The organism is Streptomyces sp. NPDC088910 (genome assembly GCF_044749865.1).
GTDB lineage: Bacteria > Actinomycetota > Actinomycetes > Streptomycetales > Streptomycetaceae > Actinacidiphila.
In genome coordinates, this window is record NZ_JBIVIV010000007.1 from 1 (window position 1) to 113260 (window position 113260).

106 protein-coding genes and 1 rRNA gene (1 of these 107 cut by a window edge) are annotated in these 113260 nt (G+C 71.4%); 71 read left to right on the plus strand and 36 right to left on the minus strand.

Going from position 1 to position 113260, the window contains the following annotated elements; translation table 11 throughout:
• A 5S ribosomal RNA gene (gene rrf, locus ACIP4Z_RS17280) occupies positions 1–92 on the plus strand; the annotation flags it as partial.
• 102 nt (positions 93–194) lie between these two features.
• Here the strand turns inward: rrf and ACIP4Z_RS17285 are convergent.
• Complete coding sequence (locus tag ACIP4Z_RS17285; protein WP_401308928.1) at positions 195–1352, minus strand: Cmx/CmrA family chloramphenicol efflux MFS transporter; 1158 nt, start codon at positions 1350–1352, stop codon at positions 195–197.
• A 358-nt stretch (positions 1353–1710) separates the two neighbouring features.
• Between ACIP4Z_RS17285 and ACIP4Z_RS17290 the strand changes: the two genes are divergently transcribed.
• The 8 genes from ACIP4Z_RS17290 (at position 1711) to ACIP4Z_RS17325 (ending at position 9093) form a co-directional block, all read left to right on the plus strand.
• Positions 1711–2358: an HAD family hydrolase gene (locus ACIP4Z_RS17290; RefSeq protein ID WP_355340706.1), complete on the plus strand. Its 648-nt coding sequence runs from the start codon at positions 1711–1713 to the stop codon at positions 2356–2358.
• A 169-nt stretch (positions 2359–2527) separates the two neighbouring features.
• Positions 2528–3709 (plus strand): MFS transporter, encoded by a 1182-nt coding sequence (locus tag ACIP4Z_RS17295; RefSeq protein WP_355340745.1) that lies wholly within the window; start codon positions 2528–2530, stop codon positions 3707–3709.
• Positions 3678–4850: an acetoin utilization protein AcuC gene (locus tag ACIP4Z_RS17300; protein ID WP_355340703.1), complete on the plus strand. Its 1173-nt coding sequence runs from the start codon at positions 3678–3680 to the stop codon at positions 4848–4850. The genes ACIP4Z_RS17295 and ACIP4Z_RS17300 overlap by 32 nt, the downstream gene beginning before the upstream one ends.
• A gap of 246 nt (positions 4851–5096) precedes the next feature.
• On the plus strand, positions 5097–5930 hold the full coding sequence (locus ACIP4Z_RS17305; protein WP_391052069.1) for a phosphatase: 834 nt from the start codon (positions 5097–5099) through the stop codon (positions 5928–5930).
• A gap of 128 nt (positions 5931–6058) precedes the next feature.
• Positions 6059–6280: a helix-turn-helix domain-containing protein gene (locus tag ACIP4Z_RS17310; RefSeq protein WP_188281714.1), complete on the plus strand. Its 222-nt coding sequence runs from the start codon at positions 6059–6061 to the stop codon at positions 6278–6280.
• 137 nt (positions 6281–6417) lie between these two features.
• Positions 6418–6516: a 30S ribosomal protein bS22 gene (locus ACIP4Z_RS17315; protein WP_003948845.1), complete on the plus strand. Its 99-nt coding sequence runs from the start codon at positions 6418–6420 to the stop codon at positions 6514–6516.
• Between the two features lie 196 nt (positions 6517–6712).
• Positions 6713–7780 carry an NAD-dependent epimerase/dehydratase family protein gene (locus ACIP4Z_RS17320; RefSeq protein ID WP_355340696.1) on the plus strand — a complete coding sequence of 356 codons (1068 nt, stop codon included), beginning with the start codon at positions 6713–6715 and terminating at the stop codon, positions 7778–7780.
• A gap of 26 nt (positions 7781–7806) precedes the next feature.
• Positions 7807–9093: a lysophospholipid acyltransferase family protein gene (locus ACIP4Z_RS17325; RefSeq protein WP_401308934.1), complete on the plus strand. Its 1287-nt coding sequence runs from the start codon at positions 7807–7809 to the stop codon at positions 9091–9093.
• 98 nt (positions 9094–9191) lie between these two features.
• Here ACIP4Z_RS17325 and ACIP4Z_RS17330 read toward each other — a convergent pair whose 3' ends face one another.
• The 4 genes from ACIP4Z_RS17330 to ACIP4Z_RS17345 form a co-directional block, all read right to left on the minus strand.
• The gene (locus ACIP4Z_RS17330; RefSeq protein ID WP_391052062.1) at positions 9192–10463 is read right to left on the minus strand and encodes a DUF5667 domain-containing protein; all 1272 of its coding nucleotides are present in this window, start codon (positions 10461–10463) and stop codon (positions 9192–9194) included.
• Between the two features lie 241 nt (positions 10464–10704).
• Positions 10705–11529 carry an ECF subfamily RNA polymerase sigma factor, BldN family gene (locus tag ACIP4Z_RS17335; protein ID WP_391052059.1) on the minus strand — a complete coding sequence of 275 codons (825 nt, stop codon included), beginning with the start codon at positions 11527–11529 and terminating at the stop codon, positions 10705–10707.
• A gap of 340 nt (positions 11530–11869) precedes the next feature.
• Positions 11870–12883, minus strand: coding sequence for an HAD family hydrolase (locus ACIP4Z_RS17340; RefSeq protein WP_401308937.1), 1014 nt, complete (start codon positions 12881–12883; stop codon positions 11870–11872).
• Positions 12884–12986: 103 nt separating this feature from the next.
• Complete coding sequence (locus tag ACIP4Z_RS17345; protein ID WP_401308940.1) at positions 12987–13256, minus strand: glutaredoxin family protein; 270 nt, start codon at positions 13254–13256, stop codon at positions 12987–12989.
• A 249-nt stretch (positions 13257–13505) separates the two neighbouring features.
• On the opposite strand from ACIP4Z_RS17345, the gene ACIP4Z_RS17350 reads away from it, so the two are divergent.
• The 5 genes from ACIP4Z_RS17350 (at position 13506) to ACIP4Z_RS17370 (ending at position 19382) form a co-directional block, all read left to right on the plus strand.
• Complete coding sequence (locus ACIP4Z_RS17350; RefSeq protein WP_355340679.1) at positions 13506–14204, plus strand: 3'-5' exonuclease; 699 nt, start codon at positions 13506–13508, stop codon at positions 14202–14204.
• Between the two features lie 131 nt (positions 14205–14335).
• On the plus strand, positions 14336–15046 hold the full coding sequence (locus tag ACIP4Z_RS17355) for a redox-sensing transcriptional repressor Rex (protein WP_188281706.1): 711 nt from the start codon (positions 14336–14338) through the stop codon (positions 15044–15046).
• Entirely contained in the window at positions 15043–16398 is a 1356-nt protein-coding gene (locus ACIP4Z_RS17360; RefSeq protein WP_355340676.1) for a glutamyl-tRNA reductase, read from the plus strand. The genes ACIP4Z_RS17355 and ACIP4Z_RS17360 overlap by 4 nt, the downstream gene beginning before the upstream one ends.
• A 333-nt stretch (positions 16399–16731) precedes the next feature.
• Positions 16732–17724 carry a hydroxymethylbilane synthase gene (gene hemC, locus ACIP4Z_RS17365; protein ID WP_401308945.1) on the plus strand — a complete coding sequence of 331 codons (993 nt, stop codon included), beginning with the start codon at positions 16732–16734 and terminating at the stop codon, positions 17722–17724.
• On the plus strand, positions 17721–19382 hold the full coding sequence (locus ACIP4Z_RS17370) for a bifunctional uroporphyrinogen-III C-methyltransferase/uroporphyrinogen-III synthase (protein ID WP_355340670.1): 1662 nt from the start codon (positions 17721–17723) through the stop codon (positions 19380–19382). The genes hemC and ACIP4Z_RS17370 overlap by 4 nt, the downstream gene beginning before the upstream one ends.
• A 105-nt stretch (positions 19383–19487) precedes the next feature.
• Here ACIP4Z_RS17370 and ACIP4Z_RS17375 read toward each other — a convergent pair whose 3' ends face one another.
• Complete coding sequence (locus ACIP4Z_RS17375; protein ID WP_355340743.1) at positions 19488–21716, minus strand: AAA family ATPase; 2229 nt, start codon at positions 21714–21716, stop codon at positions 19488–19490.
• Positions 21717–21876: 160 nt separating this feature from the next.
• On the opposite strand from ACIP4Z_RS17375, the gene ACIP4Z_RS17380 reads away from it, so the two are divergent.
• Positions 21877–22026 carry a hypothetical protein gene (locus tag ACIP4Z_RS17380; protein WP_401308948.1) on the plus strand — a complete coding sequence of 50 codons (150 nt, stop codon included), beginning with the start codon at positions 21877–21879 and terminating at the stop codon, positions 22024–22026.
• A 353-nt stretch (positions 22027–22379) separates the two neighbouring features.
• Positions 22380–23366: a porphobilinogen synthase gene (hemB, locus tag ACIP4Z_RS17385; RefSeq protein WP_401308951.1), complete on the plus strand. Its 987-nt coding sequence runs from the start codon at positions 22380–22382 to the stop codon at positions 23364–23366.
• Positions 23367–23407: 41 nt separating this feature from the next.
• On the opposite strand, the gene ACIP4Z_RS17390 is transcribed toward hemB, so the two are convergent.
• From ACIP4Z_RS17390 to ACIP4Z_RS17400, 3 genes are all read right to left on the minus strand, one after another.
• Entirely contained in the window at positions 23408–24619 is a 1212-nt protein-coding gene (locus ACIP4Z_RS17390; protein ID WP_401308953.1) for an acyltransferase family protein, read from the minus strand.
• Between the two features lie 79 nt (positions 24620–24698).
• On the minus strand, positions 24699–24992 hold the full coding sequence (locus ACIP4Z_RS17395; protein WP_391123901.1) for a DUF397 domain-containing protein: 294 nt from the start codon (positions 24990–24992) through the stop codon (positions 24699–24701).
• The gene (locus ACIP4Z_RS17400; protein ID WP_401308956.1) at positions 24992–25825 is read right to left on the minus strand and encodes a helix-turn-helix domain-containing protein; all 834 of its coding nucleotides are present in this window, start codon (positions 25823–25825) and stop codon (positions 24992–24994) included. The genes ACIP4Z_RS17395 and ACIP4Z_RS17400 overlap by 1 nt, the downstream gene beginning before the upstream one ends.
• Positions 25826–25939: 114 nt before the next feature.
• Between ACIP4Z_RS17400 and ACIP4Z_RS17405 the strand changes: the two genes are divergently transcribed.
• Positions 25940–26356, plus strand: a complete 417-nt coding sequence (locus tag ACIP4Z_RS17405; RefSeq protein ID WP_401308959.1) for an ATP-binding protein — start codon at positions 25940–25942, stop codon at positions 26354–26356.
• 7 nt (positions 26357–26363) lie between these two features.
• Here ACIP4Z_RS17405 and ACIP4Z_RS17410 read toward each other — a convergent pair whose 3' ends face one another.
• The 8 genes from ACIP4Z_RS17410 to ACIP4Z_RS17445 all read right to left on the minus strand — a co-directional run bounded on the left by ACIP4Z_RS17410 (position 26364) and on the right by ACIP4Z_RS17445 (position 33838).
• On the minus strand, positions 26364–27173 hold the full coding sequence (locus ACIP4Z_RS17410) for a DUF4253 domain-containing protein (RefSeq protein ID WP_401308962.1): 810 nt from the start codon (positions 27171–27173) through the stop codon (positions 26364–26366).
• Between the two features lie 765 nt (positions 27174–27938).
• The gene (locus tag ACIP4Z_RS17415; RefSeq protein WP_401308965.1) at positions 27939–28679 is read right to left on the minus strand and encodes a chitinase; all 741 of its coding nucleotides are present in this window, start codon (positions 28677–28679) and stop codon (positions 27939–27941) included.
• Between the two features lie 179 nt (positions 28680–28858).
• Positions 28859–29437, minus strand: a complete 579-nt coding sequence (locus ACIP4Z_RS17420; RefSeq protein WP_401308968.1) for a YbhB/YbcL family Raf kinase inhibitor-like protein — start codon at positions 29435–29437, stop codon at positions 28859–28861.
• A 34-nt stretch (positions 29438–29471) separates the two neighbouring features.
• Positions 29472–31193 carry an MFS transporter gene (locus tag ACIP4Z_RS17425; RefSeq protein ID WP_355340633.1) on the minus strand — a complete coding sequence of 574 codons (1722 nt, stop codon included), beginning with the start codon at positions 31191–31193 and terminating at the stop codon, positions 29472–29474.
• 61 nt (positions 31194–31254) lie between these two features.
• On the minus strand, positions 31255–31695 hold the full coding sequence (locus ACIP4Z_RS17430; RefSeq protein WP_401308971.1) for a MarR family winged helix-turn-helix transcriptional regulator: 441 nt from the start codon (positions 31693–31695) through the stop codon (positions 31255–31257).
• Between the two features lie 112 nt (positions 31696–31807).
• Positions 31808–32581, minus strand: coding sequence for a DUF899 family protein (locus ACIP4Z_RS17435; RefSeq protein WP_401308974.1), 774 nt, complete (start codon positions 32579–32581; stop codon positions 31808–31810).
• A 79-nt stretch (positions 32582–32660) separates the two neighbouring features.
• Complete coding sequence (locus ACIP4Z_RS17440) at positions 32661–33134, minus strand: MarR family winged helix-turn-helix transcriptional regulator (protein ID WP_401308977.1); 474 nt, start codon at positions 33132–33134, stop codon at positions 32661–32663.
• Complete coding sequence (locus ACIP4Z_RS17445) at positions 33128–33838, minus strand: SDR family oxidoreductase (RefSeq protein WP_401308980.1); 711 nt, start codon at positions 33836–33838, stop codon at positions 33128–33130. Before ACIP4Z_RS17445 ends, ACIP4Z_RS17440 begins: the two co-directional genes overlap by 7 nt.
• Before the next feature lie 287 nt (positions 33839–34125).
• On the opposite strand from ACIP4Z_RS17445, the gene ACIP4Z_RS17450 reads away from it, so the two are divergent.
• Together ACIP4Z_RS17450 and ACIP4Z_RS17455 are read left to right on the plus strand one after the other, a co-directional pair.
• Entirely contained in the window at positions 34126–34839 is a 714-nt protein-coding gene (locus tag ACIP4Z_RS17450; RefSeq protein WP_401308983.1) for a GAF and ANTAR domain-containing protein, read from the plus strand.
• Between the two features lie 5 nt (positions 34840–34844).
• A complete protein-coding gene (locus ACIP4Z_RS17455) occupies positions 34845–35594 on the plus strand; it encodes a GAF and ANTAR domain-containing protein (protein ID WP_355340616.1) in 750 nt (249 codons plus the stop codon).
• Between the two features lie 3 nt (positions 35595–35597).
• On the opposite strand, the gene argS is transcribed toward ACIP4Z_RS17455, so the two are convergent.
• Positions 35598–37382: an arginine--tRNA ligase gene (gene argS, locus ACIP4Z_RS17460; protein WP_355340613.1), complete on the minus strand. Its 1785-nt coding sequence runs from the start codon at positions 37380–37382 to the stop codon at positions 35598–35600.
• Positions 37383–37608: 226 nt separating this feature from the next.
• Here argS and lysS point away from each other — a divergent pair, with 226 nt between their 5' ends.
• A complete protein-coding gene (gene lysS / locus ACIP4Z_RS17465) occupies positions 37609–39342 on the plus strand; it encodes a lysine--tRNA ligase (protein ID WP_391163533.1) in 1734 nt (577 codons plus the stop codon).
• A gap of 97 nt (positions 39343–39439) precedes the next feature.
• Here the strand turns inward: lysS and ACIP4Z_RS17470 are convergent, their stop codons facing one another.
• The 3 genes from ACIP4Z_RS17470 to ACIP4Z_RS17480 form a co-directional block, all read right to left on the minus strand.
• Positions 39440–41125 carry a DUF2637 domain-containing protein gene (locus ACIP4Z_RS17470; protein ID WP_401308988.1) on the minus strand — a complete coding sequence of 562 codons (1686 nt, stop codon included), beginning with the start codon at positions 41123–41125 and terminating at the stop codon, positions 39440–39442.
• A gap of 163 nt (positions 41126–41288) precedes the next feature.
• A complete protein-coding gene (locus tag ACIP4Z_RS17475) occupies positions 41289–41996 on the minus strand; it encodes a DUF3558 domain-containing protein (protein ID WP_391052000.1) in 708 nt (235 codons plus the stop codon).
• A 37-nt stretch (positions 41997–42033) separates the two neighbouring features.
• Positions 42034–42945, minus strand: a complete 912-nt coding sequence (locus ACIP4Z_RS17480) for a hypothetical protein (RefSeq protein ID WP_391051998.1) — start codon at positions 42943–42945, stop codon at positions 42034–42036.
• A 167-nt stretch (positions 42946–43112) separates the two neighbouring features.
• On the opposite strand from ACIP4Z_RS17480, the gene ACIP4Z_RS17485 reads away from it, so the two are divergent.
• Positions 43113–44306: an RtcB family protein gene (locus tag ACIP4Z_RS17485; protein WP_401308991.1), complete on the plus strand. Its 1194-nt coding sequence runs from the start codon at positions 43113–43115 to the stop codon at positions 44304–44306.
• 125 nt (positions 44307–44431) lie between these two features.
• On the opposite strand, the gene ACIP4Z_RS17490 is transcribed toward ACIP4Z_RS17485, so the two are convergent.
• Together ACIP4Z_RS17490 and ACIP4Z_RS17495 are read right to left on the minus strand one after the other, a co-directional pair.
• The gene (locus tag ACIP4Z_RS17490) at positions 44432–46168 is read right to left on the minus strand and encodes a methyltransferase (protein WP_401308994.1); all 1737 of its coding nucleotides are present in this window, start codon (positions 46166–46168) and stop codon (positions 44432–44434) included.
• Between the two features lie 171 nt (positions 46169–46339).
• On the minus strand, positions 46340–47503 hold the full coding sequence (locus ACIP4Z_RS17495) for a 4-hydroxybenzoate 3-monooxygenase (protein ID WP_401309492.1): 1164 nt from the start codon (positions 47501–47503) through the stop codon (positions 46340–46342).
• 310 nt (positions 47504–47813) lie between these two features.
• Here ACIP4Z_RS17495 and ACIP4Z_RS17500 point away from each other — a divergent pair, with 310 nt between their 5' ends.
• Complete coding sequence (locus ACIP4Z_RS17500) at positions 47814–48362, plus strand: isochorismatase family protein (protein WP_401308997.1); 549 nt, start codon at positions 47814–47816, stop codon at positions 48360–48362.
• A 131-nt stretch (positions 48363–48493) separates the two neighbouring features.
• On the opposite strand, the gene ACIP4Z_RS17505 is transcribed toward ACIP4Z_RS17500, so the two are convergent.
• A complete protein-coding gene (locus ACIP4Z_RS17505) occupies positions 48494–49264 on the minus strand; it encodes a GDSL-type esterase/lipase family protein (RefSeq protein WP_391123983.1) in 771 nt (256 codons plus the stop codon).
• Between the two features lie 570 nt (positions 49265–49834).
• Here ACIP4Z_RS17505 and ACIP4Z_RS17510 point away from each other — a divergent pair.
• Complete coding sequence (locus ACIP4Z_RS17510) at positions 49835–50242, plus strand: nitroreductase/quinone reductase family protein (RefSeq protein WP_391052078.1); 408 nt, start codon at positions 49835–49837, stop codon at positions 50240–50242.
• Positions 50243–50263: 21 nt separating this feature from the next.
• Here ACIP4Z_RS17510 and ACIP4Z_RS17515 read toward each other — a convergent pair whose 3' ends face one another.
• The gene (locus ACIP4Z_RS17515; protein ID WP_401309000.1) at positions 50264–50794 is read right to left on the minus strand and encodes a MarR family winged helix-turn-helix transcriptional regulator; all 531 of its coding nucleotides are present in this window, start codon (positions 50792–50794) and stop codon (positions 50264–50266) included.
• 40 nt (positions 50795–50834) lie between these two features.
• Between ACIP4Z_RS17515 and ACIP4Z_RS17520 the strand changes: the two genes are divergently transcribed.
• Positions 50835–51776 carry an EamA family transporter gene (locus tag ACIP4Z_RS17520; protein ID WP_401309003.1) on the plus strand — a complete coding sequence of 314 codons (942 nt, stop codon included), beginning with the start codon at positions 50835–50837 and terminating at the stop codon, positions 51774–51776.
• Here ACIP4Z_RS17520 and ACIP4Z_RS17525 read toward each other — a convergent pair.
• The gene (locus tag ACIP4Z_RS17525; RefSeq protein WP_401309006.1) at positions 51754–52608 is read right to left on the minus strand and encodes a hypothetical protein; all 855 of its coding nucleotides are present in this window, start codon (positions 52606–52608) and stop codon (positions 51754–51756) included. The genes ACIP4Z_RS17520 and ACIP4Z_RS17525 overlap by 23 nt on opposite strands.
• Positions 52605–53375 carry an SDR family oxidoreductase gene (locus ACIP4Z_RS17530; protein ID WP_355340578.1) on the minus strand — a complete coding sequence of 257 codons (771 nt, stop codon included), beginning with the start codon at positions 53373–53375 and terminating at the stop codon, positions 52605–52607. The genes ACIP4Z_RS17525 and ACIP4Z_RS17530 overlap by 4 nt, the downstream gene beginning before the upstream one ends.
• Before the next feature lie 656 nt (positions 53376–54031).
• Here ACIP4Z_RS17530 and ACIP4Z_RS17535 point away from each other — a divergent pair.
• The 5 genes from ACIP4Z_RS17535 to ACIP4Z_RS17555 all read left to right on the plus strand — a co-directional run bounded on the left by ACIP4Z_RS17535 (position 54032) and on the right by ACIP4Z_RS17555 (position 60343).
• Positions 54032–56923 carry an alpha/beta fold hydrolase gene (locus tag ACIP4Z_RS17535; RefSeq protein ID WP_401309009.1) on the plus strand — a complete coding sequence of 964 codons (2892 nt, stop codon included), beginning with the start codon at positions 54032–54034 and terminating at the stop codon, positions 56921–56923.
• The gene (locus tag ACIP4Z_RS17540; protein WP_401309012.1) at positions 56920–57879 is read left to right on the plus strand and encodes an NAD-dependent epimerase/dehydratase family protein; all 960 of its coding nucleotides are present in this window, start codon (positions 56920–56922) and stop codon (positions 57877–57879) included. The genes ACIP4Z_RS17535 and ACIP4Z_RS17540 overlap by 4 nt, the downstream gene beginning before the upstream one ends.
• Positions 57866–58267, plus strand: coding sequence for a nuclear transport factor 2 family protein (locus ACIP4Z_RS17545; protein ID WP_355340569.1), 402 nt, complete (start codon positions 57866–57868; stop codon positions 58265–58267). Before ACIP4Z_RS17540 ends, ACIP4Z_RS17545 begins: the two co-directional genes overlap by 14 nt.
• Before the next feature lie 13 nt (positions 58268–58280).
• The gene (gene pheA / locus ACIP4Z_RS17550; RefSeq protein WP_401309015.1) at positions 58281–59246 is read left to right on the plus strand and encodes a prephenate dehydratase; all 966 of its coding nucleotides are present in this window, start codon (positions 58281–58283) and stop codon (positions 59244–59246) included.
• 62 nt (positions 59247–59308) lie between these two features.
• On the plus strand, positions 59309–60343 hold the full coding sequence (locus ACIP4Z_RS17555) for a methyltransferase (protein WP_401309018.1): 1035 nt from the start codon (positions 59309–59311) through the stop codon (positions 60341–60343).
• Positions 60344–60587: 244 nt separating this feature from the next.
• Here the strand turns inward: ACIP4Z_RS17555 and ACIP4Z_RS17560 are convergent, their stop codons facing one another.
• Positions 60588–61529 (minus strand): LysR family transcriptional regulator, encoded by a 942-nt coding sequence (locus ACIP4Z_RS17560; protein WP_355340561.1) that lies wholly within the window; start codon positions 61527–61529, stop codon positions 60588–60590.
• A 142-nt stretch (positions 61530–61671) separates the two neighbouring features.
• Between ACIP4Z_RS17560 and ACIP4Z_RS17565 the strand changes: the two genes are divergently transcribed.
• The 4 genes from ACIP4Z_RS17565 to ACIP4Z_RS17580 all read left to right on the plus strand — a co-directional run bounded on the left by ACIP4Z_RS17565 (position 61672) and on the right by ACIP4Z_RS17580 (position 64174).
• Positions 61672–62607, plus strand: coding sequence for an LLM class flavin-dependent oxidoreductase (locus tag ACIP4Z_RS17565; RefSeq protein ID WP_391123843.1), 936 nt, complete (start codon positions 61672–61674; stop codon positions 62605–62607).
• The gene (locus ACIP4Z_RS17570) at positions 62604–63137 is read left to right on the plus strand and encodes a hemerythrin domain-containing protein (RefSeq protein WP_355340555.1); all 534 of its coding nucleotides are present in this window, start codon (positions 62604–62606) and stop codon (positions 63135–63137) included. The genes ACIP4Z_RS17565 and ACIP4Z_RS17570 overlap by 4 nt, the downstream gene beginning before the upstream one ends.
• Before the next feature lie 46 nt (positions 63138–63183).
• Positions 63184–63537 carry a DoxX family protein gene (locus ACIP4Z_RS17575; protein ID WP_401309023.1) on the plus strand — a complete coding sequence of 118 codons (354 nt, stop codon included), beginning with the start codon at positions 63184–63186 and terminating at the stop codon, positions 63535–63537.
• A gap of 160 nt (positions 63538–63697) precedes the next feature.
• Positions 63698–64174, plus strand: coding sequence for a cupin domain-containing protein (locus tag ACIP4Z_RS17580; protein ID WP_355340549.1), 477 nt, complete (start codon positions 63698–63700; stop codon positions 64172–64174).
• Positions 64175–64383: 209 nt separating this feature from the next.
• On the opposite strand, the gene ACIP4Z_RS17585 is transcribed toward ACIP4Z_RS17580, so the two are convergent.
• The gene (locus tag ACIP4Z_RS17585; protein ID WP_223186742.1) at positions 64384–64974 is read right to left on the minus strand and encodes a hypothetical protein; all 591 of its coding nucleotides are present in this window, start codon (positions 64972–64974) and stop codon (positions 64384–64386) included.
• Positions 64975–65080: 106 nt separating this feature from the next.
• On the opposite strand from ACIP4Z_RS17585, the gene hemL reads away from it, so the two are divergent.
• From hemL to ccsB, 7 genes are all read left to right on the plus strand, one after another.
• A complete protein-coding gene (gene hemL, locus ACIP4Z_RS17590) occupies positions 65081–66388 on the plus strand; it encodes a glutamate-1-semialdehyde 2,1-aminomutase (RefSeq protein WP_355340546.1) in 1308 nt (435 codons plus the stop codon).
• Positions 66385–67014, plus strand: a complete 630-nt coding sequence (locus tag ACIP4Z_RS17595; RefSeq protein ID WP_355340543.1) for a histidine phosphatase family protein — start codon at positions 66385–66387, stop codon at positions 67012–67014. The genes hemL and ACIP4Z_RS17595 overlap by 4 nt, the downstream gene beginning before the upstream one ends.
• Positions 67015–67212: 198 nt before the next feature.
• Entirely contained in the window at positions 67213–68550 is a 1338-nt protein-coding gene (locus ACIP4Z_RS17600; RefSeq protein WP_355340540.1) for a hypothetical protein, read from the plus strand.
• An 83-nt stretch (positions 68551–68633) separates the two neighbouring features.
• The gene (locus tag ACIP4Z_RS17605; RefSeq protein ID WP_391051954.1) at positions 68634–69242 is read left to right on the plus strand and encodes a redoxin domain-containing protein; all 609 of its coding nucleotides are present in this window, start codon (positions 68634–68636) and stop codon (positions 69240–69242) included.
• A gap of 1 nt (position 69243) precedes the next feature.
• A complete protein-coding gene (locus ACIP4Z_RS17610; protein WP_355340534.1) occupies positions 69244–70032 on the plus strand; it encodes a cytochrome c biogenesis protein CcdA in 789 nt (262 codons plus the stop codon).
• 3 nt (positions 70033–70035) lie between these two features.
• Positions 70036–71967, plus strand: a complete 1932-nt coding sequence (locus ACIP4Z_RS17615; protein WP_401309030.1) for a cytochrome c biogenesis protein ResB — start codon at positions 70036–70038, stop codon at positions 71965–71967.
• A complete protein-coding gene (gene ccsB / locus ACIP4Z_RS17620; protein WP_391163514.1) occupies positions 71964–73085 on the plus strand; it encodes a c-type cytochrome biogenesis protein CcsB in 1122 nt (373 codons plus the stop codon). The genes ACIP4Z_RS17615 and ccsB overlap by 4 nt, the downstream gene beginning before the upstream one ends.
• A 19-nt stretch (positions 73086–73104) precedes the next feature.
• On the opposite strand, the gene ACIP4Z_RS17625 is transcribed toward ccsB, so the two are convergent.
• A complete protein-coding gene (locus ACIP4Z_RS17625) occupies positions 73105–73548 on the minus strand; it encodes a PLD nuclease N-terminal domain-containing protein (RefSeq protein WP_355340526.1) in 444 nt (147 codons plus the stop codon).
• Between the two features lie 87 nt (positions 73549–73635).
• Between ACIP4Z_RS17625 and ACIP4Z_RS17630 the strand changes: the two genes are divergently transcribed.
• Together ACIP4Z_RS17630 and mqnP are read left to right on the plus strand one after the other, a co-directional pair.
• Entirely contained in the window at positions 73636–75087 is a 1452-nt protein-coding gene (locus tag ACIP4Z_RS17630) for a menaquinone biosynthesis decarboxylase (protein ID WP_355340524.1), read from the plus strand.
• Between the two features lie 14 nt (positions 75088–75101).
• Positions 75102–76019, plus strand: coding sequence for a menaquinone biosynthesis prenyltransferase MqnP (mqnP, locus tag ACIP4Z_RS17635; RefSeq protein WP_391163555.1), 918 nt, complete (start codon positions 75102–75104; stop codon positions 76017–76019).
• 117 nt (positions 76020–76136) lie between these two features.
• Here the strand turns inward: mqnP and ACIP4Z_RS17640 are convergent, their stop codons facing one another.
• Positions 76137–77222 carry a hypothetical protein gene (locus ACIP4Z_RS17640; RefSeq protein WP_401309035.1) on the minus strand — a complete coding sequence of 362 codons (1086 nt, stop codon included), beginning with the start codon at positions 77220–77222 and terminating at the stop codon, positions 76137–76139.
• A 265-nt stretch (positions 77223–77487) separates the two neighbouring features.
• Positions 77488–78021: a rhomboid family intramembrane serine protease gene (locus ACIP4Z_RS17645; RefSeq protein ID WP_355340731.1), complete on the minus strand. Its 534-nt coding sequence runs from the start codon at positions 78019–78021 to the stop codon at positions 77488–77490.
• 214 nt (positions 78022–78235) lie between these two features.
• Between ACIP4Z_RS17645 and ACIP4Z_RS17650 the strand changes: the two genes are divergently transcribed.
• The 6 genes from ACIP4Z_RS17650 (at position 78236) to ACIP4Z_RS17675 (ending at position 82472) form a co-directional block, all read left to right on the plus strand.
• Complete coding sequence (locus ACIP4Z_RS17650; protein ID WP_355340518.1) at positions 78236–78925, plus strand: UbiX family flavin prenyltransferase; 690 nt, start codon at positions 78236–78238, stop codon at positions 78923–78925.
• Positions 78926–79076: 151 nt separating this feature from the next.
• A complete protein-coding gene (locus tag ACIP4Z_RS17655) occupies positions 79077–79532 on the plus strand; it encodes an Lrp/AsnC family transcriptional regulator (protein ID WP_188281655.1) in 456 nt (151 codons plus the stop codon).
• Between the two features lie 68 nt (positions 79533–79600).
• Entirely contained in the window at positions 79601–80764 is a 1164-nt protein-coding gene (gene mqnE, locus ACIP4Z_RS17660; RefSeq protein ID WP_391123817.1) for an aminofutalosine synthase MqnE, read from the plus strand.
• A 44-nt stretch (positions 80765–80808) separates the two neighbouring features.
• A complete protein-coding gene (locus tag ACIP4Z_RS17665) occupies positions 80809–81330 on the plus strand; it encodes a GNAT family N-acetyltransferase (protein ID WP_355340512.1) in 522 nt (173 codons plus the stop codon).
• 88 nt (positions 81331–81418) lie between these two features.
• The gene (locus ACIP4Z_RS17670) at positions 81419–81745 is read left to right on the plus strand and encodes a DUF4229 domain-containing protein (RefSeq protein WP_355340509.1); all 327 of its coding nucleotides are present in this window, start codon (positions 81419–81421) and stop codon (positions 81743–81745) included.
• Between the two features lie 127 nt (positions 81746–81872).
• Positions 81873–82472 carry a TetR/AcrR family transcriptional regulator gene (locus ACIP4Z_RS17675; RefSeq protein ID WP_355340728.1) on the plus strand — a complete coding sequence of 200 codons (600 nt, stop codon included), beginning with the start codon at positions 81873–81875 and terminating at the stop codon, positions 82470–82472.
• 21 nt (positions 82473–82493) lie between these two features.
• On the opposite strand, the gene ACIP4Z_RS17680 is transcribed toward ACIP4Z_RS17675, so the two are convergent.
• Both ACIP4Z_RS17680 and ACIP4Z_RS17685 read right to left on the minus strand, forming a co-directional pair.
• Positions 82494–83312: a MaoC family dehydratase gene (locus ACIP4Z_RS17680; protein ID WP_401309041.1), complete on the minus strand. Its 819-nt coding sequence runs from the start codon at positions 83310–83312 to the stop codon at positions 82494–82496.
• An 11-nt stretch (positions 83313–83323) separates the two neighbouring features.
• Positions 83324–84598 carry a 3-oxoacyl-ACP reductase gene (locus tag ACIP4Z_RS17685; RefSeq protein WP_391163506.1) on the minus strand — a complete coding sequence of 425 codons (1275 nt, stop codon included), beginning with the start codon at positions 84596–84598 and terminating at the stop codon, positions 83324–83326.
• A 168-nt stretch (positions 84599–84766) separates the two neighbouring features.
• Here ACIP4Z_RS17685 and ACIP4Z_RS17690 point away from each other — a divergent pair, with 168 nt between their 5' ends.
• Both ACIP4Z_RS17690 and ACIP4Z_RS17695 read left to right on the plus strand, forming a co-directional pair.
• Positions 84767–86047: an acetyl-CoA C-acetyltransferase gene (locus ACIP4Z_RS17690; RefSeq protein ID WP_401309044.1), complete on the plus strand. Its 1281-nt coding sequence runs from the start codon at positions 84767–84769 to the stop codon at positions 86045–86047.
• A 94-nt stretch (positions 86048–86141) separates the two neighbouring features.
• Positions 86142–88052 (plus strand): AMP-dependent synthetase/ligase, encoded by a 1911-nt coding sequence (locus ACIP4Z_RS17695; RefSeq protein ID WP_401309047.1) that lies wholly within the window; start codon positions 86142–86144, stop codon positions 88050–88052.
• Positions 88053–88146: 94 nt separating this feature from the next.
• Here ACIP4Z_RS17695 and ACIP4Z_RS17700 read toward each other — a convergent pair whose 3' ends face one another.
• Positions 88147–88350 carry a cold-shock protein gene (locus ACIP4Z_RS17700; protein WP_330793863.1) on the minus strand — a complete coding sequence of 68 codons (204 nt, stop codon included), beginning with the start codon at positions 88348–88350 and terminating at the stop codon, positions 88147–88149.
• A gap of 409 nt (positions 88351–88759) precedes the next feature.
• Between ACIP4Z_RS17700 and ACIP4Z_RS17705 the strand changes: the two genes are divergently transcribed.
• From ACIP4Z_RS17705 to ACIP4Z_RS17750, 10 genes are all read left to right on the plus strand, one after another.
• Positions 88760–89611 carry a menaquinone biosynthesis protein gene (locus ACIP4Z_RS17705; RefSeq protein ID WP_355340492.1) on the plus strand — a complete coding sequence of 284 codons (852 nt, stop codon included), beginning with the start codon at positions 88760–88762 and terminating at the stop codon, positions 89609–89611.
• A gap of 104 nt (positions 89612–89715) precedes the next feature.
• Complete coding sequence (locus ACIP4Z_RS17710; protein WP_401309051.1) at positions 89716–94293, plus strand: RHS repeat-associated core domain-containing protein; 4578 nt, start codon at positions 89716–89718, stop codon at positions 94291–94293.
• A gap of 22 nt (positions 94294–94315) precedes the next feature.
• Entirely contained in the window at positions 94316–94723 is a 408-nt protein-coding gene (locus tag ACIP4Z_RS17715; protein ID WP_401309054.1) for a hypothetical protein, read from the plus strand.
• 18 nt (positions 94724–94741) lie between these two features.
• Positions 94742–95056, plus strand: a complete 315-nt coding sequence (locus tag ACIP4Z_RS17720) for a hypothetical protein (protein WP_355340480.1) — start codon at positions 94742–94744, stop codon at positions 95054–95056.
• Between the two features lie 53 nt (positions 95057–95109).
• Entirely contained in the window at positions 95110–95763 is a 654-nt protein-coding gene (locus ACIP4Z_RS17725) for a hypothetical protein (RefSeq protein ID WP_391050442.1), read from the plus strand.
• 84 nt (positions 95764–95847) lie between these two features.
• Positions 95848–96144 (plus strand): WXG100 family type VII secretion target, encoded by a 297-nt coding sequence (locus ACIP4Z_RS17730; protein ID WP_188281644.1) that lies wholly within the window; start codon positions 95848–95850, stop codon positions 96142–96144.
• Between the two features lie 290 nt (positions 96145–96434).
• A complete protein-coding gene (gene mqnC, locus ACIP4Z_RS17735; RefSeq protein WP_355340477.1) occupies positions 96435–97628 on the plus strand; it encodes a cyclic dehypoxanthinyl futalosine synthase in 1194 nt (397 codons plus the stop codon).
• 53 nt (positions 97629–97681) lie between these two features.
• Positions 97682–98182 (plus strand): imidazolonepropionase-like domain-containing protein, encoded by a 501-nt coding sequence (locus tag ACIP4Z_RS17740; RefSeq protein ID WP_391050386.1) that lies wholly within the window; start codon positions 97682–97684, stop codon positions 98180–98182.
• A 54-nt stretch (positions 98183–98236) separates the two neighbouring features.
• Entirely contained in the window at positions 98237–98947 is a 711-nt protein-coding gene (locus ACIP4Z_RS17745; protein WP_355340471.1) for a demethylmenaquinone methyltransferase, read from the plus strand.
• Positions 98948–99126: 179 nt separating this feature from the next.
• A complete protein-coding gene (locus tag ACIP4Z_RS17750) occupies positions 99127–100413 on the plus strand; it encodes a geranylgeranyl reductase family protein (protein WP_355340468.1) in 1287 nt (428 codons plus the stop codon).
• A gap of 189 nt (positions 100414–100602) precedes the next feature.
• Here the strand turns inward: ACIP4Z_RS17750 and ACIP4Z_RS17755 are convergent, their stop codons facing one another.
• Positions 100603–101607: an NlpC/P60 family protein gene (locus tag ACIP4Z_RS17755; RefSeq protein WP_391050387.1), complete on the minus strand. Its 1005-nt coding sequence runs from the start codon at positions 101605–101607 to the stop codon at positions 100603–100605.
• A 607-nt stretch (positions 101608–102214) separates the two neighbouring features.
• On the opposite strand from ACIP4Z_RS17755, the gene ACIP4Z_RS17760 reads away from it, so the two are divergent.
• The 11 genes in view from ACIP4Z_RS17760 to nuoK are tightly spaced (at most 55 nt apart) and all read left to right on the plus strand, a layout consistent with a single transcriptional unit that may run on beyond the window.
• Positions 102215–102574: an NADH-quinone oxidoreductase subunit A gene (locus tag ACIP4Z_RS17760; protein ID WP_355340462.1), complete on the plus strand. Its 360-nt coding sequence runs from the start codon at positions 102215–102217 to the stop codon at positions 102572–102574.
• Positions 102575–102629: 55 nt separating this feature from the next.
• Positions 102630–103184 (plus strand): NADH-quinone oxidoreductase subunit B family protein, encoded by a 555-nt coding sequence (locus ACIP4Z_RS17765; RefSeq protein WP_355340459.1) that lies wholly within the window; start codon positions 102630–102632, stop codon positions 103182–103184.
• Positions 103181–103906, plus strand: a complete 726-nt coding sequence (locus ACIP4Z_RS17770; RefSeq protein WP_401309063.1) for an NADH-quinone oxidoreductase subunit C — start codon at positions 103181–103183, stop codon at positions 103904–103906. The genes ACIP4Z_RS17765 and ACIP4Z_RS17770 overlap by 4 nt, the downstream gene beginning before the upstream one ends.
• Positions 103906–105240 (plus strand): NADH-quinone oxidoreductase subunit D, encoded by a 1335-nt coding sequence (locus ACIP4Z_RS17775; RefSeq protein WP_355340453.1) that lies wholly within the window; start codon positions 103906–103908, stop codon positions 105238–105240. The genes ACIP4Z_RS17770 and ACIP4Z_RS17775 overlap by 1 nt, the downstream gene beginning before the upstream one ends.
• Positions 105237–106124: an NADH-quinone oxidoreductase subunit NuoE gene (gene nuoE / locus ACIP4Z_RS17780; RefSeq protein ID WP_355340450.1), complete on the plus strand. Its 888-nt coding sequence runs from the start codon at positions 105237–105239 to the stop codon at positions 106122–106124. The genes ACIP4Z_RS17775 and nuoE overlap by 4 nt, the downstream gene beginning before the upstream one ends.
• A complete protein-coding gene (nuoF, locus tag ACIP4Z_RS17785) occupies positions 106124–107458 on the plus strand; it encodes an NADH-quinone oxidoreductase subunit NuoF (RefSeq protein WP_355340447.1) in 1335 nt (444 codons plus the stop codon). Before nuoE ends, nuoF begins: the two co-directional genes overlap by 1 nt.
• Positions 107455–109953, plus strand: a complete 2499-nt coding sequence (locus tag ACIP4Z_RS17790) for an NADH-quinone oxidoreductase subunit G (protein ID WP_401309068.1) — start codon at positions 107455–107457, stop codon at positions 109951–109953. Before nuoF ends, ACIP4Z_RS17790 begins: the two co-directional genes overlap by 4 nt.
• Positions 109950–111374, plus strand: coding sequence for an NADH-quinone oxidoreductase subunit NuoH (gene nuoH, locus ACIP4Z_RS17795; RefSeq protein WP_355340441.1), 1425 nt, complete (start codon positions 109950–109952; stop codon positions 111372–111374). Before ACIP4Z_RS17790 ends, nuoH begins: the two co-directional genes overlap by 4 nt.
• The gene (gene nuoI / locus ACIP4Z_RS17800; protein WP_355340438.1) at positions 111367–112068 is read left to right on the plus strand and encodes an NADH-quinone oxidoreductase subunit NuoI; all 702 of its coding nucleotides are present in this window, start codon (positions 111367–111369) and stop codon (positions 112066–112068) included. Before nuoH ends, nuoI begins: the two co-directional genes overlap by 8 nt.
• Positions 112065–113015 (plus strand): NADH-quinone oxidoreductase subunit J, encoded by a 951-nt coding sequence (locus ACIP4Z_RS17805; protein WP_391050388.1) that lies wholly within the window; start codon positions 112065–112067, stop codon positions 113013–113015. Before nuoI ends, ACIP4Z_RS17805 begins: the two co-directional genes overlap by 4 nt.
• Positions 113012–113260, plus strand: partial view of an NADH-quinone oxidoreductase subunit NuoK gene (nuoK, locus tag ACIP4Z_RS17810; RefSeq protein ID WP_355340432.1) — the 5' portion only. The gene runs 51 nt beyond the window's last position; 249 of the gene's 300 nt are visible here — the first part of the coding sequence; the start codon lies at positions 113012–113014; its stop codon lies beyond the right edge, outside the window. Before ACIP4Z_RS17805 ends, nuoK begins: the two co-directional genes overlap by 4 nt.

The window sequence follows — 113260 nt, forward strand, 5'->3', positions numbered from 1 at the left end:
CGCCCGGTTACATTCCGAACCCGGAAGCTAAGCCTTTCAGCGCCGATGGTACTGCAGGGGGGACCCTGTGGGAGAGTAGGACACCGCCGAACAATCTTTATGGAAGAGGCCCGGCCTCGGATCTTAGGATCCGACGCCGGGCCTCTTTTGCGTTCTCCGTCACCCACCGGAAAACCGGTTTTCGAGCCCGCCTATCAGCCGGGCGTCGAGGACAGGAGGAGCGGGAGGGCGAGGAGGACGAGGAGGGCGCTGGTCCAGAAGGGGGCGAGGGGTCCGGCGCTCGTGTGGAGGGTGGCGGCGGCGGTCAGGGGGCCGAGGGTCGCGCCGAGGTTGAGGGCGGCGGTGGCGTATGAGCCGGACATGGTGGGGGCGGCGGCTGCTTCGTAGAGGACGCGGGTGATCAGGGTGCCGCCGAGGAGGAAGGACAGGGCGCCCTGGAGGAAGACGAGGGGGAGCAGGGCGGCCGGACGGTCGGCCAGGAGGGCCAGGGCGAGCCAGCCGAGGAGCAGCAGGGGGCCCGCGGTGGTGAGGACCAGGCCGGGGCGGTGGTCGGCGAGGCGGCCCGCGAGGGTGATTCCGGCGAAGGAACCGGCGCCGAAGAGCATCAGGGCCACCGAGATCCACAGGCGGCCGAGGCCCGCGGTGTCGGTGACGACCGGTGCGAGGAAGGTGAAGCTCGCGAAGGTGGCCGCGTTCACCAGGGCGCCGAGCAGCAGACTCGTCATCAGGCGCGGGGACGTGAGCAGTGCCAGCTCGGTGCGCAGGCCGGGTCCGGCCTTGGACGTACGGGCCGACGGCCGGGCCGGAACGCCCTTGAGGATTCCGGCGGCGGCGGGCAGGCAGAGTGCGGCGACTGCCCAGAAGGTGGCCCGCCATCCCAGCAGGGTGCCGAGCACCGCGCCCGCGGGCACCCCGGCGACCGTGGCCACCGTCGTCCCGGAGAGCAGTACGGCCAGCGCGCGCCCCTTGCGGTCGGGGGAGACGAGGGTGACGGCGGTGGTGAGGGCGACGGCGAGGAAGCCCGCGTTCGCGAGCGCGGCGACGATCCGGGTGGCGAACAGGACCGGGAAGCTGCCGGTGACGGCGCCCGCGGCGTGCGCCGCCGCGAAGGCGACGACGAAGGCGAGCAGGCTGCTGCGGGCGGGCCAGGCGCGGGCGAGGGCGGCCATCAGCGGGGCGCCGACGACCATGCCGATCGCGAAGGCCGAGGTGAGCGTGCCCGCGGTGCCGACCGTCACGTCGAGGTCGGCGGCGATGTCCGGCAGGAGGCCGGCCAGCATGAATTCGGAGGTGCCCATGGCGAAGACGGCCATGGCGAGCAGGTACAGCGGAACAGGGAGACGGAGAGGCATCGGGAAAGGCTCCGAGGTGAGGAGATGCACGAGAGGAAACGTGAAAACGTCGTCTCGTCACCGCGGTCAGCACCCGGGGTGCGGCAGCCGTCCAGCCATGGCCGCGCGAAGAGCCGCGCGGAGAGTCGCACGAAAGCGCGGAGAGTCGCACGAAAGCCCGGAGGGCCGCCCAAAAGCGCGGAGAGGCCGCGAAAGGCCGCGCAAAAGGAGCGTGCGAAAAAGGCGGACGGTGAAAGGGAGCTGCGAACTCAGTGGTTCAGGGGGCTGACGGCGTGACCGAAAGCCCCCGCCTTGGATGCCTCGGGGCTCGACATGGCCCGTACGCTACCGGATGCGTGCCCCCAACTACAGTGGCCGTATGCGGTATGACCTGGTCATCTTCGACAACGACGGCGTCCTTGTGGACAGCGAGCCGATATCCAACCGGATTCTCGCCGGCCACCTGACGGAGGTGGGGCATCCGACGACGTACGAGGACTCGATCCGGGACTACATGGGCGCGGCGGTGCACCGGGTGCACGACGTGGTGTGGGAGCGGTCGGGGCGGCGGCTGCCCGAGGGGTTCGACGAGGAGCTGCACGCGCGGGTCTTCGCGGCCTTCGAGCGGGAGCTGGAGCCGGTGGCGGGGGCGGCCGGGGTGCTGGACCGGCTGGTGGCGGAGGGGGTGCCGTACTGCCTGGCGTCGTCGGGGAGCCATGAGCGGATCAGGGTGGCGCTGCGCAGGACCGGGCTGTACGAGCGGTTCGGGGAGGAGCGGATCTTCTCGTCGCAGGACGTGGGGCGGGGGAAGCCGGCGCCGGATCTGTTCCTGCACGCGGCGGCCGTGATGGGGGTGGCCCCCGAGCGGTGCGCGGTGGTCGAGGACAGTCCGTTGGGGGTGCGGGCGGCGGTCGCGGCGGGGATGGACGTGTACGCGTTCACGGCGATGACCCCGGCGGAGAAGGTGGCCGACGCGACGGCCCTGTTCGGTGCGATGGAAGGGCTGCCCGACCTGCTGCTGAGGTGAGCGGGAGCGGTCCGGGGAGCCGTCCGGCGCGGGTTGATCACAATTGTGACCCCCGCCACCTACTCATCCGTAGCTTCCGCGTTTACGCTGCTCGCTCATGGACGAAGCCGCGCAGAGCGCCCCCGGGGGGCCCGCCGCCCCCGTGAAGTACCGGCAGCCGGACGACCGGCTGCGGCACGGGCGGGCCGCGCTCGCGATCAGCTTCTTCGCGCAGGGCGCGCTGTTCGCGCTGCTGGTCACCCGGATTCCGGCGATCCAGGACCGGTACGGCATCAGCGACGGGCTGTTGCCGGTGTTCCTGGCGGCGGTGCCGATCCTCGCGGGCCTGGGCAGCGTGGCGACCGAGTACGTCGTGAAGCGGATCAGGCCGAGTGCGGTGCTGCGCTGGGTGCAGCCGGTGGTGGCCCTGGTCCTGCTGCTGCTCGGCGCGGGCGACCAGTTGTGGATGGCGGCGGTGACGCTGGCGCTGTTCGGGGTGTGCGTCGGCGGTCTGGACGCGTCGATGAACATGCTCGGGGTGAGCCTCCAGCACACCTACGGCCGCAGCATCATGCTCGGCTTCCACGCCTCGTACAGCCTGGGCGGGATCGTCGGGGCGTGTCTGGCGTGGTCGGGGGCGCACTGGCACATCTCGCTGGTGGCGCTGTACGGGCCGGTGGTGGCGCTGCTGATCCCGCTGACGCTGGTGGCGAGCCGCTGGTACGCCGACCAGGAGCAGCCGTCCGTCACCGAGCTGGGGGGCGAGAAGCAGGCCGTCGTGATGCGGCTGCTGATGCCGCTCTGTCTGGTGATGGCCTTCGCGTACATCGGTGACTCGACGGTCTCCAACTGGAGCGCGAAGTACCTCCAGGACACCTTGCACAGCTCGGAGCAGCTCTCCACCGTGCCGTACGCCGTCTACATGGTGACGACGCTGATCGGCCGTTCGGTGGGTGACTTCGGGGTGCGGCGGTACGGTGCCGCGTCCGTCGTCCGGCTGGGGACGGTGCTGGCGATGGCGGGCTTCGCGGTGGTGGCGGTGGCGCCGGGGGCGTGGGTGGGCATGCTGGGCTTCACGCTGCTGGGGCTCGGGCTGTGCGTGATCGTGCCGCAGACGTTCGCGGCGGCCGGGCGGATGTTCCCCGGTGCCTCGGACTCGGCCATCGCGCGGCTGAACATCTTCAACTACGTGGGTTTCCTGGTCGGCTCGCCGCTGGTGGGCGCGCTGGGCGATGTGTGGAGCTACCGCGGGGCGATGCTCGTGCCGATGGTGCTGGTGGGGGCCACGCTGTTGTACGCCAAGTCCTTCGAGGCCGGGCCCGCCGGGTACGGTGTCGGCCATGAGCGGCCGAGCACAGTTGATGTGGGATGAGCGGGTAACCAAGTACGACTTCGGTCCGGGCCACCCGATGGACCCGGTGCGGCTGTCGCTCACGCGCGGGTTGGTGCGGGCCTTCGGGCTCGACCGGGAGCTGTCGGTGGTGGCGGCGCCCGCGGCCGGCGACTCGACGCTGGCGCTGGTGCACCGGGCGGATTACGTGGCGGCGGTGCGGGCGGCGTCCGCCGATCCGGCCGCGGCGGATCTGTCGTACGGGCTCGGTACCGAGGACAATCCGGCGTTCGCGGGGATGCACGAGGCGTCCGCGCTGATCGCGGGGCAGTCGGTGGGCGCGGCCGAGGCGGTGTGGCAGGGCGATGTGCTGCACGCGGTGAACTTCGCGGGCGGGCTGCACCACGCGATGCCGGGCGCGGCGGCGGGTTTCTGCGTCTACAACGACGCGGCGCTCGCGGTGGCCCGGCTGCTGGAGCTGGGCGCGGAGCGGGTGGTGTACGTGGACGTGGACGTACACCACGGCGACGGTGTGCAGACGGCGTTCTGGGACGACCCGCGGGTGCTGACGATCTCGCTGCACGAGCATCCGCGGACGCTGTTCCCGCAGACGGGGTGGCCGGAGGAGACGGGCGGGCCGTCCGCGGAGGGCGGCGCGGTCAATGTGGCGCTTCCCGCGGGGACGGGTGACGCGGGCTGGCTGCGGGCCTTCCACGCGGTGGTGCCGGAGCTGGTGGCGGCGTTCCGGCCGCAGGTGGTCGTCTCGCAGCACGGCGCGGACACCCACTTCGAGGATCCGCTGGCGCATCTGGCGGTGTCGCTGGACGCGCAGCGGCTGGTCGCGGAGGCGTGTCACGCGCTGGCGCACGACCACGCGGAGGGCCGCTGGGTCGCGCTGGGCGGCGGGGGTTACGCGGTGGCCGATGTGGTGCCGCGTACGTGGACGCATCTGGTGGGGATCGCGGCGGGCGCGCCGGTGGCGCCGAAGACGCCGGTTCCCGAGGAGTGGCGGCACGAGGTCTACGCCCGGACCCGGCAGCAGGGGCCGCTGCGGATGACGGACGGCCGTGATCCGCACTGGGCGGACTTCGCCGACTCCGGTTACGACCCGGCGGACCGGCTCGACCAGGCCGTGATCGCCACCCGCCGCGCGGTCTTCCCGCTCCACGGCCTGCTGCCGTAGGGCCTGTCCGGCGGCACGCCGTAGCGCGTTGTCCCCTTTTCCGGCGAGCGTGGCGCTCCTTCTCCACGGAATCCCCCAATTTCGCACACGCCGTCACCGCGTTGTTCGGTAACCCGTTACAGCGGGGCGCGTACGCGTGTGGCGTAGGTCTTCTACGTTCGGAGCGCACTCGGCGCGGGTCACCCGCACGGGGTGTTTTTGGCGGTTTCGTACCCGGGGGGCGGAGGGAGTCGGGACGATCAAGGGGTGCTGAGTGTCGGCGCGCTGCGCGCGCATCTGGTGGCGGCCGGGCTGGCGGGACGGGTCTCGACCCCGAGGGAGAAAAGTCTGCACAGTTACCGGCTCTTCGCGGCGCGGGATCCGCGCCAGACGCTGGGGCTGGATCCGGAAGGGGAGTGGGGCACGGCGGAGTTGCTGCGGCTGATGGCCGACCGCTGCGGTGTGTCGCCGGACCCGGCGGACACCTCGGGGCAGGACACGATCGACCCGGACTGCACGGTGGCGGCGCTGGACGCCTTCGCCGAGCGTCTTGGCAGGGCGGCGCAGGATCGTATCCCCGTTCTGCTGGGGACGGGCCACCCTCATCGGCTGTTGGGCTTCTACGCCTCTTTGGCCGCCGCGCTGTCGGCGGCGGGATGTGTGATTCTCACCCCTGCGTACGGCGGCTACGTCGATATGCCGACACAGTTCGGGGTACGGCGTCACAATCTTTGGTACGTGGGAGGTGTCGCCGTGGTGCGCCCCGTGCCTGGTGCGGAGGGTTCGCAGGAGGGTGCGGGGGCGGGCGAACCGGGTGCTCATACGCACTCCCCGCTGCCCGTCAGAGCGGCCCTCGCGGCTGCCGCGGAGCAGGGCGGAGTGCTGCCGCGGCTGGTGGTCGGGGACCACGGATTCGTATGCGGGGCAGGGCAGTTGGGCATCGAGGCGATCGGTCTCGCCGACTCCGACGACCCCGCGGTGTTCGTCGCGGAAGCGGAGGGCAGGGTGTCGGTCGCGGTACCGCTGGACGACACCGTGCGGTCCGATTACTACCGGCCGCTTACCCGCTACGTACTCCATCGGGCGTGGCTGTCACAGTAATCAACTATTGGCAACTCCTCTTCCCCACTTGCATCATGCGCCCCTAATCTGAGGGGGAGCGCACTTGACTGTTGGAGTCGCCGGAGGGGAAGCCGGTGGCCGTCAGGTGCGGAAAGTTCAGGTGTGTCATGGCTTCAAGCGAAACCAGGCCTCTCAACGAGGTCGTGTTCCTTACCGTGGCCGAAGTTGCCGCGGTCATGCGCGTGTCCAAGATGACGGTGTACCGGCTGGTGCACAGCGGTCATCTGCCGGCGATCCGGGTGGGGAGGTCTTTCCGGGTTCCGGAGCAGGCCGTCCACGACTACCTGCGTGAGTCCTATGTGGGGGTGGGGGTGGGGGAATCTGCCTGATCTCGCCCGCCGAGGGCCGCTGACCGCCTGCGTGGGGCTCGGTTTATGCTCGTCCGCCTCGGGCGGGTAGGCTTGGCCGACGTAGGTCGTGTGGGCTCGGACGCCCCGCACCGAGTGAAAACGAAGCGAGGGTAGTCGTGGGCTCTGTCATCAAGAAGCGGCGTAAGCGTATGGCCAAGAAGAAGCACCGCAAGCTGCTGAAGCGGACGCGCGTTCAGCGTCGCAACAAGAAGTAAGCGGGCTCGACGCAGTACGCCGCTCTTCCTGCCCCCTCCACCGCCTGTAGGCGGTGGAGGGGGCAGTGGCGTTTTCCGGGGCAGGTGTGACGGAGGGGGCAGCGGCGTGACGTCGGCGGCCCGCACAGCGGGCCGTCACTGCGGCGCAACAACGAACGGGTACGGTGCGTACAACCCCGTAGGAAGGCGCTGAACCGTGGGCAAGGTGGTGCTCGTCACCGGAGTCGCGCGACCGATCGGCGGCCGTTTCGTCCGCCGCGTCCTGCGGGAGCCGGAGGTCGACCGGGTGATCGCGGTCGACGCCGTACCGCCCGAGCACGATCTGGGCGCCGCGGAGTTCGTCCGCGCCGACATCCGGCAGCCCATGATCGCCAAGGTCCTCGCGCAGACGTCGGTCGACACCGTCGTGCACCTGGACGTCAGCGCCACCACCACGATGGGCTCCGGCGGCCGGACGCAGGTCAAGGAGACCAACGTCATCGGCACGATGCAGCTCCTGGGCGCCTGCCAGAAGGCCCCGACCGTACGGCGCCTGGTCGTGAAGTCCACCACCAGCGTCTACGGCGCCGCGCCGCGCGACCCGGCCGTCTTCACCGAGACGATGCCCGCCAAGTCGCTGCCGAGCGGCGGCTTCGCGAAGGACGCCGTCGAGGTCGAGGGGTACGTACGGGGCTTCGCGCGCCGCCGCCCGGACGTCGCGGTCGCGGTGCTGCGGTTCGCGAACATCCTCGGCGCGCACGCCGACACCCCGCTCGCGGAGTTCTTCGCGCTGCCCGTGCTGCCCACCGTCCTCGGCTACGACCCCCGGTTGCAGTTCGTCCACGAGGACGACGTGAACGAGGTGCTGGTACTGGCCGCCCTCGACGCGCGGCGCGGGACGCTCAACAGCGGGACGTTCAACATCGCGGGCGACGGGGTGCTGCTGCTGTCGCAGACCGCGCGGCGGCTCGGCAAGCCGACCGTGCCGGTGCTGCTGCCCGCGGTCACCTGGATCGGACGGACGCTGAAGGCCGCGGGCGTCACCGACTTCTCGCGCGAACAGATTCGGCTGTTGACGCACGGCAGGGTGGTGGACACCCGGCAGATGCGTGAGACGCTCGGTTTCGTGCCGGCGTACACGACGGCCGAGACGTTCGCCGACTTCGCGCGCAGCCGCGGGCCCGGGCTGCTGCCGCCGGACCGGATGGCGCGCGCCGTCGACCGGCTCGCCGCGGCGGCGCTGGCGCCCGACGCCGCGGACGCCACCGACGCCGACCACGCGTGACCGCACCAGGCAGAAGGAGTCGAACCATGGCAGACGCCAAGGTGATCCCGTTCGGCGACGATTCGCGGGCGCGGCGTACGGGCTCGGGTTCCGGCTCGGGTCCGGGTTCCGGCTCGGGGTCCGGCCGGTCGCGCGGCGGCCGGTCCGCGGGCGCCAGGAAGAAGGACGGCGCCGGGTCGTCCGGCGCGGGCGGGCCGGGCACGCAGCCGCTGGCGGCGGTGCCCGAGGTGCCGGAGCCCCAGGAGATGGCCGAGGCGGGCTCAGAGCCGGGCGGTACGGGCGCAGCGGTCCCCGCGCAGGCAAGCGGCGGCGGGACCGAAGCGGAATCCGCCACGGGGGCGCGTACGGGTTCCGGTTCCGGGTCCGCTTTCGGGTCCGCCTCAGGGTCCGCTTCCGGTTCCGGTTCCGCCGCGGGGGACGAGGGGCCGGGGCTGGCCGCCGCGCTCGGCGGGGTCGCCGACCGGCTGCTCGGCGGGGACTGGGAGCGGAAGGTCGCCTCCGGCCTGTCGTTCCTGCGGCGCCGGGTCACCGGCGAGTACGAGGTCGACGAATTCGGCTACGACGCCGAGTTGACCGAGCAGGTGCTGATGTCGGTGCTGCGGCCGTTCTTCGACACGTACTTCCGGGTCGAGGTGAAGGGCATCGAGAACATCCCCGCCGAGGGCGGGGCGCTGGTGGTCTCCAACCACTCCGGGACGCTGCCGGTCGACGGCCTCATGACGCAGGTCGCCGTGCACGACCACCACCCGGCGGGACGGCACTTGCGGCTGCTCGCCGCCGACCTGGTCTTCATGCTGCCGGTGGTCAACGAATTCGCCCGCAAGGCCGGGCACACGCTGGCGTGCGCGGAGGACGCCGAGGTCCTGCTGGAGCGCGGTGAGGTCGTCGGGGTCATGCCCGAGGGCTTCAAGGGACTCGGCAAGCCGTTCTCGGAGCGGTACAAGCTCCAGCGGTTCGGGCGCGGCGGATTCGTCGCGACGGCGCTGAAGACGAAGGTGCCGATCATTCCGTGCTCGGTGGTCGGCGCCGAGGAGATCTATCCGATGGTCGGCAACTCCCGCACCCTCGCGCGCGTGCTCGGCGTCCCGTACTTCCCCCTCACCCCCACCTTCCCCTGGCTGGGGCCGCTCGGACTCGTCCCCCTCCCCACCAAGTGGACGATCCAGTTCGGCGAGCCCATCCTCACCGACGCCTACCCGCCCGAGGCGGCGGAGGACCCCATGCTCGTCTTCAACCTGACCGACCAGGTCCGCGAGACGATCCAGCACACCCTGTACAAGCTGCTGGTGGACAGGCGGTCCGTCTTCTTCTGAGGGCGGTCCCGCCACGCGGCGGGTGGTGTTCTTCTGAACGTGAAAGGGCGGCCGGTTCTCCTCGCGGGGAGCCGGCCGCCCTTGGGCGTGCGGTGGTGCTAGTCGTTCGAGTCGTCCACGCCGAGGCCGAGGCCGGGGAGGAGACCGGGCAGGAGCGGGGGGAGGGTGACGGAGTGGGGCGGGGTGGCGGAGGTGGACGGGGTGTCCGTGGCGCCGTTGCCGCTGCCGGGAGTGCTGTTCGGCGGGGGCGGGAGCAGCGGGCCGCCGATCAGGCCCTCGTGCTGCGGGGTGGTGGGCGACGCCGACGGGTTGCCGCTCGGCGCCTGCCCGGACTTGCTGTCCCCGGACGCGGGCGCGGACGGCGTGCCGGAGCCGGAGCCCGTACCGCTGCCCGTACCGTCGTCGCTTCCGCCGCCGGAACGCCGGTGGCCCCGGGAGCCGGAGGAGCTGTCGTCCTTCGGCTTGGGGAGCACGGATTCGAGCGGCTTGACGTCATCGTCTATGGCGGCGAAGACCGACGAGACCTGGTCGGAGACATCGGTGAGCTGGCTGGGCAGCTTGCCCCGCATCTCGGTCCAGCTCTGCCGGTGCGACGCGGCGAAGGTGTTGAGCAGCGCCATCGGCTGGAGCGAGCCGTCCTTCGCGTACGCCTGGGTGAGCAGCCGGTGTCCCTCGGCGGCCTCCTGCCGCATGCCGGACAGCGCCTTGCGCACATCGCCGACGGACTCGTCGTCGAGCTGTCCGCCGCGCTGCCGGTCCATGAGCCGCCGGGCCTCCTGCATGCGCGTGGAGGCCATGTCGAGGTAGACCTTGCCGCGGGAGGCGTCACTGCCCGCCATGTCGAGCTTCAGGTCCTCCATGCCCCGCTTGAGGCCGTAGAGGGTGTCACCTGGCAGCGCGTTCGTACTGGCCGCCGCGACTCCGCCGAAGGCACCGGCGGCGACGCCGACGGACAGGCCGCCGACCGCGAGCCGCCGGGACAGCCGGGAGCGCGGGGTGAGCTTGCGCAGCCGGTGGGCCCCGTGTCCGCCGGTGCCCTCCGAGCGCTGCTCGGGAACCCGGCCGGTGACCTCGAAACTGCCGTCGGCGATGGCCTGTTCCATCGCGGCGATGAGCTGCGCGCGCTGGACGGTCTTCTTCTCGGCGTCCAGTACGGGCGCCGGCCGGTCGCCGATGGCCGCGGCGAGCGACAGCAGCGAGTCCTGTTCGGGATCCGCGTGCCGGGCCGCGGCATGGCTGCCGTGCTGCCCGCTCGCCGGTCCGGCACCGCCGCCACCGCGCTCGCCGGTGGTCTCGTCGAGGACAGCAGCGTCCTCAAGGGCCTGGGCGAAGGCGTTCGCCCGGCGGTGTGCCGTTGCCTGTCCGATCACGGGCGGCACCTCCTCTCGTCATCCACACTCGACTCCCCATGCCGCCCGGAAGGTTGCGTTCCCGGCTGCCGTCCACCCGATCGAGTGAACAGCAACAGGCAGCGCGCGGCACAGATATGTCTGCATGTGATGCAACGAGTGCCGGGCCAGTTGGGTTACGCAGGTCTGATGATCGGGTCGGCTCTGATGATCGGACTGATAGGCCGAATGACGGCCTGCCGGGGTACGGGACAACGCGGACTCACCGGGCGTCTTCCGGTAGCAGCCTGGCCAGGGTGCGGACCGCCCGGTACTGGAGGGTCTTGATCGCCCCCTCGTTCTTGCCCATGATGCGGGCGGTCTCGGCCACCGAGAGACCTTGGAGAAACCGCAGCGTCACGCACTCCTGCTGCTGCGGATTGAGCTTGCGCACGGCCTGGAGCAGCGCCTCGTTCGACAGCGACTCCAGAACGGAGTCCTCGGGGCTGCGCTCGACCTCGTTCGCGTCGAGCATTTCACCGGTGGTCACTTCCAACCGGAACCGGCTCGATTTGAAGTGGTCGGCGACCAGATTGCGGGCGATCGTGACCAGCCACGCGCCGAAGTCACGGCCCTGCCAGGTGAAGGTACCGATTCTGCGCAGGGCGCGCAGGAACGTCTCACTCGTCAGATCCTCGGCCGTGGCTTTGCTGCCGACGCGGTAATAGATGTAGCGGTAGACGGTGTCGGAGTAGTGGTCGTAGAGCCGTCCGAAGGCTTCGGTCTCGCCTTCCTGGGCCCTTTCGACCAGGTCCATCATCCGGCCGCTGTCGGTGTCGGAGGCCGGGCGGCGGGCGGTGGTCGTGGCGGTCGACTGACCGCCGCCGGAGCCGTTGCCCGCGCCGGTGGTGCTGGTGGAGCTGCTGCGGGTGCGTCTGCCTGCGGCTGTGCTGACTTCGGCCAGCGCGTAAGCGTGGCCGGGGACGGTGGGACCGGACGTGGCGAAGGCGGGCACGGCGTACGTGGGGACTGTGCGCATCAGGCGGTCAACCACCAGTGCGCGCAACGCAGCCAGGCCAGAGGTGTCAACCCCGTCGTGTGGGTACACGGGACTCCCAGAGGCAGAACTTCCATCACGTGCAGTACGGGACCGTTCACTCGTCGTGGCGACGTGTGGGTACCGGAATGCGTCTGAGGAGAATAACGCTTCGTACAGGCGACGCTACACCGAGTTGCTCAAATCGCCGTTTCCGCCACTTCCTAAGCGGAATGGTGATCGAGCAATTATCGAACAGGCGCCCTTAGTTGACCACTTCTGCTCGTGAAATGGTCGCGGAGAGAGCGTGTTGTGGTCGTGTTCACGCGTGTCGCTCCCGCCACTTCGGACGCCCCGCGGCGCGGCGGATCCGCGGCGTCACGGGGGTCACAGGCGTCCCGTGACGGCTGCGTCAGGAGTGCCGGCGGCGGCTGATCGCGACGGCGGCCAGGGCGCCGCCCGCCACCGCGCCCATCCCGGCCGCGGCGGGGATGCCGATCTTGGCGGCCTTGCGCCCGGTGCGGTAGTCGCGCAGCCGCCAGCCCTCGGCGCGGGCGTGCTTGCGCAGCCTGCTGTCGGGGTTGATGGCGTAGGGGTGGCCGACCAGGGACAGTATCGGGATGTCGTTGGAGGAGTCGCTGTACGCGGCGCACAGCGACAGGTCCAGGTCCTCGGCGGCGGCCAGGGCGCGTACGGCCTCGGCTTTCGCGGGTCCGTGCAGCGGCTCGCCGACCAGGTGCCCGGTGTAGACGCCGTCGATCGACTCGGCGACCGTGCCGAGCGCGCCGGTCAGGCCGAGGCGGCGGGCGATGATCGTGGCGGTCTCGACGGGTGCGGCGGTCACCAGCCAGACGCGCTGCCCGGCGTCCAGGTGGGCCTGGGCGAGCGCGCGGGTGCCGGGCCAGATCTTGCCCGCCATGTACTCGTCGTAGATCTCCTCGCCGATGGACATCAGTTCCTCGACGCGGTGCCCCTTGATGATGGACAGCGCGCTCTCGCGCACGTCCCGCATGTGCTCGGGGTCCTCGTTGCCCGCCATGCGGAAGTACGTCTGCTGCCAGGCGAAGCGCAGCAGGTCGCGGGTGTCGAAGAACTTCCGCTTGTACAGGCCGCGGCCGAAGTGGAATATCGCGGCGCCCTGCATCACGGTGTTGTCGAGGTCGAAGAAGGCCGCCGCGCGGGGCTGGTCGTGCGCCGGGAACTCAGGTTCGGCGGGCTCGTCCGGCTTCCCCGTCCTGGCGGATCTCGCGGACGCCGCGGATCTCGCGGACGTGACGGTTTCCTCCGGCCCGGCGGAAACCGCGTCCCGCAGCCGGGTCTTGGTGGCCAGGGCGGCCTCCGCGGCCAGTGCCGCGGCCTCGCCTGCCAGCACACTGCGCTCGGTGCCGGCCTGCCTACGGGGGGTGAGCCATCTGCGTGCGGCCATACCGCGAGCATAACCACCCGGCGCGTCAAGCCCTGTTCGCGCACGATGCGGGGGCGTGAACGCCGCACGACCGGACAGTGACCGGCTGCGGGTCCCGGCCGGGTCAGCCCGCGGTGAGCGCCGCGCGCAGCCGCTTCTCGTCCACACGCCAGAACGTGTGCTGTTCGCCGTCGATGAGGACGACGGGGATCTGCTCCCAGTACCGCGCGTACAGCGCCTCGTCCCGGGTGATGTCCCGTTCCTCCACGGCCGCGCCGGTCTCGCCCGCCACCTTCTCGATCACGGTGCGCGCGTCGTCGCACAGGTGGCAGCCGGGCTTGCCGATGAGCGTGACCGTGCGCACGGCCGCCGCCGCGGTGTCGTCGTTCGTCATACGGGCCATTGTGCGCCGGACGGTCCGGGCGCCCGTACGACGGGTTCGCGTACGGGGAACGGGCTCTCGTGCGAGGAACAGGCGCCCGTACGGCGCCGGGTCGCACCACCTGTCACCCGTGACCCTCCGTGCGGCCGTACTGCACCTGTGTCACAGGCGATATGCGGGCGTTACTCGCACTCGCGCACATTCGATTATGATCGAGGTCGTTTTGTACGGCCGGGGGCGATGCGTGAGGAGTGTGACCGCGTGCTCTCGGCTCCGAGCCAGGCTTCGGCGTACGGCTTTGCCGTGGTCGACGTCGAGGCGACCGGTTCGTCGTCGCGGCGGCACCGGGTGGTGGAGCTGGCGGTCGTACTGCTGGACAAGGACCTGACTCCGCAGGGCGAGTTCACGACGCTCGTCGATCCGCACGGTCCGGTCGGCCCGACGCACATCCACGGCATCGAGGGCGGCGACCTCGGCGGGGCGCCCTCGTTCGACGGCATCGCGGCCCGGCTGCTGAGCCTGCTGCGCGGCCGGGTGCTCGTGGGGCACAACGTGGGGTGCGACCGCTCGTTCCTGGCCGCCGAGTACGCCCGCGTCGGGGTGCGGCTGCCGTCTATACCAGAACTTTGCACGATGCGGATGGCCGCCGCCCGCTTGCCCGTTCCGCACGGACTGTCACTGCGCGACTGCGCCGAGGCAGCGGGCGTCACGGAGTGGCACGCGCACACCGCGCTGGGTGACGCCCGTGCGACGGCTGAGCTGTTCTCGCACTACGTTCGGGGTGCGGAATCGGTCGAATTTGCGGAATCCGCCGTTCTGGACGAGCGGCTGGCGCAGGCCGCCGCGGTGGAATGGCCGCAGGCCACTGGCCTACCGGGGGTCGTTGACGCACTCTGGAAGCGCCGCAGCAACGATTCCGCACGGCGAATGGTGCCCAATGTCCGTAATGGGAGCGCGTGATGCCGGTCACGTCCGCCGGGCAAATCGGACACCATCTTTGTGCACGCGTTCACAAAGACATAGCCTGCTGTCCACGGGGCGGCCCCAAAGACCGTGGTCGTCTTCAGCCCAGCTCTACCCGCAGGAGCACCGTGGCAACTGGCCGATCTCACCGACCGGCGACCCGCAGCCGAGGGATTCCCGAGGCCACCGTCGCCAGACTTCCGCTGTACCTGCGGGCACTGACAGCACTCTCCGAGCGCTCGGTGCCCACCGTGTCGTCGGAGGAACTCGCCGCCGCCGCCGGGGTCAACTCGGCCAAGCTGCGCAAGGACTTCTCCTACCTCGGCTCCTACGGGACCCGCGGCGTGGGCTACGACGTCGAGTACCTCGTCTACCAGATCAGCCGTGAGCTGGGCCTCACGCAGGACTGGCCGGTCGTCATCGTCGGTATCGGCAACCTCGGCGCCGCGCTCGCCAACTACGGCGGGTTCGCCTCCCGCGGCTTCCGGGTCGCCGCGCTGCTGGACGCCGACCCCGCCCTCGCGGGCCGTCTGGTCGCCGGGCTCCCGGTCCGCCACATCGACGAGCTGGAGTCGATCGTCGACGACAACCAGGTGTCGATCGGCGTCATCGCCACGCCCGCCGGCGCCGCCCAGGAGGTCACCGACCGCCTCGTGGCCGCCGGTGTGACCTCGATCCTCAACTTCGCGCCGACCGTGCTGACCGTTCCGGACGGCGTCGACGTACGCAAGGTCGACCTCTCCATCGAGCTGCAGATCCTCGCCTTCCACGAGCAGCGCAAGGCGGGCGAGGACCGCCAGGACCCGGACGGTGACGTACCCGCCGTGATGCCCGCATGAGCGTTCTCGTCGTCGGACTCAGCCACCGCAGCGCACCCGTGAGCGTCCTGGAAAGGGCCGCGCTCACCGGGGACGCCCGCGCCAAGCTGCTCCAGGACGCGCTCGCCGCGGAGCCCGCGGCCGAGGCGGTGGTGCTCTCGACGTGCAACCGCATCGAGCTGTACGCGGACGTCGACAAGTTCCACGCCGGGGTCGCCGAACTGTCCACGCTCCTCGCCCAGCACAGCGGCGTCGGCCTCGAAGAGCTGACCCCGCACCTGTACGTGCACTACGAGGACCGGGCCGTCCACCACCTGCTCTCCGTGGCCTGCGGGCTGGACTCCATGGTCGTCGGCGAGGGCCAGATCCTCGGCCAGATCAAGGACGCGCTGGCCGCGGGGCAGGAGCTGCACACCGCGGGGCGGCTGCTCAACGACCTGTTCCAGCAGGCCCTGCGGGTCGGCAAGCGCGCCCACTCCGAGACCGGGATAGACCGGGCGGGCCAGTCCCTGGTCACCTTCGGCCTGGACCAGCTCGCCGTGACGACGGGACCGCTCGCCGGCCGCCGCGCCCTCGTCGTCGGCGCGGGCTCCATGTCCTCCCTGGCCGCCGCCACGCTCGCGCGCGCGGGTGTGCGCGAGCTGGCCATCGCCAACCGCACGGTCGACCGGGCCGAGCGCCTCGCGGCGACCCTGGCCTCCGACAACGGCGCCCTCGACAGCCGCGCGATCACCATGTCCGAGGTGTCCGCCGCGCTGCGCACCGCCGACGTCGTGGTGTCCTGCACCGGCGCGACCGGCCTGGTGCTGAGCGCGGACGACCTGCGCGCCGCCCTCGCCGAGCGCCCGGCGGGCACCGACCTCGCCGTGCTTGACCTCGCCATGCCGCGCGACATCGACTCGGCCGCGCACGCCCTGCTCGGCGTGCACCTGGTCGACATAGAGTCGCTGGCCGCCGCGTCCGCCGACGCGCCCATGGCCGCCGACGTCGACGCCGTGCGCGGCATCGTCTCCGAAGAGGTCGCCGCCTTCGGCGCGGCTCAGCGTGCCGCTCGCATCACGCCCACCGTGGTGGCGCTGCGCGCCATGGCCGCCGACGTCGTGGCGGGTGAACTTTCCCGCCTCGAAGGTAGGCTGCCCGATCTGGACGACAAGCAGCGCGCCGAGATCACCCAGACGGTGCGCCGCGTCGTCGACAAGCTCCTGCACGCGCCCACCGTGCGGGTCAAGCAGCTCGCGGGCGAACCGGGCGGCGCGGGCTACGCCGACGCCCTGCGCGAGCTCTTCGACCTCGACCCGCAGGCCGTAGCCGCCGTCCGCTCCGCGCCGACCCGCACCACCCTGGGCGTCCCAGAACCGAATCGAGGCCGCTGAATGAACGAGACGGGTGCCCCGCACGAGCCCGGGGCTGTGTCTGATCTGGGGCTGCCGCCGGGTGGGCGCGAGGTGCCGGACGCGGCTGGACGTGCCCCGCAGGGGCGCGGGCCTGTGTCTGATGTGCGGCTGCCGCCGGGTGGGCGCGAGGTGTCTGAGGCGGTGCCGGACGCGGCTGGACGTGTCCCGCAGGGGCGCGGGGAACTGCGCGGTCGGCCGGTGACGGCCGGTGGTCCGGGAACAACCGGCCGTGCCCCGCTGGACCCGGCGCAGACGAGCGGCGCCGCCGCGGCTGAGGCCGCGGCGCCCCGCGCCCCCGAGGGGGCACCCTCCGTGCGCGAGGAAGCCGTCGAGGGGGCACCCTCCTCGCACGGGGCGCAGCCCCTTCGGCTGGGGACCCGGCGGAGCAAGCTGGCGATGGCGCAGTCGGGCATGGTCGCCGCCCAGGTGACGGAACTGACCGGCCGCCCGGTCGAGTTGGTCGAGATCACCACGTACGGCGACGTCTCGCGCGAGAATCTGGCCCAGATCGGCGGCACCGGCGTCTTCGTGTCGGCCCTGAGGGACGCCCTCCTGGCCGGCGAGATCGACTTCGCGGTGCACAGCCTCAAAGACCTGCCCACCGCGGCGGCGGACGGCCTGACGCTCGCGGCGATCCCGGTACGGGAGGACCCGCGGGACGCACTCGTGGCCCGCGACGGCCTGACGTTCGAGACGCTGCCCGACGGAGCGCGGGTCGGCACGGGCTCCCCGCGACGGATGGCGCAGCTCAACGCGTGGGCACGGTCACACGGCAGGGACGTGGAGACGGTGCCGATCCGTGGCAATGTTGACACCCGCATCGGGTACGTTACTTCCGGCACGCTCGACGCGGTCGTACTGGCCGCCGCCGGGCTGAACCGTATCGGCAGGCTCGCGGAGGCGAGCGAGCTGATCGCTGCCGACGCCGTACTGCCCGCTCCCGGCCAGGGAGCGTTGGCGGTCGAATGCGCCGCCTCCAACCAGGAGTTGGCCGCACAGCTCGCCGAGCTCGACGACCCGTTCACCCGGGTCGCCGTGACCGCCGAGCGATCCCTGCTCGCCGCCCTCGAAGCCGGCTGCTCCGCCCCTGTGGGCGCGCTCGCCGACCTCGTGGCCGACGGGCAGACTACCGAGCTGCGCCTGCGCGGTGTCGTCGGCACGACCGACGGCGCCTCACTGGTGCAGATGTCCATCACCGGCCCCGTACCGGCGTCCGACGACGAAGCGCGTGCCCTCGGGCGCGAGTTGGCCGTCGAGATGCTCGCCAAGGGTGCGGCCGGTCTTATGGGGGAGCGCGCACTTTGAACCCCGCCGCCGTCGCTGCAACGACGAACACCGCCGGGACCGCCGGTTCCAACCGACCTTCTTCCGGCCACGTCACCTTCCTCGGTGCCGGGCCCGGAGACCCCGGGCTGCTGACCTTGCGCGCTGTGGAGGCGCTGGCCCGTGCCGACCTGCTGGTCGGCGACGCGCCGGTGCTCGACGTGGTCCGCACGCACGCCCGCGCGGACGTGGGCACGGCCCAACCCGCCGCAGACGGCGAGGTGTTGGACATCTCCGCTGTCTCGGCTGCTGCCACCCAGCTTGTCATGGCGTCCGCGCGGACCGGAAAGCGGGTCGTCCGTGCGGTCGCGGGCGACCCCGGCCTCGACTCGTCCGCGGCCGAGGAGATGCTGGCCTGTGCCCACGCGGGCATCCCCTTCGAGGTCGTGCCCGGCGTGGCCGCCGCCGTCGGCGTACCCGCCTACGCGGGCGTGCACTTGAGCAGTGACGTGCGCTTCGTGGACGCGGCCACCGCCGGCGACCGCTGTTGGAACGAGGTGGGCGCGAGCGACGCGACGCTGGTGGTCTCCACCACGCTCCAGACCGTCGCGATCGCCACCGCGGAACTCATCGCCGCCGGACGCAAGCCCGACACCCCGCTGTCGGTGACCGTCGCCGGGACCACCACCCGGCAGCGCACCTGGACCGCGACGCTGGCCACCATCGCCGCGGAGCTGAAGGCGACCAAGGCGTTGCCGACGCCCGAGGGACCGATCGCCGCGATAGCCGTCGTCGGCGAACGCACCGCCCAGCGCCAGCACTTGTCGTGGTTCGAGACCAAGCCGCTGTTCGGCTGGCGGGTCCTGGTGCCGCGCACGAAGGAGCAGGCGGCGTCGCTGTCCGACCAACTCCGCTCGTACGGCGCCGTGCCGCACGAGGTGCCGACCATCGCGGTCGAACCGCCGCGCACCCCGCAGCAGATGGAGCGGGCCGTCAAGGGCCTGGTCACCGGACGCTACGAGTGGATCGCCTTCACGTCGGTGAACGCCGTCAAGGCGGTGCGCGAGAAGTTCGAGGAGTACGGGCTCGACGCGCGGGCCTTCGCCGGTATCAAGGTCGCCGCGGTCGGCGAGCAGACCGCCCAGTCGCTGGTGGAGTTCGGCGTCAAGCCGGACCTGGTGCCCAGCGGCGAGCAGTCCGCGGCCGGGCTGCTGGAGGACTGGCCGCCGTACGACCCGGTCTTCGACCCGATCGACCGCGTCTTCCTGCCGCGCGCCGACATCGCCACCGAGACGCTGGTGGCCGGACTGGTCGAGCTGGGCTGGGAGGTGGACGACGTGACGGCCTACCGGACCGTGCGCGCCTCGCCGCCGCCCGCCGACACCCGTGAGGCCATCAAGGGCGGCGGATTCGACGCGGTGCTGTTCACCTCGTCCTCGACCGTGCGCAATCTCGTCGGCATCGCGGGCAAGCCGCACAATGTCACCGTGATCGCCTGCATCGGGCCCGCCACCGCCAAGACGGCGGAGGAGCACGGGCTGCGGGTGGACGTCATGTCGCCCGAGCCGTCCGTGCTCGCCCTCGCGCAGGCCCTCGCCGACTTCGGTACGGCCCGCCGGGTCGCGGCCGAGGAGGCGGGCGACCCGGTGACCCGTCCCAGCGAGCGCCGTCCCGGCTCGCGCAGAAGGGCCCGCGTCTAGGGCCCGGATCTGAGGCCCGGATCTGAGGCCCGCGTCCAGGGCCCGGACCCAGGGCCCGGACCCAGGGCCCGCGTCGAGGACCTGGTGGGCCCCACGGGCCCACGACTACCGCAGCGCCGGGGGCAGTTGCTCCCGGTGGACGACGCCCAGGCGCTGCGTGGCGCGGGTGAGCGCCACATACAGGTCGCTCGATCCGAACCGGGCGGGCTCCACGACCAGCACATGGTCGAACTCCAGGCCCTTGGCCTGGCGCGGGGCCAGCAGCACCAACGGCCGGGTCAGGTCGGGCGCTTCGCCCGCCGTGACACCGTCCAGCGCGGCGGCGATCTCCTCGTGCAGCTCGCGCGGCGCGATCACCGCCAGGCGGCCCTGCCCCGGCAGCGGCGTCAGCTCCGCGGCGGCCTTGGCGACCGTCCCCGCCAGGTCCCCGCCCGCGTCCCGCGTCCACGGCCGCTCGCCGGTCGACCGCACCGACACCGGCAGGACGTACCGCGGGTCCTGCGCCCGTACGACCCTGGCCGCCAGCTCCATGATCTCGGCGGGCGTACGGTAGTTGACCTTCAGCGTGACGTGCTCGAAGCGGTCCCCGACGTACGGCCGCAGGATGTTCTCCCACGAGCCGACGCCCGCCGCCTCCGACGTCTGCGCCGGGTCGCCGACCAGCGTCAGCGAACGCGTCGGGGTGCGGCGCATCAGCAGCCGCCACGCCATCGGCGACAGGTCCTGCGCCTCGTCCACGATGATGTGCCCGAACGCCCAGGTGCGGTCGGCGGCGGCGCGTTCGGCCGCGCTGCGGTGGTCGTCCTCCTCGTGCCGCTCCGCCATCCGCTCGGCGTCGATGATGTCGTGCGCGGCCAGGACCTCGGACTCCTCGTCCTCGAACTCGTACGACTCCGAGCCCCGCGACAGCTCCAGCACGCCCTGCGCGTAGGCGATCCGCTCCTGCCGTACGGCCTCCTCGGCCGCCAGTCGGGCGCTGTCGTCCACGCCGAGGAGTTCGGCGGCCTCGTCCAGCAGGGGGACGTCCGCTGGCGTCCACGGGGCGTCGAGGGGGTTGTCGGGGCGCGGGCGCCGGATCGCGTCGGCGTCCTCGGCGGGCAGGTACACCGGCGCGGCCAGATAGTCGGCCAGGAACGCCTCGGGGGTCAGCGGCGGCCACAACTCGTCGACGGCGGCGTGGACTTCCTTGCTCGCCGCGATGGCCCGGCCGAGCAGCGCGATGTCGTCGGGCCCGAGGAAGTTGGGCCCGCCGTACGGGTCGGCGCCGATCCGCTCGGCGAGCTGCGCGGTCAGTGCGTCGATCACGCGGAAGACGAAGTGCGGGCGGCCGAGGTTGTGCGGCAGCAGGGTGTCGCGGGCCGCCTGCCGGGCCTCGTACGCGATCTCCCAGTCGAGGATGAGGTCGCCGTCGTCGTGCCGGATGATCAACGGGGCGCCGGGCTCGGGCAGTTGCTGCCGGTCGCGGACGGCCGTCGCCAGCGCCTCGGCCATCTCCTCGCCGCCCTTGACGGCGGCGGCGCGCGGCGTGTCGGTGCCGGTGGCGTGGACGCCGGGGAAGAGTTCGGCCTGGGTGGCGAGCAGGACGCCGGTCTCGCCGAGCGCGGGCAGCACCTCTTCGATATAGCGCAGGAACGCCGGGTTGGGGCCGACGATCAACACCGCGCGCTTGGAGAGCAGTTCGCGCTGCTCGTACAGCAGGAACGCGGCCCGGTGCAGGGCGACGGCGGTCTTGCCGGTGCCGGGGCCGCCCTCCACGACCAGGACGCCCCGGTGCGGGGCGCGGATGATGGTGTCCTGCTCGGCCTGGATGGTCCGCACGATGTCGCCCATCCGGCCGGTGCGCGCGGAGTTGAGCGCCGCGAGCAGCACGCTGTCGCCGTTGGGGTCCTCGAAGCCGGTGCGTTCGCCGTCGGCCAGGTCCAGGATCTCGTCGTGCAGCTCGGTGACGGTGCGGCCCTCGCTGGCGATGTGGCGGCGGCGCCGCAGGCCCATCGGGGTGTGCCCGGTGGCGAGGTAGAAGGGGCGGGCGACGGGCGCACGCCAGTCGATGAGCAGCGGCGTACGGTCGGCGTCGTCCTCGCGGATGCCGATCCGGCCGATGTGGTGCGTGGCGCCGTCCGAGCGGTCGACGCGGCCGAAGCACAGCGAACCGTCGACCGCGTTCAGCGCCGCGAGCAGGCCGGAGCGCTCCGCGACCCGGATGTCGCGTTCGAGCCGCGCCTGGAGGCCGGTGCCGACCGGCGTCAGCGCGTCCTCGACGCCCTGCGCCGCGACACCGCGCAGCGCGTCGACCCGCGCGTGGACGCGGTCGATGAATTCCTGCTCTTCCCGCAATTCGACGCTTTCCCGATTTGACAAAACGGCTCCCCGTCGGATATGGTTGTTCTTGTTGGCCCCGTGATCGGGGCCTTTCTCATGTGCGCTGAATGCGCGCAGAAGAAACCAATATACGCGTGGCGATCCCCGGTCGGCAATTGCCCACCGGGGATTTCTCGTGCCCCGCGGCCCGTACCCGGTCGTCCTCTGCTCGCCCGGCGCGGGCGACCCGCGCTCGATGGGCACCACGCTCTACGACGACCTCGCCTCGCGCGGCTACGACCGCCCCTCGCACCGCTGCCCGGAGGCGCGCCTCTTCTGCGGGTGAGCCCGGCCCGCATCGGCAAGGCGCATGCACCAGGTTGCGACGCCCCCGGGCCGTGACTTCCACCGGCCGTGGCACCCATAGGCCATTACGCCCGCGGGCCGCGACACCGATGGCCCGTCGGCAACGCCCGAATTTCCGGTGGGCGCCTTTCCGCGGATACGGCGGCGGCCGACGAATTGCGCGGCGCGGAAGCGAACGGATCTTCTTCTCCTCCGCATTGCCGCGGGCCTTTGCGGAGCCGACTGGGCGTCGGGAAAAGCACACCGGGAGCGGGCGTACCGTGGGAGAGAGCCCTCGATCGTGAGGGTGCCTCGATCTCCACGGGTTCGGACCCACGGGAAGGCGGCGCAACCATGAGCAGCCAATACGGCGAGTTTCCGGGCGCGCGCCCGCGACGTCTGCGGACGACCCCGGCGATGCGCCGCATGGTCGCCGAGACCCGGCTGTCCCCGGCGGAGCTGATCCTGCCGACGTTCGTCCGCGAGGGCATCAGCGCGCCGCAGGAGATCTCCTCCATGCCCGGCGTCGTCCAGCACACCCGCGACTCGCTGCGCAAGGCGGCGGCGGAAGCGGCGGCGGCCGGGGTCGGCGGCATCATGCTCTTCGGGGTGCCCGAGGTGAAGGACGCGGTCGGCAGCCAGGGCACCGAGCCCGACGGCATACTCCAACTCGGCATCCGCGACGTCGTGTCCGAGGTCGGCGACGCGCTCGTGGTGATGTCCGACCTGTGTCTGGACGAGTACACCGACCACGGTCACTGCGGCGTGCTCGACGCCGAGGGCCGCGTCGACAACGACGCCACGCTGGAGCGCTACGCCGAGATGGCCCAGGTCCAGGCCGACGCGGGCGTCCACGTGGTCGGCCCCTCCGGCATGATGGACGGTCAGGTCGGCGTCGTACGCGACGCGTTGGACGAGATCGGCAAGCAGGACGTGGCGATCCTCGCGTACACCGCGAAGTACGCCTCCGCCTTCTACGGCCCCTTCCGCGAGGCCGTCAACTCCTCGCTCAAGGGCGACCGCAAGACGTATCAGCAGGACCCGGCCAACCTCCGTGAGGCGATGCGCGAGCTGGCGCTGGACCTGGAGGAGGGCGCCGACATGGTGATGGTCAAGCCCGCCCTGCCCTACCTGGACGTGCTGCGCCGCGTCGCCGACGAGGTGAACGTGCCCGTCGCCGCGTACCAGATCTCCGGTGAGTACGCGATGGTCGAGGCCGCCGCCGCGAACGGCTGGATCGACCGCGACCGCGCGATCATGGAGACGCTGACGTCCATCCGCCGGGCGGGCGCGAACATGATCCTCACGTACTGGGCGACCGAGGCCGCCCAGCGGCTCTAGGGCCCGCCGGACGGGCCCTAGAGCCCGACCGCCCGCTGGTGCTACCCGGCGGGCGCTTCCGAGTCGGCCTCGGTTGTCGGCGCGGGCACCGGCTTGGCCGGCTTCTTGGGCAGGAGCCAGTTCTTCAGCGCCTTGGCCAGGGGCGTCTCCACGTATGTGTGGACGAGCCAGGCCGCCAGCAGCATCACGGCGACCAGCGCCGGAACCAGGATGCGGGCCGGGAGCACCCCGTGCGTGTGCCGGATGATCTCCCACCCGATGTCTTCGTGCAGCAGATACAACGGATACGTCATGGCACCGGCGACCGTCAGCCAGCGCCAGTTGAAGAAGTTCAGCTTCCCGAGCGCGGCGCCCAGGACGAGACCGTAGAAGATGCTCACGACGGCCAGCGACCACCACCACGACAGATTGGTGTGCGTGGACGCCTCGGCGCTGGCCACCAGATCCGTGAGCTGGTTCTGTGCCATCAGCCAGGACGCCCCCAGCAGCAGCCACAGTATGGGCGTGGGCCCCACCCGGTGCATCAGGTAGATCACGATGCCGCTGACGAAGAAGGCCGCGTACTGGGGAACGATCATCAACTGCAGCAGATCGATCCCCGACTGCGGCGCGATTCCGGCCAGCAACAGCCAGGCGATGCAGAAGGTGACCACTCGCCTGTAGGTCAGCCCCATCATCGCCACGACCATGAACAGCAGGTAGAACCGCAGCTCCACCCAGAGCGACCAGTACACGCCGTCCACGTCCTGCGCGCCCAGCAGCTCCTGGAACATCGTGACATTCGTCAGCACGTCGCTCGCGGCAAGGGTCGTTCCCCCCGGCCGCGTCACCAGCACCGTCGTGGTCACCGCGATGGCGAACCAGTACGCCGGATAGAGCCGGACGAACCGCGACACGGCGAACTGCTTCGGCGTCCGCCCCCAGCACGACATGCAGATGACGAACCCGCTGATCAGGAAGAACAGCTCGACGCCCAGCCATCCGTACCCGGCCACCTCGTGGACGCCGGGGAAGACCGCGCGCGAGGACTTCCCCCACGGGGACTCGAACCAGTCGTCGAAGCCCATGTAGTGGTAGGCGACCACCATGAGCGCGGCTATCAGCCGCAGACCGTCCAGCACGTACAGCCGCTTCTTCGGCTGCGGTGCCCCGCTCCCGGCCTTGCCTCCGGCGGCGGGCTCAGGGACCGGTGCGAGGTCGGGCAGCGGCGCGGAGCCGGTGGGGGCGGCATCTCCGCGAACAACGGTGCTCATAGGTGGGGTGTCCTAGAGGTGAACTGAGGCGAATTGGGGATTCCGCCCACCTTACCCCCGGGTAATTTTTAGGAATGTCCTAAAGAAGTGGCGTTTTATCGGTCATATCGGAACCCGGCGCCGCCGTGGCGGTGGCGGTCGCGGCGAAGGTGGCGAAGGCCGCCCATGCGGCCGGGGTGAACGTGAGGCTCGGACCCTGGGGGTCCTTGGAGTCCCGCACGTGCACGGCGGCCGGGTGAGCCGCGACCTCGATGCACTCGCCGCCCTGCTCGCTGCTGTAACTCGACTTACGCCAGGCGTAGGCGATCTCGACACAGTCGCCGCCCTGGCTGCCGCTGTAGCTGGACTTGAACCACTTCAGTGGGGCGCTCATCACTCTCCTAGCAACCGGTCCAACAGACCCTTCGACTCAAAGGGGTTGAGGGCCTGGGAGCGCAGCATCGCATATTTGCGAGCCAGGATGCTCACGCCGTCTGGGTCGTGAATGATCTGGCTGCCGCGCTGAGTTTCAGCGTAGGCGAGATGATCGTGTTCCGGCGTCTCGATGAGAACGAACGGACCGGAGAGCCCCGCGTGAGCGGACAAGCCGAGAGGCATGATCTGGATTGTCACGCCCGGCGTGTCCGCGCATTGTCGCAGGTGGCGGAGCTGGTTTCGGTAGGTGGCCTCGTCGCCGAGGCGATCCATCAGCACGGCCTCGGAGATGACGAAGCTCGTCGAGGGCGGCACTCTGCGATGGAGGATGTCCTGCCGTTTGATACGCGCAGCTACGCGTAATTCAAGCTCGTCCTCATCGACCGTGGGGATGTCGTTGCTCAAGACGGCGCGCGCGTAGTCCTCGGTCTGGAGCAGTCCGGGCAGCACCTGGTTCGCGTAGAAGGAGAGAGTGATGGCCTCGTGCTCGTAGTCCATGTACTCGGCTGCCCACTCCGGGAACACGTCCATCTCGGGGAGGTGTGCCACCGCGACCTCCAGGGCGCCCTTCGTTACGAGTAGGCGATCCAGCTCTCGGGCCAGGGTGAGCGTGAGCGGGCGCCGTCCCTGCTCTATTGACGCGAGCTTGCTCTCGCTGACGATGATGAGCGTGGCCAACTCCGCCTGTGTGTGACCCGCCGCAATGCGGAACAAGGCTAAGAGCGCGCCCACGGACTGGAAGGCGGACTTGTTCTTCTTCGGCTTCGGCTGCTGCCGTTTGCGTGGTGGCATACGACCGTAACTACCCCACTTCCACCCGACCCGTATCGGCCGTTACCCGTACACGCGACATGTACGGGTAACGGGTCTAGTACACCCCGAACACGCTGCGCGACGCTGAGCTTCATGAACGAAGACGTCCAGCACCTGGACCGCCGGGAGCGGTTCTACCGTCGGGAACGGCGCTCGGTCCCCGCCGCGCGGGAGTTCGCGCGGGAAGCCCTCACCGCGTGGGGATTCGAGAGCCGGGAGGACGAAGTCCTCCTGTGTGTCAGCGAGTTGGCGACCAACGCGCTGCTGCACGGCGTGCCCCCGGGGCGCGGCTTCCTCTTACTGCTGCGCCGCGACCTCGGCACCACCTTGCGGGTCGAGGTGCACGACAGCGGCGGCGGCCGTCCGCACCTGGCCGACCGGCTGGGGCGTGAGCGCGATCAGGAGGAGTCCGGGCGCGGGCTCGTCCTGGTCGACGCGCTGGCCGACAAGTGGGACGTGGGGGAGCGGAACCCCGGCAAGATCGTGTGGTGCGAGTTCGCCGCCCGCTGACCGGGCGTCAGTCCCACCAGAAGGACCACGTGTGGACGTCGAGGACGGCCTTCTCCGCGTACTCGCGCAGCGTCTCGTAGGTGCCCTGGTCGATGTTGTCCGGGCAGAAGGCGTAGTGCTCGGCGGCGACGGCCTCGGCTTCTTCCTGGGTGCTCGGGGGCGCGGCGACGGAGACGGTGAGGCGGTCGAAGGCGAGGGCGATGACTCGTATGCCGAACCGGTCCTCCCACGAGCGGAGCACGGCGCACAGGCGGGCGGGGTCGCTCTCGTAGTTGAGCGGGCCGCTCCAGCCGATCGCTGCGGGTATGTCGGCGCTGCGGCGGGCGTGGACCAGGGCCGCGCGCGGATTCTCCAGCCAGCCGGAGCCGACCATGTCGGCGGTGACCTCGGCGGCCAGGTCGTCGGGGTCGTCCACGGCCTTCGCGGCGGGGGCCAGGCCCGGCCACGCCGCGCCGTACGGCGCGAGGACGTCGTCCTCCTCGACGTCCTCGGCGTCCTCCTCGATCAGGCCCGCCCAGAACTCGGCGAGCACTTCCTCGGCGTCGTGGTCCCCGGCGTACGACGCGTGGTCGGGCATCAACTGCCAGTCCACCGGGCCCTTCGAGTACGGCGCGCTCGCCTCTATCAGCAGCGGTTGCAGGCCCGCCGCCCGCGCGGGCAGCAGACTCGCCCACGCGCCGTCCGCCGCGGGGCCGTCCGCCATCCACAGCAGCGGCTCGTGCCAGCGGCCCTCGAACGTCGTGTCGACCAATGTGCCCGCGGGCAGCCGCAGGTCCAACTCCGCGAGTCGCGGCAGGGGGTTAGGAAGCATCGCCATGCGCCCGACTCTAGGGGCGACCACTGACAGCCGGACAGCCGTGCGTCCCGGACCGTGGGGACGGGATCCGGGACGTACGGTGCGGCCCTGCGGGCCGGGCTTTCCCGGCGGTCAGGCGCCGGGCCCCGGCCCGGCTCCGCGGGGCCTCGTCAGAGGACCGGGCCCGTGCTGTGGCGGTCGGGATACCAGTCCCAGTCGTCCGCGCAGTACCAGACGCCGTGGTGCCGGTAGCACTCGTCGGCCATCGCCGAGGGCCGCCCCTGTCGTGCGGGTCCGGCGGCCGAGGCCGGGCCTGGCACAGAGGCGAGCAAAAGTATTGCCAGCGCCGTGATCGCAGCCGTCCGACCGAGCAACTTCCGCATGCTCAAACTCCTGTTGACCTGGGGGACAGGGACGCCTGATCCCTACCACCCCGGCCTCCTCCCCTACGCGCATATGCCACCTTTCCCCCAAGTAGCCCCACGGTGCCCTTGCGCAGGGCCATGCTTTTGGGGGCGCGGCCCCTGTGCTCTCCCCTTGCGCCAGGAGGTTGCCCACCGGGGGCGCGGGGAACTGCGCGCTCAGCCCGCGCGGTGGTGCGCCTTTGAGAACCGGCCCCAGCGGGGCAGACGCTGTTGTTTTCGGGCTGACAGCCCGGTGGGGGCTGGTCGCGCAGTTCCCCGCGCCCCTTAAAAGACCGGCTGGCCGTCTTGGCAGGGGAACCGCCGAGGGGCGCGCGCCTCAAAAGATCGGCCGGCCGCCCCGGCAGGGGGACCGGTGAGGGGGTCAGCAGGAGAGGTTGCCGCCGCCGACGTCGGTGCCGAGGAGGCGGGTGAACTTCTTGTAGAGGTTGATGCGGTCGTTGCGCTCGTCCGGATTCTTGCCGTTGCATTCGAGGTCGCCGTTGATGCTGCGGATGGTCTCACCGAAGCCCTTGCCGTTGACCATCGCGTTGTGCGGGGTCATCCTTCCGGCGCCGCTCTGGGTGTTCCAGAACCACAGCCCGGTCTTCCACGACACGGCGGCGTCGCGCTGCACCAGGGACGGGTTGTGCAGCAGGTCGATGCCGAGGGCGTCACCGGCGGCCTTGTAGTTGAAGTTCCAGCTCAACTGGAGAGGGCCGCGCCCGTAGTAGGCGGCGGTGCCGGCCGGGCAGCCGTAGGGCTGGCCGCGGTCGCAGTAGTGGGAGTAGTTGGCGGTGTTCTGCTCGACCACGTACCGCAGGCCGCCGGTCTCGTGGCTCACGTTGGCCAGGAAGGCCGCCGCCTCGCGCTTGCGCGCCGAGCCGTCGCCGGAGCGGGCGAAGCCGGGGTAGGCGTCCAGCGCGCGGACCAGGCCCTGGTAGGTGTAGAAGGAGTTCCGCCCCGGGAACATCTGGCCGAACTGGGCCTCGCTGACGACGAACGAACCGGCCGCCGCGGCGGGCGCCGCCGGAACGGCGACCGCGAGCCCGCTCGCGACGGCTGCGGCGCTGAGCACCGCCAGAAGGCGGGACCGGGTGCGGGACACGGCACGGGACAGGGACATCTGCGCTCCTTGGGTGAGGCGGGCACGCGTCGCTCGCCGCCCGGACGGGACGGTCCGGGCGGGGGGAGACGGAGAGCGACGCAACGGCCGCCAGAATTACAGCCGTTCGCCCGAAATGCGCATATGACGCGCCGATATGCCGTCAAGAGTGTGGATCACAAGGCCGCGGCCGGCCGGGGTCAGCGCTCGTACACCCCGGTCAGCCGGCCGCGGGCGAGGACGGGGGAGGCGACGGCGGGCAGGACGGTACGAGGGCGCGCGCGGGTCAGGTCCTTCGTGGTCGGGGCGCCGTCGGTCACGGGGGCGGCGAGGGCGAAGAGCTGGAAGACGTAGCGGTGCGGGCCGTGGCCCTTGATCGGCGCGGGACCGTGGTAGCCGCGGCCGATGGTCGACCGCAGCACCCGTACGCCCGGGGCGGGTTGGCGCGCGGACAGGGCGCCGGTGTCCAGGCGGCCGGCCGTCGCCGGGTCGATCAGGGCGAGGCAGTGCACGGCGGGCCTGGACATGGGGACGTCGATGTCCTCGACGGACAGCAGGAGTTGGGCGGTGCCGTCCGGCAGCGGGGTCCACGCCAGGCGCGGGGAGAGGTCGGCGCCGCCGACGTTCTTCGCGCACTGCTCCAGCGGCAGGGGGCCGCCGTCTGTGAAGTCCTCGCTGGTGAGGGTCAGCAGGTCGGGGCCCTGGAGGTTGGGCAGGTGCCACGCCGCGTGGGCGTCGCCCGACTTGCGGTTGCTGAGGAGTCGGCCGAGCAGGGGCATGTGTCTCTCCTGGGGTGAGGGGTCGTCGGCGGCGTCAGGGAGCCGTGGACGGCTGGTGCTCGCGCTTCCGGCGCTCGCGGCCGGGAGCGGCGGGGTTGGCGCCGCGCAGCATCGAGGCGACGGCGGCGAGGAAGGCGAGGACGGCGCCGAAGGCGAACACGATGACCAGGCCGGAGTGGAAGGGCCCCGAGATCAGGTCGGGGAAGAACTCGTGTCCGGTCAGCGTCTGCCGCTGCGCCGCCGTCAGACGTGCCAGGGTGCCGGTGGGTTCGAGCAGGTGCTGCACCGGGTTGACGCCGAGCTGCGCGGCGAACAGGGACGAGACCGGGGGCAGGCCGCCGACCTGGGCCGCGACGTGCGCCGGTACGCCCTGCTGCCGCAGGCCGCTGGTGAGGGTGTGCGGGAGGCTGCTGGCCAGTCCGGCGATCATCAGGGAGAAGAAGACGCCGATGGACACGGCGGTGCCCGAATTCTGGAAGGTCGCCCGCATGCCGGACGCGACCCCGCGCAGCTCGTCCGGCACGCTGCCCATGATCGAGGAGGAGTTGGGGGAGGCGAACATGCCGCTCGCGATCCCGTTGAGCGCGATCAGCAGCGCGAAGATCCAGTAGCTGAAGTCGATCGGCAGGAGCATCAGGCCGAGGAAGCTGGCGCCGAACAGCAGCGCGCCGCCGGTGGCCAGGCCGCGGGAGCCGATCCGGTCCGACAGATAGCCGGAGACCGGGCCCGCGGCGAGGAAACCGGCGGTCAGCGGCAGCATGAAGATGCCCGCCCACAGGGGCGTGTCGCTGTAGTCGTAGCCGTGCAGCGGCAGCCAGATGCCCTGGAGCCAGATGATCAGCACGAACTGCATGCCGCCGCGGCCGATCGAGATGGCCAGGCCCGCCAGATTGCCGAAGGTGAAGGCCCGCAGCCGGAACAGCCCCAGTTGGATCATCGGCGAGGTGGCGCGTCTCTCGATGACGACGAACGCCGCCAGCAGGGCGAGGCCGCCGACGACCAGGGCGACGACCAGCGGATTCGTCCAGCCCATGGTGTGGCCGCCGTAGGGCTGGAGGCCGAAGGTGACCGCGATCAGCACCGCGCTCAGGCCCACCGCGAAGGTGATGTTGCCCCACCAGTCGACACGGCCGCCGCCGCGCTTTCCGGTGTCGCGCAGGGTGCGGTACGCCCACAGGGTGAAGAAGACGCCGACCGGCACGTTCACCCAGAACACCGCGCGCCAGTCCCACGCGGCGAGCAGGCCGCCCGCGACCAGGCCGATGAACATCCCGGCCAGGGCCGCGACCTGGTTGATCCCGAGCGCGAAGCCGCGCTGCTCCTTGGGGAAGGCGTCGACCAGGATCGCGGCGGAGTTGGCCGTCAGCATCGAGCCGCCCACGGCTTGCAGCACCCGCCAGCCGATCAGCCACATCGCGCCGTGGCCGCCGTCGTACGGGTCGAAGGAGAGCAGGATCGAGGCGAAGGTGAAGACGGCGAAACCGGAGTTGTAGATACGGACCCGGCCGTACATGTCGCCGAGGCGGCCGACGGTGACGACGAGGACGGCCTGGACCAGCCGGTACCCCATGATCATCCACAGCAGGTACGCGATGTTGCCCGGCGCGAGCGGGTCCAGGTGGATGCCGCGGAAGATGGCGGGGAGCGCGATCAGGACGATCGAGCCGTCGAGCGCGGACATGAAGACGGCGGCGGTGGTGTTGGTCAGCGCCGTCCACTTGTACCGGTCGCCCAGCGCCTGGGAGGGATGGGACATCGGCTCGCTTCCTGTCGCGTCCGGGGGCTTCCCGACGTGTCCTCGGGCGGGGTCCGTCGCGTCAGACGGCCTGGGCCAGCCGGTCGAGCAGGGGTGCCGCCGCCGCGAGCTGTGCCAGTTCGGCCGGGGTGAACGCGCCGCTGGTCAGGGCCCGGGTGATCTGCTCGGTGCGCGCGTTGCGCTTGTCCTCCAGCGCCCGCCGACCCGCCTCGGTCACCGTCAGCACCACGCGCCTGCCGTCGTCCGGGTCCTTGCCGCGGTCGACCAGGCCGCGGTCCCGCAGTCCGGCGAGGGTGGTGCCCATGGCCTGGGCGGTGATCTGCACCTGCCGGGCCAGGGCGGAGGAGGTCGTGGGGCCCGAGCGGTTCAGGAGCGACAACGCCGTCCGCTCGGGCATGGTGAGGCCCCCGCCGGTGGGCACCTGCCGGGCGCGGCGCACCAGTGCGCCGACGCCGGTCAGGAGGGAGGCGGCGACGGCTGCGGGGTCCAGATCCTCGTTCATATGCTAAGGCTACCTTATCAACCTGCCTTATCTGTTTTTCGTCTCACGGAAGTGAGGGCGGGGGCGGGGTGGCGTGCGGGCGGGCGGGCGCGTCAACGGCGTCCGCGGCGCGTCAGTGGTGTTCGCCGCCGCGGCCCAGGGTCTGCTCGGCGGTCACGCCGGGACGCGTCCACTGCGGTACGGGCCGGCCGGTCGGGCCCCAGGTCGCGTTCCCGTCCACGTCCGCGCGCCAGTACCAGCACGGACCGTTCCCCTCGGGCCAGCCCTCCGGCGTGTCCTGCCACGCCTCGCGCCGCCCGTACGGCGTCATGTCCAGCAGCGCGAAGCTCCCGCTGGCCGCCTCGGTGCCGCGGCCCGTCGTGTCGTACGTGAGGAACGTACGGTCGCCGTCGCGCAGGTAGGAGGTGAGGTGGCCCATCGCCCCGCCGACCGGCGCGGCCACGTCGCGCACCGAGTACCAGGGCTCGGTGTAGCCCATGAACTCCACGAACGGCGGGACCTCCTCCCAGCGTCCCGTCGTCAGCACGGCCCACGAGATGCCGCGCGCGTTCAGATACGCGGCGTCCTTCATGTGCCACGCCGTGACCGTGCACCCCTCGCACTGGCCCTGGTGCGGCGCCCCGTCGTGCCACATGTGCTTGTAAACCAGCAGCTCGTTGCGCCCCTGGAACAGGTCCCTGAACGGCACCGGGCCCTGCGCGCCCGTCACCTCCACCGACCCGTCGAACTCCACCATCGGCAACCGGCGCCGCGCCGCCGCGATGGCGTCCCCCTCGCGCGTATGGGCCTTCTCCCTGACCAGCAGCTCGTCCCGCGCCGCCTGCCACGTCTCCATGTCCACCACCGGCGGCCGTCCGCCGCCCGCTTCGCCCTGCGTGCTCGTCACGATGTCCTCCGCGCTCTGTCGTGAGTGTTCTCGGCCGTGTCGTCGGCCGTGTCCGGCGCCGGATTTCCGACGGCGGTCACTACAGGAGACTCGGGGCGGGCCCGGAACTCATCGCGGAGGTGAGGCGGGTCAGGAGGGCGGTGAGGTGGGCGAGGTCTTTCCGGGAGAGGGCGGAGAGGGCCGGCGGGGGGCGGTGGAGGATCGCGTCGGCGGTGGCGATGGCGTCGTGGCCCGCCGGGGTGAGGGTGACGAGCTTGCGGCGGCGGTCGGCGGGGTGGGGGAGGCGTTCGACCAGGCCGTGGGATTCGAGTTTGTCGACGATCAGGGTGGTGTAGGGGGCGTCGGCGCCGATGGACGCGGCGAGTTGGGTGAGGGTCAGGGGCGCGTCGCGCAGGAGGAAGAGGGCCTTGCCGCGTCCGGCGCCGAGCCGGAACCCGAGGGCTTCGGCCAGCTCGCCGTGGCGGTTGTGGGCCTCGACGAAGCCGTGCATGAGGGCCCAGACCGTCTCGGCGGAGGGGGCGGCGGGTTCCGCGTCCGGGGGCGGGGTCACCATGCGACGGTGTTGCCGAGGTAGTCGACGTAGTGCAGGCCGGGGCTGTCCCGGAGGGAGTCGAGCGTCCTGACGACGTTCGGAATGCTCTCCTCGACGGTCAGCCGCCCGCCGGGTCCGCCGACGCCGATCCGCACCCAGCCGGGCGCCATCAGCACCAGCGGCCGGGACTCGCCCTCGTGCCGCGCCGCGTAGCTGCGCATGAAGGTGTTCAGCGCGGCCTTGCTGCCCCGGTACACCTCGTGCCCGCCGCGCTCGTTGTTGGCCACGCTGCCCTGGCCCGAGGACATGACCCCGATGGTGCCGGTCCCGGTCACGAGGTCCGAGAGCGTTTCGACGACCCGCAGCGGGCTCAGCGCGTTGGTCACCATGACCCGCACGAATTCCTCGGTCGACGTCTCCGCCACCGTCCCCTCGGGCTCGTTCGTGACGCCCGCGTTCACGAAGAGGAGGTCGAAGACGCGCCCCTCCAGCCGCTCGCGCACCGCCGTGACCTGCTCGGGGACCGTGACGTCCACCGTCTCGATCTCGACGGTGTCCGGGTGCGCCTCGGCGAGGTCGTGCAGCTCCGTCCGCCGGGTGCCGCGCACGGTCGCGACGACGTGCCACCCCTCGTGCTGCCACTCCCGCGCGAGGGCGAGGCCGAGGCCGCGGGAGGCGCCGATGAGCAGGACGCGCTTGCCGGATGCCGAATTGGTTGTAGTCATAACAATGATTGTGGGTCGTATAACTACCCGCGTCAAACGGAGCCGGGACTCCCCGAGCCGGGGGTTTCGCGGGGCGCGCGGCCCCGACGACGTACACCGTCAACGTGGCGTGCGCCCGTAACCTCCGGAAAACGGGGCGATCGCGCACGCAGGGGATAAGGTCGGCGGGCGCACGGCGTCCGTCGTCCGTACAACACCCGGCTGAGGGGACGCCATGCGGGTGGCCGCTCGGACAGATCAGCCGCAGGACAAAGGGTGTTGGGCGCTGAGCCGTGATCAGTGACGCGATGGCGGAAGCACTGGTGTCGCTGCGCCGGGGCGAGTGGCCGCAGCGGGCGCGTCTCGCGGCCGTGGCGCTCGGGGTGGACGGCGTGTCGACGGCTCTGGCGGGGGACACCTCGCCGCGGAAGACCCCGGGGAGCCGGGAGGCGGCCGAAGTGCTCTGGTGCTCCGGCCCGTTGAGCCGTGCCTTCGAGGACTTGCAGTACACCGTCGGCGAGGGCCCGGCCGCCGACGCCGTACGTACCGGCCACGCCGTCCTGGCACCCGACCTGCGCCGCGTGCGCGCCGACCGCTGGCCCGCGCTGGTGCCGGAGGCCGAACGGCTGCCGGTCCGCGCGGTGTTCTGCTTCCCGATCGCGCTCGGCGCCATCCGGATCGGCGTGCTGACCGCCGTACGCGCCACGGCCGGGGCGCTCGGCACCGAACAGACCGGCGACGCCCTCGTCCTCGCCGACGCGCTGGCCGCCCGCTACCTGGGGGACGAGGGCGGCGCCGAACTGCCCGGCACGCTGTACAGCGCCGTCGTCCACCAGGCGGCGGGCATGGCGAGCGTGCAACTCGGCCTCCCGCTCGCGGACGCGCTCCTGCGCCTGCGGGCGCACGCCTTCCGGAGCGGGCGGCCCATCCGCGTCGTGGCGCATGATGTGGTGGCCAGACGGCTGCGCCTCGATGTCAACGGCGACGGCACCCTCCCCTCCACCGCAGCAGACAAGGACTGATCCCCATGACGCGTGTGCAACGCCTCACCGAAGTCTTCGTGGAGGTCGCCGACTCGCTCACCGACGACTTCGACATCATCGACTTCCTCCAGCGGCTCGCCCAGCGCTGCGCGGAACTGCTGGACATCGCGACGGTCGGCATCCTGCTCGTGGACGAGCACGGCACGCTGCACCCGCTGGCCGCGTCCGACGAGAGCACCCGGCTGCTGGAGCTCTTCGCGTCCCAGCACGACCAGGGCCCGTGCGTGGAGTGCTTCCGCACCGGCGACGCCCGCATCGACGTGGACCTGACCGCGCCGATCACCCGGACCCGCTGGCCGCACTTCACCACGCGGGCCACCGAGGCCGGATTCGTCCGCACCCACGCCTTCCCGATGCGGCTGCGGCAGCGGGTGGTGGGCGCGCTCAGCCTCTTCCAGCGCGAGTCGACGCCGATCAGCGAGGAGGACCGGCTGCTGGCGCAGGCGCTCGCGGACATCGCCACGATCGCGATCCTCCAGCAGCGGACCCTGGAGCGCAGCCAGGTCGAGCGCGTGCAGCTCCAGACCGCGCTGACCAACCGGATCGTGATCGAGCAGGCCAAGGGCGTGCTCGCCGAGCGCTGGGGTCTGTCGGTGGACGACGCCTTCGGCGCCTTCCGCCGCTACGCCCGCGCGCACCACCTGCGGCTCGCGGCGCTCGCCTACGACGTCGTCCAGGGGGACTTCGACACAGCGGCGATCTTCCGCGAGCCGGAGGGGCCCGAGGGGTCCTAGCTCCTAGAGGCGCTCGGGGGTACGGATACCGAGCAGCGTCAGACCCTGCCGCAGGGTGCGGGCGGTGACGTCGCAGAGGAAGAGCCGGTTCTCCACCACGGCGGGGCTGTCCGCCTTGAGGACCGGGCACTGCTCGTAGAACGTCGCGAACGCCGAGGCCACCGAGAAGAGATACGCGGCGAGCTTGTGCGGCTCGTACGTCTCCGCCGTCGAGGCCAGCGCCTCGCCGAACTCGTCGAGCAGCAGCCCCAGCGCGCGCTCGGCGGGTGCCAGCGGCAGCTCGGGGTGGGCCGCGGGCCGCGCGTCGCCCGAGCGCCGGATGATCGACTGGATCCGGGCGTACGCGTACTGGATGTACACGCTCGTGTCGCCGTTGAGCGACACCATCCGGTCCAGGTCGAAGACGTAGTCCCGGCCCAGGGACGTGGACAGGTCCGCGTACTTCACCGCGCCGATGCCGACCTCGGTGCCGCGCTCGGCGACCTCCGCGTCCGACAGCTCGCCCTTGGTGTCCTTCTCCTTGACGACGGCCGTCGCCCGCTCCACCGCCTCGTCCAGCAGGTCCTCCAGCTTGACGCTCTCGCCCGCCCGGGTCTTGAACGGCTTGCCGTCCTTGCCGAGCACCGTGCCGAACGGGATGTGCTTGACGGTGACCTCGTCGGTCAGCCAGCCCGCCCGCCGGGCGGTCTCGAAGACCATCCGGAAGTGCAGCGCCTGCCGGGCGTCCACCACGTACAGCAAGGTGGTGGCGTGCAGATTCTGCGTCCGGTCCCGCACCGCCGACAGGTCGGTGGCCGGGTAGCCGAAGCCGCCGTCGGACTTGCGGACGATGAGCGGGACCGGCTCGCCGTCCTTGCCCTTGATGTCGTCGAAGAACACGCACAGCGCGCCGTCGGACCGGACCGCGACACCGGACTTCTCCAGCAGGTCGCTGGTCTCCACCAGCATGTCGTTGTACCCGGACTCGCCGACGATGTCCTCGTCCTGGATCGCGATGTCGAGCTTGTCGTAGACGGAGTGGAAGTAGATCAGCGACTCGTCGACCAGCCACTGCCAGATCTTCAGCGTCTCCGCGTCGCCCGACTGGAGCTCGACCAGCCGCTTGCGGGACCGGTCCTTGAACGCCTCGTCGGAGTCGAAGAGCGTCCGCGACGACTTGTAGAGCCGGTCGAGCCGGGACATCGACGCCTCACCGGCCACCGCGGAGTCCGCGGTGGTCTGCGTGCTCTCCAGCTCGTCCGGGTGCTCCATCAGGTACTGGACGAGCATGCCGAACTGGGTGCCCCAGTCGCCGATGTGGTGCCGCGGGATCACCGTCTCGCCGCTGAACCGCAGAATCCGCACGATCGCGTCGCCGATGACGGAGGACCGCAGGTGCCCGACGTGCATCTCCTTGGCGACATTCGGCTGCGCGTAGTCGATGACGGTGGTGCCGGGGTGCTCGGCCAGGGGTACGCCGAGCCGGTCGTCCGCTGCCCGCAGCGCGAGGTTGGCGGTGATCGCGGTGTCCGTGACCGAGATGTTGAGGAAGCCGGGTCCTGACACCTCGATCTCGCCGATCAGCCCGTCGGGGCCGTCCGCGGGCAGCCCGGCCAGCACGGCGGCGGCCAGCTCCCGGGGATTGGCCTTCGCCTTCTTGGCGAGGCCCAGCACGCCGTTGGCCTGGAAGTCGGCCCGGTCGCTTCGGCGCAGCAGCGGGTCGGCACCGTCGGCCGACGGCACGGCGGCCGCGAGGGCGGCCGAGACACGCTGCTGGAGTGAAGCGGACAGGGAGGTGACCGAGGCCATGGGTGTGCCGTTCCGTGTGTCGTGGATAGCGGACTTCGCCTCGCGGTGAGGCGAGGTCCCAGTGTCCCACGCGAGCCCCGATGGGCCGAGCCGGTTATCCACAGGTGGGGACGGAGCGGGCGAGTTATCCACAGGCCGGGTTATCCGCTGGCGATCGGGGGCCGGATGTCTGGGAGAATCGGAGCCGTCGGAACACCCCCATCGAACCCTCAGGAAGAAGAGGACCGTGGCTGAGAGCAACGAGGCCGACTGGGTCTCCCGTTTCGCGGACGACGTCATCGCCGAGTCGGAGCGCCGCGCACCCGGGAAACCCGTTGTCGTCGCGTCCGGGCTCAGCCCCTCGGGCCCGATCCACCTCGGAAATCTGCGCGAGGTCATGACCCCGCACCTGGTCGCCGACGAGGTGCGCAGGCGCGGGCACGAGGTCAGGCACCTGATCTCCTGGGACGACTACGACCGGTACCGCAAGGTCCCGGTCGGCATCCCCGGGGTCGACGAGTCGTGGGCCGAGCACATCGGCAAGCCGCTGACCTCGGTGCCCGCGCCCGCCGGGTCCTCGTATCCGAACTGGGCGGAGCACTTCAAGGCGCAGATGGCCGCGTCGCTGGCCGAGCTGGGCGTGGAGTACGACGGCATCAGCCAGACCGCCCAGTATCAGGCGGGCGCCTACCGCGCGCAGATCCTGCACGCGGTGCGGCACCGCGCCGACATCGACGCGATCCTCGACCAGTACCGGACGAAGAAGGCCCCGGCCAAGCAGCAGTCGCAGAAGCCGGTGGACGCGGCCGAGCTGGAGGCCGCCGAGGGCTCGGGCGCGGCGGGCGAGGACGACGGCAGCGGCTCCGGCGTGGGCTACTTCCCGTACAAGCCGTACTGCGCGGTCTGCGGCAAGGACCTCACCACGGTCACCGCGTACGACGACGAGACGACCGAGCTGACGTACACCTGCGCCTGCGGGCACGGGGAGACGGTCCGGCTGGAGGAGTTCGACCGCGGCAAGCTGGTGTGGAAGGTCGACTGGCCGATGCGCTGGGCGTACGAGGGCGTGATCTTCGAGCCGTCGGGCGTCGACCACTCCTCGCCGGGCTCCTCGTTCCAGGTCGGCGGGCAGATCGTCGGCCCGATCTTCGGCGGGAAGCAGCCGATCGGCCCGATGTACGCCTTCGTCGGCATCTCCGGCATGGCCAAGATGTCGTCGTCCAAGGGCGGTGTGCCCGTCCCCGCCGACGCGCTGCGGATCATGGAGCCGCAGATCCTGCGCTGGCTCTACGCCCGCCGCCGCCCCAACCAGTCCTTCAAGATCGCCTTCGACCAGGAGATCCAGCGGCTCTACGACGAGTGGGACGCGCTGGAGCGGAAGGTCGCCGAGGGCACCGCGCTCCCGGCCGACGTCGCCGCGCACAGCAGGGCCGCCCGCACCGCCGCCGGTGAGCTGCCGCGTACCGCACGGCCGTTGCCGTACCGCACGCTGGCGTCCGTCGCCGACATCACCGCGGGCGCCGAGGCCCAGACGCTGCGCATCCTGACCGAGCTGGACCCGGACCGGCCGATCGGCTCGCTGGACGAGGTGCGGCCCCGGCTCGACCGCGCCGAGTCCTGGATCACCACCCAGGTGCCCGCCGAGCAGCGCACCGTGGTGCGCGCCGAGCCCGACACCGCCCGCCTCGCCGCCCTCGGCGACAGCGAGCGCGCCGGGCTCAAGCTCCTGGTGGACGGCCTCGACTCGCACTGGTCGCTGGACGGTCTGACGACCCTCGTCTACGCCGTGCCCAAGGTGCTGGCCGGTCTCGAGCCGGACGCCAAGCCGACTCCTGAGCTGAAGGTCGCCCAGCGGTCGTTCTTCGCCCTGCTCTACGAGCTGCTGGTCGGCCGCGACACCGGTCCGCGCCTTCCGACGCTGCTCCTCGCGGTGGGCGCCGACCGCGTCCGCACGCTGCTGGGCGCGGGCGAGGGCGCGTAAGGGCTCGTACGGCATCGGGGGCGGGACCGCGACCGCGGTTCCGCCCCCGTCGTATGCGTGGCCCCCGGCCTGCGGCCTGTGGTTCACGGCCCCCGGTCTACGGGATGTGCTCGGTGTCGGACTCGGACTGGAAGCGGTAGCGCAGGTCGCGCAGGGACGGGACCAGCTCGCGCTCCTCCGGCGGCGTACCGGTGTACATGTCGGAGAGGTAGCGGGCGAACTGCCGGGCGTTGGGGAAGGTGCCGAATTCGCGGACGTAGCGGCGGTAGGCGCCGAAGAACGCCTCGTCCTGCGAGATGCCGTCGGGGAATTCGAGGCCCGAGACGAATTCCGGCGCCGGAGGCTGCTCCGGCTCGGGTGCGGGCACCGCTTCCGGCTCCGGAGCGGCGTACTGCGGCTCGGGGCCCTGCTGGAAGCGCTGCTGCGCGGCGGCGGCGCTGCCGTTCAGTCCGGAACCGCCCAGCGGGCGCGACCGGTTGGGGCCGGCCGGGACCATGATCTGCGGCTGCTCCGGCTCCGGCTGCTGCTGGATCTGTTGGCCCTGCTGCCCCTGCTGCTGGGCCTGTTGCATCTGCTGCGCCATGAACGCCTGCTGCTCGCGCTGGGCCTGGAGCTGGGCGGCGGCGAACCACGGGCTGTCGTGCGCGCCCGGCATGTCCTGCTGGGGCCACTCCTGCGGGTACGGCTGCTGGTTGTACTGCTGATACTGCTGGAACTGTTCGAACTGCCGCTGCTCGTACGCCTGCTGGTGCTCGAACTCCGACTGCGGCTGGAACTGCTGCCCGTCCTGCTGCCTGTCCTGCTGTCCGCCCGGTTGTCCGCCCGCGAGTCCGTTCTGCTGGCCGCTTTGCTGCTGCCGGGCCGCCTCCGCGAGGGCCGCGGCCGCCTCGGCCGCGAGGTCGGGAACGCCGTTCGGGAGGGCGTGGCCGTTCACATGGCCGTTCACCGCCCCGTTCAGGGCTCCGTTCACCGCTCCGTTGACCGTCCCGTTCGCGGCGGCCTTCGACGGCGCCGCCGTCACCGGCTCCGCGGCCTCCGCCGCGATCGGCGCGGCCGAGTCGGGCCCGGCCGTCAACTCCTTGGCGGGGCGCGTGATCTCGATGCCCGCCGCTTCGAGTCCGGCGTCGGCCGTCTCCGCCAGCGGCACCCCGTACTTCGCCAGCCGCAGCGGCATGATCGCCTCGACCGGGGCCTTGCGACGCCACGCGACGCCGTACCGCGCCCGCAGCCGCGCCCGGTAGACCAGGCGGTCCTGCTCGCGCCGGATCGTTTCCTCGTACGACCGCAGTTCCCACAGCTTCATCCGGCGCCACAGCCGGAAGGTGGGGATGGGGGCGAGGATCCAGCGCGTGATGCGCACCGACTCCATGTGCTTGTCGGCGGTGATGTCGGCGATCCGCCCGATCGCGTGCCGGGCGGCCTCCACCGAGACCACGAACAGCACCGGGATGATCGCGTGCATGCCGACGCCGAGCGGGTCGGGCCAGGCGGCGGCGCCGTTGAAGGCGATCGTCGCGGCCGTCAGCAGCCACGCGGTCTGCCGCAGCAGCGGGAACGGGATGCGCAGCCAGGTCAGCAGCAGATCGAGCGCGAGCAGGACGACGATGCCCGCGTCCACGCCGATCGGGAAGACGTTCGCGAACCAGCCGAAGCCCTTGTCCAGGGCGAGCGAGCGCACGGCCGCGTACGAACCGGCGAAGCCGATCCCCGCGATCACCACCGCTCCGGTGACGACCACGCCGATCAATATGCGGTGCGTCCGGGTCAAACGTATCGCGGCCACCCGCGACCCCTCCTACCCCTTGGCTCCAGCCTCACTGGCGGACCGGAGCCGTACCGGCTCCGGCGGGCCCCAGACTGCCATACGGGTGAGAAGGAGAGGCGCGGCGTTGACGAACGAACGCCGTACAAACGCGCGAATACCGGGGCGAGGAGAGCGGGAGTTGTTACGCGTTCGCCGCCGCGACCGCCGCGACGGCCTCCTTCGCCGCCCGTTGCGCACCGCTCTGTACGTCGCCGGCCGACGGGTTCTTCTTGCCTTCGAGGCCCGCGCCGTTGAACTCCACCAGGACCACGACATTGCCGCTGCGGACGACCACCGAGTCGTTCTGCGAGGTGACCTTCGCGACGGTGGCCTTGCTGACCACCGAGGCCGCCTGGTCGCCGAGGCCGGTGAGGGTGGCGGAGGCCGCGCCGGGGACCTGGTTCAACGTGCCGACCTGCTCGGTGTACCGCTTCTTCGCCTGGTCCTCGGCCGTGCCGAGCGCGGTGGAGGACGTGAAGCGCTGAAGGGTGACCGACAGCCAGCGGTACTGGTAGCCGTCCTTGCCGTTGCCCGTCCAGGAGCAGCCGGCGCGCGAGGTGATGTCGTCGGACTTCACCGGGGTGCCGCCGGGCGTCTTGGCCTTCGGCACCAGCGCGTTCACGGTGGCCTGCGTGATCGCCTTGCAGGACGCCGGGAGCGCGGCGAACTTCGCGGGCGCGAGGGTCGGGGTGGCCGAGCCGCCGGACGGGCCGGAACCCGTGGGGGAGGAGGCCGAGGACTTCGCGTCGGATGATCCCGAACCGGACGAGCATCCCGCGAGAGCCATCGCGGGGACGGCCGCACAGGCGAGCAGCAGAGCGAGGCGGGAGGCGGTGTGTCGACGTTCCATGGGGGTCACCCTAAAGGGCCGCGCTGTCGGCCCCCGGTCAGTCCTTGACTTTCCTCAGGAGCTGCTCCGCGACCTGCTGGGCGCCTTTTTGCAGGTCAGCGCTGTCCGGTGGCGTACTGCCACGGGGTGACGACTCCGCGTAAGTGACGGTCACCAGGACGTTGGCGGTGCGGAAAACCAGTGTCACGTCGCGGCGGGGAGGCTGTGCGTGGGGCTTGAGGACGTCATTGATAAATGCGGCGTTTCCCACATCGGTGAGGCGGCGGGGGAGGAGGTCGGTGCCGCCGCCACCGGCCGTGCCGGAACTCGTCGCGGACCCCGTGCTCGTACCGTTGCCGCCGTTCGTACCGCTGCCGGTGGTGGAATTGTTGCCGTTCGTCGTACCGCCGGTCGGCGTGGCGGTCGTCTGCTGGCCGCTCGGAGTGGCGGAGGACGACAGCGGCGGGATCGAGGCGTCGGCCGCCTCGTTGGAGAAGTCGAGGTCGGCCTGGACCTCGTCGCTGACGGCCGGGTCGTACGACACGACGCGTTCGAGGTCGATCTTCAGAGTGTTCGACGTGCCGTCGGCCCGGGTGCCGCGCCAGGAGCAGCCGACCCGGCGGTCCGTGTCGTACGTGAGCGACTCCGAGCCCGCGACGTCGGGGACGGCGGGGACCAGGGACTTGAGCAGCTCCTGGCCGACGGCCGTGCAGGGCGCGGGCAGCGTCTGGTACTTGCCGGGCGGCGCGGGCGAGACCGTGCTCGCACTGCCGCCGCCCGCGAGCTGCGCCTTCTGGTCCGAGGCGGAATCCGCCGAGTCCCCGCCGCCGGTGCACGCGCCGAGCGTGGCCAGGGCCAGCGCCACCGCGGTCACGGCCGTGCCGACGGCGGCCGGGAGGCCGCGTCCCGCCGGAGCACGTCGCGTCGCCTGGGCACCTCGCGCCGCCGGGACACTTCGCGTGGACCGCACTGGGCGGGCCCCCTTCCCCTCAGGTTCTGCCGCTCCCGCGCGTAAACCTTTGGCGTGAGCGGGTGCGCCGTGGACACAATGTCTACCGCAAGCTTCACCCAAACCACCTCTTGGGGCGGTTTTATCGCGTGAGGCATCCTTGATTTTGCCGTTTACGGGGGATTGTCATGTCTTATACCGAGGTGCCGGGTGTCCGGGTGCCGATCCGGATGTGGACGGACCCGACCACGGTCGAGGACGTCGCGATGCAGCAGCTCCGCAATGTCTCCTCGCTGCCGTGGATCAAGGGCCTGGCCGTCATGCCGGACGTCCACTACGGCAAGGGCGCCACGGTCGGTTCCGTCATCGCGATGCACGGCGCGGTCTGCCCCGCGGCGGTCGGCGTCGACATCGGGTGCGGTATGAGCGCGGTCAAGACCTCCTTGACGGCGAACGACCTGCCCGGCGACCTCTCCCGGCTGCGCTCCCAGGTGGAGCAGGCGATTCCGGTCGGACGCGGCATGCACGACGACCCGGTCTCGCCCGGCCGCTTCCACGGCATGGCGACCTCCGGCTGGGACTCCTTCTGGGACCGTTTCGACGGGCTCGCGGAGGCCGTGAGGTTCCGCGCCGACCGCGCGACCAAGCAGATGGGCACGCTCGGCGGCGGCAACCACTTCGTGGAGGTCTGCCTCGACGAGTCCGGCGCCGTATGGCTGATGCTGCACTCCGGCTCCCGCAACATCGGCAAGGAGCTGGCCGAGTTCCACATCGGCCAGGCGCAGAAGCTCCCGCACAACCAGGGCCTGGTCGACCGCGACCTCGCGGTCTTCGTGTCGGACACCCCGCAGATGGCCGCGTACCGCAACGACCTGTTCTGGGCGCAGGAGTACGCCAAGAAGAACCGCGCCATCATGATGGCGCTCCTCCAGGACGTCATCCGCAAGGAGTTCAAGAAGGCCCGGCCGACCTTCGACGAGGTCATCTCCTGCCACCACAACTACGTCTCGGAGGAGCGCTACGACGGCATGGACCTCCTGGTCACCCGCAAGGGCGCCATCCGCGCGGGCTCCGGCGACCACGGCATCATCCCCGGCTCCATGGGGACCGGTTCCTACATCGTCCGCGGCCTCGGCAACTCCGCCGCGTTCAACTCCGCCTCCCACGGCGCCGGCCGCCGCATGAGCCGGAACGCGGCCAAGCGCCGCTTCACCACCCGCGATCTGGAGGACCAGACCCGCGGCGTCGAGTGCCGCAAGGACTCCGGCGTCGTCGACGAGATCCCGGCCGCCTACAAGCCCATCGACCAGGTCATCGACCAGCAGCGCGACTTGGTCGAGGTGGTGGCCAAGCTGAAGCAGGTCGTCTGCGTCAAGGGCTGACGCGTCGGGCGCACGGCTCCTGGAGCCGTGCGCCCGTGGCGGGTTCCTTCCTACGGCTGCGGCTACGGCTATGGCTTCGGCTACGGCTATGGCTCCGGCTTCGGCTTCGTGTGCGGGGGCACGGCTCAGGCCCTGCGGGCGTGCAGGACGGTGCCGTCCAGGGGGAGGGGCGAGCGGCCGACAAGGGTGAGGCCCGCGTCGGCGAACAGGCGGGCGTAGTGGTCGGCGCGGCGTTCGCGACCGCCGACGTTGCACATCATGTGCAGGTCCCAGGCGGTGGCCAGGGAGGCCGAGCCGTCGTCGGGCAAGACGCGTTCCACGACGAGCAGTTCGGCGGCCGGGGACATCGCGCGGGCGCAGTGCCGCAGGATCTCGCGGCAGCGGTCGTCGTCCCAGTCGTGCAGGACGCGGGACAGAATGTAGACGTCGCCGCCCGCGGGCACGTCGGCGAAGGAGCCCGGGAGGAAGGCGCACCGCCCGGTGTGACCGGCCGCGCCGAGCAGGCGGCGGGCGGTCTCGACGGTGTGCGGGCGCTCCAGCAGGACACCGCGCAGGCGGGGGTGTGCGGAAAGGATTCGGCCGAGCAGTTCGCCGTTGCCGCCCGCGATGTCGACCACGGTGGCTCCTTCGGCTCCCTCGGCTTCTTCGGCCGCCGCTTCGACCGCCCTTCCGGCCGCCGCTCCGGCCGCCGCGACGAGGACCGGGTGGTCGGGCAGCGGGTCGAACATCCGGGCGCCGGCGGCCATCGACTGGTCGAACAGCCCGGCGAGTTCGGGATCGCGGGCGAAGTGCTCGAAGTGGTTCTCGCCGAAGTGCTGTTCGAAGGCGACCTGTCCGGTGCGCACGGTGTGGTCGAGCCCGGCGAAGGACGCGTAGAACGGCCCCCCGTACATCAGCGCCAGCGACCGCATCGACCCCTCGGCGTCCGCCCGCAGCAGCCCGCCGGTGTCCGTGAGCCGGAAGCCGTCGCGGTCCTCGCTCACCACGCCGAGCATGGTGAGGTACCGCAGCAAGGTGGCCAGGTTGGGTGCCAACGCGCCAACCGCGTGGGCCAGTTCGGGCAGGCCGACGCCCCGCTCCCCGTCCATCGCGTCCGCCACCTCCAGCCGCGCGAACGCGGCCAGCGCCTGCGTCGTCCACGCCCCGGTCAGCAGTCGCAGCAAGGTCTCGGCGGGCTGCCGCGCCCGGTGCGCCTCCATGTGCGCGTCGAGCAGGTCGCGGTGGTCGCCCTGCACGTACAACTCCACCCGCCCGTAACCGGCCTTGGCCTCGGCGGGCGCGGCGAAGTAGAACACCGTGCCGTTCTCGTGCGGGTTGTAGCCGCCGCCGTCGGGCGTCGCGCCGTACTGCCCGAAGGCCGCGCACAGACCGCGCAGCACCAGCGGGTCCGGTGCCTCCACCTCGAAGGCGACATGCGTCTCGTGCTGCCGCGCCCGCTCGTACGCCGCGACCTCGCCGAGGCCGGAGCCCGGTGGCACGGTCAGCGCGAACACCTCGACCGTCCGCCGTACCCCGTCCCGGCACTCCACCGCGGGCCGCAGAATCGCGACCTCCAGCTCCGCCGCGCGCCGCTTGTGCCGTACGGCCAGCCGCTCGCGTACGACGACGCTCGGCGTCGGCGGCGCGTCCGCGACCAGCCCGCAGTCGGCGAGCGTGGCCTCCAACTCCGCCCGGCCGGACGGGAAGACGAGCAGCGCCGCGTGCGAGAAGGCGCAGCGCTCCGCCAGCGCCCGCAACTCCGGGCCGTCGAGCCCGGGAAGCAGGAGCCGGAGCAGCGTGGCGGTGTCCTGCTCCCTGACGAAGTCGACCGTCGCGCGCAGGCGGGACGCGTCGGACGTCTCGCCCGACAGTGCCGTGATCATGTGCGGGGGACCCTCATTCGTTCCGGGGTTCGGTCGTCCGCGTACGGGTGTACGCGGACGGGTGTACGCGAGACGGGTGCGGGGATGCGGCGGTGCGGGATGCGGCCGCACGTACGGGGATGCGTGAACGGCGGTGCGCGGGCGGGTGGTTGGGGCGGCGGGCCGGAACGGCTAGACGCCGACGTAGTGCTCGGCGAACCAGTCCTGCTGGCTGCGCGACGTGCGCAATGAGGCGAGGCGGGCGCGGCGCAGGGAGTTGTGGAACAACGACTCGCCGTCCGCGCCGGTCGGGCCGTGCAGCAGCCCGATCATCCAGTGCGAGAACTCCTGCGCCCGCCAGATGTGCGTCAGGCAGCGCGCCGAGTAGGCGTCGAGGCCGCGCGGGTCCCCGGCCGTGAGAGCGGCGGCCAGGGCGTCGGCCAGGACCGCCGCTTCGAGTACGGCCAGATTGGCGCCCTTCGCGGCGGACGGGCTGATCAGACCGGCGGCGTCGCCGACGAGGAACAGCGCGCCGTGGCGCAGGGGTTCGAGCACGTCGGACTCCAGGTCGACGACGGACCGCTGGACGAACCGGCCGCGCCGCAGCGGCCCGAACTCCCGCGCCCGCATGCGCAGTTCCAGCTCGTCCCAGATCCGCTCCGCCGACCACGCGTCGGCCGGGGCGCCGCGCTCGTACTGGAGGTAGTAGCGGGTGACCTCGCTGGTCCTGGCCATGTGCCCGGCGAACCCGCGCTCGTGCACCGCGTATCCGACCGCGTCCAGGCTGGGCGGCGCCTCGGCGAGCAGACCGAGCCAGGTCACGCCGTGATCGCGGTGGTGGCGGACGGCGCCGGGCGGCAGCGAACGCCGGGCGGCGCCGTGCCGCCCGTCGCAACCGGCCACGTACCGCGCCCGCCACAGGCCCGGCCGTCCGTCGGCCTCGCGCACGACGACCTCGGGCCGCTCGCCGTCGACGTCGCGTACGGCCACGGCCTCGGTGCCGAAACGAATCTGCCCGCCGCGTTCCTGGAACCGGGTCAACAGGTCGCTCACCAGGTCCTGTTGGGGGTAGACGGTGTGCGGTTCGCGCTGTCCGAGCGCGCCGTAGTCCAGCCGGAACCGGCCGTCCTCGGTACGGAACTCGCAGGTGCTGTGGGGCTGCCCGCGCCGCCGCAACCCCTCGGCGAGGCCGTGCCGTTCGAGAATCCGTACGGTGTTGGCCGCCAGGAATCCGGCGCGCGCACGGGTCCGCACCCGCGCGGCCCCGGCCCGTTCCAGCACGACGCAGTCGATCCCCCGGTCCACAAGGATGTTGCCGAGCACGAGCCCGGCGGGACCGGCCCCGAGGACGACCACGTCGGTCGCGCTGCCGCCCGCCCCGCTGGTGTGGTCGGCCGGTCGCCGCCGGCTCTTCCCGTCTGTCACGGAACCAGATACTAGGTGGCTGAAAATCGCCCTTCGTACCGGAATCACCTGAATGCGCGGCTCGATACGGCAAAGAGATCGTCGGGCCCGTTGTCAGTGGCGGGGGTTACGGTGGCGGAGACCGACACGGAGCGTGACGCCCGACGTGACGCAGGACGTGACGCAGGACGTGACGCAGGACGTGACGCTCTGTGCGACGCAGGGCGTGAGCAGAACGGCGCGTGAGCAAGGGGGAAAGACCATGACCACTCTCAAGAACCGGCCGCACACCGCACTCCTCGTGGTGGACTCGCAGGTGGGCGTGCTCGACGGCTGCCATGAACGGGACGCGGTGGTCGCCAACATCGCCGCGCTGGTCGCGCGGGCGCGGGAGAAACAGGCCCCGGTGGTCTGGGTCCAGGACTCCGGCGAGGACCGGACGAAAGGCAGCGAGCCGTGGCGGATCGCGCCGGAACTGGGCGCGGACGACGCCGAGCCGCACATCGACAAGGTGTACGGCGACTCCTTCGAGGACACCGACCTGGAGGAGGTCCTGGCCGGTCTCGGCGTCGGGCGCCTGATCGTCGTCGGCGGCCAGACCGACGCGTGCGTCCGCTCCACGCTGCACGGCGCGTTCGTGCGGGGATACGACACGACGCTGGTCGGGGACGCCCACACGACGGAGGATCTGACCGAGTGGGGCGCGCCGCCCCCGGCCCAGGTGATCGCCCACACCAATCTCTACTGGAGCTTCCAGGCGGCCCCCGGCCGCACGGCGGGGACGGTCGCGACGAAGGACGTCGAATTCTGAGGCCGCCGCGGCCGAGACGTGCGTACGCGAAGGCCCCCTGCCCGGTGGGGGGTTGAGCGGGCGGGGGGCCTTCGGCCGGGTCGGGGCGGGCGTCAGTCGTTGGCGTCAGTCGCGGGCGTCAGTGGTTGGCGTCAGTCGTTGGCGTTGAGCACCGGCAGGTAGCCGCTGGAGTGGCCGGTCGCGGTCGGGTGGTACGACTCCCAGCTCGGCGAGATGACCAGCGAGTGGAGGTAGGCGTCGCCCGAGCACAGCTCGTGGCCCTTGAACGTCGAGCGGACGTCGCCGAAGGAGAAGCCGTGCGCGGCGGCGCGGGCCGCGGTGGTGGTGTCGAGCACGTCGGCGGCCTCGTCGATCTTGGCGTGCTTGGTGGCGCTGAGGCCGACGCAGAAGGTGTTGAGGGTGTACATGTCGGGGTAGCCCAGGACGACGACGTGCGCCGAGGGGGCCTTGGCGTGGATCGCGTTGTAGACCGCGTCGAGGCGGGCGGGCAGCGTGTTCCTGACGAAGTTCTCCGCCGTGTTCACCCGGTTGACGCAGTCGCTGTCGGAGCCGGTCACGCAGGCGGTCATGACGTCGGAGAAGCCCGCGTCATTGCCGCCGATGGTGATGGTGACCAGGCCGGTGGAGGAGTTGAGCGGGCCGAGCTGGTTGTTCAGCACGTCCGAGGTCACCGCGCCGGAACAGGCGGTGTCGGCGAAGGAGGACGGGGCGTGCGCGTTCTTCCACAGGTATGGGTAGGCGCTGAAGCTGCGGTGACAGTCGCCGCTGGCGCTGTCGTAGTTTCCCGCGCCGTTTCCGGCCGAGTACGAGTCGCCCAGGGCGACATAGGCGGGGCCTGCGGCGTGGGCCGGGCTGACGCCCACGAGGGCCAGGGCGGCGCCCATGACCAACGTGGCCAGCATGGAGAGGGACTTGGTGCGGTTCACGGAACCTCCATCGGCGGGACGATCGCTTCAGCGATCACTTCAGCAACGAGTTGCGCCGGGGTGCGCTGAGGTGGGCATGTCAAGATGGCTCTGAGCGGTAGACCGCGATGGCGGTGACGGTGGGGGGTGAGGGTGGGGGGTGTGGGGGTGAGTGGGGGGACGGGGTAACGCTCTGATCTCTGGCTGCACAGGGTGTGGCATCAAGCGGCTCCAGCGTCAACGGCCCTGCTGTCGTAAGGATCTACGCGCGAAGAACGCCGCGGGAATCATCCCCAATGATTTGGCTCCGCCAAACATGCTCACGTCAACCCACACCACATCAGCACCATCCCGCCATCCGGCGACGGTTCCGTGTCCACCCTGTGCAACCCCGCCCCGGCCGGGCGCGTCCGCCGGAGGCGGGGGGGTTGCCGAGGGGGCGGCGGTGGCTCGTCGGGCGGGGCGCCCGCGCCCGCCCTGTGCACCCCCGCCCCGGCCGGGGGTGCCCGCCGGAGGCGGGTGGGGGGTAGAAGTGGGGGTGTTGGGTTGGTGCGGGTGGATGAGGGAGTGGTGGGTGTGGCGGGTCGTGGGCTGGTGGTCTGGGGGCAGCGGTGGGTGGTGAATCCGGTGGCGCGGCGGACGGCGGCCTTCACGCCGGGGGCGGCGGTGGTGGAGACGACCGGGCGGGTCAGCGGGAAGCCGCGGCGGACGCCGGTGGGGGGTGCGCTGGAGGGGACCACCTTCTGGTGGGTCAGCGAATTCGGCCGGCAGTCGCAGTACGTGCGGAACATCGAGGCGGACCCGCGCGTACGCGTACAGATCAAGGGCAAGTGGCACGCCGGTACGGCCACCCTCGTGGACGACGACGACCCGCGTGAGCGGCTGAAGCGGCTGCCGAAGTTCAACAGCGCGGCGGTCCGGGCGTTCGGGACCAACCTGCTCACGATGCGCGTCGACCTCGACCCGGAGGACTGAGTCCGCCACGGACCGGCCGGGTCACTCGCCGGGCGGTTCGACCCGGGCCAGCCACTTCGTCAGCAGGGCTTCGAGCTGCGCGGCCTCGTCGCCGGTCAGGGCGCCCAGCAGGCGGCGCTCATTGGCCATGTGGGCCGTGAAGGCGCGGTCGATGACCTCGCGGCCGTGCGCGGTGAGCGCGACCACCCGGCCGCGGCCGTCGAGTTCGCTGGGGCGCCGGGTCGCCAGACCCGCGCGCTCCAGGCGGTCGATCCGCTTGGTCATCGCGCCGGTCGTGACCATGGTGTGCTCGGCCAGCTCCGAGGGCGCCCGCTCGAAGGGGGCGCCCGCGCGGCGCAGCGCGGCCAGTACGTCGAAGTCGCCCTCGCCGAGGCCGTGTTCGCGGTAGACGACGCACAGTTCGTCGGTGAGGCGGCCCGCGAGCCGGTGCAGCCGGCCGATGACGCCCTGCGGCCGTACGTCCACGTCCGGCCGTTCGCGGGCCCACTCCCGCTGGATCCGGGCGACGTGATCGAGCGGTTCGGGCGAGTCCAGCGATCTGCGTGCGCTCATGCCCTCCACAATACCTTCCGAGGAAGCTACATTAGCTTCCATGGAAGCTAATGTGCGGTGGTCCCTCGTCACCGCCGTCGCCCCGGTCGCCTGGGGCACGACGTACTACGTCACCCGCGAGGCGCTGCCCGCCGACTACCCGCTGTACGGCGCGGTGCTGCGCGCCCTGCCCGCCGGGCTGCTCCTGCTGGCGGTCCGCAGGCGGGTGCCGCGCGGCGCGTGGTGGTGGAAGTCGCTGGTGCTCGGCACGCTCAACATGGGCGCGTTCTTCGCGCTCGTGTACGTCGCCGCGCAGCTCCTGCCGACCAGCGTCGCGTCCACCGTCATGGCCACCTCGCCCGTCGTGATGACGCTGCTCGCCTGGCCGCTGCTGTCCGAGCGCCCGCGCGCGCTGCCGCTGCTCGGCGCCTGCGTCGGCATCGCGGGCGTGTGCCTGATGGTGCTCGACGGCTCGGACGGCATCGACCCGCTCGGCCTGCTCGCGTCCGTCGCCGCCATGACGATGTCCTCGATCGGCTACATCCTGGCCAAGCGCTGGGGCGGCGCCGTGGACGTCCTGTCCTCCACGGCCTGGCAGCTCGTCGCGGGCGCGCTCGTCCTGCTGCCGGTCGCCGCCGCGGCCGAAGGCGCGCCGCCCGCCCTGGACGGCCGCGCGCTGCTGGGCTTCGGCTACGTCACCACGGTCGGTACGGCCGTCGCCTTCGCCGCCTGGTTCACCGGGCTGCGGCACCTCACGGCGGCCGGGGTCGGGCTGATCGGCCTGCTCAACCCGGTCACCGGCGTCCTGCTCGGGACGCTGGTCGCGGCCGAGACGCTGGGCGGGCAGCAGTGGGGCGGCCTGGCGCTCGTCCTGGCCGGTGTCCTGATCGGGCAGCCGGTGACGGCGCGGGCGGTACGGCTCGCGCGCCGCGTACGCCGTGCCCGCAGGGAACGTCATGAGGGCGACACGCGGCCCGCGGCTACTTCCGGAGCACGCCCATGATGTTCCGCGCCGTCTCGATCAGCGCGGGCTGGTACTGGACGAGGTCGGGGGAGAGCGGATAGCCGCCCCCGTCGAGGCCGTTGATGGTGTCCTCGGAGACGTTGACGTCGCTGTAGGCGTTGAGGGTGAGCGAGATGACCGCGCCGCCGTGCAGGATCTTCAGCTCCTGGCCCTCGTCGCTGCGCGTGAGGAAGTACGCCTGGTCGCCGAGTCCCGGCACCGACGAGACCTCGCTCGCGGCCTGGAGGCTGCCGGTCATCATCCGCACCTGGTCCTCGAACTCGACGCGGGGATCGGTCTTTTTGTGCAGGTCGACGGCGACGGCGACGATGTAGGACATCGTGGCGCCCCGCGCGTACGGCGCCTGGGTGGAGAAGTCGCACGCGACCTGGTCGAGGGCGGGGCCGAGGTGCTGCATCGCGGGCGACGACGTCTCGGGCGTCTCCACCGAGAGCTTCCCCGGGCTGTTGGCCCGGACGGCGGCGGTCAGCGGCTGGAGGGTCGGGCCCTCGCAGGGGCTGTCGGCGATGTGGTAACCGTGCAGGTCCGGCAGGTCGCTGTGGCCCCGGTCGTACACGAACAGGCCGCCCGCCCACAGCGCGGAGGTGACGACGGCCGCGCCGAGCACCCACACCCACGGCGGTCGTACGCGGGAGGCGGCGGCCGGAGGCGGGGGCGGGCCGCCCTCGAAGTCCACGACGAGGTCGGCCGTGCGGCCCGAGGAGCCGGGACCGTCGGCCGTATCGGCGGCGTCGGGCGTGCCGAGCACCCCGTAGTCCGGCTCGCCGCGCTCGTGGGGTCCGCCGCCCGTCAGCTCCGGCTCGGATATCACTGCGGCTCCTCGCGGTGCACCTTGTAGTTGCTGGCCTGCGCGCGCGGGCGCAGCACCAGGAGGTCGACGTTCACGTGCGCGGGCCGGGTCACCGCCCAGGAGACGGTGTCGGCCACGTCGTCGGCGGTCAGCGGCTCGGCGACGCCCGCGTAGACGGCGGCGGCGCGGTCGGCGTCACCGCGGAAGCGGGTCAGGGCGAACTCGTCGGTACGCACCATGCCGGGCGCGATCTCGATGACGCGCACCGGCTTGCCGTTCAGCTCCAGGCGCAGCGTCTCGGCGATCACGTGCGCGCCGTGCTTGGCGGCCACGTAACCGCCGCCGCCCTCGTACGTGGCCAGGCCCGCGGTCGAGGACAGCACGACGACGGTGCCGTCGCCGGAGGCGGTCAGCGCGGGCAGCAGCGCCTGCGTCACGTTGAGCACGCCCAGCACGTTGACCTCGAACATCGCCCGCCAGTCGGCCGGGTCCGCGGTGGCCACCGGCTCGGTGCCGACGGCGCCGCCCGCGTTGTTCACCAGGACGTGCACCGGCGGGTACTGGTCCAGACCCGCCGCGAACGCGTCCACGGCCGCCCGGTCGGTGACGTCCAGCCCGTACACGGACGCCGAACTCCCCTGCTCCGTCAGCTCCTTGGCCAGCGCTTCCAGCCGGTCCGCGCGGCGCGCGGTGAGCACGACATGGAAGCCCGCCTCGGCGAGCTTGCGCGCGGTGGCGGCTCCGATGCCGCTGCTCGCGCCGGTGACCACTGCGGTACGGGGGCTCATGTCGTGCTGCCTTCCACGGACGGTGCCTGCTCGGTTCTGCTCCGGGGCCCCGGGCTCTGCTGTGGCCAGAGCCCTGCTGGGTGTTTTCCCTGGGCAGCAGCAGCATAAGCGGCCGGTTGTCCGGTACCGGGCGGCGCGGGTCGGCGGCGGTACGCGCCGGGCAGAGTCGGATCGCGGCGGGTCGGATCGGGGTGGGGCGGATCGAGGTGGGTGGGGGCCGCCGGGGGTGCGGGGGGGTCGGCGGGTGGCGCTGTGCGGTCGGGCGGGTACGTCACGTGTTTTCGGCCAGCGCCGCCGCGTTGTGGCTCATCTCACGTGGAGCGCCGCCAACTGCGGAATTCATGCTGCGCGGCAGTCGCGTCAGGCTGCTTTGAGCCATGTCGCCCTGGCCGCCTTGAATGCGCGGTGAGCGACCTCCTAAAGTTCAACCATCGACCTCACCCAGCGTTTCCGGAAATAATCCGCGCTGGCCGGTTCTCTCAATGTCGAGTGTTTCCGGCAGTTTGCCTGAGGTACCTCCTTCGTTACCCCTGTGCTACATCGCTACGGTGTCGGCGCCATGCCTTCGCCGGTCAACTGTGCTGCTCAGAGGCTTGCTTGCTGACACGGATTCCCTTGGTGAACCGGACAGTGCGACGAAAGGACCCGGCACAGTCATGTCCAATGCGCCGCGATTACGCGAGGCTTCGGAAAATCCCGCCGCCGACGAGAACGTCCGCAATATCGCGCACCTGCTGCTGCGCGCCGCGGAAAAGCACCAGGACTCGGGCATCCGCTACTGTCACGGAATGGCCGGTGAATCCACCCGGCTCCAGACCTACCCGCAATTAGTGGACGACGCGCGCCGGTCGCTCACCGGACTGCGCGCACACGGGCTGCGCGCGGGCGACAAGGTCGCGCTGCTGGTGGAGCGCCCGCACGAATTCCTCACCGTCTTCTGGGCCTGCCTGCTGGGCGGCCTCGTGCCCTGCCCGCTGGTGCCGCTGCGCGGCGACCCGGAGCGCTGGGCGGCCCAACTGGCGCACGTCGACCAGTTGCTCGACAAGCCGCTGCTGATCGCCGACGAGGCGCTGGCCGCCGAACTCCCGCGCGTGCCGGGTCTGTCGGCCGTACCGCTGGAAGGGCTGCGCGGCCACGAGCCCGCCGCGGAGCTGTACGACGCGGAGCCCGGTGAGCTGGCGCTGCTGGTGCTGACCTCGGGCTCGACCGGCAACTCCAAGGCCGTGATGCTCACCCACGCCAACCTGCTGGCGTCGATGGCGGGCAAGAACGGCTTCCACCGCCTCACCCCCGCCGACACCTCGCTGAACTGGGTGTCCTTCGACCATGTCGCGGCGCTGCTGGAGTGCCACCTGCTGCCGCTGTACGCGGGGGCGCTCCAACTCCACGTCGAGCCGCAGGTGGTGCTCAAGGAGCCGCTGGACTTCCTGCGGCTGCTCTCCCGCCACCGGGTCACCATGACCTTCACGCCCAACTTCCTGCTGGGCCTGGTCAACGCGGCCGTGAGCGGGGCGTCCTCGGTCACCGAGGGCGCGAGCGGCGGCGAACCGCTCGACCTGTCCCGCCTGCGCCACATCATCAGCGGCGGCGAGGCCATCGTGTGCGCCACCGGCCGTACCTTCCTCGACGAACTGGCCCCGTACGGCCTGTCGTCCTTCGCGCTGTGGCCCGCCTTCGGGATGACCGAGACGTGCGCGGGCAGCGTCTACTCCACCGGCTTCCCCGAGCTGGACGCCGGGCAGGAGTTCGCCAACCTCGGGCTGCCCGTGGAGGGCCTGGCCATCCGGGTGGCGGACGAGGAGACCCACCGGCCGCTGGCGGAGGGGCAGGTCGGTGAACTCCAGCTCCGCGGGCCGATGATCACCGGCGGCTACTACAACAACGGCCAGGCCACCGCCGACGCGTTCACCGCCGACGGCTGGTTCCGCAGCGGCGACCTCGGCCGGATCGACGGCGGACGGCTCACCCTGGTGGGCCGCAGCAAGGACAGCGTCATCGTCAACGGCGTCAACTACTACAGCCACGACATCGAGACCGCCCTGGAGCAACTGGACGGCGTCGCCCGCTCGTTCGTCGCCGCCTTCCCCACCCGCGTGCCCGGCGCCGACACCGAACAGCTCGTCGTCGCCTTCCACCCCGAGATCCCCGCGGCCGACGAAGCCGGACTCTTCCGGCTGCTCACCGCCGTCCGCTCCACCGTCGTCATGCACTGGGGCTTCCGCCCCGCGCTGCTGCTGCCGCTGCCCGAGAGCGCCTTCCCCAAGACCAGCCTCGGCAAGATCCAGCGCTCCCTGCTGCGCAAGCGCCTGGAGAACGGCGACTTCGCCGCCGCCACCGCGGCCGTACAGGAACTGACCTCGCGTCAACTCGGCGGCTACACCGCGCCCGAGGGCGAGACCGAGTGGCAACTGGCCGCGATCTACGCCGAGATGTTCGACACCACCGCCGACCGGATCAGCGCCACCGCCAGCTTCTTCGACCTCGGCGGCACCTCGCTCGACATCCTGCGGCTGCGGCTCAGTGTCGCTCGGCGCCTCGGCGTCGCCGACCTCCAGATCATCACCGTGCTGACCGCCCCCACCGTCCGCGACCTGGCCGCCAGGATCACCGCCGACCTCGCCGCCGGGGACACCACGACCGGCGAGCGGCCGTACGACCCGATCGTCCCCATGCAGCTCAGCGGCGGCAAGACCCCGCTGTTCTGCGTGCACCCCGGCGTCGGCGAAGTCCTCGTCTTCGTCAACCTCGCCAAGTACTTCGTGGCCGACCGGCCCTTCTACGCGCTGCGCGCCCGCGGCTTCAACCGCGGCGAGAAGCCCTTCGCCACCTTCGCGGAGATGGTCGCCGCCTACGTGGACGCGATCCGCGCCAAGCAGCCGCACGGGCCGTACGCGGTCGCGGGCTACTCCTACGGCGGCGCGGTCGCCTTCGAGATCGCCAAGGTCCTTGAGGCGCGGGGCGAACGCGTCGACTTCGTCGGCAGCTTCAACCTCCCGCCGCACATCAAGTACCGCATGGAGGAACTGGACTTCGTCGAGACCGCCGCCAACCTCGCCTTCTTCCTGGCCCTGATCAACAAGAAGCAGTCGCTGGAGATCCCCGGCACCCTGCGCGGGCTGCCCCGCGAACGGCAGCTCCAGCACTTCATCGACATCGCCCCCGCCGACCGGCTCGCCGAACTCGACCTGACGGCCGAGAAGTTCGCCGCCTGGGCCGAACTCGCCGACGGCCTCACGGACCTGGGCCGCGGTTACCAGCCGAGCGGCACCGTCCGCTCGATGAAGGTCTTCTACGCCGTCCCGCTGCGCGGCACCAAGCAGGACTGGCTGGAGAACGAACTGCGCCGCTGGGACGACTACACCACCGGGCCCAACGACTACATCGACGTACCGGGCGAGCACTACACGCTGATGGGCCCGCAGCACGTCGCCGCCTTCCAGGCCATCCTGCGCAGGGAGTTGGACCGCGCCATGGGGGACGGTGGCGCAGGCGCAGGCGCAGGCGCGGAAACCGACACCGACACCGACACCGGGGACGTGACAGCGTGAAGGGCAAGAAGATCCTGGTCACCGGCGGCACGGGGCAGGTCGCCAGGCCCGTCGCCGAAGCGCTCGCCGCCGACAACGACGTCTGGTGTCTCGGCCGCTTCGGGACCCCCGGCGTCGCCGCCGAACTCACCGCGAGCGGCATCACCACCTTCCGCTGGGACATGGACGACCTCGGCCCCGACACCCTCAAGGGCCTCCCCGACGACTTCACCCACGTCGTCCACTCCGCCGTCCGGCGCGGCGAGGACGGCGACTTCAACGCGGCCGTCGCCGTCAACTCCATCGCCGCCGGGCGGCTGATGACCCACTGCCGCAGCGCCGACGCCTTCCTGTACGTGTCCACCGGCGCGCTCTACGCCCGCCAGACCCTCGACCACCGCTACACCGAGACCGACCCCGTGGACGGCAAGGCCGACTGGCTGCCCGCGTACCCGGTCGGGAAGATCGCCGCCGAGGGCACCGTGCGCGCCTTCGGCCAGGTGCTCGGCCTGCCGACCACCATCGCGCGGCTCAACATCGCCTACGGGCCCGGCGGTTACGGCGGCGTCCCGATGCTCTACTTCACGCGGATGCTGGCCGGCGAGCCGATCCCCGTGCCCGTCGAGGGCCAGAACTGGTGCTCGCTCCTCTACACCGACGACCTCGTCCGCCAGGTCCCGCGCCTGTGGGAGGCCGCCGCCGTCCCCACCACGCTCGTCAACTGGGGCGGCGACGAAGCGGTCGGCATCACCGACTGCGTGCGGTACCTGGAGGAGCTGACCGGGGTCACCGCCACGCTCGTACCGTCCGAAGTCACCCGCGAGACCTACCAGTTCGACCCGGCGCTGCGCCGCGAGCTGACCGGCCCCTGCGAGGTCGGCTGGCGCGACGGCATCCGCCGCACCCTGGCCGCGATGTACCCCGGGCACCTGCGCGAGCACAGCGCCGGGGAGGTGGGCGCCGGTGTCCGGGCGTAGCAACTCCGAGGCGGTCCGGGCCGCTTACCGCGCCTTCGCGGAACGCGACGTCGAAGGGCTGCTCGCGATCCTGCACCCGGACGTCGACTGGGTGCACCCGGACGGGATGGACACCTACGGGCTCGGCGGTACGAAGAAGGGGCACGCGGGCGTGAAGGAGTTCCTCGCCCACGTCCCCACCGTGCTGGGCGGAATGCGCCTGGAGCCGCTGGAGTTCATCGAGTCCGGCGACCGGATCGTGGTCTTCGGCATCCGGCAGGTCACCTCGCTGACCGGGCACACCGAGACCCTCCAGTTCGTCCACTCCTGGACGATGCGCGACGGCCGGGCCACCGCCATGGAGGACATCTTCGACACCGTCCTCTTCCACCGCCTCATCGAGAGCTGAGGGAGCGGCCCTCATGAGGTACGCCTATCTGGGGCCCGAGGGCACCTTCACGGAGACGGCGCTGCGCTCCGCGCTCGGCACGCGGGTGCCGGGACCGGGACCGGGACCGGGGTCGGGGCCGGTGCCGGTGCCGGGGCCGGTGTGCGAGCCGTATCCGACCGTCGCCGACGCCCTGGAGGCCGTACGGCGCGGCCACTGCGCCGCCGCGATGGTGCCGGTGGAGAACTCCCTGAAGGGCGTGGTCCCCGCCACCCTCGACGGCTTCGCCGCCACCGACGACCTGCACATCGTCGGCGAGACCGAACTGCGCGTCAGCTTCGCGCTGTTGGGCCTGCCCGGCGCCACTCTCGACGGCGTCGAGCGGGTCCGCAGCCACCCGCACGCGCTCGCCCAGTGCGGGCGCTGGCTCGGCCTGAGGCTCCCGAACGCCGTGACGGAGGCCGCCGGTTCGACGGCGGGCGCCGCCCGCGACCTGGCCGGGTCCGGCGACCCGCGCGTCGCGGCCGTCGCGGCGCCCGCCGTCGCCGAGCGGTACGGGCTGCGCGTGCTCGCCACCGACATCGGCGAGCGCGAGAACGCCGTGACCCGCTTCGTCATGGTCCGCCGCGCCGGGGTGCCGCCCGCCCGCACCGGCCGGGACCGTACCTCCCTGCTGGTGTCGGCAGGCGACGGCACACCGGCCGCGCTGCCCGGGATCCTGTCCGTCTTCACGGCGGGACGCGTCAGCCTCGCGTGGGTCCAGGCGTGGCCGACCGGGCTGCGCCTGGGCGACTACCGCTTCTTCGTGGACGTCGAGGGCCACATCGACGACCAGCGGGTCCGCCACGCCGTCGCCGCGCTCTCCGAGGTCGGGGCGCGGGCCAGCTTCCTCGGGAGCTATCCGCGCGCGGGGGCTCGCGCCACCGCCGTTACGGCTGCCACGGCCTTCAGGCGCCGGGTGCCGCTGCCGTCACCGCCCTTCCCCGCCGTCGTGCTGTGACCCCTGTGGCCCCTGTGACCCACCCGCCCGCGCCCCGTACCCCACCCCAGGAAGGACACGCCGTGAGCACTGCGTCCCGCCCGCCCGTCGGCAACCCCCAGGACCGGCTGGTCCAACTCGGCCTCGGATTCTGGCAGTCCAAGGTGCTGCTGACCGCCGTGGAGCTGGGGGTGTACTCGGACCTCGCCGCCCACGGCCCGGCCGACGCGTCCGCGCTCGCCGCCCGCCTCGGTCTGCACCCGCGCGGCGCCCGCGACTTCTTCGACAGCCAGGTCGCGCTCGGCCTGCTGGAGCGGACGGACGGGGTGTACGCGAACACGCCCGACACGGCGGCCTTCCTCGACCGCGCCCAGGACACGTACATCGGGGGCCTGTTGGAGATGGCGCAGGAGCAGTGGTACCAGTCCTGGGGGCACTTGACCGAGGCGCTGCGGACCGGTGAGCCGCAGAACAACGTCGGGGGAGCGGACGGCAATCCCTTCGATGTCCTGTACGCCGACCCGGAGTTGACCAGCCGCTTCCAGAAGGCGATGACCGGCGGTTCGCTCGCCGCCTCGCAGGCGCTGGCCGCCGCCTTCGCCTGGGCGGACGTCACGACCGTCGTCGACATCGGCTGCTCCGAGGGCATCCTGCTCAACACCGTACTGACCGCGCACCCGCACCTGCGCGGCACCGGTTTCGACCTCCCGGCCGTCGCGCCCACCTTCCACGAGACGGTACGGCGCGCCGGGCTCGGCGACCGGCTCCGGTTCGAGCCCGGCAGCTTCCTCACCGACGCCCTGCCCACCGCCGACGTCGTCGTCTTCGGCCGCGTCCTGCACGACTGGGACCTCGACACCAAGCGGATGCTCCTGAAGAAGGCGTACGAGGCCCTGCCGGACGGCGGCTCCGTCGTCGTCTACGAGTCGATGATCGACGACGACCGCCGCGTCAACGCCTTCGGCCTCCTCACCAGCCTCCACATGCTCCTCGAAAGCCCCGGCGGCTTCGACTACACCGGCGCCGACTGCGTCCGCTGGCTGGAAGAAACCGGCTTCACCTCCTGCTCCGCCCAACCCCTCGACGGCCCGGTCGCCCTGGTAACCGGCCACAAATAGCCCTCCGGGCGGGCGTGCGCCGTCCGGCCCGCAGCCCAATCGGCCCCCGCGCCGCGCGCGCCGCGCGACCGGCCTCAGCGGGCCCCTGCGGGCCGCGCCGCCCGCGCGGGCGCGCTGAGGCGCCGGCCTCGATGCCTGCCCTGGCCTGTCCGGCCTCGGGGCGGACGGCTGACCGGGCCGGGCACGAGCGGCCTGCGGGGGGGCGTCGAGGTGCCGGGCTCGGTCTCGCCGGCCGGGGCGGCGGTCAGTGGGGGGTGGGGGCTGCGGGGGTCGGGGGGCGGGTGTTGACCAGGGACCTCACGGCAGTGAGCACGGCCGAGATCGAGGGGCAGGCGATCGTGCCGGTGCGGGCCACGAGGGTGACGTGGCGGGTGAGGGTGAGGGCGGCGGGGGTGACGCGGACGACGGGGAAGCCGGGGCGGTCGGGGACCAGGTCGGGGACGAGGGCGACGCCCCAGCCGTGGGACACCAGGCCGAGGACGGCCTGCATGTCGTCGGTCTCGGCCACGGCGTCCGGGGCGAACCCGGCGCCGTGGCAGGCGTGCAGGGTCAGCCGGCCGAGCGCCGAGCCCTCGTCGTAGATCCAGGGGTCACGGGCGAAGTCGGCCAGCGGCAGAGGCTTCCCGGCCCCGCCCTGTTCCGCGAGCGGGTGGCCCGGCGGCACCGCCAGCCGGATGCGGTCGCCCGCGACCGGCTCCTCGGTCAGCCCCGGCACGTCCGGCTCGGGGATCTGGTCGTAGCGGGAGGCGACGACCAGGTCGAGCTGATTGAGCCGCACGGCCTGCCGGGCCTCGCTCCTGCGGACGTCGTGCAAGGTGATCCGGAGGTTGGGATGGTCGCGCCGCAGCCCGGCCAGCACCGGCACGAGCAGCGCCGGGCCCTCGTGGAAGGGCATCCCGACCCGCAGGTCGCCGTAGACCTGTCCGCTGAATTCCAGCAACTCCGATTCAGCGGTCTCCAGTTGGGACAGGATGTCCTCGCCGTGCCTGACCAGCAACCGGCCGACGGCGGTCAGCGTCGCCTTGCCGTTCGTCCGGTCGAGCAGCGGCACCCCGGTCTCCGCTTCGAGCGCCGACAGGTGCTGGGAGACCGCCGACCGCGTGTAGTTGAGCGCCTGCGCGGCCCCGGCGATCGAGCCCCGGGCCTCCACCTCGCGCAGCAGCAGCAGTTTCCGTACGTCCAGCACGCCGCAGTCCCCCCGCCCCGTGGCACCGTCAGTTTTCCTGACGCCCAGCGTCAATTACCGTCACGCCAACGGTACAGCGGGGGCCTACGGTCGACGGCTTTAATGACAACGACTTCACGCCGAACCCCCGGAGAGACCACTCATGTCCGAGCCCGTGACCGCACCCGCCCCGACGACCGCCGAGCGCGTCCATCCGCTGGAGTTCGGCATCGCGCTGAACCCGGAGGCCGCCCGGATCGACGAGCTGATCCGGCTCGCCGAACTCGCCGACAGCCGCGGCTTCGAATTACTCGGCCTCATGGACCACCCCTACATGGGCGCCGCCCTGGAGGCGTGGACGCTGCTGTCCGTGCTCGCCGCCCGCACCGAGCGCATCCGGCTCTTCCCCGACGTGGCGAATCTCCCGCTGCGCCCGCCGGCCATGCTCGCCAAGGCCGCCGCCTCGCTCGACCTGATCAGCGGCGGCCGGGTGGAACTCGGCCTCGGCGCCGGAGCCGCGGCCGACCACGGCGGAGGCGGCATGGGCGGCCCGCGCCGCTCGCCCAAGGTCGCCATCGACGCCCTGGAGGAGGCCGTCGCGGTCATCCGCCGGGTGTGGGCGGCCGGGGACGCCCCCGCCGCGTACGAGGGCGAGCACTACCGGCTGGAGGGCGTCGTCCCCGGACCCGCGCCCGCGCACCCGATCGGCATCTGGCTCGGCGCGTACCGGCCCCGGATGCTGGAGGTCACCGCGCGCCTCGGCGACGGCTGGCTGCCGAGCTTCCCCTACCTCGACCCGGCCGCGGTCATCGCGCTCAACCACCGCATGGACGAGGCCGCTTCGGCCGCGGGCCGCGCCCCGTCCGACGTCCGGCGGCTCTACAACATCATCGGCCGGATCGACGGAAACGGCGGCGCGCCCTTCAACGAGGGCAGCGCCGCGTGGACGGAACGGCTCACCGAACTGGTCCTCGACGGCGGCGTCAGCGCCTTCGTCCTGACCCCGATGGCCGACCACGCCCGGCAGATCGAGACCTTCCACGCCGAGGTCGTCCCGGCGGTCCGCGAAGCGGTGAGCAAGGAAGGCGCGAACCGATGAGCACGCCCCAGACCCCGGGTACGGGCGGCGGCGGTACGGCCACCACGCCCGCGGGCCGCGCCATGGTCAGTACGCTGCTCGGCGCGCACGCCGCCCTGCGCCGCGACCTGGACTCGCTCGGTCAGGCCCTGCGGCTGCTCGCCGCGAAGGACCCGGCCGCGCTCGGCGAAGTCCACGCCCGCATGGACGACTTGACGCTGCGTCAGGCAGCCTGGCAGCTCAAGTCGTTCTGCGACATGTACTGCCAGACGGTGCACGCGCACCACTCCATCGAGGACTTCCGGATCTTCCCCGCCGTGCTGCGCATCGCCCCCGAGCTGCGCCCGGTGGTCGACAGGCTCACCGCGGACCACCTGGCGCTCGGCTCGCTGCTCGACGCGATGATCACGTCGGTCGGCGCGCTGCCCGACGCCGACTGGGCCACGGCGCAGGACGCCGTGCAGGCGCTCGCCGACCACCTCGCGGCCCACCTGGACCTCGAGGAAGCGCACATCATCCCCCAGCTCGGCCGGCTGTCGAGCTGGATCTGACGGCCGTACGCGTCCCCGTAAGCCTTCCCCTCACCCCGGAGCCCCGATGTTCGCCGTCACCGTCGTGCTGTCCCTCGTCCTGGCGCTGGTCTTCGCCGCGCTCGGCACCTTCAAGGTGATCAACCACCCGAAGGCCGCCGAGACCGCGGAGCACCTGGGCCTGTCCCTGTCCCTCTCCCGCGCCATCGGCCTGCTCGAAATCGCCGCCTGCGGTGGCCTGTTGATCGGTCTGGCCTGGGCCCCGCTCGGCGTCGCCGCCGCGGCCGGCGCAATCCTGCTGCTGATCGGCGCCACCGGCACCCACCTCAAGGTCCACGACCCGGCACAGGTCGCCGCCTTCCCCGCCTTCCTCGCGGTGCTGTCGGTGATCACCCTGATCCTCCGCCTCAAGACGGCGTGACCGAACACGGCGTGACCCGAGACAGCGGGACCGAACACGGCGTGATCAAGACGCTGAAGACGGCCTGATTACGGTGCCGCCGCCCCCGCGGGGTACGGTCGCCGCGACGGTACGGCGTCCGCCTCCGCGGGCGCAGCCGTAGTGGCGCAGGAGGTGTCATATGGGTCTACGTCCGCGTACCGCGCATGAACTGAGCCTTGAGCCCCATCCCGGAGGCGGCTGGTACGGCCGGGTCTACACCTCACCGGTCGAGGTGCCCGTGCCGGGTCTCGACGGTGTCCGGCCGACCGCCGTACTGATCCACTACCTGCTCAGCCCGGGGGAGCGGTCGTCCTGGCACCGGGTGAGCTCGGACGAGCTGTGGCTGTGGCGGCGCGGCGGCCAGCTCCGGCTGCGCCAGGGCGGCACCGGCGGGGCCCCGGTGGAGAACGGCTCGGCGGAGGCTTCAACGACCTTGCTGGGACCGGGACATGACTATCCCGTCACCCATCTCCAGATGCTCGTCCCCGCGGGCACCTGGCAGTGCGCCGAGCCCGCGCAGAAGCACGAGGTTCTCGTGAGCTGTCTGGTGACGCCCGGCTCGGGCCTGGCCGACATCGAGCTGTACGAGGAGTCGGCGGCGCGCGCGGGAAATTGAGCGCTTGAGGGTGCGATATCCCGTATTGCGGGGGGTATTTGGCGCATGCAAGCCGTTGCGGTGATCCGCCAGTCACCAGTTGGCCGGAAACGCGCAATCCGGGCGGCCCGGAGAAGGCGCGCGGTGGCGCGGAGTCGGGCGCGAGTGTGCGGCGTAGGTCCGCGAAGGCGGGGAAGAACGAGGAAGACGCGAGAGGAAGGGGCGGCCGGTCAGGGCCAGACGAGACAGTAGAGCTGGTGACCGGACTCCTCGCAGCGGCGGGCGAAATCCTGCCATTCATGGAGCATCTGGTAGATCACGAACGCGTCTCTCGGACCGCGTCGGTCCGGCACGGTGGACCATATGAAGGCGGCGGCGCCCAGCGATTCCTCGTTGGCGGTGCGCAGCGGCTCGACGACCGAGTGCGGCAGCCGTACCACCGCGTAGTCCGGGTGCAGCACCACCAGTTCGAGCGGCGGGACCTTGGCGGGGGGTATGCCCTCGATGCCGGTGAGGACCATCGCGGCCATCGTCTCCGGCTTGACCTTGGTGTACATGCCGTGGCCGAGTTCGTCGCCGCCGAGTTCCTCGGGGCGCATGGAGATCGGGACGCGTGCGGCGGTGGCGCCGTCGGGCGCACCGAAATACTTGTAGGTCACCCCCACTCGGCCACCCCTGCTCCTGCCCTCGCTCGCGGTTGAACGGTTTTCCGGTACACGGTCGGCGGGGTTCGCGGGACGGCGTCGCCTGCCGGTGGGACGGGCGCGTTCGGGCTCGTGCTCGCCCGGTCCTTCACCCGGTCCGCCACCGCGCTGCTGCATTCCACTACCCGACCATCCGCAGACCCAACCACGCAACCCGATCATCGTCTCAGATGCAGGGTTGAGACGTTGCCGCGCAACGCCAGGCATTTGAGAGCATGTGCGTGTGAGCTATCCGTACGAAGCACCAGTGTCCCAGGAACTCTTCGACCGCGCGGCGGCCGTGACACCAGGCGGTGTGAACTCCCCGGTGCGGGCCTTCCGCGCCGTGGGCGGCACGCCCCGGTTCATGGTGTCCGGCACGGGCCCCTATCTCACCGACGCCGACGGCCGCGAGTACGTCGACCTCGTCTGCTCGTGGGGACCGATGATTCTCGGCCACGCGCACCCCGAGGTGATCGCCGCCGTCCAGGCCGCGGTCACGCGCGGTACGTCCTTCGGCACACCCGGTGAGGGTGAGGTCGCGCTCGGCGAGGAGATGGTCGCGCGGGTCGAACCGCTGGAGCAGGTACGGCTGGTGTCGTCCGGCACCGAGGCCACGATGTCGGCGATCCGGCTCGCGCGCGGCTTCACCGGCCGGGCGAAGATCGTCAAATTCGCGGGCTGCTACCACGGCCATGTGGACGCGCTGCTGGCCGCCGCGGGATCGGGCGTGGCCACCTTCGGCCTGCCCGACACCCCCGGGGTGACCGGCGCGCAGGCCGGGGACACCATCGTGCTGCCGTACAACGACCTGGACGCCGTACGCGCCGCCTTCGCCGCGCACCCCGGCGAGATCGCCTGCGTGATCACCGAGGCGTCGCCCGGCAACATGGGCGTCGTCCCGCCGCTGCCCGGCTTCAACGCCGGACTCAAGCAGCTCTGCGCCGACGACGGCGCGCTCTACATCTCCGACGAGGTGATGACCGGCTTCCGCGTCAGCCGCTCCGGCTGGTACGGGCTCGACGGGGTGCGCCCCGACCTGATGACCTTCGGCAAGGTCATGGGCGGCGGTTTCCCCGCCGCGGCCTTCGGCGGCCGGGCCGACGTGATGAGCCGCCTCGCGCCCGCGGGCCCCGTCTACCAGGCGGGCACGCTCTCCGGGAACCCGGTCGCGACCGCCGCGGGCCTCGCGCAGCTCAGGCTCCTCGACGAGGCCGCGTACGCGCGCGTCGACGCGGTGTCGGTGGAGATCCGTGAGCTGGTCAGTGCCGCGCTGAGCAAGGAGGGGGTCGCGCACCGCGTGCAGACCGCGGGCAGCATGTTCTCCGTCTTCTTCACGGACGACGAGGTCCGTGACTTCGAGGACGCGAAGAAGCAGGAGGCATTCCGCTTCACCGGCTTCTTCCACTCGATGCTGGCGCAGGGCGTCTATCTGCCGCCCTCCGCCTTCGAGTCCTGGTTCGTGTCGACCACCCACGACGAGCGGGCCGTGGAGCGGATCGCCGCCGCGCTGCCCGCCGCCGCACGCGCCGCCGCGGAGGCCCACGCATGAGCGAGATGACCGTTGTCCACGTGATGCGGCACGGCGAGGTGCACAACCCCGACGGCATCCTGTACGGGCGCGCCCCCGGCTTCCACCTGTCCGAGCTGGGCCGCAAGATGGCCGACCGGGTCGCCGAGCACCTGGCCTCGCGCGACATCACCTACGTCGTGGCCTCCCCGCTGGAGCGCGCCCAGGAGACCGCCGCGCCCATCGCCGCCGCCCACGAGCTGGAGGTCGGCACCGACGAGCGGCTGATCGAGGCGGCGAACGTCTTCGCGGGGAAGACCTTCGGCGTCGGCGACGGGGCGCTGCGCAAGCCCGCGAACTGGAAGTACCTCACCAATCCCTTCCGGCCGAGCTGGGGCGAGCCGTACGTCGACCAGGTCGTCCGGATGACGGCCGCGCTGGCCGCCGCCCGCGACGCCGCCCGTGGGCACGAGGCCGTCTGCGTCTCCCACCAGCTCCCCATCTGGATCGCCCGCAGCTACGCCGAGCGGCGCCGCCTGTGGCACGACCCGCGCCGCCGTCAGTGCACGCTGGCGTCCCTGACCTCCTTCACCTACGACGGCGACCGCATCGTCTCCGTCGGCTACAGCGAGCCCGCGCGGGACCTGGTCCCCGCCCGGCTTCTCTAGGACTCGCCGCCCCGCGCCCCGGCCGGGGCGGACCCGTCCACTGGGCGAGTGAAGAACCGGAGCCACCCGAGGGAACCTCGGCAAGTTTTGCCGCATGCCGCGTAACCGCGAGGAACTTGTGAACGTCATGGTGGGTGACCACTTTTCTGCCCACTCGGCCGTCAGGCCGGAGAAGCCGAGAGACGGGACCGTTCCACGATGTGCGCCATGAGCCGCAGGACCCTGTTGACCACTAGCGCTGGGGCGGCGGCGGCCGGGCTCGGCGTCGCCGGCTGCGGCACGGGGAAGGGGGTGAGCGGCGGCGGAGCGACGCCGGTGGCGAGCAAGACCGGCGAGAAGTCGGGGGCGAGCGGCCGCCAGGCCCCGAAGAAGACCGTGACCCTCATCGGCGACGGATCGACGGCGTACACCGGGACGCAGCCCAACCAGCCCAGGCCCGAGCGGCTGGAGCCCGGCCAGGCGCCGCCGCAGTTCGTGATCTTCTCCTGGGACGGCGCGGGCGAGGTCGGCAACGGCCTCTTCCCCCGCTTCCGCAAGCTCGCCGAGAACCACGGCGCGTCCATGACCTTCTTCCTGTCCGGGCTCTACCTGCTGCCGGAGGGCAAGAAGCTCCAGTACGCGCCGCCGAACAACCGGCAGGGCGCCTCGGACATCGGCTACCTCACCGACCAGCACGTCCGGATGACGCTGGACAACATCCGGCAGGCGTGGCTGGACGGCCACGAGATCGGCACGCACTTCAACGGTCACTTCTGCGGCGGCAGCGGCACCGTCGGCCGCTGGACGTCGACCGACTGGAAGAGCGAGATCGACCAGGCCAAGTCGTTCGTGAAGAGCTGGAAGACCAGCACGGGCTGGCACGACCAGGACCCGCTGCCCTTCGACTACGAGAAGGAGCTGGTCGGCGGCCGGACCCCGTGCCTGCTCGGCCAGGACAATCTGCTGCCGACCGCGAAGGCGCTCGGCTGGCGGTACGACGCCAGCTCGCCGGGCGGCAACCAGGTGTGGCCCTCCAAGCGCGGCGGCCTGTGGGACCTGCCGCTCCAGCTCATCCCGTTCCCCGGACACTCCTTCGAGGTGCTGTCCATGGACTACAACATGCTCGCCAACCAGTCGCACGCGGCCACCAAGTCCGACCCGGCCAACTACCCGGGCTGGCGCCGGCAGGCCACCGCCTCGTACATCGCGGGCTTCGAGCGGGCGTACTCGACCAACCGCGCGCCGTTCTACATCGGCAACCACTTCGAGCAGTGGAACGGCGGGATCTACATGGACGCCGTTGAAGAAGCGTTCAAGCACGTCGCCGCGGCCCGCGACAAGGCGAACAACGGCGACATCCGCATGGTGTCCTTCCGGCAGTACGTGGACTGGCTGGACGCGCAGGACCCGGCCGTCCTGGACAAACTCAGGACGCTGGAGGTCGGGCAGTCGCCCGCCGGCGGCTGGCGGGAATTCCTCGCCGCCCCCGCCGTGAGCAGCGGCGGGACCAGCAGCTCGGGCAAGGCGCCGGTCGGCGCCGGAACCGCGACTACCTGATCCTTACTTGGGGCAATTGCCGTTTTTGGGGTTGGCGTCGGGGGCGTGGAAGATCGCGCGAAGGCCCATGCGAAACTTTTCACATGAGTCCTACGCGCGCCCTCCGACGCCGCTTTCCCCGCAGTGCCGCGGCACTCGTCGGGGCCGCCGCGCTCGCGATGACGACGGCCGCCTGCTCGTCGACCTCGACCTCGGGGACCGACAACACCAACTTCATGGGCGGCACCGGCGAGATCAACGTCCTCAAGGCCGCCGACCGCAAACCCGCCCCCGACATCTCGGGCAAGACGGTCACCGGCGGCACGGACAGCCTGGCCGCGTACAAGGGCAAGGTCGTCGTCGTCAACATCTGGGGCTCGTGGTGCGCGCCCTGCCGCGCGGAGGCGCCGAACCTCGCCGAGGTCGCCAACGCCGACAAGGACAAGGGCGTGCAGTTCCTCGGCATCAACACCCGGGACCTGGACGTCTCCAACGCCGAACGCTTCGACAAGCGTTTCGAGATCCCGTACCCCAGCCTGTACGACCCCTACGGCTCGCTGATCCTGCGCTTCCCCAAGGGCAGCCTCAACCCGCAGAGCCTGCCCGCCACCCTCGTCATCGACCGGCAGGGCAAGCTCGCCGTCCGCGCGCTGAAGCCGCTCAGCGTCGAGGACCTGCACCGGATCATCGACCCGCTCATCGCGGAGAAGTGACGTGCAGGCAAGCGCCGCCGCCGCGGTCGTCACCCTGAGCGCCGCGACCGACCCCAACCAGACGGTGCTCACCGGGGCGCTGCTGGCCGCCATCCCGATCGCCATGTTCGCCGGGCTGATCTCCTTCTTCTCGCCCTGCGTCCTGCCGCTGGTCCCCGGCTATCTGTCGTACGTGACCGGCGTCACCGGCACCGACCTCGCCGAGGCCAAGCGGGGCCGGATGCTGCTGGGCTCGTCGCTGTTCGTGCTCGGCTTCAGCGCCCTGTTCGTCTCCGGCGGCGCCCTGTTCGGCAACTTCGGCGCGCAACTGCTCGTGCACCGGCAGATCCTCTCCAAGATCTTCGGCGGCCTCACCATCGTCCTCGGCCTGGCCTTCATGGGCATCGTCGGCGGCCTGACCCAGCGCGAATTCCGCTTCCACTACCGGCCCGCGCTGGGCCTGGCCGGGGCGCCGGTGCTCGGTCTGCTCTTCGGCCTCGGCTGGGCGCCCTGCGTCGGCCCCACTCTCGGCGCCGTCAACGCGCTGGCCTTCAACGACGCCAGCGCGGGCCGCGGGGCGCTGCTGATGGCGTTCTACTGCGCGGGCCTCGGTGTGCCGTTCATCGTGGCCGCCATAGCTTTCCGTCGTACGCTCGGCGCGTTCGCGTGGGTCAAACGCCACTACGTGTGGGTGATGCGCGCCGGCGGCGCGATGCTCGTCGCGGTCGGCGTCCTCCTCGTCACCGGCGTCTGGGACCACATCACCTACCAGATGCAGATCTGGTCGAGCAGCTTCACCCCAGGGGTCTGACCCATGAGCGTCACGGAGAAAACCGAGCGCGAGCCGCGCGAGGGCAACGACAAGGGCACGGGCGGCGAAGCGCCTCAGGAGCGCGACGGGCTGGGCGCCGCGGGCGCGCAGCTCAGCACCCAGCCCGTCGACACCCTGCGCAGCGCGCCCGCGATCGGCACCCTCGCCCTGCTGCGCTGGATGTGGCGGCAGCTCACCTCGATGCGGATCGCCCTGGTCCTGCTCTTCCTGCTGTCGCTGGCCGCCATCCCCGGCTCGCTGATCCCGCAGCACTCCGACGCGCTCAAGGTCGAGGCGTTCAAGAAGACCCACCCCGGCATCAGCCCGCTGTACGACCGGCTCGGGATGTTCCACGTCTACAGCTCGCCGTGGTTCGCGGCGATCTACATCCTGCTGTTCGTCTCCCTGGCGGGCTGCATCGTCCCGCGCACCTGGCAGTTCGTCGGCCAGCTCCGGGCCAGGCCGCCGGCCGCGCCGCGCCACCTCACGCGGCTGCCCGCGTACTCGACCTGGCGCACCGACGCCGAGCCCGAGCAGGTGCTGCACGCCGCGCACAAGGCGCTGCGCGGACGCCGGTTCCGTACCGCGCTGAGCGACGGCACCGGCAAGGACGGCAAGGGCGGCGGCGGTTCGGTCGCCGCGGAGAAGGGCTACCTGCGCGAGACCGGCAATCTGCTCTTCCACATCGCGCTCTTCGGCCTGCTGATCTCCTTCGCCGTCACCTCGCTGAACAAGGCCGAGGGCGGCAAGCTGATCGTCGAGGGCGACGGCTTCACCAACAACCTCACGCAGTACGACGACTTCTCGCCGTCCACCCTCTACACCGCGGACGACCTCAAGCCGTTCGGCTTCAAGCTCGACAGCTTCGACTCCGCGTACGAGACCAGCGGGCCCGACATCGGCAGCCCGCGGGTCTTCAAGGCCAACATCCACTACTGGGACGGCGCCGACGGCAAGCCCGTCAAGGGCACGATCGACACCAACCACCCGCTGAGCATCGGCGGCGAGAAGGTCTATCTGATCGGCCACGGCTACGCGCCGATCGTCACCGTCAAGGACGCCAAGGGCAATGTGGCCTTCCGGGGCCCGGTGCCGTTCCTGCCGCAGGACAGCAACATCACGTCCACCGGCACGATCAAGGTGCCCGACGCGGTCGGCAAGGACGGCAAGCCGCAGCAGCTCGCCTTCACCGGCTACTTCACGCCGACCGGTGACGCGGGCCAGGGCCCGCGCTCGTTCTTCCCCGGCCTGGAGAGCCCGCTGCTGTTCCTCAACGCCTACCACGGCGACCTCGGCATCGACGGGGGCGTCTCCAAGAACGTCTACCAGCTCGACACGACGAAGATGAAGCAGTTCAAGCTGGAGACCTCGACTCCCGGCATCAACGCCGTCGCGCTCAAGCCCGGCGAGGCCATCACCCTGCCGGACGGCGCGGGCAGCCTCACCTTCACCGGGGTCAAGACCTGGGCCAGTTTCCAGGTCTCCCACCAGTCGGGCAACGAGACCGCGCTGATCAGCGGTGTCGCCGCGATCCTCGGCCTGATGGGCTCGCTCTTCATCCAGCGCCGCAGGATCTGGGTGCGCGCCGTGCCCGGCCCCGACGGCACCACCGTGGTCGAGATGGGCGGCCTCGGCCGCAGCGAGTCGGTGCGGATCGCCGAGGAGATCGGCGACATCGCGCTCCAGCTCCAGCCGGAGGCCCCGGCCCTCCCGGACGAGGACGAGGACGAGGACCCGGTCGGGAATTCCGCCGGGAACGCCGAGACGGCCGCGAACGCCGAGACGGCCGGGAAGGCCGAGAACGCCGATAACGCCGATAACGCAGCGAACGCTGAGAACACGGTCGAGGGCCCCGGCGAGGGCACCGGCCAACCGGACAATCCGGTCCCCGTAGAGTCAACCCCCCGGACAGACGACGAAGGAGCCCGCGCGTGAATATCGCGTCCGCGGTCAACGAGAACTTCGCGAACTACAGCAACTACCTGATCCGCTCGGCGATGTTCGTGTACGCGCTGGCCTTCCTCGCGCACCTCGCGGAGTGGGTCTTCGGCAGCCGCAGCAAGGTCGCCGTGCAGTCCGCGGCCCTCGCCGCGGAGACGCGCGAGGCCGAGGCGGCCAAGGCGGCGGCCCCCGCGGTCACCGTCAAGGTCGCCCAGCGCGGCGGCGCCACCACCACCCTGGAGCGCCCGCGCCCGAACATCGTCCCCAAGGTCATCACCCGCGCCTCCGCCAGCGACCGCGGCATCGCCGACGGCCCCGGCGCCGCGGGCGAGGACGAGAAGGGCGACCTCTACGGGCGGATCGCGGTGGCCTTCACCGCCCTCGCCTGGCTGCTGCACTTCGGCGGCGTCCTCTTCCGCGCCATCTCCGTACAGCGCCCCCCGTGGGGCAACATGTACGAGTTCTCCACCACCTTCGGCATGGTCGCCGTCGGCGCGTACCTGCTGCTGCTCGTGCTGAAGAAGAACGTCCGCTGGATCGGTCTGTTCCTCACCACGACGGTCCTGCTCGACCTGGGCCTGGCCCTGTCGGTGCTCTACACCTCCAGCGACCAGCTCGTGCCCGCGCTGCACTCGTACTGGCTGTGGATCCACGTGTCGTGCGCGATCATCTCCGGCGCGATCTTCTACCTCGCCGCGGTCGGCACGCTGCTCTACCTGTTCCGCGACCGCTACGAGACGGCGCTGGCCGCCAACCGCACGCAGAACAGCCGCTGGGCCGACGTCATGTCCCGGCTGCCCGCGGCGGCGAGCCTCGACAAGTTCGCGTACCGCATGAACGCGCTGGTCTTCCCGCTGTGGACGTTCACCATCATCGCGGGCGCGATCTGGGCGCAGGCCGCCTGGGGCCGCTACTGGGGCTGGGACCCGAAGGAGACCTGGGCGTTCATCACCTGGGTCGCGTACGCCTGCTACCTGCACGCGCGCGCCACCGCCGGGTGGAAGGGCCGCAAGGCCGCGTATCTGGCGCTGATCGCCTTCGCGTGCTTCCTGTTCAACTACTACGGCGTGAACATCTTCGTCACCGGCAAGCACTCGTACGCCGGGGTCTGATCCCCCGGGGCCGGATTCCTCACCGGTCGCCCGCGGGGTCCTCCTGATCGCCCTCGGACGGGGCCGCGCCGCCGTCCTTGCCTTCCCTGTTCTGCTTGTTCAGTTCGCTGAGCGAGCGCAGGAACTCCGGATTGTCGTCCGGGGCGACCCACACCTGGCGGGTACGCGGCCGCGGCTCGTCGACCTCGCGCGGGTCCTCGTGCCGCCCGCGGGTCCCTTCGTGGTCCCGGTGCCACTCCGAGGGCGTCGCGCCCTCGGAGGTGCGCACCCGGACCGGGCCGCGCCGCCGGCCGATCAGCAGCCAGGCCACCGGTCCGATCAGCACCTCGCCGAAGAACAGGATGATCAGCACCCACACCAGCTTCGGCAGCCCGCGCACCTCCCGCTCGGGAGTGCCGAGGCAGTCCACGAAGGCGTAGATCCACAGCGCGATCACCATCAGGTACGGCAGGTACTTCAGCACAGAGGCCCCCCACGGAACATTGCTCAGGACGCCCAGCCTAACGAGGCGGCGCGTCCGACGCCGGAGCGGGATGGAAGACTGGGGCCCATGGCTTACGACGATCTCCGCTCGTTCCTGCGGGCCCTGGAGAAGGACGGCGACCTCCGGCGGATCAAGGCCGAGGTCGACCCGTATCTGGAGGTCGGCGAGATCACCGACCGGGTCAACAAGGCGGGCGGCCCCGCGCTGCTCTTCGAGAACGTCCGCGGCTCGGTCGCCCCGCTGGCGATGAACGTGTACGGCACCGACCGGCGGCTGCTCAAGGCGCTCGGCCTGAGCGCGTACTCCGACATCAGCGACAAGATCGCCGGGCTGCTCAAGCCGGAACTGCCGCAGGGCTTCGTCGGGATGCGGGAGGCGTTCGGCAAGCTCGCCGGGATGACGCACGTGCCGCCGAAGAAGATCAAGGACGGGCCCGTACAGGAAGTCGTCCTCACCGGCGACGACGTCGACCTCGACGCGCTGCCCGCCCTGTTCACCTGGCCGCAGGACGGCGGCTCCTTCTTCAACCTCGGCCTGACGCACACCAAGGACCCCGAGTCCGGCGTCCGCAACCTCGGCCTCTACCGGCTCCAGCGGCACGACCGGCGCACCATCGGCATGCACTGGCAGATCCACAAGGACAGCCGCAACCACTACCAGGTCGCCCAGCGCCGCGGCGAACGCCTCCCGGTCGCCATCGCCTTCGGCTGCCCGCCCGCCGTCACGTACGCCTCCACCGCGCCGCTCCCCGGCGACATCGACGAGTACCTGTTCGCGGGCTTCGTGCAGAACAAGCGGGTGGAGATGGTCGACTGCAAGACGGTGCCGCTCCAGGTGCCCGCGCACGCCGAGGTCGTGCTGGAGGGCTGGCTGGAGCCGGGGAAGACGCTGCCGGAGGGGCCGTTCGGCGACCACACCGGCTTCTACACCCCGCAGGAACCGTTCCCCGCGCTGACCGTCGACTGCGTCACGATGCGCAAGCGCCCGCTGTTCCAGTCCATCGTCGTCGGCCGCCCGCCGACCGAGGACGGACCGCTGGGCCGCGCCACCGAGCGGTTCTTCCTGCCGCTGCTGAAGGTCATCATTCCGGACATCGTGGACTACCACCTGCCGGAGGCGGGCGGCTTCCACAACTGCGCGATCGTCTCGATCGACAAGAAGTACCCGAAGCACGCGCAGAAGACGATGCACGCCGTGTGGGGCGCGCACATGATGTCCCTCACCAAGCTCGTGATCGTCGTGGACGCCGACTGTGACGTCCACGACCTGCACGAAGTCGCCTGGCGGGCGCTCGGCAACACCGACTACGCCCGTGACCTCACCGTCGTCGAGGGCCCGGTCGACCACCTCGACCACTCCTCGTACCAGCAGTTCTGGGGCGGCAAGGCGGGCATCGACGCGACCCGTAAGCTGCCGGAGGAGGGCTACACCCGCGACGGCGGCTGGCCGGAAATGGTGCTCTCCGACCCGGAGACCGCGGAACGGGTGACCAAGCGTTGGAAGGAGTACGGGCTGTGAGCGGCGAGGCGATCCTGGACGGAGGCAGCGCGAAGGCCGGGCCTCCCCGCGCGAGCGGCGGCGAACCGGTGCGGGCGTTCCTGCGGCTGGTGATGATCGAGCACTCGGTCTTCGCGCTGCCCTTCGCCTACACCGCGGCGCTGACCGCGATGTTCCTCGACGACGGCTCGGTGCACTGGCTGGAGCTGCTGCTGGTCACCGTCGCGATGGTGGGCCTGCGGACCTTCGCCATGGCGTGCAACCGGATCATCGACCGCGAGATCGACGCGCGCAATCCGCGGACCGCCGGGCGCGAACTGGTCACCGGCGCGGTCTCCGTACGGTCCGCGTGGACCGGCGCGCTGATCGCCGTCGCGGTCTTCCTCGGCGCCGCCGCGCTGCTCAACCCGCTGTGCCTGGCGCTCGCGCCGATCGCGGTGGTGCCGATGGTGGTCTACCCGTACGGGAAACGGTTCACCAACTTCCCGCACGCCATCCTGGGCGTCGCGCAGGCGATGGGCCCGATCGGCGCCTGGCTCGCGGTGACCGGCGCCTGGTCGTGGGACGCGGTGATCCTGGGGCTCGCGGTGGGCGTCTGGATCGGCGGCTTCGACCTGATCTTCGGCTGCCAGGACGTGGCGGCCGACCGCGCCGAGGGCGTGAAGTCCGTCCCCGCCCGCTTCGGCATCCCGGCCGCGCTGTACGGCGCGCGCGTCTGCCACGCCGTGACCACGGGCTTGCTGGTCTGGTACGGACTCGCCACCCACGCGGGCGTCTTCTGGTGGATCGGCCTGGCGGTCGTCGGCGCGGCGTTCCTCTACGAGCACGCGATCGTCCGGCCGCACGACCTGAGCCGCCTCAACCGGGCGTTCTTCCAGGTGAACGGTTTCATCGGGATCGCGCTCTTCGTGTGCGCGCTGCTCGACCTGAGCGTGCGCGGCCTCGGTCTGTAGAACCGCCGTCCTGGTGACCGGGCCGCGCACGTGAGGCGATGCGCGGGGCCGTGGGTCGTACGGCTCCGCGCGGGTGCTCACGGCTCGGGGCCCGTGCCTACGGCCCCGCGCGGGTGCTTACGACTCCAGGCCGGAGTCGTCCGCCGAGCTGTCGTCGCCGTGGCCGAAGGCGAACATGAACAGGCCCATCAGGTCCTGCGGGTTGAGGACCTTGGCGCCGGAGGGGGCGCCGACCGGGTCGGCGCCGCCGTTGACGTCGACCACCAGGGGCAGCTTGCCCTTGGCCTTGGTGTCGAACTGGGCGACGTCCAGGCTGATCCCGGCGAGCTTGCCGCCCTTGACGGCGACGTCCACGGCCACCGTCTTGTTCGGCACCTTCTCCAGGTCCGACGGCTTGAAGTCGGGGATCTGCTTGGTCAGCGAACCGAGGCTGCCTTCCAGTTCCTTGGCGACCTGCCGCGCGGGCACGGTGACCTCGACGTGGTCGGCGCCGTCGTGGTTGCCCAGCTCCTTGAACTTGGCGTTGTTCACCAGCGCCTTGCGCAGCGCGTCCACGACCTGCTGCTGCGTCTTGGCGTCCAGGCCCTTGCTGGTGTCGGGGAGCGCGCCGAGCGGCGAGTCGCCGTCCTTGGACATGGACTTGGCGAAGGACTCGAAGGACTTCAGGTCCAGGCTGATCCAGTCGCCCTTGAGGGCGGACTTCACCGAGGCGAGCGAGGCGGGCAGTTCGTCGGCCATGCCGAGGAATTCGTTGAGCTGCGCCGCGTCCTTGCTGGAGGAGCCGATCAGCGTCTCGAAGCCCTTGAGGTCCAGGCGCAGGTACACCTTGTCGTTCACGGCCCGGACGTCGACCAGGCTCTTCTTGCCGGAGCCGTCGGCGCCGAGCTGGAAGGCGAAGGAGCTCTTGTCGCCGTCCTTGAGGTCCTTGAACGCCTTGTCGGCGCTGAGGGCGACCGCGACCCGCAGGTCGGCCAGCGTCTTGGCCGTCTCCTTGGTGAAGTCCTCCTCACCCTGGAGCGCGGTGTAGATCTGGTCCGCCGAGGCGTCGAAGCGCACCCCGAGCGTCAGCGACTTCTCGCCGTTGAGCTTCTCGAAAGCGTTCTTGACCTTCGTGTCCGGGCTGGAGGCCGCGGCCGTCCCGCAGGCTGCGGAACCGGCGGCGATCATGGCCACGACTCCGGCGGCGGCAAGGCCCTTGCGCATGGTGATGATGACGGACTCCTTGGACGTGACGGAAGAAAGTATGACTAGAAGGATAACTGTGCGGAGGCTGTGACTCGCGGGAGTTTCCGCCCGGCACAGGGCTGTTGGCGGGGGATCGGCGCACTTCAGCGCGTGATCACGGTCACGGGGTCGCGGGTGTCACGGGGTCGCGGGTGTCGCGGTGACCCGGTGTAGCGGTGACCCGGTGACGCGGACTGACGGCGTGACACCGTCCCGTCCCGACGCGGCCGTCGTGCCGTGGCCGTCACGCCGTGACGGCCACCGTCCGTTCGCGGAACAGGAACGCGGCCACCACGCCGCCGATCAGCCCGAACAGGTGCCCCTGCCAGGAGACTCCGCTCGCGGTCGGCAGCACCCCCCACAGGATGGAGCCGTAGACCGCGCCGACGACGACGCCGACCACGATGTCCAGCGCCCTGCGGTCCACGAAGCCGCGCACCAGCAGATAGCTGAACAGCCCGAAGACCAGCCCGGAGGCGCCCGCGGTGTTGGTGTGGGCCGGGGCTATCAGCCACACGCCGAGACCGCCGATCACGATGACGGTGAAGGCGACGGCCAGATAGCGGCCGATGCCGCGCAGCGCGGCGATGAAGCCCAGGACGAGCAGTGGCAGGCTGTTGGAGGCCACGTGCCCGAAGCCGAAGTGGATGAAGGCGGACGGGACGACGTCGATCAGCTCGGCCGGCTTGCGGGGCACGATGCCGAGCGAGTCGAGACGGTGCCCGGCGATCACGTCGACCGCCTCGATCACCCACAGCAGCCCGACCCAGCCCAGCATGAGGACGCCGGCGGCCGTCACCCGGCCGCCCGCGCGCAGCGGTGCGAGCAGCGAGTCGGCGCGCCCTCCCGTACCGGCTGATCGTCCCGCGGTCTGTCCGTACGTCACCGAAGCCCCCCTCAGGTCCAGTGCTCTCCCGTGTGCACAACGTCCGCGCACGCCTCCCGGGTTCCCGCTCGCGCGGGTCGATCGCGGGGTCGTTAGGGTCGACCGTATGGACGACACCGAGCGCAGGCCGTGGGTGGTGGGCGTGTCCGGGGCCTCCGGGACGCCGTACGCCGCGGCCGTGCTGCGCGCGCTGCTGTCGGCGGGCGAGGCGGTGGACCTGGTGGTCAGCCGGGCCGCCCGGCTGACGCTGCTGGACGAGACCGGCGAGCCGTTCAGGGACGCGCACTGGCGCGAGGACCTGGCCCGCTGGCTGGCCCGCGGCGCCGACGGCACCACCGACATCACCCGCGACACCGGCCTCGCGGACCTGTCGGCCGTACGGTACTGGCCCGCGGGCGACCTGGCGGCGGGTCCCTCCTCCGGCTCGTACCCGGCCAAGGGGATGCTGATCGTGCCCGCGAGCACCGCGTGCGTGGCCGGGGTGGCGCTCGGTCTGTCCAAGGACCTGCTCCAGCGCGCGGCGAGCGTCACGCTCAAGGAGCGCCGCCCGCTGGTGGTCGCCGTCCGCGAGACGCCGCTCGGCGGCCAGACGCTCCGTCACCTGGTGGCGCTGGACGACGCGGGCGCCGTGGTGCTCCCGGCCTCGCCCGCCTTCTACGCGGGCGCCACGCACATCCAGGACCTGGTGGACTTCGTGGCGGGGCGGGCGCTGGACGCGGCGGGGGTGCCGCACAAGCTGTACCGCCGCTGGCGCGGCGAGCTGGGCGGGGGCCTGGGCGAGGGATCGGGCGGCTGAGCCGCGCGGCGCGCGATTCCTGCGGGCCGGATGGTCCGGACCTGGGTGATTCGGGCATCGGAAGAGCAGATGCGCAGGGCGCACACCCGTTGATGCCTTAGATTCTTGTCCGGACAGCGCAGTCGCGGCACGAACGGGAGGGTCCATTCTGATGGACGCGGTGGACAGGCAGCTCATCCAGGCGTTGCGCGAGAACGGCCGGGCGTCGTACGCGGAGCTGGGCCGACTCGTGGGTCTCTCCGGTCCGAGCGTCACCGACCGCATCAACCGCCTCGAACAGGCCGGGGTGATCACCGGCTACCGCGCCACCGTCGCGCCCACCGCGCTCGGCCTCGGCGTGACCGCGCTCGTCGGCCTCCAGTTGAGTGACGCCGCCGACCACGAAGAGGTCGCCACCCGGCTGCGCGACCTGGACGAGATCGAGGACTGCTGGTTCATCGCGGGCGACGACTCGTACATGCTCAAGGTCAGGGTCGGCGACGTCGACGGCCTGGAGCGCACCATCCGGCGGCTGTCCGGCACCAAGGGCGTGGCCAGGACGCGTACCACGATCGTGCTGTCCACCAAGTGGGAGAACCGCGTCGGGGCGCTTCCCGAAGAGGCGTGAACGGGGGTGCCTCCCGGCCGATGGCCGGGGGAGTAGCCTCGGTGAGGTCGACTTGGTAGGAGGAGCAGATGGACGCTGGGCTCAAGCGCGAGCTGGAGGAGAAGGTCTACGCCGGTGAGCGGCTGACCCGCGAGGACGGCATCGCGCTCTACGCGTCCGACGACCTCGCGTGGCTGGGCGGCCTCGCCCACCACGTGCGCACGCGGAAGAACGGTGACGTCGTCCACTTCAACGTCAACCGGCACCTCAACATGACGAACGTGTGCACCGCGTCGTGCGCGTACTGCTCCTTCCAGCGCAAGCCGGGGGAGAAGGACGCGTACACGATGCGGATCGAGGAGGCGGTCAAGCTCGCCAAGGCGATGGAGGGCGACAACCTCACCGAGCTGCACATCGTCAACGGCCTGCACCCGTCGCTGCCGTGGCGCTACTACCCGCGCTCGCTGAAGGCGCTCAAGGAAGCGCTGCCGCAGGTGTCGCTCAAGGCGTTCACCGCCACGGAGATCCACCACTTCGAGACGATCTCCGGCATGTCGGCCTCCGACATCCTGGACGAGCTCATCGACGCGGGCCTGGAGTCGCTGACCGGCGGCGGCGCCGAGATCTTCGACTGGGAGATCCGCCAGCACATCGTGGACCACCGCACCCACTGGGAGGACTGGTCCCGGATCCACCGCCTCGCGCACTCCAAGGGCCTCAAGACCCCCTCGACCATGCTCTACGGCCACATCGAGGAGCCGAAGCACCGCGTCGACCACGTCCTGCGGCTGCGTGAACTCCAGGACGAGACCGGCGGCTTCCAGGTCTTCATCCCGCTGCGCTACCAGCACGACTTCGTGGACATGAAGGACGGCAAGGTCCGCAACACCCTCCAGGCCCGTACGACGATGGCCTCCGGCGCGGAAGCGCTCAAGACCTTCGCGGTCTCCCGGCTGCTCTTCGACAACGTGCCGCACGTCAAGGTCTTCTGGGTCATGCACGGCCTGTCCACCGCGCAGCTCGCCCTCAACCACGGCGCGGACGACATGGACGGCTCGGTCGTCGAGTACAAGATCACGCACGACGCGGACGACTACGGCACGCCCAACAAGCTCACGCGGGACGACATCCTGGACCTCATCCGCGACGCGGGGTTCCGGCCGGTCGAGCGGAACACCCGCTACGAGATCATCCGGGAGTACCCGGGCCCCGACGAGTCGCGCCGGGAGTCGCCGCAGCCGATGCGGGTGTGACGCCGGTGACAGCGCTCCGCATTAGTAATGGGTAAGCTGCCCTTATGGGTCTTACCTGTGAGCTTGATCCGCTCATTGACGACGAACTGACCGACGGCATCCTCGCCCTGTGGACCGATGTGTCCAACGCGGGGGGTGCCGTCGGTTTCGTGCCTCCCGTCACCCCGGACGACGTCCGTCCCGACATGGACCGGTCGCTGGCCGCCGTCCGCTCCGGCGAACGCCGCCTGCTCGTCGGCCGCGACGAGGACGGGCGCGTCGCCGCCACCGCCTTCCTCGCGTACAACAGCCACCGGCTCATGACGCACTGGATCTGGCTCTACACGCTCATGGTCCACCCCTCCCACCAGGGCCGCGGCCACGGCCGTACGCTCATGGCCGCCGTCGAGGAAGCGGCCCGCGGCTTCCACGGCATCGAGGCCGTCCGCCTCACCTGCCGCGGCGGCACCGGCGTCGACCTCTTCTACGCCGCCTGCGGCTACAAGGAGGTCGGCCGCATTCCGGCCGCCATCCGGGTCGCCCCCGGTGACGACCGCGACGACATCGTGATGCTCCTGACGCTGTGACGTCGGCGCGACGCTCCGAGGGGCGGCCGGTGCTCCGGGTCGCACACCCTCTTCCTCCGGCGCGGAGGCGGCGTGCTTCACTGAAGGCATGTTCCGTTACACCGCACTGCGCTTCGGCCTCATGGTCGCCTCCTTCGGCGTCATCTGGGGGCTGGTCCGGCTGCATGTCCTGCCAGCGGGGCTGGGGGACTCGAACTACCTGTGGGTGGTCCTGCTCGCGCTGATCGTGTCGGCGCCCCTGAGCTGGGTACTCCTGCGCGGAGCCCGTGAGCAGGCGGCCCGTCAGGTGTCCGACCGGGTGGAGCGCACGCGGCTGAACCTCGCCGCGAACATCACCATGGAGGACGAGGCGGACGACGCCGCGCGTGACTCCGCCCGCGAGACCGCGCGCGACGCCGAGCCGCACACCGCCTGACGCCTGCCCCTTAGGCTTGCCCCGGGGTGGCCCTCGGGGTGTCCCCCCGGGGGGAGTCGCAAGGGGAGAGGTGGGGCCGGTGGCTGTGCGGGGCAAGAGGGTGCCGCGAGCCGTACGCGAGCAGCAGATGCTGGACGCGGCGGTGGCGACCTTCGCGCGGCGCGGGTACCGCGCCGCGTCCATGGACGAGATCGCCGAGGCGGCCGGGGTCAGCAAGCCGCTCGTGTACCTCTACCTCAACTCCAAGGACGACCTCTTCACGGCCTGCATCCGCCGCGAGGCCGAGGCGCTGAAGGCGGCCGTGCGCGCCGCCGTGGAGCCCGGCGCCGCGGCCGACCGGCAGCTCTGGAGCGGGCTGCTCGGCTTCTTCGAGCACACCGAGGCCCATCCGGACGGCTGGACCGTCCTCTACAGCCAGGCCCGTACGGTCGGTGAGCCCTTCGCGGCCGAAGTGGCCGTGATGCGGGCGGAGATCGTCGCCTTCGTCACCGAGCTGATCGCTGCCGCGGCGCGGGACGGTGGGGCGTCCTGTGACGAGGCTCTTGCCGACCGGGAGGTCGCGGGTCTGGCGCACGCGCTGGTCGGCGCGGCCGAGTCGTTGGCGGGGTGGGGGGCGGCGCACCGGGGGGGCGCCTCGGGCAAGGAGTCCGCCGCCACGCTGATGAATTTCGCGTGGGCCGGGCTGTCCAACCTCATGGCTGGGCGGCGTTGGGTTCCCGGCCCGTAGGGCAAGACAAAGACAACGAACCTACGGGCCGGAGACGACCCCGGTGAGATGGAGACGCCCGGGCGAGCGGACCTCGAAGGCCCCGCCGGCAGCCCCGTACGTGACAGTCCCAGGCAAGAGCACCGGAGCGTGAAAGACGGCCTCAAGCCCCCCCGCCTCCGGAACCTCGGCAGCACACCGCGCAACCGTCCACATGCCATGCGCGATAGCCCGCGGAAACCCCAGCATCCGCGCCGTCACCGGATAAAGGTGGATCGGGTTGTAGTCCCGCGACACCCTGGCATGCCGCCGCCCGAGATCGGCGGCCAACCGCCACTCGCCCACCACGGGCAACGGCGCCCGGTCGCCGCCCCCGCCCCCGGCGACACCCCCAGAAACCGAACCGCCCCCCGCCCCGCCCCCATGCCGGGCCAGATACGTGCTGCGGTCCTCCCACACCACCTCCCCGTCCACCCGCGCCTCCGTCACCAGCTCCACCTCCGTACCCCGCCGGTGCCCGCGCAGCCCGGCCGCGTAGGCCGTGATGTCGGGCCGGTCGGCGGCGGTCAGCGGCGCGCGGGAGACCAGCGAGATCGAGGTGTGGACGAGGCCCAGCATCGGCAGCGGAAAGGCGCGGGAGGCCATGATCCGCGCGGCCAGCGGAAAGCCGAGGACGTGCGGGTACGTGAGCGGGAGCGGGCCCGCGCCGGAGGCGGGGAAGCCGCAGACCGAGGCGTAGGCGGCGAGCCGCGCCGGGTCGACGCGTACGGCAGGCGCGGTGAGCCGGACCGGCGGCACGGGGGCGGTCGCGGAGGGCCGTTTGCCGATGCCGGTCACCACGCCCCGGCCGAGAGTCAGCATGAGGGCCATGGTCAGGCCCCCAGCAGGGACTGCCCGCAGACGCGGACGACCTGCCCGGTGATCCCCCCGGAGGCCGCGGCCGAGAGCCAGGCGACGGTCTCGGCGACGTCCACGGGAAGGCCGCCCTGGCCGAGGGAGTTCATCCGGCGGCCCGCCTCGCGGATGACGAGGGGAACGGCGGCGGTCATCCGCGTCTCGATGAAGCCGGGGGCGACGGCGTTGACGGTGATGCCGCGCTCGCGCACCTCGGGGACGGCGGCCAGGGCGCGGACGAAGCCGATGACGCCCGCCTTGGATGCGGCGTAGTTGGTCTGGCCCGCGTTGCCCGCGATGCCGCTGATGGAGGCGGTGGCCACGATCCGGCCGTGGGCGTTGAGGGCGCCGGACTTCAGCAGGTGGTCGGTGGTGCGCAGCACGCTGCCGAGGTTGACGTCCAGGACCGGGTCCCAGCGGTCGGCGGCCATGTTGGCGAGCTTGCGGTCACGGGTGATGCCCGCGTTGTGGACGAGTACGTCGAGGCCGTCGGGGGCCGCGGCGGCGATCCGTTCGCCCGCGTCCGGCGCCGTGATGTCCAGCGGCAGCGCGCTGCCGCCGAGCCGGGCGGCGACGGCGGCCAGCGCGTCCGCGGCCTGCGGCACGTCGAGGCAGACGACGTGCGCGCCGTCCCTGGCCAGCGTCGCGGCGACCTGTTCCCCGATGCCGCGGGCCGCGCCGGTGACGAGCGCGACGCGCGCGCCCGCGCGCGCGGCGGCCTGCGTCCCGGACACCGCCGGGCCGACCTCGATGACCTGCCCGCTGACGTACGCCGACTTCGGCGACAGCAGGAACCCCAGCGCGGCCTCGGCGTCGGCCCCGGGCGCCAGTCGTACGAGCTGTACGGTCCTGCCCCGGCCGACCTCCTTGCCGAGGGAGCGGGTGAAGCCTTCGAGCGCCTGCTGGGCGGCGGCCTGGTGCGGGTCGGCGGGGTCGATACGCGCGCCGAGTACGACGATCCGACCGCAGGCGGCGAGCGACCGTACGAGCGGGTGCAGGGCGGCGTGCACGGCGCCGAGCCCGGCCGGTTCGGCGATCCCGGTGGCGTCGAGGACGACGGCGGCGTACGGAGCGGCGGACGCGGGAGCCGGAGCGGGTACGGCCTCGCCCGCCGTCAACCGCAGCACGGGACCGTCGAGTCGGGGGTGCTCGGCGGACCAGCGCAGCAGCGGGGTCGGCTGGGGCAGGCCGAGGCGGCGGGTGAGGAAGCGGCCGGGGGCCGTGCCGGTCAGACGAAGGTAGCGATCGGCCATTGGCCTTCTCCTTACTCTGGAGTAAGTTTACCGGCGGTAAGGCTACTGGTGAGTCACCGTTCCAGCAAAGAGTTCTGAGGTCCAGCACAGAGCCCTGGGTTCCGGCAAGGAGCCCGGGGCTTCGGCAAAAGAGCCCCGAGCCGCCCTCGGGGAGCCCTGGGAGATCGCATGCAGACCCTCCGCCGTGTCGCCGTCGTCGCGGGCAACCGCGTCCCCTTCGCGCGCTCAGACGGCCCGTACGCCACCGCCTCCAACCAGGACATGCTCACGGCCGCCCTCGACGGCCTCGCCGACCGCACCGGCCTGCGCGGCCAGCGCGTCGGCGAGTTCGCCGCGGGCGCCGTCCTCAAGCACAGCCGCGACTTCAACCTCGCGCGCGAGACCGTGCTCGGCAGCGTCCTCGACCCGACGACCCCCGCGTACGACATCCAGCAGGCGTGCGGCACCGGCCTCCAGGCCGTCTTCGCGGTCGCGGCCAAGATCGCCCTCGGCGTCGTCGACTCCGGCATCGCGGGCGGCGCCGACACCACCAGCGACGCGCCGCTCGGCGTCAACGACGACCTGCGCCGCATCCTGCTCGCCGCCCGCCGCGCCAAGTCCGCCGGCGCCAGGGCCCGCGCGCTGACCGCCGTACGGCCCCGGCACCTCGCGCCCGACGTCCCGCGCAACGCCGAACCCCGCACGGGCCTGTCCATGGGCGACCACGCCGCGCTCACCGCCGAGCGCTGGGGCATCACCCGCCAGGCGCAGGACGAACTGGCCGCCGCCAGCCACCGCAACCTCGCCGCCGCGTACGACCGCGGCTTCCTCGACCCGTACGTCACCCCGTACCGCGGCCTGGACCGCGACCAGAACCTCAGGCCCGACTCCACCGTCGAGAAACTGGCCAGGCTCCGCCCGGTGTACGGCGGCCCGGACGGCACCATGACCGCGGGCAACTCCACGCCCCTCACCGACGGCGCGGCCGTCGTCCTGCTCGCCACCGAGGAGTGGGCGCGCGAGCGCGGGCTCGAACCGCTCGCCTACCTCACCGCGTACGAGACCGCGGCCGTCGATTACGTCGGCGGCGAGGAGGGGCTGCTGATGGCCCCCGCCTACGCCGTGCCCCGCATGCTCGCCCGCGCCGGGCTCGGCCTCGCCGACTTCGACTTCTACGAGATCCACGAGGCGTTCGCCTCCCAGGTCCTCGCCACGCTCGCCGCCTGGGAGGACAAGGACTACTGCGCGGAGCGGCTCGGACTCGACGGCCCCCTCGGCGCGGTCGACCGCGCCCGCCTCAACGTCGCCGGGTCCTCCCTCGCCACCGGGCACCCCTTCGCCGCCACCGGCGCCCGGATCGTCGCCACCCTCGCCGGGCTCCTCGCGGAGCGCGGGGGGACGGGCCGCGGCCTCATCTCCGTCTGCGCCGCCGGCGGCCAGGGCGTGACGGCCGTCCTGGAGCGGCCCTGACCCGCGGTCCGCTGACGAAAGACGGTTCCGCCGGCACAGCGCCTTGCTCACCCCCCCGGCAGGGGGAAACCCTCACCACGTCTGGAGCCGCAGCATGCCGACACGTACCAGCGGGGAACCCGAAACCCTCAAGGACGGCGACCGAGTCGTCCAGGCCGGGGTCCCGCCCCTCGTACCGCCGCCGCAGAAGGGAAGCCTGGCCGACATCCCGTTCACGAACGCGGCGGAGGCCCCGAACGACCCCGTGCTGAGCAGGAAGGACGTCCGGGCCCAGTGGCACGATGTCACGGCACGGGAGTTCAGGGACCAGGTGGTGGCCGTCGCGAAGGGCCTGATCGCGGCGGGGCTGAAGCCGGGCGACCGGCTGGCGATCATGGCGCGGACGACGTACGAGTGGACGCTGACGGACTTCGCGGCCTGGGCGGCGGGCCTGATCACGGTGCCGATCTACCCGACGTCGTCCGCGTCCCAGACGGCGTGGATTCTGGCGGACTCGGGCGCGGCGGCGTGCGTCGTGGAGAACGTGGAGCAGAGCCGCCTGGTGAGCGGGGAGCGGCGCGGGCTGCCGGACCTGCTGCATCTGTGGCAGCTCGACGCGGGCGGCCTGGCGCAGCTCACGGCGGAGGGCCGGACGCTGCCGGACGCGCTGGTGGAGGGGCGGCGGGCGACTCTGACGCCCGGGTCGGTGGCGACGCTGATCTACACCTCGGGCACCACCGGCCGCCCGAAGGGCTGCGTCCTGACGCACGGCAACTTCTTCGCCGAGGTCGACAACGCGATCGAGCTGCTGCACCCGGTGTTCACCTCGGTGAGCGAGGAGCCCGCCTCGACGCTGCTGTTCCTGCCGCTCTCGCACGTCTTCGGGCGGATGGTCGCGATCGGCTGCCTGCGCGCCCGGGTACGCCTCGGGCACGCGCCGAGCATCGCGACCGAGGACCTGCTCGCCGACCTGGCCGGGTTCCGTCCGACGTTCCTGCTGGCGATCCCGTACGTCCTGGAGAAGGTCTACAACACCGGCCGCGCCACCGCGGAGAAGATCGGCCGGGCGGCGTCCTTCGACCGGGCCGCCGGGATCGCGCAGCGGTACGGCGAGGCCGTCGTCGCCCAGCAGGCCGGTGCGGGCGGCGGCCCCTCGCTCGGACTGCGGCTGGCGCACGCGCTGTACGACCCGCTGGTCTACCGGCGGATACGCGCCGCGCTCGGCGGCAAGGTGCGGTACGCGATCTGCGGCGGATCACCGCTGGGCAAGCGGCTCGCCGCCTTCTACGCGGGCGCGGGCGTGATGGTCTTCGAGGGGTACGGCCTGACGGAGACGACCGCGGCGGCCACCGTGACCCCGCCGTTGCGCCCCCGGCTCGGCACGGTCGGCTGGCCGCTGCCCGGCACGGCGGTACGGATCGCGCCGGACGGCGAGGTGCTGCTGCGCGGCGGCCAGATCTTCGCCGGGTACTGGAACGCGCCCGGCGGCGTACCGGGGGCGGCCGTGGCACCTCCCGGACAGGACTCCGGGGGCGGCTGGTTCCCGACCGGGGACATCGGGGCGCTGGACGAGGCCGGTTATCTGACGATCACCGGCCGGAAGAAGGAGATCCTCATCACGGCGGGCGGCAAGAACGTCGCCCCGGCGCCGCTGGAGGACCGGCTGCGGGCGCATCCGCTGGTCGGCCAGTGCATGGTCGTCGGCGACAACCGGTCCTTCGTGGCGGCGCTGCTGACCCTGGAGGCGGACGGCCTCGGGCACTGGCAGCGGATGCACCACAAGGAGGGGCTGCGGCCCGCCCAGCTCGTCGACGATCCGGAGCTGCTGGCGGAACTCCAGAAGGCGGTGGACGACGCGAACTCCTCGGTGTCACAAGCCGAGTCGATCCGGAAATTCCGGGTGCTTCCGGTGGAATTCACCGAAGAGGGCGGACATCTCACGCCGTCGATGAAGTTGAAGCGTTCAAAGGTGGCGCGGGACTTCGCGGAGGAGATCGAGGAGCTGTACCGGAAGCGGCCTCGCTGACCCGTAAAAGGCAGGGGCCCCGCACGGACGTGCGGGGCCCCTTGGTACTGCAGGTTCGGGCGATGTGATCTCTACCCTTGAGCTAGTCCAAGGACTAGCTGGGGGTGACGTTCTCCGCCTGAGGACCCTTCGGGCCCTGCGTGACGTCGAAAGTCACCGGCTGGTTCTCCTCGAGGGAGCGGAAGCCGGAGGCGTTGATCGCGGAGTAGTGAACGAAGACATCCGGGCCGCCGCCGTCCTGGGCGATGAAGCCGAAGCCCTTTTCAGCGTTGAACCACTTCACGGTTCCGGTAGCCATAAAGCCCTCCTTGGGCCCAAAGGGTTGCCCTGCTCCAGAACCTGCAACTGCGAAGTCTGAAAACTACAAAAGCCTGCGGGTTACATGCTCCGCAGGCTCTGTACTGCAAGGGAAACCAAACTGCAACTTGCGATGAGCGTAGCACGCAGGGTCGAGGCCGGGGAAGGGTCTCAAGATCGGTCTTTTCGAGCCCGTGGAAGGGGTCGCGGAGGGGGTGCCGGGGGAGGGCCGAGGGCGGCCCGTACGGCGGTCCCACGGCGGTTCGCCGACCGTCTCGCGGCGCTCGGCGCGGGACGGTTCGCCGACCGTCTCGGGGCGGTCGGCGCGGGCGTCCCGCGACCGTCACCGCGAGGACACCCCGAAGCCCCCCGGCGCGGTACGGCCCCGACCCAGGAGTAGCGTCCGACAGGTGGACACTTCTGAGCGTGACGCCGAAAGCGGCCGGACCCGCCCCCGGGTCGGCCACATCCAGTTCCTCAACTGCGTCCCCCTCTACTGGGGCCTGGCCAGAACGGGCGCGCTGCTCGACCTGGAGCTGACCAAGGACACCCCGGAGAAGCTGAGCGCCCAGCTCGTCGAGGGCGACCTCGACATCGGCCCGGTCACTCTCATGGAGTACCTGAAGCACGCCGACCAGCTCGTCGCCCTCCCGGACATCGCGGTCGGCTGCGACGGCCCCGTCATGTCCTGCGTGATCGTCAGCCAGCTCCCGCTCGACCGCCTCGACGGCCAGCGCGTCGCCCTCGGCTCCACCAGCCGCACCTCGGTCCGCCTCGCCGAACTCCTGCTCACCGAGCGGTACGGCGTCACGCCCGACTACTACCGCTGCCCGCCTGACCTCTCGCTGATGATGCAGGAGGCCCAGGCCGCCGTCCTCATCGGCGACGCCGCCCTGCGCGCCTCCCTCCACGACGCGCCCCGCCTCGGCCTCGAGGTCCACGACCTCGGCCAGATGTGGAAGGACTGGACGGGACTGCCCTTCGTCTTCGCCATCTGGGCCGCCCGCCGCGACTACTTCACCGCCCGCCCCGACACCGTCCGCGACGTCCACCGCGCCTTCCTCGCCTCCCGCGACCTCTCACTCGAAGAGGTCGAGAAGGTCGCGGAACAGGCCGCCCGCTGGGAGTCCTTCGACCAGGACCTGCTCCGCCGCTACTTCACCACCCTCGACTTCTCCCTCGGCCGCGACCAGCTCACCGGCATCGCCGAATTCGCCCGCCGCGTCGGCTTCCCGCCCAGCGCCAAGGTCGACCTCATCTGACCCCGCTCCCCGGGCCCCCGGGAACCGGCCCCCTTGCGCGCACCGTCCCAGTGGGCATGATGCGTTGAGTCGAGGTTGTCGTACGGGGGCGGGGGTGTCTGGCGATGGCTCGTCCGACGGATTGGGATGTGCTGGATCTGGACCGGGATCCGGTGCCGGGTGATCCGTTCGAGGTGAAGGAACTCGCGCGGAAGCTGGGGGATTTCGCCGATGATGTCGCCTCGGCGCTGCGGTCGGTGCGGGGTCTGAGCGGTGACACCGTCGTCCAGGAGTGGGCGGGGCTGTCGGGGGACGCGTACCGGCAGCAGTTCGGGGATCTTCCCGGTGAGCTGGACAAGCTGGAGCGGTCCTACCGTCTGGCGTCGGGGGCTCTGGACGACTACTGGCCGAAGCTGGAGACCGCGCAGGGTGACGCGGACCGGGCGCTGGCGCAGGGGCGCACGGCGCGGCAGGAGCTGGACACCGCCAAGTCGCAGCTCACGAACGCTGATGCGTGGGTGAAGCGCGCCCAGGACAAGTCCAGGCAGTATCAGGAGGACCCGAAGCCGGACGTGCCGCCGCCGTCGGCGGAGGAGGTGCGTGCGGCGGCCCGTAATGCCACGGACGCTAACAGCGCCCACACCACCGCCTCCACCGCCGTCCACAATGCGCAGGCGAAGCTGGACGCGGCCAAGCAGCTCGCGGCCGACGCGGCCCAGCTCAGGGACGACGCGGCCTCGACGGCCCAGCACGCGCTGCATGAGGCGTCGGATGCGGGGATCAGGAACAAGCACTGGTGGGAGAAGGCGGTCGACTGGGTCGCGGACCACTGGGACGACATCATCGCGGTCTGCAAGGTCATCGTCGCGGTCCTGGGCATCGTCGTCCTGATCATCGGCGGCCCCCTGGCCTGGCTGGTCCTGGCCGCCGCCGTCCTGGTCCTGGCCGACACCGTCATGAAATACCTACAAGGCAAAGCCAGCCTCTGGGACGTCCTGTTCGCGGCCCTGGACTGCATCCCCATGTTCAAGGGCCTCACCACCGCCGGCGGCCTGCTGAAGATGGCCCGCGAACTCCCCGCGCTGCTGAAGTCGGGTCGGGCGCTGGAGAACATCGCCAACAGCGTCCGCAAGGGCGCCGCGAGTCTCGGTGAGACCAGCCGGATGCTGAAGAAGCTGTTCACGTGCGGTGACCCCATCGACATGGCGACCGGTGAGATGGTGATGTCCGCCACCGACGCCGAACTGCCCGGTGTCCTCCCGCTGGTCATCGAGCGCACCCACCGCACGAACTTCCGCGGCGGCCGGTGGTTCGGGCCGACCTGGGCCTCCACGCTGGACCAGCGGCTGGTCCTGGACGACCAGGGCGTGCGGTTCACCACCGCCGACGGCATGACCCTGGACTACCCCATACCCGGGCCGGGCCGTCCGGTCATGCCCGTCACCGGCCCGCGCTGGCCCCTGACCTGGGACGGCACCCCCGGCGGCACCATGACCGTCGCCCAGCCCGAGACCGGCCAGGCCCTGCACTTCCGCCCGCTGCCCGGCCGCAGCCCCGCCGACCTGCCCCTGCACACCCTCACCGACCGCAACGACAACCGCGTCACCGTCACCTACGACCCGGCCGGCGCCCCCGCCCGGATGACCCACGACGCCGGATACCAGATCGGCGTCACCACCGCCGACGGCCGCGTCACCGCCCTGCACCTGATATCCGCCGACCACCGGCCCGCCCTGACCCGGTACGCCTACACCGGCGGCCACCTCACCGCCGTCACCAACTCCTCCGGCCTCCCCCTGACCTTCACCTACGACCCCGAAGGCCGCATCACCGGCTGGCAGGACCGCAACACCACCTGGTACGGCTACACCTACGACGGCCAGGGCCGCTGCGTCCGCACCACCGGCACCGACGACATCCTCGCCTACACCTACCGCTACGACCCCCACACCCACACCACCCACGCCGTCAACTCACTCGGCCACACCACCACCTACGAATTCAACGACCGCTACCAGCTCCTCCGCGAAACCGACCCCCTCCACCACACCACCCACCGCACCTGGGACCCCCACGACAACCTCCTCACCCACACCGACCCCCTCGGGCACACCACCACCTACACCTACGACACCCACGGCAACCCCACCCACATCACCCACCCCAACGGCACAGTCGCCACGGTCGAGTACGAGGGCGTCAGGCTGCCCGTCGCCGTGACTCAGCCGGACGGCGGACGGTGGCGGTACACGTACGACGAGCGGGGCAACCAGCGGACCGTCACCGATCCGACCGGTGCCACGACGGTGTTCGAACGGGACGGCCGTGGCGCCCTGGCGTCGGTCACGGACGCGCTCGGCGTCGAGCAGCAGCGCATCGAGAACGACGCGGCGGGCATCCCGGTGGCCCTCATCGACGCGGTGGGGGCCGTGGTGCGGCTGGACCGCGACCCCTTCGGGCGAATCCGGGCCGTGACCTCCCCCGCGGGGGAGGTCACCGAACTGGCCTGGACGGTGGAGGGGCTGCTCAGCCGACGGGTGCTGCCCGACGGCTCCACCGACCAGTGGGCGTACGACGGCGAGGGGAACACGGTCGAGCACCGCGGCCCCGACGGGCGGGTCACGCGCTACGAGATCTCCGGGATGGACTCCGCCACCGGGCGCACGGGCACGGACGGCGCCGGATACACGTATGCCTACGACACCGAGCGGCAGCTGACCTCGGTGACCAATCCGCTCGGGCTGACCTGGACCTACGAGCGCGACCCGGTGGGCCGGGTGATCCGGGAGACGGACTTCGACGGGCGGACCATCGGATACGTCCACGACGCGGCCGGTCGGCTGGTCGAGCGGGTCAACGGCGCGGGTGAGCGCACCCGTTACGAGCGGGACGCCATGGGCCAGGCGGTCGAGGTGCGCGCCGGGACGTCCGTGTCCACGTACGCCTTCGACGCCGTGGGCCGTACGGTGCGGGCCGTCAACGAGGACAGCGACCTGGTCCTGGCGCGGGACGCGGCCGGACGCGTGGTGGCCGAGACGGGGAACGGCCGTACGGTCGCCGTCGAGTACGACGCGCTCGGCCGCCGGGTGGGGCGCGTCACGCCGTCCGGGGCGCGGTCCCGCTGGGAGTACGACCGGTCGAACAGCCCCGTCGTGCTGCACGGTGCGGCCGGAACCGTGTCGTTCGGCTACGACAGGGCCGGGCGGGAGACCGAACGCCGCACCGGGGACCGCCCGTTCCTGACGCAGGAGTGGGACGGCGCGGGACGTCTGGTCGCACAGACCGTGCTCGGCCCCGAGGACCCTTCCGGCGCCCTCGCGCACCGCCGTGCCTACGGATTCGGCTCCGACGGCTACCTCGCGACGATCGGCGAGGCGTCGGCGGAACGCAGGCTGACCACCGACGCTGCGGGTCGCATCGTCGCGGTGGACGGCGACGGCTGGTCGCAGCGGTACACCTACGACGGCGCGGGCAACCTCACGTCCGGCGGGCCGTCGGAATCCGGCGAACAGGCGGGCGGGGAGCGGACGGAGGACGCCGGCGAGTACACGGGCATGCTGCCGCGCCGCCTCGGCCGTACCCGGTACACCTACGACGCTCAGGGCCGGTTGGCCGGCCGCACCCGCGCCCTGCTGTCCGGCGGCAGCAAGCGGTGGACGTACACCTGGGACGCCGAGGACCGCCTCACCGGGGTCACGACGCCGGACGGTTCGGTCTGGCGCTACCGGTACGACGCACTCGGCCGCCGGATCGCCAAGGAACGGCTGGGCCCGGACGGGCGGGTGCGGGAGCGCACCGACTTCACCTGGTACGAGACGGAGTTGGTCGAGGAGCGCACGACGGCGGGCGACACGGTCACCACCACGACGTGGGACTGGACGCCGGACGGCGACGCCCCGGTCGCGCAGACCGAACGCAGCGCGCTGCGGGACGCTCCCGACGAGGAGATCGACCGGCGGTTCTACGCGATCGTCACCGATCTGATCGGCACCCCCACCGAACTGATCGGCGACGACGGGCGGGTGCACCGGCAGGGCCGGGCGACGGTCTGGGGAGCGCCGCTGGCCCCGCCGGACGAGGGCGCGTACTGCCCGTTACGTTTCCCCGGTCAGTACGCCGACCCGGAGACCGGGCTCCACTACAACCACTACCGCTACTACGACCCCGAGTCCGCGCGGTACCTCAGCCCCGACCCGCTGGGCCTGGCCCCGGCGCCCAACAACTACGCCTACGTCCACAACCCGACGCTCTGGTCCGACCCGCTGGGCCTGGGCCCGTGCATCTCCGAGATCGCCTACGCCTCCACCGATCTCGCGAAGGCGGCCTTCGAGGCACGGTTCAAGAACGGCGTGCAGTTCTTCCCCGCGGGACGCAATGTGGCCGCGGCCCGTGTGGAGGGTCTTGACGAGATCGTCATCGGATTCAGCAAGGGCAAGAAGCTGCACGCCGAGATCGACATCATCAACCAGCTCAAGGCCAAGGGCATCAGCATGGACAAGATCACGCACCTGTACACCGAGCGGTACCCGTGTTCGAAGATCTGCCTGCCCGCGCTCAAGGGCGGCCTCAGCGACCTCGCGAAGATCACGTACACGGTTCCTTATGCTGAGGACCACGCTTTGGCCGGGGCCGCCCGCGACATGCTCCGGGGGCTGATCAACACCGAGGCCCGCAACCACGGCTGGACCTCCCTGCCGTTCTGACCAGGAGAGCGAGGACATCGCGATGACCGGTCCCAGTGACCAGACGATGGCGGCCATGCGGCGGCTCGCCGCGCAGGTGCGGGACGAGTTGGAGCTGGCCGGGCTGCCGGTCGCGGCCGGGGGGCACCGGCTGGTGGCGCGGGGGGCGCAGGTGGAGATCGACGCGCTGGACGACGACGACCCCGGCGTCGTCGTGTCCTGGCGCCCGCACCCCAGCCTCGCCGTGGCCGCGGACCGGGCGGTCGCGGCGCGGGACGAGGCCGCGGGCACGATGCAGCGCTTCGGAGAGATCGAGCAGGCCATGAGCCCGGCGCTCGCGGCCGTGCTGACGTCGGCGGGCTTCGTCCTCGACGCCGAGGACGACCTGCTGCGGGTCACGGCCGCGCCGCCCGGCGGCGGAACAGTGGGATTGTTGGAGCGGACGACCTGACGTGGGGAGGGGGATCGGATGGGTGGGGCTCCGGATCGGCTCGCGGTCGATCTGACCGGACTTGAGGACTTCGCGCGGACGTTGGACTCCGTGCGGACGACCATGAACGGGACGCGGAAACTCTTCAACTCGTACGAGGCCAAGCTGGGCTCGGACAAGGTGTCGGGGGCGCTCGACAGCTTCGAGCACAATTGGAAGGACGGCCGCAAGGAGATCGACAGCCAGTTGGAGGGGCTGTCGAAGATGGCCGACACCGCGGTGCGCGAGATCAAGAAGGCGGACAAGGACCTCGCGGACCAACTCGCCAAGTCCGCCAAGGGAGACGGCAAGTGACGACCCCCGGCGCGGACGCCGACGACAGCGAACAGCCGCGGCCCGTACGGGTGATGCCCGTCGAGCGGGAGGGCTTCTCCCTCACGGTGCCCATGACGTGGTGGGAGTTCGACCTGCACCCGGCGACCCGCGACGAGAGCGTGCGCCGCACCATCGCGCAGCGCGTCAAGGAGAATCCGGCGCTGGCCGAACACCGCGACGTGCTGGCGCGGTTCCTGCGCAAGGCGGCGCGGGACGCGTACGAGAGCGGCGCGGTGTACGTCGGCTGCATGGCGCAGAACTTCGGCGCGCTGCCGCTCACCGCGTCGGTGACGGTCTCGCTGATCGGCGCGCGGACGCCGGAGGGTGAACTGCTGGCGGCGGACCCGGCGTCGATCGTGGCCGGGCTGCGCGCGCGGGAGGCGGCCAAGGACGGCGACCCGTGGCGCAAGGTGACCACCGTCGACATCCCGGAGACGGGCCTGGCGGCGCGGACGTACGGCATCGAGGACGTCACCGTGCCGGGCGACTCGCGGACGGTGCGGACCGTGCTGATGCAGACGTTCATCCCGCTGCCGGGGCACTCCGACAAGGTCGCGCTCGTGGCGGGCAGCAGCGCCGTACTCGACCTGGCGGACTCGTTCTTCGACATCTTCGACGCCGTCACGTCGACGTTTCGGTACCGGGAACCAGGGGCTGCACCCCTCACGTCCTCCCCTGTAAGTTGAGGCATCAGCAGACCATCAGACAAATCTGCGATCAGGAGCCACGGGGGTCGGCCCTGCGGCACGTTCGACGAGAGGTAAGCCGCTATGGCTAATGTCAACGTTACGTACCAGGACATGCGGGATGCGGCCACCAAGCTGCGCACCGGTCAGCACGAGATCACCGAGAAGCTGAACACGCTGCACAAGTTCGTTCAGGATCTCGTCAACGGCGGCTACGTCACGGACCGTTCCTCGAAGCAGTTCGACCAGTCCTACAGCGAGTTCAACACCGGTGCCACCAAGACCATCGAGGGTCTGGACGGCATGGGCAAGTTCCTGGAGAGCGCGGCCGACGCGTTCCAGCAGGCGGACGAGCAGCTCGCCAAGGGTCTGAACGGCTGACGGTCCCCCCGACCGTCCGGCATGACCCGCGAGACCCGGCGTGTGCGCCGCGGCGACATGATCCGCCGCGGCGCACACGCGCGTCCGGCCCACACGCGCGTCCGGCCCACACGCGCGTCCGGCCCACACGCGCGTCCGGCGCACCCGTACGTTCGGCAGCCCCGCGCGTCCGGCACCCCCGTACGTCCGGCACACCCGTCCGTGGGGGCCGTGGGTCGTCCGGGACGCTGGCGTACGCTGGGCTGGTCCGTCCGCACTCCACGTCCGCACTCCTCCGAAAGGACCTCCCGGTGAGCGATACCGCAGCCGTCCTCGACCGTGCCGCCGCCGGTGGCCGGATCACGCCGGAGGAGGCGCTGGACCTCTACCGCTCGGCGCCCCTGCACGCGCTGGGCTCGGCCGCCGACGCCGTACGCCGCCGCCGGTACGCGGGCACCGAGCACATCGCGACGTACATCATCGAGCGGAACATCAACTACACGAACGTCTGCGTGACGGCGTGCAAGTTCTGCGCCTTCTACGCGGCCCCCAAGGACACCGACAAGGGCTGGTCGCGCGGGCTCGACGACATCCTGCGGCGCTGCGCGGAGACCGTGGAGCTGGGCGGCACCCAGATCATGTTCCAGGGCGGCCACCACCCGGACTACGGGGTCGAGTACTACGAGGAGCACTTCTCCGCGATCAAGGCCGCGTACCCGCAGCTCGTCATCCACTCCCTCGGCGCGTCCGAGGTCGAGCACATGGCGAGGATCTCCGGGGTCAGCGCCGAGGAGGCGATCCGCCGGATCCACGCGGCGGGCCTGGACTCCTTCGCGGGCGCCGGGGCCGAGCTGCTGCCCGCCCGGCCGCGCAAGGCCATCGCGCCGCTGAAGGAGTCCGGCGAGCGCTGGCTGGAGATCATGGAGACCGCCCACAACCTGGGCGTCGAGTCCACCTCCACCATGCTGATGGGCACCGGTGAGACCAACGCCGAGCGGATCGAGCACCTGCGGATGATCCGCGACGTGCAGGACCGTACCGGCGGCTTCCGGGCCTTCATCCCGTACACCTACCAGCCGGAGAACAACCACCTGAAGGGGCAGACGCAGGCGACCCTCTTCGAGTACCTGCGGATGATCGCCATCGCGCGGCTCTTCCTCGACAACGTGGCGCACATCCAGGGGTCCTGGCTCACCACCGGCAAGGAGGTCGGCCAGCTCTCGCTGCACTACGGCGCCGACGACCTCGGCTCGGTGATGCTGGAGGAGAACGTGGTGTCGTCGGCCGGCGCCAAGCACCGCTCCAACCGGATGGAGCTGATCCACCTCATCCGGTCCGCGGGCCGCGTCCCGGCGCAGCGCGCCACCACGTACGAGCACCTGGTCATCCACGACGACCCGGCGAACGACCCGGTCAACGACCACGTCGTCTCGCACCTGTCGTCCACGGCGATCGAGGGCGGTACGGCGCACCCGGAGCTGAAGCTGCTGGACGCCTCGCGCTGAGGCGACCGGGGGCGGCCTGCCCCCGGAGGCCCGGCGTGCTGGATCATGGACCCATGCTGACCCTTCACGTCGCCCCGCTGCTCCGGCTCACCGCGGGCGGCGAGGCCGTCCCGGACGGCGCCGTCCTCGTCGACGGCGGCCGGGTCGTCGCGGTCGGGCCGATGGACGAGGTCGCCGCCGCGCACCCGGACGCCCGGGTACGGCGCTGGCGCGGCACCATCGGCCCCGGACTCGTCGCCGACGGCGTGCGCGTCTTCCTCGAAGAGACCTACCACGAGGACCCGCAGGACCCCGACCGGCCGCACGACCGTGCCGAGTCGGTGCGGCGCGGCATCCACGAGCTCCTCTCCCGGGGGGTGACCGGGGTGGTGGACGACCTCACCGACGCCGCCGTCCGCTCCGCCGTCGACCACACCGGCCTGCTCCGGCTCTGGCCCGGCACCACCTCGCCCGGCCTCGCCCCCGGCGGCCGGGCCGACCTCGCCGTCCTCGCCACCGACGGCTCCTGCGTCGCCACCGTCCTGGCCGGCCGCCTCGTCCACCGCCGCGCGTAGGTCCCCCGACGGGGCAGCGGCCTTGGCGGCGCGCGATGCGAATAGGGTGGGGGCGTGACGCGAGCATCGCTGGACAAGCAACCGCACGAAGTCGCCGCCATGTTCGATGACGTGGCGGCCAAGTACGACGTGACGAACGACGTGCTGTCGCTCGGCCAGACGCGGCTGTGGCGGAAGGCCGTCGCGCAGGCCCTGGAGGTGGGGCCGGGCGAGCGGGTGCTGGACCTGGGGGCGGGGACGGGCACGTCCTCGCTGCGCTTCGCCGCCGCGGGAGCCGACGTCGTGCCGTGCGACTTCTCGATCGGGATGCTGCGCGAGGGCAAGAAGCGGCACCCGGAGCTGGCGCTGACGGCGGGGGACGCGACCCGGCTGCCGTTCGCGGACGGCGTCTTCGACGCGGTCACCATCTCCTTCGCGCTGCGCAATGTCCACGACACCGCCGCCGCGCTGCGCGAGATGCGGCGGGTGGCCAAGCCCGGGGGACGGCTGGTCATCTGTGAGTTCAGCCACCCCACGTACCGGCCGTTCAGGACCGTCTACACCGAGTACCTGATGCGGGCGCTGCCGCCGGTCGCGACGGCCGTCAGCAGCAATCCCGACGCGTACGTCTACCTCGCCGAGTCCATCCGCGCCTGGCCCGACCAGAAGGGGCTCGCCACCCGGCTCCAGGAGGCCGGTTGGAACGCGGTGGCCTGGCGCAATCTCACCGGGGGCATCGTCGCCCTGCACCGGGCGACGGCTCCGTCCACGGCTCCCTCCGCGTAGGACCGCGCGCTCGCGTCAACGCGCCGCGCCGCCGCGAACCGCGGTTCAGGCGGGCCCCGCTGTGTCCCGTCGCCGGGCCTCATAGACTCGGTACCGGCCGGGCAGCTCTCGGCCGAGCAGCGCCCGGCCGATAACGACCGTCGCCGACACCGACACTCGCCGAAACGGGAGAGCCCACCGTGACCGACACCGCCCTGTCCGAGCGCAGCGCCGATGTGATCGTCGTCGGCGCCGGGCCCGCCGGTTCGACGACCGCGTACTACCTGGCCAAGTCGGGACTGAACGTCCTGCTGCTGGAGAAGACCGCGTTCCCGCGCGAGAAGGTGTGCGGCGACGGCCTGACCCCGCGCGCCACCAAGCAGCTCGTGTCGATGGGAATCGACATCTCGCAGGAGGCGGGCTGGCTGCGCAACAAGGGCCTGCGCATCATCAGCGGCGGCGTGCGCCTCCAGATGGACTGGCCCGAGCTGGCCGCGTACCCGAACTACGGACTGGTCCGCAAGCGCGACGACTTCGACGACATCCTCGCCCAGCAGGCGGTGAAGGCGGGCGCGACGCTGTACGAGCGGTGCAACGTCGGCGCCCCGATCACCGACGCGCGCACCGGGCGGATCACCGGCGTCGAGGCCAAACTCGGCGAGGAGAAGCGGCCGGTGACCTTCCACGCGCCGCTGGTGGTCGCCGCCGACGGCAACTCCACCCGGCTGTCCCTGGCGATGGGCCTGCACCGCCGCGAGGACCGGCCGATGGGCGTCGCGGTCCGCACGTACTTCACCTCGCCGCGGCACGAGGACGACTACCTGGAGTCGTGGCTCGAACTGTGGGACCGGCGCGGGCCGCAGGACCGGCAACTGCCCGGTTACGGCTGGGTGTTCGGCCTCGGTGACGGCACGTCGAACGTCGGTCTCGGCATCCTCAACTCCTCCTCCGCGTACCGCGAGCTGGACTGGCGCGAGGTGCTCAAGGCGTGGTGCGCCTCGATGCCGGAGGAGTGGGGCTACACCCCGGACAACATGACGCAGCCGATCCGCGGCGCCGCGCTCCCGATGGCCTTCAACCGCAAGCCGCACTACACCAAGGGCCTGGTCCTGGTGGGCGACGCGGGCGGCCTGGTCAACCCGTTCAACGGCGAGGGCATCGCCTACGCGATGGAGTCCGGCCAGATCGCCGCCGACGTCATCACCCAGGCGCACGCCCGTGCCACCTCCGCCCAGCGCGAGCTGGCCCTTCAGAACTACCCGCGCATCCTCCAGGACACCTACGGCGGTTACTACACGCTGGGCCGCGCCTTCGTGAAGCTCATCGGCAACCCGAAGGTGCTCCAGATCGCCACGCAGCGCGGTCTCACCCACCCGATGCTGATGCGCTTCTGCCTCAAGCTGCTCGCCAACCTCACCGACCCGACCGGCGGTGACGCGATGGACCGCGTGATCAACGGCCTGACCAAGATCACGCCGAGCGCGTGACGCTCTCCGCGTCCTGACCCGCCCGCCGGTACGTCCGACCGTCCGGCGTGCGGGTGTCTGCGTCGGTCACACCCCCGACCCTTCCCCGTCCGCGCGTCGGCGCACAACGGGCAGCGGACCGCCGTGACGTCCCGGTGAGGGAGTCACGGCGGTCTTATGGTGCCAAGCGTACGAAAAGGGGGAAACGGGTCAGAGGACCCGAACCGCCCAGTCCGGCATGTAGTCGGCCATCTGGTGAATGGCCACGGGGGTCGAGGGGTTGGCCGCGTCCAGGTACTGGCCGTCGCCGATGTAGACGCCGACGTGGTAGGCGCTGCCCTGGCCGCCCCAGAAGATGATGTCGCCGGCCTGCACATTGCTGACCGAGACGGGGGTGCCGACGTTGGACTGCTCCTGGGAGGTGCGCGGCAGGTCGACGCCGACGGTGGCGTAGGCGACCTGGGTGAGGCCGGAGCAGTCGTACGAGTCGGGACCGGCGGCGCCGTACACGTACGGCTTGCCGATCTGCGACTTCAGGAAGCTGATCAGCTTCGCGACGCTGCCGGTCGCCGTGGTGGCGGACGGGCTGGCCGTCGAGGTGGTCGTACCGGAGTCGGATGAACCGGACGAACCAGAAGAATCAGAAGAACCGGACGAGTTGGCCGACGCGGTCGGTGTGGCCAGCGCGGTGCGCTCGGCCGAGCGGGAGGCGGCCTGGGTGGCGGCGCGCTCCTTGGCGGCCTCGGCGGCCTTCGCCTCGGCCTCGGCCTTCGCCTTCGCGGCGGCCTTGGCGTCGGCGCTCTTCTTCGTGGCGGCGGCCTCCTTGGCGGCCTCGGCCACGGAGGCGTCCTTGGCGGCCTGGAGCTGCATCGCGATGGCGGCCTGGTCGATCGCCTGCGCGGCCTGCGCCGCGGTCACCTCGGTGGTCAGCGTGGACGCCTGGGCGGCCGCCTCGGCGGCGTTCGCGAGATCGGACGGCGTGAGGGCCGGAGTGCCGTGCGCGGGGGTGGAGTCGGTGTTGTCGGCCAGGGCCGGGGCGGCGGAGCCGCCGAGAGCGATCGCGCTGACGACGCCGCCGACGAGTCCTGCCCTGCGTACCCAGTTGGGGCGGCCGGGGGCGGCGTGCCGTCGGCGGCCGGTATGCGATTCGGTCGGATGCGAGCCGGACGCGGAGGTCCGGTCGGACGCGGAGGTCCGTATCTGGTTCGGGGACATGCGGTCCTGGCTATCAGGAATGCTTGGTTCCGTTCAACAAAGGTGGGATGCGACACAGTTGACGTGCTCACGGCTCAAATGCCCCGTTTGTGATCTTGGCGCGCGAGCACTTTCGCCCGGTTTCGGATAAGCGGTCACCTATGCGCTCGTGCGCGCTTTCACGCGGGTGAATCACGTGTGAATGCCGGGCTCCGGGGCCGTCGCCGCTCGACCGCCGCGCGCTATCACGTGGAGTCGTCCAGCGCCAATTTGCCTCTGCCGAGCGCGCCTTGATAATGCGCGCACCGCTCTGACCAGCGACAACGCTTCCGCTTGTGACGTGAAGTGATCCTTTGCGGCCGTTCCGCACCATGATCACCGCTCATCCGACTTCATGATCGTTCGTCAGGTGGTGGAGATCACAAAGGTCTTGGCGTACCCCGTGTCGCAGATCACAGACCGGCAGGCATAGGATGCAGGCGGCTCAGGCTTGTGAACTGCCTCACATAGAAGCGATCTTCGTCGTTTCGGTGACGCGGACCATGGGCAAGGGCCGGCTCCTCCGCCCACCTCGGCGGGGGGACACCCACGCAGTCACTGGCGACTGAAAAGGAAGGAGCGGGGGACGGTGAATGCCTACGCGCCCATCCTCGTGCTGGGAGGCCTTGCGGCCGGCTTCGCGATCTTCTCCGTTTTCATGGCCTCGATCATCGGGCCAAAACGGTACAACAGGGCCAAACTGGAAGCGTATGAGTGCGGCATCGAGCCCACCCCGCAGCCGGTCGGCGGGGGACGCTTCCCGATCAAGTACTACCTGACGGCGATGCTCTTCATCGTCTTCGACATCGAGATCGTCTTCCTCTATCCCTGGGCCGTCACCTTCGACCGGCTGGGGATGTTCGGCCTGGTGGAGATGCTCCTCTTCGTGCTCACCGTCTTCGTCGCCTACGCGTACGTGTGGCGGCGCGGCGGCCTGGAGTGGGACTAGGGAACGCCGAGAGGACCAGGGGACCAGGGGACAGAAGGGGACCAGGAGCCAACGCATGGGTATCGAAGAGAAACTGCCGAGCGGATTCCTGCTCACGACCGTGGAGACCGCCGCGGGCTGGGTACGTAAGGCGTCGGTCTTCCCGGCCACCTTCGGCCTGGCCTGCTGCGCCATCGAGATGATGACCGCGGGCGCCGGGCGCTACGACATGGCCAGGTTCGGCATGGAGGTCTTCCGCGGCTCGCCGCGCCAGGCCGACCTGATGATCGTGGCCGGCCGGGTGAGCCAGAAGATGGCCCCGGTGCTGCGCCAGGTCTACGACCAGATGCCGAACCCCAAGTGGGTCATCTCGATGGGTGTCTGCGCCTCCAGCGGCGGGATGTTCAACAACTACGCGATCGTGCAGGGCGTCGACCACGTCGTGCCGGTCGACATCTACCTGCCCGGCTGCCCGCCGCGCCCCGAGATGCTGCTGGACGCGATCCTCAAGCTGCACGAGAAGATCCAGCACTCCAAGCTCGGCGTGAACCGCGAAGAGGCGGCCCGCGAGGCGGAGGAAGCGGCCCGCAAGGCGCTCCCGACGATCGAGATGAAGGGCCTGCTGCGGTGACCAGCAACACTCCCGAGACCCCGGAGAACCTGCCGGGACAGCGCGCCGACGCCGGTGAGGTCATCGGCGTCCGCAAGGGCATGTTCGGTGCCAACAACGGCGGCGACACCAGCGGTTACGGCGGCCTGGTCCGTACCGTCCGGCTGCCCGGCGCGAGCAACAGGCCCTACGGCGGAGCCGACGGCGTCTTCGACGAGATCGCCGACGAGCTGGAAGGCGCGTTGGAGGAGCAGGGCCTGCCCCCGGCCGAGGCGATCGAGAAGACCGTCGTGGACCGCGGCGAGCTGACCTTCCACATCGCCCGCGAACACCTGGTCACCGTCGCCAGGACGCTCCGCGACGACCCGGCGCTCCGCTTCGAGCTGTGCCTCGGCGTCAGCGGCGTGCACTACCTCGGCGACGAGGGCCGCGAGCTGCACGCCGTCTACCACCTGCGCTCGATCACCCACGCGCGGCTGATCCGCCTGGAGGTCAGCGCCCCCGACGCCGACCCGCACATCCCGTCGCTGGTCTCGGTCTACCCGACCAACGACTGGCACGAGCGCGAGACGTGGGACTTCTTCGGCATCGTCTTCGACGGCCACCCGGCGCTCACCCGGATCATGATGCCGGACGACTGGCCCGGCCACCCGCAGCGCAAGGACTACCCGCTCGGCGGCATCCCCGTCGAGTACAAGGGTGCCCAGATCCCGGCTCCCGACCAGCGGAGGTCGTACAGCTAATGAGTACTCACCACGCCCCGCAGCAGGCCGACGAGCGGGAGACCACCGAAGGCCGGGTCTTCACCGTCACCGGCGGTGACTGGGACGAGCTGGCCGAGACCGTCAGCAAGGCCGACGACGAGCGCATCATCGTCAACATGGGCCCGCAGCACCCGTCCACCCACGGTGTGCTCCGGCTGATGCTGGAGATCGACGGCGAGACGGTCACCGAGGCCAGGTCGGGCATCGGCTACCTGCACACCGGCATCGAGAAGAACATGGAGTTCCGGACGTGGACCCAGGGGTCCACCTTCGTGACGCGCATGGACTACCTGACGCCGCTGTTCAACGAGACGGCGTACTGCCTGGCCGTCGAGAAGCTGCTCGGCATCACCGAGCAGGTGCCGCAGCGCGCCACCGACATCCGCGTGCTCATGATGGAGCTCAACCGGATCGCGTCCCACCTGGTCTGCATCGCCACCGGCGGCATGGAGCTGGGCGCGACCACGATCATGATCTACGGGTTCCGCGACCGCGAGTACATCCTCGACATCTTCGAGCTGATCACCGGCCTGCGGATGAACCACGCGTACGTCCGCGTCGGCGGCCTCGCGCAGGACCTGCCGCCCGGCGCGATCGACCTCGTCCGCGAGTTCGTGAAGACGTTCCGCAAGAATCTGCCCGAGTACGACAAGCTCGCCACCGGCAACCCGATCTTCAAGGGCCGCATGGTGGACGTCGGTTACCTGGACCTCGCCGGGTGCATGGCGCTCGGCGCCACAGGACCGATCCTGCGCGCCGCCGGACTCCCGCACGACCTGCGCAAGTCCGACCCGTACTGCGGTTACGAGAACTACGACTTCGAGGTGCCGACCGCCGACACCTGCGACTCCTACGGCCGGTTCCGGGTCCGCCTGGAGGAGATGCACCAGAGCCTGCGGATCGTCGAGCAGGTGCTCGACCGGCTCGCGCCGGGCCCGGTGATGGTCGAGGACAAGAAGATCGCCTGGCCCGCGCAGCTCGCGCTCGGCCCCGACGGCCTCGGCAACTCGCTCGACCACATCAAGAAGATCATGGGCACCTCGATGGAGGCCCTGATCCACCACTTCAAGCTGGTGACCGAGGGCTTCCGGGTCCCGGCAGGACAGTCCTACGCGGCGATCGAGTCGGCCAAGGGCGAGCTGGGGGTGCACGCGGTCAGCGACGGCGGCACCCGCCCGTTCCGGGTGCACTTCCGCGACCCGTCCTTCACCAATCTCCAGTCCATGGCGGCGATGTGCGAGGGCGGCCAGGTCGCCGACGTCATCGTCGCGGTGGCGTCCATCGACCCCGTGATGGGAGGCGTCGACCGATGACAGACGTGGCCATGGGTGCCACCGGGGGAGTGTCCCTGGGCATCCCGCAGATGCCCGCCCCGGACTTCCCGGCCGATGTGCGCGCCCGGCTGGAGGCCGACGCCAAGGAAGTGATCGCCCGCTACCCCGGATCGCGCAGCGCCCTGCTGCCGCTGCTGCACCTCGTGCAGTCCGAGGAGGGGTACGTCACCAGGACCGGCATCCGGTTCTGCGCCGAGGTGCTCGACCTGACCACCGCCGAGGTCACCGCGGTGGCGACCTTCTACACGATGTACCGGCGCAAGCCGTCCGGCGACTACCAGGTCGGCGTGTGCACCAACACGCTGTGCGCGGTCATGGGCGGCGACGCGATCTTCGACGAGCTGAAGCAGCACCTCGGCGTCGGCAACGACGAGACGACCGAGGACGGCAAGGTCACGCTGGAGCACATCGAGTGCAACGCGGCCTGCGACTTCGCGCCCGTCGTGATGATCAACTGGGAGTTCTTCGACAACCAGACGCCGGAGTCGGCCAAGCAGCTCGTGGACGACCTGATCGCCGGACGCGAGGTCCGGCCGACCCGCGGCGCGCCCCTGTGCACGTACAAGGAGACCGCCCGCATCCTGGCCGGTTTCCCCGACGAGCGCCCCGGCGCGGTCGAGGCCAGCGGCGGCGCGGGCCCCGCGTCCCTCACCGGTCTGCGGCTGCACAAGGGCGAGACCCCCTCGCGGGTCGTCACCCAGCGCGCCGACTCGCCGCGTGACACACCGGCCGGGCCGCGGGACACCCCGTCGCCCGCCCAGCACGCCAGCTCGCACGACGCGCCCAACAAGACCGCCGAGTCCGACCCGGCCAACGCCGCGGACCCGGTGGCCGACAACGCCAGGCAGGAGGAGGGCGAGTGATGACCGTGGACTCGGCGGAGAAGCTGCTCGCCCCCGTGCTGTCGGCCTTCTGGGACGAGCCGGAGTCCTGGACCCTGGCCACCTACCGCAGGCACGACGGCTACCAGGGCCTGGACAAGGCGCTCGCGATGGCGCCGGACGACGTGATCGCGTACGTGAAGGACTCGGGGCTGCGCGGCCGTGGCGGCGCGGGCTTCCCGACCGGCATGAAGTGGCAGTTCATCCCGCAGGGCGACGGCAAGCCGCACTACCTCGTGGTCAACGCGGACGAGTCGGAGCCGGGCACCTGCAAGGACATCCCGCTGCTCTTCGCGAACCCGCACTCCCTCATCGAGGGCATGATCATCGCGTGTTACGCGATCCGCTCCAGCCACGCCTTCATCTACCTGCGCGGCGAGACGGTCCCCGTCCTGCGCAGGCTGCACGAGGCGGTGCGCGAGGCGTACGCGGCCGGTTACCTCGGCCGTGACATCCAAGGCAGCGGATTCGACCTGGAGTTGACCGTCCACGCCGGCGCGGGCGCGTACATCTGCGGTGAGGAGACGGCGCTGCTGGACTCCCTGGAGGGCCGTCGCGGCCAGCCCAGGCTCCGCCCGCCCTTCCCCGCCGTGGAGGGCCTGTACGCCTGTCCCACCGTGGTGAACAACGTGGAGTCGATCGCCTCGGTTCCCGCGATCATGCAGCGCGGCAAGGACTGGTTCAAGGCGATGGGCAGCGAGAAGTCCCCCGGCTTCACGCTGTACTCGCTCTCCGGGCACGTCGCCAAACCCGGGCAGTACGAGGCGCCGCTCGGCATCACGCTGCGGCAGCTCCTCGACCTCGGCGGCGGCATGCGGCCGGGACACCGGCTCAAGTTCTGGACGCCCGGCGGCTCCTCGACCCCGATGTTCACCGACGAGCACCTGGACGTCGCGCTGGACTACGAGGGCGTCGGCGCCGCCGGATCGATGCTCGGCACCAAGGCGCTCCAGTGCTTCGACGAGACGACCTGCGTGGTGCGGGCCGTCACCCGCTGGACCGAGTTCTACGCCCACGAGTCCTGCGGAAAGTGCACGCCGTGCCGCGAAGGCACGTACTGGCTCGTCCAGTTGCTGCGTGACATCGAGGCGGGCAAGGGCCGGCCCGAGGACCTGGACAAGCTCAACGACATCGCCGACAACATCAACGGCAAGTCCTTCTGCGCGCTCGGCGACGGCGCCGCCGCCCCGATCTTCTCCTCTCTGAAGCACTTCCGCGCGGAGTACGAGGAGCACATCGAGCGCAAGGGCTGCCCCTTCGACCCGGCCCGCTCCACCGCCTGGGCCGACAAGTCCCGTACGGAGGCCCACGCGTGACCGTCACTACCAACGCACCCTCCGGAGGGGGTCAGGCGGCGGTGCCGCCGGAAGATCTCATCTCCGTGCAGATCGACGGCATCGCGGTGTCCGTCCCCAAGGGGACGCTGGTCATCCGGGCCGCGGAACTGCTCGGCATCGAGATCCCCCGGTTCTGTGACCACCCGCTGCTCGACCCGGCCGGGGCCTGCCGCCAGTGCATCGTCGAGGTCGAGGGCCAGCGCAAGCCGGTCGCGTCCTGCACGATCACCTGTACCGACGGGATGGTCGTCAAGACGCAGCTCTCGTCGCCGGTCGCCGAGAAGGCGCAGCGCGGCGTGATGGAGCTGCTGCTGATCAACCACCCGCTGGACTGCCCGGTCTGCGACAAGGGCGGCGAATGCCCCTTGCAGAACCAGGCGATGCAGGTCGGCGACACCGACTCGCGCTTCGAGGGCAAGAAGCGGACGTACGAGAAGCCGGTGCCGATCTCCACCCAGGTGCTGCTGGACCGCGAGCGGTGCGTGCTGTGCGCGCGCTGCACCCGGTTCAGCAACCAGGTGGCGGGCGACCCGATGATCGAGATGCTGGAACGCGGCGCGCTCCAGCAGATCGGCACCGGGGTCGGCGACCCCTTCGAGTCGTACTTCTCCGGCAACACCATCCAGATCTGCCCGGTCGGCGCGCTCACCTCGGCCGCGTACCGCTTCCGCTCCCGGCCGTTCGACCTCGTGTCGTCGCCGTCGGTGTGCGAGCACTGCGCGGGCGGCTGCGCGACCCGTACCGACCACCGCCGCGGCAAGGTCATGCGGCGGCTGGCGGCCGACGACCCGCAGGTCAACGAGGAGTGGATCTGCGACAAGGGCCGCTTCGGCTTCCGCTACGCGCAGCGCCCCGACCGGCTGAGCCACCCCCTGGTCCGCAACGCCGAGGGCGAACTCGTCCCCGCGTCCTGGCCCGAGGCGCTGGCCGCCGCCGCGGCCGGGCTCAGCGCGGCGCACGGCCGCGCCGCGGTGCTGCCCGGCGGACGCGTCACCGTCGAGGACGCTTACGCGTACGCCAAGTTCGCCCGCGTCGTGCTCGGCACCAACGACGTGGACTTCAGGGCCCGCGCGCACTCCGCCGAGGAGGCCGACTTCCTGGCCGCCACGGTCGCCGGGCGCGGCCTCGACCTGTCGGGCACCGGCATCACGTACACGGCGCTGGAGAAGGCACCGGCCGTACTGCTGGCGGGACTCGAGGCCGAGGAGGAGGCCCCCGGGGTCTTCCTGCGGCTCCGCAAGGCGCACCGCAAGCGCAAGCAGCAGACGTACGCCCTGGCCACGCACGCCACCCGCGGCCTGGAGAAGGCGGGCGGCGTCCTGCTGCCCGCCGCCCCCGGCACGGAACCCGAGTGGCTGGACGCGCTCGCGGGCGGTGTCGGCCTGGACGAGACCGGGCAGGCCGCGGCCGAGGCGCTGCGCGCCGCGGGCGCCGTCATCCTGGTCGGCGAGCGGCTGGCCGCCGTGCCCGGCGGGCTGACCGCCGTGGTCCGGCTGGCCACGGCCACCGGCGCCGCGCTGGCGTGGATTCCGCGCAGGGCCGGTGAGCGCGGCGCCGTCGAGGCGGGCGCGCTGCCCGGACTGCTGCCCGGCGGCCGTCCGGTCACCGACCCGCGGGCCCGCGCCGAGGTCGCCTCGGTGTGGGGTCTGCCGGAGCTGCCGCACCGCTTCGGCCGCGACACCGGCCAGATCGTCGAGGCCGCCGCCGCGGGCGAGCTGGCGGCCCTGGTCGTCGGCGGCGTCGAGGTCGCGGACCTGCCGGACCCGGCCCGCGCCCGCGAGGCGCTGGACGCGGTCGGCTTCCTGGTCAGCCTGGAGCAGCGGCCCAGCGAGGTCACCGACCGCGCCGACGTCGTCCTCCCGGTCGCCGCGGTCGCCGAGAAGACCGGCACCTTCCTCAACTGGGAGGGCAGGGCCCGGATGTTCGACGCGGCCATCAAGCCCGACCAGGCCACCAACCGGCACCAGCTCCCGGACGCCCGCGTCCTGACGATGCTGGCCGACGCGCTCGACGTCCGGCTCGGCCTGGCCGACGTGCGGGGCGCGCGCTCCGAACTCGACCGGCTCGCCGGGTGGGACGGCCCCTGGGGCAGCTCGCCGCTGGAGTCCGCCGGATCGCTGCCCCGCCCCGAGGCGGGCCAGGCGCTGCTGGCCGGACACCGGCTGCTGCTCGACCAGGGCCGCCTCCAGGACGGGGACGACGCGCTGGCCGGCACCCGGCACGCGGCCGTCGCCCGGCTGTCGGCCGCCACCGCCGCCGAGGCCGGTGTCACCGACGGCGACCCGCTGACGGTGACCGGGCCCGCGGGCGCGGTCACGCTGCCGCTGGTCGTCACCGCGATGCCCGACCGGGTGGTGTGGCTGCCGCTGAACTCCGCGGGGAACGGCGTCGCCTCCGACACCGGTGCCCGTACGGGCCAGGTCGTCTCCGTCGGCGGCGCCGCCGCGGTCACGCAAGAGGAGGGCACCCGATGAGCGCGCCACTGACCCAGCTCGCCGCCACCACGGAGAATCTCTCCTGGTTCGGCAACGACATCTGGTGGCTGATCATCCTCAAGGCGGTCTTCTGCTTCGCCTTCGCGATGCTGACCGTGCTCGTCGCCATCGTGTGGGAGCGCAAGGTCGTCGCGTGGATGCAGTTGCGCATCGGCCCGAACCGGCACGGCCCCTGGGGCATGCTCCAGTCCCTCGCCGACGGCATCAAGCTGATGCTGAAGGAGGACATCGTCGTCAAGCGGGCCGACAAGGTGGTGTTCATCCTCGCGCCCGTCGTGGCGGCCATCCCGGCCTTCATGGCGTTCGCGGTGATCCCCTTCGGCCCGGCCGACAACGAGGTGTCGATCTTCGGCCAGCGCACCGCGCTCCAGCTCACCGACCTCCCGATCGGCCTGCTGTTCATCCTGGCCACCGCGTCGGTCGGCATCTACGGCATCGTCCTGGCGGGCTGGTCGTCCGGCTCGACGTACCCGCTGCTCGGCGGCCTGCGCGCGTCCGCGCAGATGATCTCGTACGAGATCGCGATGGGCCTGTCCTTCGCGGCGGTCTTCCTCTACTCCGGCTCCATGTCGACGTCGACGATCGTCGAGGCGCAGCACGACCGCTGGTACGCGATCCTGCTGCCCGTCTCGCTGATCATCTACATCATCGCGATGGTCGGCGAGACCAACCGCGCGCCGTTCGACATGCCGGAGTCCGAGGGCGACCTGGTCGGCGGCTTCAACACCGAGTACAGCTCGATCAAGTTCGCGCTGTTCATGCTCGCCGAGTACGTGAACATGGTGACGGTCTCCGCGGTCGCGACGACGCTCTTCCTCGGCGGCTGGCGCGCCCCCTGGCCGATCAGCACGGTCTGGATCGGCGCGAACCACGGCTGGTGGCCGATGCTCTGGTTCATCGTCAAGGTCCAGTTGCTGCTGTTCTTCTTCATCTGGCTGCGCGGCACCCTGCCCCGGGTCCGCTACGACCAGTTCATGAAGCTGGGCTGGAAGGTCCTCATCCCGGTCTCCATGGTCTGGCTGATGCTGGTCGCCGCGGTCCGCGCGATGCGCAACGAGGACTACGACTTCACGAAGATCGTCCTGTACATCGGCGGTGTGGTGATCGCGCTGCTGCTGATCTCGCTCATCGCGGACGTCTTCAGGGACCGCGAGGAGAAGAAGGCCGCCGTCCGCGGCGGCGGCGCGCTCGCGCCACCGGACCGCTTCGACCCGATGGCGGGCGGCTATCCCGTACCGCCGCTGCCGGGTCAGGAGGCGGAGCGGGTGCCGCGGCGCCCCAGCCGGGCGGCACAGCCCCAACTCGTGGGTGCCGCCAGCGCGTCCGGCGTGTCCGGCGCGGCGGAACCGGACGTCCAGGATGCCCCCGAGCAGGAGAAGAAGGAGGACGGCGATGCCTGAGTTCCTCGGCCCGGTCGCAGGCTTCGGCGTGACCTTCAAGGCCATGTTCAAGAAGCGGCTGACCGAGCAGTACCCCGAGTACAAGAAGCCCACCGCCCCGCGTTTCCACGGCCGCCACCAGCTCAACCGGCACCCGGACGGCCTGGAGAAGTGCGTCGGCTGCGAGCTGTGCGCGTGGGCCTGCCCGGCGGACGCCATCTACGTGGAGGGCGCGGACAACACCGAGGAGGAGCGCTACTCACCCGGTGAGCGCTACGGCCGCGTCTACCAGATCAACTACGCCCGCTGCATCCTGTGCGGCCTGTGCATCGAGGCGTGCCCGACGCGCGCGCTGACGATGACCAACGAGTACGAACTGGCCGACCGGACCCGCGAGTCGCTGATCTTCACCAAGGAACAGCTCCTGTCCGGGCTCGAGGAGGGCATGGTCGACTCGCCGCACTCGATCTTCCCCGGCATGGACGAGGGCGACTACTACCGCGGCGCGGTCACCGAGGCCGCGCCCGGCACCGTACGGCAGGTCGCGGTCTCCAAGGGCGAGAAGCCGGACGAGACGGTGCGGACCGACGGCGCCACCGCGGCGGACGCGCCCGACGCCCCCGAGACGGGCTTCACCAGGACCGACGCCGAGGGCGCCGCGGTCGCGCCCGCCCCCGGCGGCGGCACGCCCGCGGGAACGGGGGACGAGGCATGATCGCCGCGACCTCCCAGCTCGCCACCTCCCAGCTCGCCGCCGCCGCGTCGCAGACCTCCACCGGCGAGGCCGTCCAGTTCTGGATTCTGGGCACGGTCGCCGTGCTCGGCGCGCTCGGCACCGTCCTGATGAAGAAGTCCGTGCACAGCGCGCTGTCGCTGGCCGGGACGATGATCGTGCTCGCGATCTTCTACCTGGCGCAGGGCGCGTACTTCCTGGGCGTCGTGCAGATCGTCGTCTACACCGGCGCGATCATGATGCTCTTCCTCTTCGTCGTCATGCTGGTCGGCATCACCGCCGCCGACTCGCTGAAGGAGACGCTCAAGGGCCAGCGCTGGATGGCCGCGGCCTGCGGTCTCGGCTTCGGCATCCTGCTGATCGCCGGGATCGGCAACGCCTCGCTCGACACCTTCGCCGGTGTCGGCCAGGCCAACTCCGCGGGCAACGTGCCCGGTCTGGCCCGGCTGATCTTCACCAAGTACGTGTGGTCCTTCGAGATCACCGGCGCGCTGCTGATCACCGCGGCCATCGGCGCGATGGTGCTCACGCACCGCGAGCGCACCGAGGAGCGGCGCACCCAGCGCGAGCTGTCCGAGGCGCGCGTGCGCGGCGGCGTACAGGTCACCCCGCTGCCCGCGCCCGGCACCTACGCCCGGCACAACGCGGTGGACATCCCCGCGCTGCTGCCCGACGGTTCCATCTCGGAGCTGTCGGTCAGCGCCACGCTGCGGGCCCGCGGCCAGATCCGTGACGTGTCCGCCGACGCCCTGCACCGGCTCGCCGAGCTGGACCAGCGCACCGAGGAGTACCTGGAGCGCGAGCCGGAGCGTACGGCGGTGGAGCGCAAGGCCGAACGAGCCGAGCGCGAGACCGTACGCGAGGCCGACCGGGAAGCCGCACGAGAGGCCGACCGGGCTTCCGACCGGGCCGAGGAGGGTGCCAAGTGAATCCGGCCAACTACCTGTACCTGTCGGCGCTGCTGTTCACCATCGGCGCGGCGGGCGTACTGATCCGGCGCAACGCGATCGTGGTCTTCATGTGCATCGAGCTGATGCTGAACGCCTGCAACCTGGCGTTCGTCACCTTCTCGCGGCTGCACGGCAACCTCGACGGCCAGGTGATCGCGTTCTTCACGATGGTGGTCGCCGCCGCGGAAGTCGTGGTCGGCCTGGCGATCATCGTGTCGATCTTC

Excerpts from the sequence above, each read along its gene's own strand:
- ACIP4Z_RS17405 (WP_401308959.1), top strand. The coding sequence starts at position 25,940 with ATGAACGAAGACGTCCAGCACCTGGACCGCCGGGAGCGGTTCTACCGT.
- ACIP4Z_RS17530 (WP_355340578.1), bottom strand. The coding sequence starts at position 53,375 with ATGAGCCCCCGTACCGCAGTGGTCACCGGCGCGAGCAGCGGCATCGGA.
- ACIP4Z_RS17665 (WP_355340512.1), top strand. The coding sequence starts at position 80,809 with ATGGGTCTTACCTGTGAGCTTGATCCGCTCATTGACGACGAACTGACC.
- ACIP4Z_RS17600 (WP_355340540.1), top strand. The coding sequence starts at position 67,213 with ATGTGCGCCATGAGCCGCAGGACCCTGTTGACCACTAGCGCTGGGGCG.
- ACIP4Z_RS17570 (WP_355340555.1), top strand. The coding sequence starts at position 62,604 with ATGAGCACGCCCCAGACCCCGGGTACGGGCGGCGGCGGTACGGCCACC.
- ACIP4Z_RS17670 (WP_355340509.1), top strand. The coding sequence starts at position 81,419 with ATGTTCCGTTACACCGCACTGCGCTTCGGCCTCATGGTCGCCTCCTTC.
- ACIP4Z_RS17520 (WP_401309003.1), top strand. The coding sequence starts at position 50,835 with ATGGAAGCTAATGTGCGGTGGTCCCTCGTCACCGCCGTCGCCCCGGTC.
- ACIP4Z_RS17445 (WP_401308980.1), bottom strand. The coding sequence starts at position 33,838 with ATGACTACAACCAATTCGGCATCCGGCAAGCGCGTCCTGCTCATCGGC.
- ACIP4Z_RS17300 (WP_355340703.1), top strand. The coding sequence starts at position 3,678 with ATGAGCGGCCGAGCACAGTTGATGTGGGATGAGCGGGTAACCAAGTAC.
- ACIP4Z_RS17730 (WP_188281644.1), top strand. The coding sequence starts at position 95,848 with ATGGCTAATGTCAACGTTACGTACCAGGACATGCGGGATGCGGCCACC.
- ACIP4Z_RS17420 (WP_401308968.1), bottom strand. The coding sequence starts at position 29,437 with ATGCCCCTGCTCGGCCGACTCCTCAGCAACCGCAAGTCGGGCGACGCC.
- ACIP4Z_RS17390 (WP_401308953.1), bottom strand. The coding sequence starts at position 24,619 with ATGAGCACCGTTGTTCGCGGAGATGCCGCCCCCACCGGCTCCGCGCCG.
- ACIP4Z_RS17290 (WP_355340706.1), top strand. The coding sequence starts at position 1,711 with ATGCGGTATGACCTGGTCATCTTCGACAACGACGGCGTCCTTGTGGAC.
- ACIP4Z_RS17430 (WP_401308971.1), bottom strand. The coding sequence starts at position 31,695 with ATGAACGAGGATCTGGACCCCGCAGCCGTCGCCGCCTCCCTCCTGACC.
- pheA (WP_401309015.1), top strand. The coding sequence starts at position 58,281 with ATGAGGTACGCCTATCTGGGGCCCGAGGGCACCTTCACGGAGACGGCG.
- ACIP4Z_RS17725 (WP_391050442.1), top strand. The coding sequence starts at position 95,110 with ATGCCCGTCGAGCGGGAGGGCTTCTCCCTCACGGTGCCCATGACGTGG.
- ACIP4Z_RS17345 (WP_401308940.1), bottom strand. The coding sequence starts at position 13,256 with ATGACGAACGACGACACCGCGGCGGCGGCCGTGCGCACGGTCACGCTC.
- ACIP4Z_RS17720 (WP_355340480.1), top strand. The coding sequence starts at position 94,742 with ATGGGTGGGGCTCCGGATCGGCTCGCGGTCGATCTGACCGGACTTGAG.
- ACIP4Z_RS17580 (WP_355340549.1), top strand. The coding sequence starts at position 63,698 with ATGGGTCTACGTCCGCGTACCGCGCATGAACTGAGCCTTGAGCCCCAT.
- ACIP4Z_RS17455 (WP_355340616.1), top strand. The coding sequence starts at position 34,845 with ATGACGCGTGTGCAACGCCTCACCGAAGTCTTCGTGGAGGTCGCCGAC.
- ACIP4Z_RS17585 (WP_223186742.1), bottom strand. The coding sequence starts at position 64,974 with ATGCAGCAGCGCGGTGGCGGACCGGGTGAAGGACCGGGCGAGCACGAG.
- ACIP4Z_RS17765 (WP_355340459.1), top strand. The coding sequence starts at position 102,630 with ATGGGTATCGAAGAGAAACTGCCGAGCGGATTCCTGCTCACGACCGTG.
- ACIP4Z_RS17680 (WP_401309041.1), bottom strand. The coding sequence starts at position 83,312 with ATGCTGACTCTCGGCCGGGGCGTGGTGACCGGCATCGGCAAACGGCCC.
- ACIP4Z_RS17395 (WP_391123901.1), bottom strand. The coding sequence starts at position 24,992 with ATGAGCGCCCCACTGAAGTGGTTCAAGTCCAGCTACAGCGGCAGCCAG.
- nuoH (WP_355340441.1), top strand. The coding sequence starts at position 109,950 with ATGAGCGCGCCACTGACCCAGCTCGCCGCCACCACGGAGAATCTCTCC.
- ACIP4Z_RS17450 (WP_401308983.1), top strand. The coding sequence starts at position 34,126 with ATGGCGGAAGCACTGGTGTCGCTGCGCCGGGGCGAGTGGCCGCAGCGG.
- ACIP4Z_RS17685 (WP_391163506.1), bottom strand. The coding sequence starts at position 84,598 with ATGGCCGATCGCTACCTTCGTCTGACCGGCACGGCCCCCGGCCGCTTC.
- ACIP4Z_RS17775 (WP_355340453.1), top strand. The coding sequence starts at position 103,906 with ATGAGTACTCACCACGCCCCGCAGCAGGCCGACGAGCGGGAGACCACC.
- nuoE (WP_355340450.1), top strand. The coding sequence starts at position 105,237 with ATGACAGACGTGGCCATGGGTGCCACCGGGGGAGTGTCCCTGGGCATC.
- ACIP4Z_RS17595 (WP_355340543.1), top strand. The coding sequence starts at position 66,385 with ATGAGCGAGATGACCGTTGTCCACGTGATGCGGCACGGCGAGGTGCAC.
- ACIP4Z_RS17690 (WP_401309044.1), top strand. The coding sequence starts at position 84,767 with ATGCAGACCCTCCGCCGTGTCGCCGTCGTCGCGGGCAACCGCGTCCCC.
- ACIP4Z_RS17310 (WP_188281714.1), top strand. The coding sequence starts at position 6,059 with ATGGCTTCAAGCGAAACCAGGCCTCTCAACGAGGTCGTGTTCCTTACC.
- ACIP4Z_RS17740 (WP_391050386.1), top strand. The coding sequence starts at position 97,682 with ATGCTGACCCTTCACGTCGCCCCGCTGCTCCGGCTCACCGCGGGCGGC.
- ACIP4Z_RS17645 (WP_355340731.1), bottom strand. The coding sequence starts at position 78,021 with ATGCTGGGCTGGGTCGGGCTGCTGTGGGTGATCGAGGCGGTCGACGTG.
- ACIP4Z_RS17475 (WP_391052000.1), bottom strand. The coding sequence starts at position 41,996 with ATGGAACGTCGACACACCGCCTCCCGCCTCGCTCTGCTGCTCGCCTGT.
- ACIP4Z_RS17535 (WP_401309009.1), top strand. The coding sequence starts at position 54,032 with ATGTCCAATGCGCCGCGATTACGCGAGGCTTCGGAAAATCCCGCCGCC.
- ACIP4Z_RS17615 (WP_401309030.1), top strand. The coding sequence starts at position 70,036 with ATGAGCGTCACGGAGAAAACCGAGCGCGAGCCGCGCGAGGGCAACGAC.
- ACIP4Z_RS17640 (WP_401309035.1), bottom strand. The coding sequence starts at position 77,222 with ATGCGCAAGGGCCTTGCCGCCGCCGGAGTCGTGGCCATGATCGCCGCC.
- ACIP4Z_RS17360 (WP_355340676.1), top strand. The coding sequence starts at position 15,043 with ATGAGCGTTCTCGTCGTCGGACTCAGCCACCGCAGCGCACCCGTGAGC.
- mqnE (WP_391123817.1), top strand. The coding sequence starts at position 79,601 with ATGGACGCTGGGCTCAAGCGCGAGCTGGAGGAGAAGGTCTACGCCGGT.
- ACIP4Z_RS17515 (WP_401309000.1), bottom strand. The coding sequence starts at position 50,794 with ATGAGCGCACGCAGATCGCTGGACTCGCCCGAACCGCTCGATCACGTC.
- ACIP4Z_RS17675 (WP_355340728.1), top strand. The coding sequence starts at position 81,873 with ATGCTGGACGCGGCGGTGGCGACCTTCGCGCGGCGCGGGTACCGCGCC.
- argS (WP_355340613.1), bottom strand. The coding sequence starts at position 37,382 with ATGGCCTCGGTCACCTCCCTGTCCGCTTCACTCCAGCAGCGTGTCTCG.
- ACIP4Z_RS17695 (WP_401309047.1), top strand. The coding sequence starts at position 86,142 with ATGCCGACACGTACCAGCGGGGAACCCGAAACCCTCAAGGACGGCGAC.
- ACIP4Z_RS17440 (WP_401308977.1), bottom strand. The coding sequence starts at position 33,134 with ATGGTGACCCCGCCCCCGGACGCGGAACCCGCCGCCCCCTCCGCCGAG.
- ACIP4Z_RS17425 (WP_355340633.1), bottom strand. The coding sequence starts at position 31,193 with ATGTCCCATCCCTCCCAGGCGCTGGGCGACCGGTACAAGTGGACGGCG.
- ACIP4Z_RS17490 (WP_401308994.1), bottom strand. The coding sequence starts at position 46,168 with ATGATCACGGCACTGTCGGGCGAGACGTCCGACGCGTCCCGCCTGCGC.
- ACIP4Z_RS17575 (WP_401309023.1), top strand. The coding sequence starts at position 63,184 with ATGTTCGCCGTCACCGTCGTGCTGTCCCTCGTCCTGGCGCTGGTCTTC.
- nuoF (WP_355340447.1), top strand. The coding sequence starts at position 106,124 with ATGACCGTGGACTCGGCGGAGAAGCTGCTCGCCCCCGTGCTGTCGGCC.
- ACIP4Z_RS17340 (WP_401308937.1), bottom strand. The coding sequence starts at position 12,883 with ATGGCCGCACGCAGATGGCTCACCCCCCGTAGGCAGGCCGGCACCGAG.
- ACIP4Z_RS17565 (WP_391123843.1), top strand. The coding sequence starts at position 61,672 with ATGTCCGAGCCCGTGACCGCACCCGCCCCGACGACCGCCGAGCGCGTC.
- ACIP4Z_RS17285 (WP_401308928.1), bottom strand. The coding sequence starts at position 1,352 with ATGCCTCTCCGTCTCCCTGTTCCGCTGTACCTGCTCGCCATGGCCGTC.
- ACIP4Z_RS17415 (WP_401308965.1), bottom strand. The coding sequence starts at position 28,679 with ATGTCCCTGTCCCGTGCCGTGTCCCGCACCCGGTCCCGCCTTCTGGCG.
- ACIP4Z_RS17700 (WP_330793863.1), bottom strand. The coding sequence starts at position 88,350 with ATGGCTACCGGAACCGTGAAGTGGTTCAACGCTGAAAAGGGCTTCGGC.
- ACIP4Z_RS17410 (WP_401308962.1), bottom strand. The coding sequence starts at position 27,173 with ATGGCGATGCTTCCTAACCCCCTGCCGCGACTCGCGGAGTTGGACCTG.
- nuoI (WP_355340438.1), top strand. The coding sequence starts at position 111,367 with ATGCCTGAGTTCCTCGGCCCGGTCGCAGGCTTCGGCGTGACCTTCAAG.
- ACIP4Z_RS17505 (WP_391123983.1), bottom strand. The coding sequence starts at position 49,264 with ATGCTGGCCACGTTGGTCATGGGCGCCGCCCTGGCCCTCGTGGGCGTC.
- ACIP4Z_RS17805 (WP_391050388.1), top strand. The coding sequence starts at position 112,065 with ATGATCGCCGCGACCTCCCAGCTCGCCACCTCCCAGCTCGCCGCCGCC.
- ACIP4Z_RS17650 (WP_355340518.1), top strand. The coding sequence starts at position 78,236 with ATGGACGACACCGAGCGCAGGCCGTGGGTGGTGGGCGTGTCCGGGGCC.
- ACIP4Z_RS17605 (WP_391051954.1), top strand. The coding sequence starts at position 68,634 with ATGAGTCCTACGCGCGCCCTCCGACGCCGCTTTCCCCGCAGTGCCGCG.
- ACIP4Z_RS17755 (WP_391050387.1), bottom strand. The coding sequence starts at position 101,607 with ATGTCCCCGAACCAGATACGGACCTCCGCGTCCGACCGGACCTCCGCG.
- ACIP4Z_RS17500 (WP_401308997.1), top strand. The coding sequence starts at position 47,814 with ATGACCACTCTCAAGAACCGGCCGCACACCGCACTCCTCGTGGTGGAC.
- ACIP4Z_RS17710 (WP_401309051.1), top strand. The coding sequence starts at position 89,716 with ATGGCTCGTCCGACGGATTGGGATGTGCTGGATCTGGACCGGGATCCG.
- ACIP4Z_RS17630 (WP_355340524.1), top strand. The coding sequence starts at position 73,636 with ATGGCTTACGACGATCTCCGCTCGTTCCTGCGGGCCCTGGAGAAGGAC.
- ACIP4Z_RS17485 (WP_401308991.1), top strand. The coding sequence starts at position 43,113 with ATGTCTTATACCGAGGTGCCGGGTGTCCGGGTGCCGATCCGGATGTGG.
- ACIP4Z_RS17325 (WP_401308934.1), top strand. The coding sequence starts at position 7,807 with ATGGCAGACGCCAAGGTGATCCCGTTCGGCGACGATTCGCGGGCGCGG.
- ACIP4Z_RS17400 (WP_401308956.1), bottom strand. The coding sequence starts at position 25,825 with ATGCCACCACGCAAACGGCAGCAGCCGAAGCCGAAGAAGAACAAGTCC.
- ACIP4Z_RS17715 (WP_401309054.1), top strand. The coding sequence starts at position 94,316 with ATGACCGGTCCCAGTGACCAGACGATGGCGGCCATGCGGCGGCTCGCC.
- ACIP4Z_RS17655 (WP_188281655.1), top strand. The coding sequence starts at position 79,077 with ATGGACGCGGTGGACAGGCAGCTCATCCAGGCGTTGCGCGAGAACGGC.
- hemB (WP_401308951.1), top strand. The coding sequence starts at position 22,380 with ATGAGCAGCCAATACGGCGAGTTTCCGGGCGCGCGCCCGCGACGTCTG.